Genomic DNA, 111,481 nt, shown 5'->3' on the forward strand with positions numbered 1-111,481 from the left:
ATTTCATTCTAGAGTAAGCACACAGCAATTTGTGTGCGTTCTATGGCTGCATCAGATTGAAATAAAGATAAAAATTACAAATAAATTATCGAAAAAGGAGAAACCATGCCGAATCTGGTTCTGGATAAAACGGATTTGAAAATGCTGGCTGCGCTGCAACTGAATGGGCGCTTGTCGAATGTCGAACTGGCGGAAAAGGTTGCCTTGTCGCCTTCGCCTTGTTTACGCCGGCTTAAGCAGCTGGAGGAGTCAGGCGTGATCCGTCAGTATGTTGCCTTGCTGGACCCGGCTTGTCTGGGGCTTGGACTGCATGCCTTTGTACGGGTCAAGCTGGAGAAACGGGCGGGCAATCTCAAGTCGTTTATCGAGGCGGTACAGGGATGGCAGGAGGTGGTGAATTGCTATGCGATGACGGGCGATATGGATTATCTGCTGCAGGTTTACTTCCAGGACTTGCCGCACTTTTCCCGCTTTGTGATGGATCAGTTGCTGCAGCACCCCGGAGTCGAGGATGTGAAGTCTAGTTTTGTGCTTAAGGATTTCAAGCAGACCACGGCATTGCCTTTAAGTCATCTGGCATTGTGATGGCAGGAAACCCGAAAGCCTAACCGTTTTGGGGTTTCCCGCACCTTTAATCAGGTATCAGACAGCGCACGCAGGTGGGCTGTCACGCTGCGTGCCAGCGATGACAGGTCATAACCCCCTTCCAGCACCGACACGACCCGGCCCTGACAGTACAGGTCAGCGATCTGCAGCAAATGGCGGGTGACCCACTCGTAGTCCGACTCGGTCAGTCCCATCGAGCCCATATCATCTTCGCGATGCGCGTCAAAGCCGGCCGAGATAAACAGCATTTGCGGCTGGAAGTCATGCAGCGCCGGCAGCCATACGGTTTCGACGGCTTCGCGAAACTCGCGGCTACCCGAACCGGCTTTCATCGGCACATTGTGCATATGAGGGTTGCTGCCTGCTGGTGTGTCGCCGCAATAGGGGAAGAAGGGGTGCTGGAACATCGAGGCCATCAGGACACGGGGGTCATCCTTGAAGATCTCCTCGGTGCCATTGCCGTGATGCACGTCGAAATCGACAATCGCAACGCGTTCATATTTGTAGACCGACATCGCGTGCGCTACGCCGACCGCGATATTGTTGAAGAAGCAAAACCCCATGGATTTGGCGCTCTCGGCATGGTGTCCAGGGGGGCGGATGGCACAAAATGCATTGGGCACTTTGTCTTCGCAGACTAACTCCACGGCTTTAACGACTGCGCCTGCTGCGCGCTGTGCAGCGGGCAGGGTTCCTGGCGACATGGCCGTGTCCGGGTCTATGCGGAAAGTGCCAACCTGCGGCGTACAGGCTTCGATATAGTCGACATAGCGGGGCGGGTGGACACGGGCCAGTTGCTGCGGTGTAACTAGCGGTGCATCGATCTCTTGCAGGGTGTCGAAAATCTGGGATGCCATCAACTGGTCACGGATAGCGATCAGACGCTCGGGGCATTCCGGGTGACCGACCCCCATATTGTGTCCCAGGCAATCGGAGTGGGTGATGTAGGCGGTCAGTCCGGTACGGTGCCAGCGGTTTTTTAGCCAGGAGAACACGAGATTACCCTTCTTGCTTCCGGTTCGAATTATACTTATGACTTTTAAATAAAGTGTGCGCGAAACAGGGCTTAAATGCAAATGTTTTGCCGTGCAACTCTGGTATGTACGGGCATAGGCGGTGAGTGGCAGACGGGGTAAAAAAGGAGGCAAAAGCAAGCGGAGGGGCTTGCTTTTGCCTGTGTGCCGGCCTCATGGCTAGATGAGCAGATCTTTGGCTACGCCTTGGCGACGCAGAATGCGACGCAAGTGTTCCAGCCCTTCTATTTGTATCTGGCGTACGCGTTCCCGCGTCAGATTGAGGGAACTTGCAAGCTCTTCCAGCGTACAGATTTCATGTCCATCCAGACCGTAGCGGCGCTCGATGACCATGCGCTGTTTGTCTGATAGCTGTGCCAGCCAGTGGTGGACATATTTCTCCACTTGCAGATTGTGCAACTGGATATCCGGCTCTTCATGCTGCTCATCCGGAATCGACTCGCCAATGGAAAGCATGGGGTCGATGTCCAGCGGAGCATCGAGCGAGGCCATGCGCTCGTTCAGGCTCATGATGCGCCGCACGTCCTCTACCGGTTTGCCTACATGCTGGGCAATATCTTCTACCGTAGGCTCGCGCCCCCTTTTGCTTTCCAGATGGCGTGAAGCGCGCAGATAGACATTCAGCTCCTTGATGACATGAACCGGTAGCCGGATGGTGCGGGACTGATTCATGATTGCGCGCTCTATGCTCTGGCGTATCCACCAGGTGGCATAGGTCGAAAAACGAAAGCCACGCTCGGGGTCGAATTTTTCCAAAGCATGCATCAATCCGATATTACCCTCCTCGATCAGGTCGAGCAGGGTGAGTCCACGGTTAATGTAGTGTTTGGCAATATTGACCACCAGACGCAGATTGTGCTCGATCATCTTCTGTCGTGCTTCGAAGTCGCCCTGTACGACACGTCGCGCCAGAGCCAGCTCCTGCGGCGGGGTCAGTAGAGCGTTACTGCCGATGTCATTGAGGTAAATCTGGGTGACATCGGCAACATCTTCATGCTCTGCTGCCTCGCTGGCAGACTCTTCCGCATCGGTCTGCTTTTCATCGGCATCCAGTAGTTCGTTTTCATCACCACTGTCTTCGATGGTATCTAGCGTGTCTTTCATGTTCCCTCCCGCTTTCTACGGCTTTTTTGTCGACCAAAGCAGGAAAGAACCGCTGCTTCAGGCTTAATTGGCCAGATATTTTTCAGGATTTACCGGTTTACCGTATTCTCGGATTTCGAAATGCAGCTTGACCTGATCCGTATCCGTATTGCCCATGGTGGCTATTTTTTGCCCCTTTTTGATGCTTTGCCCTTCCTTGACCAGCAGCTCGTCATTGTGTGCATAGGCCGACAGGAAAACCTTGTCATGCTTGATGATAATCAGCTTGCCGTAACCCTTGAGTCCGCTGCCGCTATAGACCACCTTGCCATCGCCGGCTGCGATCACGTTTTGTCCCTGTTTTCCGCCAATATCCAAGCCCTTGTTCTGCTCGGAAAAACGGCGAACGACTTTGCCTTCGGTCGGCCAGATCCAACCTATGCTGTTGTCCAGTGCCGGCTTGTTACTGTTTGCACTGGTCGCTGGTTCCGTTGCCGCGACGGCAGGCTTGGCAATCGGCGGCACGACCTTGGCTGCTGCTGGTGGCGGCGTGATGACCGGCGTCTTGACTGCCGGACTGCTGATGATTGCGCCTGCCGTTGCGGTCGTTTGTCCTTCGCTTTTCTGCGCCAGTTCCTTGAGTGCATTCTCGCTATAAGGCAATTTCAAGGCTTTGGGGTAGCGCTTGAGCGTGGCACTGTCTGTCGGTGTTGCCGTCGTATTTGTATTGCCGCTACTCACTTGTCTGACGCCCGCATCAGCCGTCACCGTGCCTGGTGGTGTCAGCCGTAAGATTTGTCCAACCTTGATATCAAAGCCATCCAGACCATTCCACAGGGCGACATCCTGATGGCGCAAACCATTGTTAAGAGAAATCCGGTACAGGTTTTCACCTGCTTGTACCGTGTGGGTCGTTTCTCCGCCTCGGTTGATATTTACCGGCTTGACTCTATTGGCGGGCATAGCCAATGGCGTCGTTTCTGCGCTTTCCATATTGACCACACTGGCGCTGGTCGTTTGTGTACTTCTTGTCTCCTGAGCGGAAATAATAGGAGCAGGGCTATGTGATGTTTGTGCACATGCGCTTAGTAGTAGCGAAGCGCAGATGCCTAATATTGTTAAGTTTCTGTTTATTCTATTGTGCATCTTGTTCTGCATGATTCTTTATATGCCGTATGGCTTTCCGTGTAAATAATCTAGACGGCAGACTGTCGTTTTTGTACCAATGCGTCTGCGTTAAATCCGTCCGGGTAGCAGGGGGACAAATTTTACGGGGTCCAGCCGGGTTTGCCGGATGCCGCTTTTTGTCTTTTCAAGCAACAGCAAATGCTGCTCTTGCTCACCCAGTGGCATGATCATCCGTCCGTTTTCCGCCAGCTGTTCCAGCAGCAATGCTGGAACGGTGCTGGCTGCACAAGTCATGATGATTCCATCGAATGGCGCAGTTTCCGGCAGGCCTGCATGACCATCGCCATGCAAAAGACGTGCATGTATCAGCCGCGCCGCACGCAGATTGCGTCTGGCTTTTTCCAGCAGGACACCAAGGCGTTCGATTGAATACACCTCTGCGCCGGTTTGCAGCAGTACGGCACTTTGGTAGCCGCAACCGGTACCGATCTCAAGGATGCGTCCGGGGGTGCGTCCGGTGATGAGCAGTTCAGTCATGCGGGCTACGGTAAAGGGCTGCGATATGGTCTGTCCGTGCCCGATAGGCAGGGAAACGTCATCATAGGCTCGGCTGGCGAGTGCTTCATCGACAAACAGGTGGCGTGGCACCTGGCTCATGGCTGTTAACACGCGCTCATCGCAAATGCCGCGCTGGCGCAAGCGCTCGCTCATGCGCAGCCGGGTGCGTTCGGACAGCATGCCCCAGGCTGCGGGGGGCTGACTTACGGCTGTAGCCATGACTTGATCCCGTCCAGCTGGTCGTAGGCGGTCAGATCTATCATCAGCGGTGTGATTGAGGCATGGTGATTGGCCACTGCGTAGAAATCCGTTCCTTCTCCGGCGTCCTGAGCAGACCCTACTGTGCCAACCCAGTAAACCTTGTCACCGCGCGGGGTCAGGCTCTGAACTACGGGTTCGGCATGGTGGCGGCGCCCCAAGCGGGTGACCAAGCTGCCTTGCAGTGCATCAAGTGGAATGTCGGGTATGTTGACATTGAGCAGGGTCGGGCGGGAGAAGGGGCGGTTACATATGCGTTCAACCAACTCGTCGACAACATGTGCTGCAGTGGAAAAATTATTACCCGAGCGGCCGCATAGCGAAACCGCAACCGAAGGGATGCCGAGTAGATAGCCTTCGGTTGCTGCTGCGACGGTACCGGAATAAATCGTGTCATCTCCCATATTTGCACCATGATTGATGCCGGAGAAGATGATATCTGGGCGAAAGTCGAGCAGGCCGGTCACCGCCAGATGGACGCAATCGGTCGGGGTGCCGTTGACGTAAAAAAAACCGTTGTCTGCTTTGCGTACGCTGAGTGGCCGGTCCAGTGTCAGGGAATTGCTGGCACCACTACGGTCACGCTCGGGGGCGACAACGACAACCTCGCCGTGGCGTGCCAGCGTGGAAGCCAGAGCGGCAATACCGGGGGCAAAATAACCGTCGTCGTTGCTGATGAGGAATTTCATGCAAACTCTCCGAGTGACCGCCTGATTGTATCCTTGCTGCTTACCGTCACAACAGCTGGGTGACGGTAAGCAAGCGACCTGTTGTAAAACAGGCATAGGTATAAAGGCAAAAGCGCTTAGGCGTAATAACGCTGGCTGAAGTCGAGCATGCGTTCTATCGGCAGGCGGGCTGCCGCCATTTCCGCCTCGCTCAGGTAATCAATTTCCAGCCCTTCGCCTTGTTGTGCCCGGCGCACGGCCTCTATGGTATTCATTTTCATATAGGGGCAGGAGTTGCACTGGCAACCTGCGTAGATCGGTGCCTGACGCAAGTCGAGGTCGGGACGCGCTAGGCCCATGTTGTACAGAATCCCATCTTCGGTGGCGACAAAAATCACGGCCTTCGGATCATCGGCATAGGCTTTGACCCAATTGAGCATGCCGGATGTCGAGCCGACATAATCTGCCTTTTGCAGTACTGGCAGCGGGCTTTCTGGGTGGGCGATCAGGAATTTTTTGCCAGGGACGGCATTGAATGCCTCGGTTAGCGCGGCTTCATTGAATTTGTCGTGTACTTCGCAGACCGCCGACCAAAGCGGCATGTCGTAGCCGTATTGGTAATTCAGGTAGGCGCCCATATTGCGATCCGGCGAGAAAATGACTTTTTTCCCTTCGGCATAAAGGTGCGCGATGATGTCGTCAACATTACGGCTGGTGACGATCCAGTCCGACAGCGCTTTGTGTTGCGCGCTCGAGTTGATATACGACACATGGACATGGTCGGGGTGGCTCTCACGCCAGCGTTTGAGCGCAACAACATCGGTCTGGGTGACCAGGGAGCAGGTCGAGCCTGCATCCGGCAAAATAACGGTTGCGGCCGGGTTGAGGATTTTGGCTGTTTCCGCCATAAAACGCACGCCGGCAAAAACAATGATGTCAGCCTCGGCTTCGCGTGCAAACAGCGACAGCTCCAGACTGTCTCCCACCTTATCGGCCATCTGCTGGATTTCCGGTTGGGTGTAGTAGTGGGCTAGTGTGACGACTCGTTTCGTCATGATGGCTTTATATACTCCGGTGACTACCGCACAACACTCGACGCGGGCTTTGTTGCGGTGCAATATCCAAGGTGAAAGTGGAAGAGCGTAACAAGTTTGCGGGCGCTAGGCTAGCTGTGGCAAGTACCACTTGTTGCTATGAATGTTATCGGTTCATGCTTACCGGTATAGTCAATAATCATAAACCGGTGTCGGCCAAGCTATGTGATTGCACGAAGGCGGTTTTTGCTATGCCACTTTACGCATGCATTTATATCCCGCGTGTCGCACTTTAGGCGGTACGAGGTCATCATTTTGCTGGGTTTTTTTAGAAGAGTCCCATGAAGCCCCACTATCTTACTTCATTGTTTTCTCCGCGCAGTGTGGCGGTCATCGGTGCCAGCGATACGCCAGGCTCGGTTGGGCAGGCCGTTTTTGCCAATCTGCTGGCCGGGAATTTTCAGGGGAAACTCTACCCGGTCAATCTGAACCACAAGACCGTAGGTGGCATCGCCGCCGTAGCGTCTGTACGTCAGATCGAGCCGGATGTGGAGCTGGCGGTGGTAACCACCCCCTTGCGCAGCTTGCCGGCGATTATGAAGGATTGCGGTAAGAAAGGCGTAAAGGCGATGCTGCTGGCCAAGGAGTTTTCCGACAGCGAGCAGATTGAGCGTGAAATCATGGCCGAGGCCATGTCTATTGCCAGCCATTATGGCATCCGTGTGCTGGGGCCGAATGTGCTGGGGCTGATGCGCCCTGTAGCTGGGTTTAATGCCACCAATTACACCAGCAAAGTGAAAACGGGCAATCTGGCCTTGGTGTCACAGTCTTCCGCCCTGTGTACCGCGATGCTGGACTGGGCAGACAGCAAAGGGATAGGTTTTTCCAGTGTGATATCGGTTGGAACGGCACTGGACGTGGAGTTCGGCGAGATACTGGATTATCTGGTAGCGGACACGTTTACCCAGGGTATCTTGCTGCATGTCCATCACATTCACGATGCCCGGCGCTTTATGAGCGCCCTGCGTGCCGCAGCGCGCACCAAACCGGTGGTGGTGATCAAGTCCGGACGCTATGAAAGCCAGGAGGCGGGAGTGCTGGCATCCAGCCACCTGATTGATGGTAATGATGTTTTCGATGTTGCCTTGTCGCGCGCCGGTGTGCTGCAGGTGCAAACCATTGCCCAGCTGTTTACCGCGGCCAAGATGCTGGCGGCCAAGTACCGTATTGCCGGCAGGCGTCTGGCTATTGTGACTAATGGTATCGGCCCGGGGATATTGGCGGCCGACAGTGCCTGGACTTATGGGGTCGAGCTGGCCCAGTTATCGGCGCAAACATTGAGCCAGCTGGATGATGTGCTGCCCCGTAACTGGTCGCGGGCAAATCCGGTCGATATTATTGGTGATGCTTCGCCCATGCGTTTTCGTAGCGGGGTTAAAGCTTGCCTGGATGATCCGGGTGTGGATGGCGTATTGGTCATTTTTACGCCGCAGGCCGGAACCGATCATTTGACGACGGCGCAACTGATGGTCGGCTTGCAGCGTGAGTCTTCCAAGCCGATATTCCTGTCCTGGCTGGGGGATGCCAAAGTCTCCGAGAGCCGGGAGCTGTTTTCCAAGGCCAAATGCGCACATTTTCGTGCGCCCGAATTTGCCGTAGAGGTATTCCGCAATCTGGCGGCCTATCACGACAACCAGCAATTGCTATTGCAAACGCCAGGGCCGCTGGAGGGGGCGCTGCATGAGCCGGATGTGGCTGCGGCACGCGCCGTGATTGCCGATGTATTGGCGCAGGGGCGGGCAGTCTTGTCAGAGCGCGAGTCTAAGGCCGTGCTGGCGAGCTTTGGCATTCCGGTTAACCCGACATTGCTGGCGACGACGGAAGATGAGGCAGTCGCCCTGGCTGCGGCCATTGGCTATCCGGTCGTGCTCAAGATCGATTCGCCCGACATTATGTATAAATCGGACGTTAGTGGTGTCGAGCTTAATATCAGCAACGAGGCGACGCTGCGTCAGGCCTTTGCCTCCATCTGGCAGCGGGCACAAGCGGTCAAGCCGGATGCCCGTATTTCCGGGGTGTCGGTGCAGGCCATGAAAAAATACCGTTATGCGCGCGAGGTCATGGTCGGTGTTGCGCATGATTCTGTGTTTGGTCCGGTCATCGCCTTTGGTGCAGGCGGTATCGCCGTCGAAGTGTTACAGGACCGAGCCTTGGCTTTGCCGCCTTTGAATGCGTATCTGGTGCGGCGCATGATTGCCCGAACCCGGATCAGTAAAGTACTCGGCCCCTTCCGTAATCTACCCGAGGTCGATCACGATGCTTTGCATAATGTCTTGCTGCGGGTATCGGAAATGGTCTGCGAGCTGCCCGAGGTGCGCGAGCTGGAGATCAACCCGCTGTTGGTAGACGAACATGGCGTGATGGTGCTGGATGCCAGCATTATCCTGCACGCGGTGCCTGCCGGGCGTAAGCGGTACCAGCATATGGCGATCATGCCTTACCCTGCCCATATGGTGAAGCAGGTCTGTCTGAAGGATGAAACCGAAGTCCTTATCCGGCCGGTACGCCCGGAAGATGCGGATATGCAGCAGGCCTTTGTGCGCAACCTGTCGGAGGAAAGCCGCTACAACCGTTACCTGTCCAGTATCAAACAGCTATCACAGCAGGTACTGGTGCGCTTCACCCAGCTTGATTACGACCGCGAAATGGCACTCGCCATGGTGCGCGAACTGGACGGCACCGAAGAAATGCTGGCGGTGGCCCGTTTTATTACCGATCCGGATATGGAGTCGTGCGAGTTTGCGCTGGAGGTTGGCGACTCGTGGCAAGGCAGGGGCATAGGCTATGTGCTGATGGACGCGCTATTTGATGCCGCGCGTATGCAGGGCCTGAAAATCATGCATGGCGAGGTGCTGGCGGCAAATAAAGGGATGCTGAAACTGATGCAAAAGCTGGGCTTTGAAGTCACGGTGCATCCGGAAGACAGGGCGCTGACGCTGGTCAGCAAGGTGTTGTGAGGGCCGGCAAGGGGGTGATGCAGGAATAAACACTTGCCAGATAAAGAAAAATTGCCCTAGAATTGCACGCTTTTCTACGTTCCGATTTCATTCAAGGACTATCGACAATGGTAGTAATTCGTCTGTCTCGCGGTGGTTCCAAGAACCGTCCGTTCTACAACATCGTTGTTACCGATTCCCGCAGCCGTCGTGATGGCCGCTTTATCGAGCGCGTTGGCTTCTACAACCCAGTTGCAAACGAAAAAGAAGAGCGTGTGCGCTTCACCATGGATCGTCTGAACCATTGGGTTGGCGTAGGTGCTCAGGTGTCCGACACCGTAGCCAAGCTGCTCAAGGAGCAGGCTAAGGCTGCTGCTTAACCGTTGGTGATTCAACTGGCGGGTAAGGACATTATGCGCAGCGAAGATCTGGTCATCATGGGTTATGTCAGTGGTGCGTTTGGTGTACGCGGCTGGGTGAAAGTCCATGCCGATACCGAATACGCCGATAGCCTGTTTGACTACCCGGTCTGGTGGCTGGGCAAAGATGGTAGCTTTAAAGCGTATACCTTCGAAGAAGGTGCAGTTCATCCCAAGGCACTGGCAGCCAAACTGGCCGGTGTTGACGGGCGTGATGCTGCCCACGCTCTGCGTGGATGCGAAATTGCCGTGCCACGTGCAGAATTGCCTGAAACTGAAGAGGGCGAATACTACTGGTCCGATCTGATCGGTCTGGAGGTCGTCAATCAGGAAGGCGTGCTGCTGGGCAAGGTGAAAAACCTGCTGGAAACCGGTGCCAATGATGTGCTGGTGCTGGCTGATGACGGGAAAGAGCGTTTGCTTCCCTTCGTCGACCAGGTTGTGTTGAATGTTGACCTTGCAGCCGGCCGTATTTCGGTCGACTGGGGCGTCGATTTCTGATGCAGATAGACGCAATCTCGCTGTTTCCCGAGATGTTCGATGCAGTCACCCGTTTTGGCGTCAGCCGGCGCGCGGTGGAGCTGGGCATCTGTGATTTTTCCGCGTGGAATCCGCGGGACTTCACTAGCAATAACTATCGTACGATAGACGACCGGCCTTATGGCGGTGGTCCCGGCATGCTGATGCTGATCGAGCCTTTAGTCGCTGCGCTTGACGCGGCACGGGCAAGGCAGCAGGCACAGGGCGCCGAAACGAGTCATGTTGTTTATTTGTCGCCACAAGGACGGGCACTGGATCACCGCAAGGCGGTCGAGTTGTCGCAACGTCCGGGTCTCATCCTCTTGTGCGGGCGCTATGAAGGCGTCGACGAGCGTTTGATCGAGAGCGAAGTCGACGAGGAAATTTCCATCGGCGACTATGTGCTGTCGGGTGGCGAGTTACCGGCGATGGTGTTGATGGATACGGTGTTGCGGTTGTTGCCTGGCGTGCTGGGTGACGCGCAGTCGGCGAGTGAAGACTCGTTTGCCGACGGACTACTGGACTGTCCGCATTACACACGACCGGAAGAGTACCGGGGGATGAGGGTACCGGAAGTATTGATGTCCGGTAATCATGCCCTGATTGCAAAATGGCGACTTAAACAGTCGTTGGGCCGTACCTGGTTACGCCGCCCCGACTTGTTGCAGGGCCGTACATTATCAAAACAGGAATCTCGGCTGCTGGCAGAGTATCAGCAGGAACAAGATTCCCAGAAAGCGGAGCATTAACATGGATCTGATTCAACAACTCGAGCAAGAAGAAATTGCCCGTCTGGGCAAGACCATTCCTGAATTCGCACCAGGTGACACCGTTGTCATCCAGGTTAAAGTTAAGGAAGGTAACCGCGAGCGTCTGCAGGCTTACGAAGGTGTCGTAATCTCCAAGCGTAACCGTGGCCTGAACAGCTCTTTCATCGTGCGCAAAATGTCCGCCGGTGAAGGTGTTGAGCGTACTTTCCAGACTTACTCCCCGCTGCTGGCTACCATCGAAGTCAAGCGTCGTGGTGACGTTCGTCGCGCCAAGCTGTACTACCTGCGTGGTCTGACCGGCAAGTCCGCACGTATCAAGGAAAAGCTGCCAGCACGCAAGGCACGCTAATTGACCGCGGACATGATGTCCGCTGGCCAAACGACGGCTTTGCCGTCATGATGAAGCGCAAGGCATTCCTTGCGCTTTTTTTCGTTCCGAAGATGACCTCCTATTCCGCTATTATTCCCGCGCCCTTTGCCATGCTGGGCATCCGTTGTTCTGCACAGTACTTGCAGAGGGTTGATTTTTTGCCCGCTAGCACTGCTATGCAGGCTGCTGGCTCTGGCACGCTGGCCGCCGAAGTTTCCCGGCAGTTGCAGGCCTGGCTGCTTGATGCCTCCTTTTGCTTTGATTTGCCCTACCAACTGGAGGGAACCCCATTCCAGAGGCGGGTATGGCAGGCCATTGCCGCCATTGCGCCGGGACAGACGCTTAGTTACCAGCAGCTTGCCGCCAATATAGGGTCTGTTGCGCGCGCAGTTGGCGGGGCATGTGGGCGCAATCCTTTACCCATCATTATTCCTTGCCACCGGGTGCTGGCAAAAAACGGTCTGGGCGGTTTCAATTTGTCGACCGGTAACGAGATGCTGGCGATCAAGCGCTGGCTGCTTGCCCATGAACGCTAGTCTTGAGCTGATCGATGCCTTTCTGGATCTGTGCTTGCTGACCGATGGCCTGTCGCGTAATACGCTGGATGCTTACCGGCGCGATCTGTGCAAGCTGGCGCAGCGTCTTGAGGCCCTGGATACGGATCTGGTCAGTGTCGATGAGGCCATACTGGCGCAGGCTCTGCTGCCACAAGCGCAAGAGAGTACCGCTACCCGTGCGCGGCTTATTTCGGCTGCACGGCGTTTTTTTTGCCATTTGCTGGAAACCGGTGTGCGTAGCAATGACCCGCTCAAGCGCCTGAAAGGGCCACAGCCGGTACGTGCCTTGCCGCGTCCTTTATCTGAAGCCGATGTGGAGGCGCTGCTTGAGGCGCCCGATGCCGCCAGTTTGCTGGGTTTGCGGGACAGATCCATGTTCGAGTTGATGTATGCGACCGGGCTGCGCGTGTCCGAGCTGGTTTCCCTGCAGCTGGGCGAGCTGGATCTGGCATCCGGCGTGGTGTCCACCATAGGCAAGGGCGACAAGCAAAGGCTGGTGCCCATGGGTGAGGTGGCGCAGGAGTGGTTATTGCGTTATCTCACCGAAGCGCGGCCGGTTTTGCTGGCGGGGACGGCTTGCGATGATGTGTTCGTGACGGTCAGGCGTAGCCGTATGACGCGGCAGATGGCCTGGTTGCTGATTAAACGCTACGCGACGCAGCTGGGTTTGAGCCATGTCAGCCCGCATACCCTGCGCCATGCTTTTGCCACGCACTTGGTCAACCATGGTGCAGACCTGCGTGTAGTGCAGTTATTGCTTGGCCACGCCGATATTTCGACGACCCAGATCTATACCTATGTCGCCCGCGAGCGTTTGCGCCAGCTGCACCGGGAACATCATCCGCGCGGCTGATTTTTGCATCCGTTGATGCTGGACGGATTGGCTATTGCGGCATCGATCAACTAGGCTGATGGCATGCCGGATGCTGCCGATATTTTCTCCTCTGCCGCGGATGAGGCTGCTTGCCATCTGCCCGCTTCTTCCTTGCTTGATGCACAGACGGAAGTGGACTCTGGCGCGCGCATGCTGCGTTTTCGCCTGCTGCGACCTGTTGCGCAGCGGGGGATAGTCCGGCGTCTGGCGCTGGCCTGGTTTTTGTCGCTGAGCCTGTGCTTGCTGTCAGTGGGGTGGCCAGCCGCAGAGTCCTGGCTGAGCCTGTCTTTGCCTTGGCAGGCAGAAGTGTTGCCGCTGGTGCTGGCTCCTGGCATGTTGCTGGCTATCTTGTGGACGCTCTGGTTCGGTATCGCGCTGGGCGGTGCGCTGGCCTTGCTCAGTGCGCTGTTTGCCGCATGGGTCATGCATTTTTCGCTGCCGTTCATCTTGCTGTCCGGAGCCACACATTTGCTGGCTTTGCTTATCTTGTATCTGGGTTACCGTGCCGTGCCCATGCGTCCCGACCTTTCCTCTGGCGATAATCTGCTGTTTTTTTTGATGATGGTGACGGTGAGTGCAACGTTTGCTTCGCTGGATGTGCTGGTCGGTGTCTATGCCAGCCAGTCCGGCTATGCCCAGTTGCTGAGTCTGTGGCTTGGCCGCTGGCTGGGCATGCTGGCTAATTTTGCGTTGCTGCTGCCATTGCTCTGGCTGTACGGGCGGCGTATCGAGCGTGCGCTTGACAGACTGCCATGGCTGACTCGGCGCAGGGTGCGCCTGACGTATTCCCTATGGACGACGGCTTTGCTGCTGCTCGCCTTATTGCTTTATGTTTTTCTGGCGGTCAGATTGCATGGCGCTTATGTCGCGCAGGCATTTGTCCACTATGACCGTATCGGCTGGCCTACGGTGGCCCTGTCAGCTTTGCAGGTGCTGCAGATCATTCACATCGTGCTGTCGGTGCTGGTGGTTTTCATCGCCTATTTCTTTTACCAGATATTGCAGCATTGGACGGGCACGCTTAAACGTACGGCCAGCCAGTTGAGCCTGCTGAATCGGAAATTGGCCGAACTGGCGCTGACCGATGAGCTGACCGGTTTGTATAACCGCCGCCATTTTATGGAGATGGCCAGACGCGAGTTGGCCAATGCCGAGCGGCATGGCATGCCTTGTTCTTTGCTGCTGATCGATATCGACCACTTCAAGCAGGTCAATGATCACTATGGCCATTTGGCTGGCGATCAAGTCCTGCGCATATTGGGACGGCTGCTGCCGGTGCTGCTGCGTCCCAGTGATCTGGCGGCCCGTTATGGCGGGGAGGAGTTGGTGGTCTTGCTCAGGCATACGCCGCTGGACGAAGCGCTGGAAGTCGCCGAGCGCATACGTCAGGCGATTGCGGCACAGGCCTATCCCGATTTGTCCGCCAGTTTGCGGGTGACGGTCAGTCTGGGAGTAGCTGAATCCCGTGTGGCCGAGCCGGATCTGGACTGGCTGATCGAGCGTGCTGACCGCGCATTGTACCGGGCGAAAGATGGCGGGCGTAACCGCATAGAATGCGACCCGGGCGCATGGGCGGCCGGGTCGGTCTGCTCCGGGTCTTCCGGCTGATAGCCGGCGGACAAGGGTTATGCGCAGGCGGGGCGGGTATCGATAAATGATGGTCGCAGGGACAGTTTGTCCTGCAGCGCGGCCAGATTGGCGTAATCGGCCTGCCAGTCAAGCTCGGGAAAACGCAGCGCCAGATAGCCCAGGCTGCAGCCCACGGCAATGTCGGCAATGCTGTAAGCCTCGCCGTTGCACCACAAGCGCTCGCCCAGGTCCCGGCTCATGGTCGCCAGTGCACGGGTGATTTTTGCATGCTGGTGCTGGACCCATTCTTCCATTTGCTTGTCGGCAGGGCGGCGGCGCTCGATCACGATGGAAACGGCCGCATCACAAAGGCCGTCAGCCAGCGCTTCCCAGCGGCGGGTATCGATCAGCACCCGTCTTTCCTGCGGGTAAAGGCGGGAAACGGGCGAGATGCTATCCAGATATTCGACAATGACACGCGAGTCGAACAGCACACTGCCATCATCCAGCTCAAGGGCCGGTACCTTGCCCAGCGGGTTGTAGTCGCTAATGTGGCTGTCGGCCTGCCAGGGTTGCTCGATCTGGATCGGACATTCTATTTTTTTTTCGGCCAGTACGATGCGCACTTTTCGTGCAAAGGGACTGGTGGGTGAAGCAAGCAGTTTCATAGTCTGTCGGTGTTAGGTTGGCAGCAAAGCCAATGATTCAATGTCGAACTGTAACCCAATGAACAGCAAGACGAAAGTGTTGTGTATCTAAAGTAGCTCTACCTTGCCGGATACTTCCAGTCGTAGCAGGCTAACACCGGCTTGCCAGTCGGGACTGGCGGGCGCGGCGGCTTCCATGGCGGCGGACTTGAGCATGACAGGACGGAACGAGGGAGGCGGTGTATTTTGCCCCAGCGTCAGTTCGCGTACCGCGATATGCGCTTTGTCCAAAGCGCGGGCGGCGATCTGCGCCTGTGCGCGCAAGCTATGAATGGCTTGAGGAATCAGCTGTTGTTCTGTTTCGCGTCTGAGCTGCTCGGAGACCCGGAAATCGACACTGGAGAGCAGCATAAAGCGCTGCAATTGCACGGTCAGTTCACCGGCTTGTTGCATATTGCGGCTTTGGATGCTGAGCGATGCGCGCGCGCTCCATGCCTGAAGCTTGCCGTTCTTATCGTATAAGGGCCAGCTATTGTAGCCGCTGTTGCGGCTGGTGATGGAGGGAAAGCCTTTAGCGACAGCGACGGCACGGGCAAGCTGGCGATTCAGGCGTTCGGCCAGAATGGTGGGGTCGCTGGCCTTGTCCTCGACATAGAGCGTGGCCTGAAACTCGTCATTGGCAAGTTCGCGCTCGGCGCTGGCATTCAGGTTAAGCATCACCCCCTCTGCCTGTACCGCAGGTGCAAGCAGGCAGAGCAGGGCAAACAGGCAGGGCAACATCTTCATCGGGCAACCTTCAGGGCGAGGCAATCATTCATACATATTGTGAATCATAGCCTAGATATGCAAGAAAGGTTGCTGTGGCAGATGTATGCCCTAGCGGGTATCGCGCTAGCCTAGCAGCAAGGCATCATCATCGATGACTTCACCGCGGGTCTTTTCGAACATGGACAGCAAATCGGCAACCTGCATCTGCCGGCGTGTTTCACCGCTCACATCCAGCACCACCTGGCCTTGATGCAGCATGACCGTACGGTCGCCATGATCCAGCGCCTGACGCATGGAGTGGGTCACCATCAGCGCGGTGAGTTTATTGTCGCGCACGATCTGGTCGGTCAGCTCCAGTACGAAAGCAGCGGTTTTCGGATCCAGCGCCGCCGTGTGTTCATCCAGCAGCAGGATGCGCGAGGGACGTAATGAGGCCATCAACAGGCTGATGGCTTGGCGCTGTCCGCCAGACAGCAGTCCCATGCGGTCTGATAAGCGGTTCTCCAGTCCCAGCTTGAGCGTCGCAAGTTTGTCGCGGAATAATTCGCGCTGTGCTTTTTTGACGGCCAGTCCCAGACCGCGTTTCTCTCCGCGCTGCCAGGCCAGCGCCAGATTCTCTTCTATGCTCAGCCCTTCACAGGTGCCGGCCATCGGGTCCTGGAATACCCGTGCCACCAGTTTGGCGCGCTGCCATGCACCCATGCGTGTCACATCCTGCTGGTCGATAAACAGCCGGCCGGAGTCAGGCTGTATATCGCCGGAGATGGCATTAAGCAGTGTCGACTTGCCGGCCCCATTGCTGCCTATCACCGTGACGAACTGGCCGGTTTCTATGGTCAGCGACATGCCGCGCAGCACATGGTTTTCGACCGGCGTACCTGGGTTGAAGGTTTTTTGCAGATTGTCGGCGCGCATCATTTGGCCAATCCTCCGGATAGTCGTTTGAATTTGGCCTTGATCAGCGGCAGCACCAAGGCAAAGCCAACCAGAAGTGCGGTGATCAGGTTCAGATCTTGCGCGGCCAGGCCGATAAAGTCGGCGTTGAGTGCCAGCGCGATCAGTATGCGATAGAGCAGGGCACCCAGTACTGTCGCCAGCGTGATCACCCACAGCTTGCGCGACGGAATCAGCGTTTCGCCGATGATGACCGCCGCCAGCCCGACCACGATGGTGCCGATGCCCATCGAGATATCGGCACCGCCCTGGGTCTGTACATAGAGTGCGCCGCCCAGCGCGATCAGCGCATTGGATAGCGCCATGCCACAGAGCACCATGCGGTCGGTTGAAATGCCCTGTGCGCGTGCCATGCGCGGGTTGGCGCCGGTGGCGCGCATGGCGAGGCCGGCCTGCGAGGCAAAGAAAGCGTCCAGCCCCAGCTTGGCCAGTACGATAATGGCGGCGAGTACGGCGGGCTGTACCGTCATGGCACGATCGAAATCATCGCCAATGAGCGCGGAGAAGACGGTGGCCTCACCGATCAGCGGAATATTCGGTGCGCCCATAATCCTGAGATTGATCGAATACAAGGCAATCATCACCAGAATGCTGGCCAGCAACTGCAGGATATTCAGGCGTACATTGAGCCAGGCTGTCGTCCAGCCGGCTGCCGCGCCGGCCAGCATGGCGAAGGCGCAGGCGCTATAAGGGTCATGGCCGCCGGCGATCAGGGTGGCGGCAACGGCACCGCCCAGCGGGAAGCTGCCATCGGCAGTCAGGTCGGGAAAATTCAGAATGCGGAAGGAAATCAGCACGCCCAGTGCAACCAGGGCGAAGATCAGGCCGATTTCCAGTGCACCCATCAGGGCAATGACGGACATGGTTGGTGGCTTTCTTTGTGTTTGCCATGCTTCTGCGGCATGGCTTGTCGTGCGTGGGCAGAAACGGTTTTAGCCGTAGCCGCCGCGAACAGGCGGCTACGGCCAGCACTTATTTGACGATTTCGGCGGCGCTCTTGAGCAGGGCCGGGCTCAGGTTGATGTTCTGCTTTTGTGCTGCAGCCGGGTTGAGCGTCAGCGACAGCTTGTTGCCCATTTGTGGCGCGATGCTGCCGGCTTTCTCACCCTTGAGGATGCGCACCACGATACGGCCGGCCTGACGGCCGATGTCGTAATAATTCTGCCCAAGTGCGGCGATGGCTCCGCGCTTGACCGAATCAGGGTCCGAAGCAATCAGCGGCATCTTGCTCTGGTTGGCGACGGCCACCAGCGACTCGTAAGTCGACACCACATTATTGTCGGTGCTGGTGTAGATGGCATCGACCTTGCCGGCCAGATTCTTGGCGGCGGGGGCGACATCCACGCTGCGCGCGGCGGCCGACTCCACCAGCGTCATGCCGCGTTTGCCCAGTTCGGTTTTCAGTTCGCGCGCCACAATGACCGAATTGACTTCACCCGGGCTGTAGACCATGCCGATTTTTTTGGCGGCCGGTTGGATTTTCTGGATCAGGTCAACCTGGGCTGCGATCGGCAACCGGTCGGATACGCCGGTGATATTGCTGCCCGAAGCCTTCCATGAAGGCACCAGTTTGGCGGCGACCGGGTCGGTAACGGCAATAAAGACCACTGGGACATTGCGCGTTGCGGCGGCGACGGCCTGTGCGCTCGGTGTGGCGATCGCGACGATGGCGTCGGGCTTGTCGCCGACGAATTTGCGCGCGATCTGGCCTGCTGTCGCGGTATTGCCTTGAGCGCTCTGGTATTGCAGCTTGAGGTTGCTGCCGTTCTGATAGCCGGCTGCCTTCAGTTCGTCCTCCACGCCTTTGCGGGCAGCATCCAGCGCCGGATGGTCAACAATGGCGGTGATGGCAACCGATTTCATATCGGCCGCAGAGGCCGAGCCGAATGCACCGATAGCGAGCAGCGAAACGAGCAGGGGACGGAGGGATAGGCGCATGGTGTTGATCTCGTCGTAAACAGATAAAGATTGGATTTTGTCTGCAATCTTATGGCAAAACGACGGGTGCTGTTTTTTGCTTATTGGATTTTTATGCTTACAAGTGCGGCTTTATTTTAATAAAATTGCTAATGTATTGTGGTTTGCGCGATGAATATTGTATTTTTTGAGTGAGCTTGAAATATGATGGTTAATTTATTTCTGCGCTGCGGCAAGGGTGGGCGCAATGAATCCGGGAGTGCGCTTGTGCGTTTGGTATAGGTAAAGAACAACGGCCACAGACTTGCTGTGGCCGTTGCGTGTTCTGGCTTTCCGCCAGATATGCAGGGGCTTAGTCGAGGTAGTCGTAGCCTGGCAAGGTCAGGAACTCGACGAAGTCGTCACTGCTGGTCAGCTCGGCAAACATGCGTGCCGCGTCTTCATACTGGCGCGTCCAGCGGCTGCCCAGCTTGTCTTTCAGGTCGGCCACAACTTCGCCGTGGAACTGGGCAAACAGCTCCTGTGTGACCTTGCGGCCGTCTTCCAGCACGCCTTTGGGCGAGCGTATCCACTGCCAGATCTGTGCACGCGAAATCTCGGCGGTGGCGGCATCTTCCATCAGGTTGTGGATAGGGACGCAGCCGTTGCCGGAGATCCACGAGCCCAGATACTGGATGCCGACGTCGATATTCAGCTTCATGCCGGCTTCGGTGATCGGTGTTTCCGGCTGGAAGCACAGCAGGTCTGCTGCGGCCGTGTTGACATCCGGACGCTGCTTGCCGATCTGGTTGGGTGCATCGCCCAGCACGGCGTTAAAGGATTCCATTGCAATCGGTACCAGACCCGGGTGGGCCACCCAGCCGCCATCGTAGCCGTCACCGGCGTCGCGATCCTTGTCGGCCTTCACGCCGCCCAAGGCCTTTTCATTGGCTACCGGATCATTCTTGATCGGGATCAGTGCGGCCATGCCGCCGATGGCCGGTGCCTGACGCTGGTGGCAGGTCTTGAGCAGCAATAGCGCATAGGCACGCATAAACGGCACGGTCATGGTGATGGCACCACGGTTGGCCAGGCAGAAATCCTTGTTGTTCTTGAATTTTTTGATGCAGCTGAAGATGTAGTCCCAACGGCCGGCATTCAGGCCGCAGCTGTGCTCGCGCAGTTCATACAGGATTTCGTCCATCTCGAAGGCGGCGAGGATGGTCTCGATCAGTACGGTGGCCTTGATCGTGCCTTGTGCAACGGAGAGTTCGTTCTGTGCGAATACGAATACATCGTTCCACAGGCGTGCTTCCAGATGGCTTTCCATCTTCGGCAGGTAGTAATAGGTGGCGCGGCCGTTTTCCAGCAGATAGTGGATGTTGTGGAAGAAGGACAGCGCGAAGTCGAACAGTGCACCGGAGACGATATCGCCATCGACGGTGATGTGTTTTTCCATCAGATGCCAGCCGCGCGGGCGCAGCAGCAAGGTGGCGATGGTGTCGTTCAGCGCGTATTGCTTGCCTTCTGGGCTGGTGAAGGAGATGGTCTTGCGATAGGCGTCACGTACATTGATCTGGCCGCTGATCTGGTTGTCCCAGCTCGGGCAGTTCGAGTCTTCAAAGTCGGCCATGAAGCTCTTGGCACCGGAGTTCAGTGCATTGATCATCATCTTGCGCTCGACCGGGCCGGTGATTTCGACGCGGCGATCCAAAAGGTCGGCCGGCAGCGGGGCAATTTTCCAGTCAGCGGCGCGCACGGCGGCGGTTTCCGGCAGGAAGTCTGGCAAACGCCCGGCATCCAGTTCTGCCTGGCGCAGCACGCGGCGCGCGATTAGTTCGCGGCGGGTGCCTTCGAATTTGCGGTGCAGCTTGGCCACAAACGCGAGCGCTTCGGTTGTGAGGATGGTTTCGTATTCCGCATTCAGCGGGGCGAGGATTTCAACACCTTGCGGCAAGGTTATGGCCATCTGGTTTCTCCTGAGGTTTGTCGGTCTGATTATGCTGTTTGCCAGTTTAGGTGAGCATGGATTGTAGAAAAAGCTCTAAAATGGCATTAATCCTTTTACTTTTTGTATGCTAATGGACAGCTTCAAGCAGATGGAAACGCTGGTCGCGGTGGTGACGCTGGGGAGTCTGAGCGCGGCCGCCCGGCAAGAAGGCGTGGTGCCGGCGATGATAGGGCGGCGGCTGGATGCGCTGGAGGAGCGTTTAGGTGTGCGGCTATTGGTGCGCACGACACGCTCCATTACGCTGACTCAAGAGGGCACGGCTTTTTACGAAGACGCGCTGCGCATTCTGGGCGAGCTGGCGGATGCCGAAGCGGCTGTGGCTTCGGGCAGCGGCCGCGTGCGCGGCCATCTGCGACTATCGGCACCGGCAGGCTTCGGTCGGCGCCATGTCGCGCCGCATGTGGCCAGCTACCAGCGCATGCATCCGGATATCAAGGTGACGCTGGATTTGTCCGACCGGCTGGTGGATTTCGTGCGTGACCGCATCGACTGCGCGATACGGATTTCCGATCTGGCCGACTCCTCTTTAGTCGCGCTGCGTCTGGCCGAAAACCGTCGCGTGGTGGTCGCATCTCCGGCCTATCTGGCCGAGCATGGCATTCCGTATCGTCTGGAAGATTTGTCGGGCCACAACTGCCTGTCGCTGGGCGAAAGCCAGAGTCGCGGCTGGAGCTTCATGCAGCAAGGCGAGCTGGTCAATCTCAAGGTATCGGGCGTGCTGGAGTGCAACGACGGCGCCGTGCTGCATGACTGGGCCATTCGCGGCTTGGGCCTGGCCTGGCGTTCGCTGTGGGAGGTGAAGGATGACTTGTCGGAAGGACGATTGGTCACGGTGCTGGACGCGTATGCCTCACCCGACTATCCGGTGTATGCGGTGGTGGCAGAGCGGCGTTTGCTGCCGCTCAGGGTACGCCACTTTATCGAACATTTGCGCGCCTGTTACAGCGCGCCAGGCTATTGGGATTAGACCTTCCGCGCTGCGTTCAGTGTGTGCAGTGGCGGGCGGTAAAGCGTTCGAAGTAGGCGATCGGGCCGATGCTGCTTAAGCCGATGTGAAAGCAGATGTCGGCTGCAAGAGTCTCGCCGGCATTTTCGCTGGCGTGAATCAGCTCATACAGGACTTCTACCTTCTTGAACCGCTCCTGAGCTCCGATGCTGCCATCCAGCCACGTCTGTATTTCAGCCGATTGCGGATGAGTGCTGTTGATTTCCAGCGCACAGTTGGGGCAACTGACAAAACTGATTGCCGGCGGGATCGAGATGTCCATGCCGGCGAGTGCATCCTGCGCATAGATGGCGAATTCGCTCAGGCGGTTTCCAGCCCGCTGCCGGATCGCCGACAGCGGCAAAGCTTCGGCATCCCCCGGCAGATTGAAAAGTTTTTGCACGCTGCTCTGGGCAGATTCATCAGAATTGTTCATGGCGATGCCTTTGACTTTTATCAAATGATTTTCAAGTAATCAATATAGAAAATATTCAATGGCATTGGAAGAAAAATTTATCTGCCATTTTTCGGATTATTCAGCCAGTTTCGTCTTGAGCGCATAGAGCAGACTCAGCGCTTCGCGCGGGCTCAGGCTGTCCACATCGGCGTCTTCCAGCATCTCCAGCGCCGGGTGCGGCTGCGCCTCTGGCTGGGGAGCGCCGGCTTGCGTAAACAGATCTGGCTGCTGGCGGGCGACCGACTGGTTTTCCAGCTCAAGGAGATGGCGGCGCGCTTCGCGTATGACTTTGGGTGGCACGCCGGCCAGTTGTGCCACGGCAAGGCCATAGCTCTGGCTGGCCGGGCCTTCTTCCACGTGATGCAGGAACACGATGCTTTCCTTGTGTTCGACTGCTGACAGATGGACATTGGCGACGCCGGCATAGTCGTGCGCCAGCCGCGTCAGCTCGAAGTAGTGGGTGGCGAACAGCGTGTAGCTGCGGTTTTTTTCGATCAGCGCACGCGCAATCGCCCAAGCCAGCGCCAGACCGTCAAAGGTGGACGTGCCGCGACCGACTTCATCCATCAGCACCAGGCTGTGCGCGGTGGCATTGTTGAGGATGTTGGCGCTTTCGGTCATTTCCACCATAAAGGTGGAGCGGCCGCCTGCCAGATCGTCGGAGGCACCGATACGGGTGAAGATGCGGTCGATAGGGCCGATGATTGCGCTTTGTGCCGGTACGCAGCAGCCGATATGTGCCATCAGCGTCAACAGAGCCGTCTGGCGCATATAGGTCGATTTACCGCCCATATTGGGGCCGGTAATCAGCAACAGCTTGCGGGCATCCGACAGATAAATGTCGTTGGCGATAAAGCGTTCGACGCCGGCTTCCACTACCGGATGGCGGCCTTCGCTGATCTCCAGCCGGTTGCTGCTGACAAATTCGGGGGCGACGTAATTGCAGGTTTCGCTGCGCTCGGCAAAGTTGGCTAACACATCCAGCGTGGCGACTGCTTGCGCCGCCTGCTGTAGCGCGCCGACATGCGGAATCAGTGCGTCGAGCAGCGCTTCATATAACTGCTTTTCCAGCGCCAGTGATTTGTCCTGTGCCGACAGTGCCTTGTCTTCGAACTCTTTCAGTTCCGGCGTGATATAGCGCTCGGCGTTTTTCAGTGTCTGGCGGCGGCGATAGTCGTCCGGCACCTTGTCCGACTGGGCGCGTGACACTTCGATATAAAAGCCGTGCACCCGGTTGAATTCGACCTTGAGCGTGCTGATGCCCGTGCGCTCGCGTTCGCGTGCCTCCAGTTGCAGCAGGAATTCGCCGCAGTTGGTCTGGATGTCGCGTAGCTCGTCCAGATCGGCCGAATAGCCGTGATTGATCACGCCGCCGTCGCGCAGCAAGGTCGATGGTTCGGGCAAAATAGCCGCCCGCAGCAGCGCCTCGGCCGGGGCGTTTTCCGGCAGATGGCTGGCCAGCGTGTTCAGCAGTGCGCTGTTCAGACTGGCGGCCTGATGGCGGGCATCTTTCAGGCGGGCGAGCGAGTCGCGCAGCGATGACAGATCGCGCGGGCGGGCGCTACGCAAGGCGATGCGGGCAGTAATGCGCTCGATGTCGGCTACGCCGGACAGGGTATCGCGCAGCGTCTGATGCTGGGAGGAGAGGGCTGCTACTGCATCCAGCCGTTCGCGCAGGCGGGCATGGTTGCGTAGCGGATGATGCAGCCAGTGGCGCAACAGGCGGCTGCCCATGCTGGTGCTGCAATGGTCAAGCAAGGAGGCCAGTGTCGGGCTGGCTTCGCCGCGCAGGGTTTCGGTCAATTCCAGATTGCGCCGGGTGGCGGCATCCATACGCACCAGTTCGCGGGTGTCTTCCACGCTCAGGCTGGCGATATGGGCCAGATGTGCGCCCTGGGTCTGTTTGGCGTATTCGAGCAGGGCACCGGCCGCACCGACGGCCACCGGACTGTTCTCCGCGCCGAAACCGGCCAGATCGCGCGTGCCGAAATGGCGGGTCAGGGTGAGCTGGCCCGACTCGCTGTCAAACTGCCAGGACGGCAGTTTCTTGCGCGGAATGGCCAGCGTGTCCAAGAGGGCAATGGCGTTATCGTCGGGCAGCAAAAGCTCGGACGGGCGCAGGCGCTCAAGCTCGCTCATTACCTCGTCGACCGGCACCTGCATGATGCGGAATTCGCCGCTGGACAGCGACAGCCAGGCCATGCCCAGCACGCCCTTGATGCTGTTAAGCGCCAGCACCAGATTGTCGCGCTTGTCGTCCAGCAGCGCAGCGTCGGTCAGCGTGCCAGGGGTGACGATGCGCATGACTTTGCGTTCGACCGGGCCTTTGCTGGTCGCCGGGTCACCGATCTGCTCGACGATGGCGACCGACTCGCCCAGCTTGACCAGACGCGCGAGATAGCCTTCGGCGGCATGATAGGGCACGCCAGCCATCTTGATCGGCGTTCCGGCCGAGGCACCGCGCGTGGTCAGCGTGATATCCAGCAGGCGCGCCGCCTTTTCCGCGTCCTCGTAAAACAGCTCGTAAAAATCGCCCATGCGGTAGAACACCAGCTTGTCCGGGTGGTCGCGCTTGAGGGAAAGGTACTGCTGCATCATCGGGGTGTGGGCTGCGCTCATGCTGGTCTTCTGGGCTAGGGGTGACAAAGACGACAACGCCCCGACTGGCGGGGCGTTGGGCGTGCTGATTTTACGTCAAGCCGGCAATATCGTCATCCGGCATGCGCGCTTCAGGCTACATGCGGTGCGATGATGTGCAGAAGCTGCGCCAAGACCTTAGGGCTGGCGGCAACGATGTCGCCGCTTTCCAGCCAGGTCTGCTCGCCCTTCATATCGGTCACGATACCGCCGGCTTCCTGTACGATCAGGCTGCCTGCCGCGATGTCCCACGGCTTGAGGTTGAATTCGAAGAAACCGTCCACGCGGCCGCAAGCCACATTACACAGGTCAAGCGAGGCTGCGCCTTCACGACGGGCACCGGCACTCTTGGCGATGACATCTTTCAGGATGGCAAGGTAGGTGTCGATCATGCTCTGGTCGACCACGGGGAAACCGGTGGCAATCAGGCATTCGTTCAGCTGGATGCGCTTGGAAACGCGGATGCGACGCTCGTTGAGGAAAGCGCCTACGCCGCGGCTGGCGGTGTAGAGGTCGTTGCGGCTAGGGTCGTAGACTACGGCTTCCTGTACCTGACCCTTGTGGGCCAGTGCGATGGAAATGGCGTATTGCGAGTGGCCGTGCAGAAAGTTGGTGGTGCCGTCGATCGGGTCGATGATCCACTCGTACTCGGAGGCGCCCATGCCTTTGGCACCGGACTCTTCTGCTAGAATGGCGTGCGACGGATAAGCCTCGAGAATGACGTCGATAATGGCCTGCTCGGCGGCACGATCCACGTCGGTCACGAAGTCGTTTGCACTCTTCTTCTCGACGCGGATGATGTCGATATTGTGCGATGCGCGCTGAATCACGCTACCTGCACGGCGGGCAGCTTTTACCGCGATATTTAGCATCGGATGCATTTGCATGGACGGCCTCTACAATCTGGACGCAACAGGCACGCGGCTCACCAACGCGCGCCGTGCCTGCCACTAACAATTTCGGTTAAGGAACAAAAAACCCCGACGCATTGCGCGGGGTTTCATAATGGCCGGCATTCTACTCGTAAACAGCTGATGAATAAACCCCAAGTCCCTGATTTTTTGAAGAACATTCGGGTCGTCCTGACCCGTACCAGCCACCCGGGCAATATCGGCTCGGCAGCACGCGCCATGAAAACCATGGGCCTGACCCGGCTCTATCTGGTTGAACCCAAAGTCTTTCCCAGCCCCGAGGCGGATACGCTGGCTTCCGGTGCCGTCGATGTGCTGGAGCAGGCCACCGTGGTTGCATCTCTGGCCGAGGCGCTTAGCGGTGTGACTGTAGCCTGCGCATTGACCAGCCGCCGGCGCGAACTGACGACGCCTTTGGCTGTGCCGCGCGAGGCGACGCCGGAACTGGTGGCGCGTGCGCAGGCCGGCGAGCAGGTCGCGCTGGTGTTCGGTAATGAAACCTTCGGTTTGTCGATAGGCGAAGTCGAGCAGTGCAACCGGCTGGTGACCATTGCCGGCAACCCGGATTATTTCTCGCTGAATCTGGCCATGGCGGTGCAGGTGATGTGTTACGAGTTGTTCAGCCACAGCGGCTTTGCGATGGACTATCTCAAACCCGCAGGCGAGCCGGCGACGCTGGACGAGGTGGAAGGTTTGTGCGGCCATCTGGCGCAGGCGATGGACGATATCGGCTACTTCCGCCGCCGCAATAGCGAGCGCCTGATGCGGCGCATGCGAACCCTGTTTGGCCGTGCCGGTCTTGAGCGCGATGAAATCGATATCCTGCGCGGTTTTTGCAAGCAGATCGAGCGGGTGGCGGCCGAGCATGGCAAGATCGAACGCAGCTAGTTCCTTGCGTCTGCCTTACGTGCATCCGGAAGTGCGCGATCTGGCTTTTTTGCTGTGTGCACCGCCTCCGGTGCATTTCGGCCTGCCTTGTCCGCGTGCCCGCCTGTTGGGGGCAGAGGGGCTGGCCTGTCTGGCTGAGCTGGATCGCGATCCTGCAGCCTTGCTCTCTTGTCTGGCGGCGAGCCCACGTTTGCGTCTGGGGCATTACGCCGAGCAGCTCTTGCTGTTCTGGTTTCACTTGCGGCCGCATATCGAGGTGGTCGCGCATGGTCTGGCCTTGCGTGATCCGGCGGGGCTGACGCTGGGTGAGTTTGATTTTTTGTTGCGTGTAAACGGCGAGCCCTGGCATCTGGAGACCGCCAGCAAGTTCTATTTGCAAGCGCCGCAGGCGGGGGGCGTATTGATAGGGCCGGGGCTGAATGATGCCTGGCCGCTCAAGGCGCATAAACTCACGCAGCAACTGGCGTTGTCGGATCATGTTTGTGCACAGGGGCTGTTGCCGGCCGATTTTGCTGCTTGCCGGCGCGAGCTGTTGCTGGCAGGCTGGTTTTTCTATCCGCCTGATTTTGTGCCGCTGGATGCGGGGCTGACGCGGGGCTGGTGTGCGCCGCTGGATGAAGCCTGGCCGCGTACGCATGCCGCGGCGCGCTGGGTGCATCTGGCGCGCGAGCGCTGGTTGGCTCCGGCAAGGGTGAGGGCAGAAGACACACGGAATGAGGCCGAATTGCGCCAGCTCTTGCAAATGGTACCGTCACCGCAACTGCTGGCCGAGCTTGAGCAGGGCAGCGATGGGGTCTGGGTCGAAGTGGCGCGCGGTTTTGTGATGCCTAAAGCCTGGCCGGATACCGCGCGACTGGACGCATTACTGGCGCGGGTATGAGCTGGAAGGCGGTGATGGCTTGCCTTTAATCAGGCAGAGCCATCACTTAATGGCTTTGCGCGTGAATGCAGCCTGAGATCAGGTTCTTCAGCTCATCGGTCTGGTATAGCTGGATATGCTTGTGATCGACCTTGATCCAGCCTTGCTGCTGGAATTTGGACAGCGTACGGCTGACCGTCTCCAGCTTAAGACCGAGGAAGCTGCCGATTTCCTCGCGACTCATGCGCAGGATAAAGTCGTTGGCGGCAAAGCCACGGGTAGCCAGACGCGAGGAGACATTCAGCAAGAATGCCGCCAGACGTTCGTCGGCTTTCATATTGCCCAGTAACAGCATAATGCTCTGGTCGCGTACGATCTCGCGGCTCATCAGGCGGTAAAAGTGGTGCTGCAGGCTGGGAATGTCGCGGCTCAGGCTTTGCATGCGGGTAAATGGCAGCTCGCAGACTTCGCTGTCTTCCAGCGCTATCGCGTCACAGCCGTGGACATTGGCAGAAATGCCGTCCATACCCAAGAGCTCGCCCGACATGTGAAAGCCGGTGACTTGCTCGCGCCCGTCCTGACTGGACATGCAGGTTTTGAAAAAGCCGGTACGTATGGCAAACAGCGATTTGAATGCTTCACCGCTGCGGAACATGTACTCGCCGCGCTTGAGGCGCCGGCTTTGACGGATTACGGCATCCAGCTGGGCAAGCTCGTCGCGGTTCAGCCCGACAGGCAGGCACAGTTCACGCAACGTGCAGTTAGAGCAGGAAACCTTGAGGGCGTGCAGATGACTGTTGTTCTGTTCTGGCATACGTAAGATTCAATGCTCTTTCAGGGGAAGCTTGACGCTTGTCAAAGCGGGGTAGACATGGCTGTGCGAATTTACCACTCTGCCAATAGATTGACCACCGGTATCGGACATTATGAGCGCCGCCCAAATTTTTTCGCCATCCCGTTTCGAGTTTGACCGCAAGCTGATAGAACAACTTGACGGCTCCGGCCCCAGATATACCTCCTACCCGACGGCGGATCGTTTTGGTCCGGCTTTTGGCGAGGCGGATTATCTGCGCGTGTTGAGTCAGCGCCGCATCGGTGCCAACCGCAAAGCCATATCATTATACGTGCATATTCCGTTTTGTAACACCGTTTGCTACTACTGCGGCTGTAACAAGATCATTACCAAGGATAAGGCACGCGCCGATCTCTATCTCGATTATCTGGAAAAGGAAATCAAGCTGGTCACAGCCGCCATGGGCGGTCGCGAGCAACTGGTGCAGCTGCACTTCGGTGGCGGCACGCCGACCTTTTTGTCGGATGCGCAGCTGGAGCGGCTGATGGGCATGCTCAAGGCGCATTTCGACTTCAAGCCTGAAGGCGAGTATTCGATCGAGATCGATCCGCGCAAGGTCGGGCGCGAGACGGTCTTCAAACTGGCGGCGCTGGGCTTTAACCGCATGAGTGTCGGCATCCAGGATTTCGACCCTGCCGTGCAGCAGGCGGTGAACCGCGTGCAAAGCGAGGAAGAAACGCTGGCAGTGATTGCTGCGGCGCGCGAAGCCGGCTTCAAATCGGTGAGCGTGGATCTGATCTACGGCCTGCCGCTACAAACGCCGGCCTCGGTTGCGGCTACTTTGGCCAAGGTGATTGCGATTTCGCCGGATCGGGTGGCGCTTTATAACTATGCGCATCTGCCGACCGTGTTTATGCCGCAGCGCCGTATCAATGAAGCCGAGCTGCCCTCGGCTGAGGCCAAGCTGGATATCCTGCAAAGCTCGGTCAAACAACTGGCTGATGCCGGCTATGTGTTTATCGGCATGGATCACTTTGCCAAGCCTGAGGATGACTTGTCGCGCGCTCTGGCCGAAGGGCGTTTGCAGCGCAATTTCCAGGGCTATTCCACTCACGCTGATTGCGACATGATTGGCCTTGGCGTGTCCTCTATCGGCAAGGTGGGGGCCAGCTTTGTGCAGAGCGAGAAGGATATCGAGCAGTATTACGCGGCACTGGACGGCGGGCATTTGCCGGTAATGCGCGGCTATATGCTGGATCGCGACGATATTCTGCGCCGCGCCATTATCCAGGCGCTGATGTGCCGCTTCTCGCTGTCGGTGTCGGCGATAGAAGAGGTCTACGGCATCAACTTCCGCGACTATTTCGCCGCCGAATTGCCACAGCTGGAGGCTTTGCAGCAGTTGGGGCTGCTGAGTTTCGATGGTGATTTCATCATGGTCGAGCCGCGCGGACGTTTCCTGATCCGTAATATCGCCATGGTGTTCGATCGCCATCTGCGCGAGCGCAAGACGCAGGCGCGTTACTCCAAGACCATCTGATGGGTGCCATGCCTGATGTCTGCCGCCGGCTTTCGAGTCCGGCGGTTTTTTTTGTCCAGCCTTTGAACAAGGTGCTGCTGGCTTGCACTGAAAGTTGAATGTCATGTAGTCTGGTTTGGTGTTTTTACCGGATTCTCCCCATGACTTGCTGCCTTTTCCATCTGCCGGGCTTTGCCCATGATGTGATTTGCCTGCACCGCTTTTAGACCGACAAGGATGCCGCCCATGCTACAGACCAAGTTCCTGCTTCCCGACAACGAGATTCCGACCCACTGGTACAACGTGGTGGCCGATATGCCCAAGCCACCCGAGCCGGTGCTGGGGCCTGATGGCCAGCCGCTCACCCCTGACGCCCTGTCTGCGATTTTTCCGCAGGCATTGATCGAGCAGGAAGTCAGCCGTGAGCGCTGGATCGAAATTCCGCAAGAAGTTCGCGAGCTGTACCGTCTGTGGCGTCCGACTGCCTTGGTGCGCGCACGCCGGCTGGAGGAAGCACTGGGTACGCCGGCCAAGATATTTTTCAAATACGAGGGCGCAAGCCCGGCCGGGTCGCACAAGCTGAACTCGGCCATTCCGCAGGCGTATTACAACAAGCAAGAGGGGATTACCCGGCTGACCACCGAAACCGGTGCCGGACAATGGGGTAGCTCCTTGTCGCTGGCCGGCGAGATGTTTGGTATCGATGTCCGTATTTATATGGTCAATGTCAGCTACCAGCAAAAGCCGTTCCGCCGCTCGATGATGCAGACCTGGGGCGGCGAGGTGCTGGCCAGCCCGAGCAGCCTGACTACGGCCGGCCGCGCGGCATTGGCCGAGAATCCTGACAATCCCGGCTCCTTGGGGCTGGCGATTGCCGAGGCGGTCGAAGAGGCCGCCAGTCGCCCGGATACGCACTATGCGCTGGGTTCGGCCTTGAACCATGTTTTGTTGCACCAGACCGTGATCGGGCTGGAGGCGCGCAAGCAGTTCGAACTGGCCGGCACCTGGCCCGACATGATTTTTGCGCCTTGCGGGGGCGGCTCCAACTTTGGCGGCGTGGCTTTCCCGTTCTTTGCCGACAATGCGGCAGGGCGCAAGCAGGTTCGTCTGGTGGCGGTGGAGCCCAGCTCTTGCCCCAGCCTGACCCGTGGCCATTATGCTTATGATTTTGGCGATTCGGTCGGCCTGACGCCGCTGATGAAACAGTACACGTTGGGTCATGACTTTATGCCGCCATCCATCCATGCCGGGGGCTTGCGTTATCATGGTGCCAGCAGTCTGGTTTCCCAGCTTTACCATGAGGGGCTGATCGAGGCTGTTTCCGTGCCGCAGCTGGCGACCTTTGAGGCGGGCGTTGCTTTTGCCCGCGCCGAGGGCATTATTCCGGCTCCCGAGTCCTGCCATGCCATCCGCGCTTGTATCGATGAGGCTTTGCGCTGCAAGGAAAGCGGTGAAGAGAAAACGCTGTTCTTCAATCTTTCGGGCCATGGCCACTTCGATATGGCAAGCTACGACAAGTATCTGAGCGGGGCGCTCGAGGACTACGAGTACCCGCAGGAGGCGATTGCTGCGGCCCTGGCCCGTTTGCCACAGCTTACGGCCTGATCTGCGTCTGCCATGACAAACGGCCGGTTTAACCGGCCGTTTGCTTTTGTTGCCGCCAGAACTCAGGGCTGGCGTGCCAGTGTATTGATGCCTTGGGCACGGGAGCGTGTCAGGGCAAGGTCGAGGCGGGAGAGCAGGTGCTTGTGCGAGCTTTCGCCCTTACGCAAGGATGACAAGCCGACGCAGGCGGCTGCCGAGCGGTTTTCGCCTGCAACCTGGAATTGCTGCAGGCTCAGGCTGGCGATCAGACGCCGTGCGGCGCGGGTCGCGCCTTGCATCGGGGTATAGGGTAACACTAGTAGCAGGCAGCCATCTTCGCGCCGGGCTATCAGGTCGCAGTCACGGGCACTTTGCATGCACAAGCTGCCGGTCATGCGGCGGATATAGCCTGCGGTATCGTTATCCAGCTCATGATTGAAGCTGGGTATGCCTTCAATGGAAATCAGTAGCGCAGACAGTGAATGGCCGTAGCGGTTGGCGCGACCGACTTCATGGGCCAGCCCGGACAAAAGTGCCGGCATGCCGAGTACACCACTGAGATAATCATCGGCATCGGTGATGCGTGGCTCATGCTTGAGCTCCTTGGCTAGCTTGAGTACGCGCTCGCAGACCTGCCGTTCGCTTTCCAGCAGACGCCCCATCATCACGGTTTCACTGCGGTCGGAAAAGCTGATGGCCAGAACCGGACGCAGAAAATCGACTTCCCGTAATGATAATTGGGCGTTGAACTGATGGCCGCCTTTGGCCTTGAGGATCAGTTCTTCGTTGTACAGCATGCCTTGCTGTGCGAGACGGGTCATTAAACTTGCTTCATCGCCCGGATCGGCCAGATGGCTGAAAAACGGCTGACCGATGAGGTCAGCACGCGGGATACCCAGTAAGATGGCGGCTAGCTGGTTGGCGGCAAATATTTTGCCGTCAGCCGGCGTTACCAGCACCAGTGCGCCCTGTACGGTATCGATCAGGGCTTGAAATGCGCGTTCGTCTGCCAGCATGCTTAATTCCTCCTGTCATTTTGGTAGTCTAGACTGTGCAGTAATGTTTGCAGGAGAAGTAATAGGCATGTTGATGGAATGTAGTATTGAAGGGGCAAGCGGAATCCCTATGGATATATCGTTGCTGTTTCCGCTTTTTTCTCAGTGGCCAGCAGAAGAGCGCCAGGCCTTGCTGTCACAAGGGCGAGCGGTGGCGTTTGCTGCAGGCAGCGAAATTATTTCCATACAGCAAACCGTACATGAGGTGTTGTTTGTCACTCACGGGCTGATGACGGCTTATACGCCGGGCAAACGTGCAGGGCGCCCGTTTTGCTACGGTTATATTGTGCCTGGCGACATCATCGGCTTGCATGCCTTGTTCGAGCCGCGGCCTTTCGGCGTGGCGGTACAGGTGCTACGCGATACGCGTGGTTTTAGCCTGCCGCTGGATGTTTTGGTGCAGGCGCTGGATGCCAAGCCACAGGCCTGGCGCTCGATTGCCGAACTGATGACTCATGCCGTGCACCATTTGCTGAATTTTGTTTCCATGCTGTCCGAACCGGATGGCTATAGCCGGCTCAAGCGGGTGCTGGAAGCGCTGGAGCAGCATGCGCAAGCGCACCCGGCTGCGCCGGGTTTGCATTTGACCCAGCGTGAACTGGGGGAGCGTATAGGACTGAGCCGGGAAATGGTCAACCGCATGCTCAAGGCGCTGCGTACCGGCGGTTATATCCAGCTGAATGAAGAGGGCGGGATCGTCATTGCCAAGCCCTTGCCCGAACGCTTTTAAGTCGCGATGTGTGCTTTCGCACAGGGCATTGTTAAATAAGCAATAGCTGTTTTAGAATGCGCACCAATGAATTTCGGAGGGTTTGCGACATGAGTAAGGCTTTTATTCGCACCATCGTGCTGGCTGCGACCGTGGCTGCACTGGCCGTTCCTGCTTCTGCTCACGCTTATAAGCGCAGTGATCGTACCAAAAATGCAGCCATTCTTGGCGCCGGTGTTGGTCTGCTGAGCGGCAACGGCATCAAGGGTGCCATTGGCGGTGCCGTGATTGGCGGCGGTGTTGGTGCACTGACCGAAAATGGCCGCAAGGGCCGCAAGGCGGTCAAGGGTGCCAAAAAAGGCGCGGTACTGGGCGCAGGCTTGGGCTTGCTGTCGGGTAATGGCATTGACGGTGCGATCAAGGGTGCGGTTGTCGGTGGGGCCGGTGGCGCCATTCTTGGCCGTTACAACTGATCACACACTGAATATTTAGGATGGATGACAAGATGAAAAAACTGGCTATTATCGCTGCTTTGCTGACCAGCTCCGCTGCCTGGGCTGCGGCTCCTGCACCTGCAGCTCCTGGCGGTCTTTCCGCTGACTACATGATCACCTGCTCCGAAGCCAATGAAGAAGCCAAGACCGATGCAGGTTTTGTTTCTGCTCTGGTCGCCAGCATGGGGAACGCCAGCGTGGAAGCGCGCAATCTGAAAATCACCCCGTCCAAGGATCTGGATGCCAAGGTGGTCAAGGCGATGGGCGCGGTCTGCAAGAAAGACCCGGACGGCTTGCTGCTCAATGCTGTCGACAGCGCCATGCGCTCGGTTGCCTCCAAGTAAGCTTGCCTTGCTTCGTCATACCTGCCAAGCCCGCATCTGCGGGCTTTTTGCTTGTTGGCTCCTTGCCTACAGTGGCCAGTCCGGTGCGGGCAAGGTAGCAAAGACTTCGCGCAGGCCTTTGCTCCAGGCCTGACGCAAGACGCTGAAGTATGGATCTTTTTCAGCCAGCCTGACCGGCGCTAGCGGCGCCGCGTCATCGGGGCGTAGCCAGACCAGATCGATTGGTGCACCTACCGACAGGTTGGAGCGCATGGTCGAGTCAAGCGAGATCAGCGCGCACTGGATGGCCTGCGCCAGTGGCGTGTCGTAGTCCAGTACGCGGTCGAGTATGGGTTTGCCGTACTTGGCCTCACCGATCTGGAAGTAGGGTGTATCGCGGCTGGCTTCGATGAAATTGCCTTGCGGGTAGATATGGAACAGGCGCATGGCTTCGCCCTCAACCTGGCCGCCGAGCAGGAAGTGACTGGAAAAGTCGATGGTCGAAGCCGGATCGGCATCGCGTGCGACCACCTCGCGCAAGGTCGCGCCGACCATGGCGGCCGCATCATACAGTGATGCAACCTGCAGCAGGTTGCGCGCCGGCTCGTGATGGCGGCAGGACAACTCCAGCAGGCTGGCCACACTCTGGCTGGTGGCAAGGTTGCCGGACGAGAGCAGTACCATGCGCGCCTGCCCCGGTTTTTCAAATACCCGCATCTTGCGAAAAGTCGCGACATGGTCGACGCCGGCATTGGTACGGGTGTCGGACGCGAATACCAGGCCTTGGGCCAGGCGGATTGCGACGCAATAAGTCATGTAAGCCTTTGTCTGTGTCGTGCCTGGTCAGTTCTCGATGAGCTGGACGTCGGCGCGGGTAGTGTGGACTTCCTGTCCGCCGCCCAGGCGCACGCCGCGTACCGGACATGCATCCAGATAATCCAGCCCGCAAGCGAGTTTGAGGTGGTGTGCATCGGGCGCGCGGGCGTTGCTGACATCGAAGCCATGCCAGGCATGGTCCAGCCAGACTTCGGCCCAGGCATGGCTGGCGGCATGTTCTTCGTTTTCGTTCAGCAGATAGCCGCTGACATAGCGCGCCGGTAGGCCGAGGATGCGGCAGGCGGTGATAAAAACCTGGGTATGGTCCTGACACACACCGGCACCCAGAGCCAGCGCCTGATCTGCCGGTGTATGCACTTGGGTCGCGCCCGGCGTGTAGGGCATGGCCTCGAGCACCTTGCGCCCCAGCTGCTCGAGCAAGGTGCCCTTGCCTGCGCAGGCATGCGCCAGCTCGGTAATGGCGGCGCTGGCGGCGGTCAGCGCCGTATGGCGCAGGAAGACCCGTATATCCAGCACGCCGGGCAGGGCGCAGGGCGTACGCTCTTGCGTCTCGACTTCTCCGCTGGCCAGCAGCCGGATGGTGTCGTGTGTGCCTTCCAGCATCATCAGGTGGTAGCGGTTGCCGTAACCGTCGATGCCCGAGGTGGCTGCAGCGGGCAAATCCAGCTGCCAGTGGCGCACCGTCTGGTATGGGTCATCTGCGGGTGTCAGGCGTAGCAGCTGTGCGCTACGCAGGGCCGGTTCGGCATAGTGGTAATGCGTTACATGGCGGATGGACAGTCTCATTACGCGGCCTCCAGATAGGCCTGCTGTACCAGCGCCCCCAGGCGGGTGATGTCGGCGAGCATCTTGTCCAGATAGTCGTGCAGCCCGGTCTCGAACACTTCGTCGACGCTGGTGTAGGCCTGCGCCGCCCGCAGTTCGGCGGCCAGACGCTTGGCGGCGCGGCCGTTGTCGCCCTCGATGCGCGAGAGCCATTTGTAAGTCTCGTCAAAGCAGGCCCTGAGGCTGCGCGGCATATCGGGCCTGAGCAGCAGCAGTTCGGCCACGCGCCGGCCCGACGGCGCATCGCGATAGAGGGCATGGTAGGCCTCGAAGGCGCCGACCGCACGCAGCAGGGCGCTCCAGGCGTAGTAGTCCGCGCTGTCGCTATCACCTAGCAGCTGGCTCTTCACATCCAAGAGGCGGGCGGTATTGTCGGCGCGCTCGATAAAAGTGCCCAAGCGGATAAAGGAGAAGGCATCGGTGCGCTGGCAGGTGCCGTGGGTTGCGCCACGGAACAGGTGGGAGCGCTCTTTGACCCAGTCGAAAAAGGTCTGGTAGCCACAGCCGGCTGCGGCCAGCTCGCGCGCTTCCAGCCAGGTACTATTGATCGACATCCACATCTCGGCGGTGATCTTGCCACGTACTGCATGCGCGTTGTCGCGGGCGCTTTTGAAGCACGACACGATGGATGACGGATTGCCCAAGTCATAGCTCATAAAGGCCAGAACATCGGAGGCGGAAATCTGCCCATGACGGGTCTGGTACGCTTCTAAGGTACCGGTGAGTGCCAGGGGCGCGGAAATATCGGTGCCGGCGCGCGAGGCGGGTAGCAGCGAGACTGCAAGGCTGACGTCGAGCAGCCGGGCCAGGTTTTCGGCGCGTTCCATCTGGCGTGCCATCCAGAACAATTGATCGGCAGTGCGCGATAGCATCATGATTCAGTCCTCCAGTACCCAGGTGTCTTTGGTGCCGCCGCCTTGCGACGAATTCACCACCAGCGAGCCTTCTTTGAGCGCAACGCGGGTCAGCCCGCCGGCCACCATGGTGGTTTCGCGCCCGCTTGACAGCACAAAGGGGCGCAAATCGATATGCCGTGGCGCGATGCCGGACTCGACAAAGGTCGGGCACGATGACAGGCATAGCGTAGGCTGCGCGATATAGTTGGCCGGTGTGGCCAGCAGGCGCGCGCGGAAGTCTTCGATCTCGGCACGGCTGGCGGCCGGGCCGACCAGCATGCCGTAGCCGCCGGCACCGTGTACTTCCTTGACCACCAGCTTGTCCAGATTGGCCAGTACATGATCCAGCTCGCTCGGGTTGCGGCACTGGAAGGTTTCGACATTGTGCAAAATGGGCTCTTCGCCCAGATAGAAGCGGATCATCTCAGGCACATAGGGGTAGATCGACTTGTCGTCGGCCACGCCGGTGCCGATGGCATTGGTCAGCACCACATTACCCTGACGATAGGCATGCATCAGGCCGGGCACGCCCAGCATCGAGTCCGGGCGGAACGCCAGCGGGTCGAGGAAGGCATCGTCGATGCGGCGGTAGATCACATCGATACGCTTGTGGCCGGCGGTGGTTCGCATATAGACGTGGTCGTCGCGCACGAACAGGTCGCGTCCTTCGACCAGCTCGACCCCCATCTGCTGGGCGAGGAAGGCATGTTCGAAGTAGGCGCTGTTGTGCTGCCCCGGGGTGAGGACCACCACGGTCGGGTTTTCCTGGCGGCTGGCTTGGCGCAGGGTGGCCAGCAGCAGGGTCGGGTAGTGGTCGACCGGTGCGATGGCGTGGCGCGCGAACAGCTCGGGAAACAGCCGCATCATCATCTTGCGGTTTTCCAGCATGTACGACACGCCGGACGGCACCCTGAGGTTGTCTTCCAGCACGTAGTAGCTGCCGTCGGCGTGGCGGATCAGATCGACGCCAGTGATATGCGCCCAGATCCCGTCCGGCAGGGAAATGCCCTGCATCAAGGGCTGGTACTGTGCATTGGCGAACACCTGCTCGGCCGGAATGCGTCCGGCCTTGATGATCTGGTGATCGTGGTAGATATCGTCCAGAAACGCATTGAGCGCACGCACCCGCTGCGCCAGCCCCGCCTCCAGCTGGCGCCATTCTGCCGCCGGGATCACCCGCGGGATGGTATCGAACGGAATCAGGCGCTCGGCGCCGGAGTCATCGCCGTAGACGGCGAAGGTGATGCCGACGCGATGGAAGAGCTGGTTGGCTTCTTCCCGTTTTCGCGCCAGCATTTCAGGAGGCTGGGCCTGCAGCCAGTTGGCAAAGTGTTGGTAATGGCTGCGTACCGCACCGCTGGATAGCAGCATTTCATCGTGATGCCCGGGCTCGGGCAGGGTCAGCGCGTGCATGGTGTGCTCCCGGTAGGCTCTTGACTGGGAGTTCAGCAAGCGCCATGCCAGCTATTGGCCGGGTTAAAGCACATCGTAGACAGACAGGGGGAGCGATAGTGGTGCATGGCAAGGCATGTGCACCACTGCGGCGCACCGCATCAGCGGCGGCGGGTATCCTCGATATCGGCCAGCAGAATGTTCAGTGCACCGGACGACAGTTTGAGCTCCAGCAAGGAGACGCCCAGCGAGGCGATCATTAGCGCGAGGCTGGCACCGAAGCTGTAGTGGGCCAGAGTTTCCCAGCCCAGATAGATCTTGAGCATGGCGACAACACACAGAAACAGGCTGGCAACACCAAGAAACTGCATTTGCTGGATCAGCCATACCCGGCGCCTGAGGCTGGAGATCTGCAGCAAAATCTTGGGGTCGGGTGCCCGCCGATAGTCGTTGTACAGATTGCGTATGGTGGCCGCCAGCCCCAAAAAGCGGTTGGTATAGGCCAGCAGCAGCAAGGAAATGGCCGGGAACAGCAGGCCGGGCGTGGTTAAATCCAGAATCATCCAGTGGTTTCCTCTATCAAAACATCGGTGCCCAGCGGCACGAGCCGGAACAGTTCGATCACATCCGGGCTTTTCATGCGCACACAGCCGCGCGAACTGGGCTTGCCCCAAGGCACATGGCTGCCCGCGCCGTGGATATAGATGGCGCGCTCATAGCTGTCGACATCGCCGCCCTGATTGCGTCCGGGCTCCATGCCGCACAGCCACAAAATGCGCGTCAGTATCCAGTCCTTGTCCGGGTACTCGGCATGCAGGGCCGGTGTGTACTGCCATGGCGTGATATTACGCCGGTAAATAATGGTGTTCTCGCCGGCCGCTTCGCCTATCTTGTCGCACACCTTGTGCCAGCCGCGCGGGGTTTGCAGGCTGCCCACCTTTTCCCCCAGCCCGTTTTTGGCCGTCGAGACGGTGTAGTGCCGCATTTCCCGCCCTGCGGCATCAAACAGCGTCAGGCTCTGCTTTTGGTTGTCTACCCGTATCCATGGCTGGCCGGGGGTTTTCGGGTTGGGGTAGAGGCCGTCTTGCACGCGGGCAGGGGCGGGGGGCGTGGCCGGCGTGTGCTGCGTCGTGGCGCAAGCCGACAGCAGGCCGGCACATAACAGCAGCAGGGGAATAGGGTATGGCTTCATGTGCGCCTGTGGCGCAGTTGCGCGAAAAAGGCCGATAGCTGGTGTGCGCAGCGTGCGTCATCGACGCCGGAAAATACTGCGGTATGGGCGTTGAGTGTCTTGAGGGCAAACAGGTCGGTGACGCTGCCGGCTGCACCGGTTTTGGCCTCGCTGGCGCCATAGACCAGACGCGCGATACGTGCCTGCATGATGGCGCCGGCACACATGGCGCAAGGCTCGAGCGTTACATACAGATCACAGCCATCCAGCCGGTAGTTGCCCAAATGGCTGGCCGCTTCGCGTATCGCCAGCATTTCGGCGTGGGCGGTGGGGTCGCAACGGGCGATAGGGCTGTTGCAGCCACGGCCGATGATGTGGCCATCCTTGACGACTACGGCACCGACCGGCACTTCGCCTTGCTGTGCCGCCTGCGCAGCCAGTGCCAGCGCAGCCTCCATATAGACGGCAAGCTCGTTTGCTTGCGGCCGGCTTTTTACCGGTGGATGTGCAGCCAGCGCCTCGAGTAAAGCCGTGTGGTCGCTTGGACTCAAGGCCTTCCAGTGTACGCCGCGCCGTGCGGCTTCCAGTGCATACAGCACGCGCTTGCCGGCATCGTGGCCACCGGCCTTGAGCTGTAAAAAAGCATTGACCACACCGGTTTGCGCAAGCTCTTCGCGGCTGCAGATGCCCAGCGCGGCCAGTTGGCTAAGCGTGGCAGGGGGCAAGGGCGGGGTGGTCAGGGCAGTGCTCACAGGGCAGAGGGCTGGCAAAAAACGAGGCCACCATTATACATACGGTGGCCTGATCGGGATGGAGCAACCGCCCTTATGGCTAGCGGCGCATCAGCCAGCGGTGGATGGCAACGGCGGCAAGGGTCAGCCCCAGCAGGCGTTTAAACAGGCTTTTTTGTGCCAGCCTGGGAAAAACAAGTGTGGTGAATGCGACACCCGCCTTAAGACCGCGCGAGCTGCCAAGCAGTGCCGAGACACCGCCCTTGGCCAGCTGCAGCGGGTCTTTCCATTGCGATGTTTCCAGCTCCAACCGGGTGCGCAGCGCCTCGCCCTTGATCAGCAACAGCTGTTTTTTCAGCTCGCGCTCATGCCGCTTCATGGCGACTCCTTGCCCGACACCGCATGCCAGTCTTTCTTGACTTCAGCCATCGTCAGGGCAAATGGCTTGGGTGCATGCGCCATGCGCCGCTTAAGCTGCAGCAAGAGCAATAGGGCGGTAGCAAAGAGGCCTAGCGCCATCAGGCCGGCCGTCATCACCCGGGCCGACTCCGGCAGCACCAGCATGATAAACAGCAGCAGGGTGATGATGGCGATAAAGAACAGGATGACGGCAGCGGCCAGCAGCATGATATTGGCCACCAGCCTTTCCTGTTGCTCTTCCACCTCGATGCGCATCAGTTCGGCACGGGTAAACAGTAGGGCAACCAGCGCTTCCAGCATGGAGCGCAGGCTGCCCGGACGTGCGGTGCGTGGGCCTGTCATGCCTTAGCGGCGTGAAACCAGCAGGCCGAGCAGGAAGGCGACGGCTGCGGCAAGGCCGATGGCTTTCCATGGATGGGTATGCACATACTGGTCGGTCACCTTGGCGGCTTCTTTGGCGCGTGCCAGCGCCGCTTTTTCGGCGTCCAGCAGTCTGTCCTTGGCCAGCTTCAGATTGTTCTGCAGCTTGAGATGCAGTTCGCGCGCCTTTTCACTGCCGTTGTCACCGGCCGACGCCAGCAGCTCTTCGGTGTTGTTGAGTACGTTGCGTACTTCGTCCAGCAGTTGCTCTTTGTCGGCGTTGAAGGTGTTGTTGTCAGCCATGACGATCTCCTGTGCGATAGTCGGAACGGAACGAGTTAAAACAGTAGCTGGCAAACATGGCGTTTGCAAGCATCAGCTATCATGTTAATGCTTAATATGTGGTTTGACCGAGGAAAAGCGGGATTTTTTGATGTACTGCAAAAAAAGGGCGGTAAAAAGCCCCGCACGGGGCGGGGCTGTTTAAGGCTGGGGCTTATTCCCACTCGATCGTTGCCGGCGGTTTGCCGGAGACGTCGTAGCAGACGCGGTTGATGCCGCGCACTTCGTTGATGATGCGGTTGGAAACGCGGCCCAGCAGGCTGTATGGCAGCTCGGCCCAGTGTGCGGTCATGAAGTCGCTGGTGACCACTGCGCGTAGCGCCACGACGTAGTCGTAGGTGCGGCCGTCGCCCATCACGCCCACCGATTTGACCGGTAGGAATACGGCGAAGGCCTGGCTGGTCAGCTCGTACCAGTTTTTGCCGGTTTTCTCGTCGACGGTCGCGCGCAGCTCTTCAATAAAGATCGCATCGGCACGGCGCAGCAGGTCGGCGAACTCCATCTTCACTTCGCCGAGGATGCGCACGCCCAAGCCCGGGCCTGGGAACGGGTGGCGATAGACCATATCGTGTGGCAGGCCGAGGGCGACGCCCAGCTGGCGCACTTCGTCCTTGAACAGGTCGCGCAGTGGCTCCAGCAGCTTGAGCTGCATGTCTTCCGGCAGGCCGCCGACGTTGTGGTGGCTCTTGATGCTGTGTGCCTTCTTGGTCTTGGCACCGGCCGATTCGATCACATCAGGGTAGATGGTGCCCTGTGCCAGCCACTTGGCGTTGACCAGCTTGTCCGATTCGCGCTGGAACACCTCGACGAACTCGCCGCCGATGATCTTGCGCTTTTTCTCCGGATCGCTTTCACCGGCCAGCTTGTCCATGAACTGTTCGGTGGCATCGACGCGGATGACCTTCACGCCCAGGTTCTGCGCGAACATTTCCATCACCATCTGGCCTTCGTTCAGGCGCAACAGGCCGTGGTCGACGAAGACACAGGTGAGCTGGTCGCCGATGGCGCGATGGATCAGCGCGGCGGCCACCGACGAATCGACACCGCCGGACAGGCCGAGAATGACTTCTTCGTCACCGACCTGTTCGCGGATCTTTTGCACCGCTTCTTCGATGTAGTTGGGCATGGTCCACGACGGCTTGGCACCGGCGACCATCAGCACGAAGCGGTGGATCATTTCGCTGCCGCGCTTGGTGTGGGTGACTTCCGGGTGGAACTGCACACCGTAGAAGCCACGATCTTCATCGGCCATGGCGGCAACCGGGCAGGATGGCGTTTCGGCAATCATATGGAAGCCGGCAGGCAGGCTGGACACCTTGTCGCCATGGCTCATCCATACATCGAGGTAGCCGTTGCCGGCGTCGTCGATGCGGTCTTGCAGGCCTTCAAACAGCTTGGAGTGGTGGCGTGCCTTGATTTCGGCATAACCGAATTCACGGGTATCGCCTGCTTCAACCTTGCCGCCCAGCGTTTGTGCCATCCACTGCATGCCGTAGCAGATGCCCAATACCGGAATGCCCAGTTCGAACAGCGCCGGATCGGCCTGGTAGTCGGATTCGTATACCGAGTTCGGGCCACCGGAGAGGATGATGGCTTTCGGAGCGAAGGCGCGGATTTCATCCATGGGCATATCGAACGAGTGCAGTTCGCAATACACATGGGCTTCGCGTACGCGGCGGGCAATCAGCTGGGAGACTTGCGAGCCGAAGTCGAGGATGAGGATCTTGTCCATGGCGGTCCTTGGGTGTAGTGAGGGGCTAGGAGGCGTCATGCCGGCCTAGCCCCTGGCTTTTTTCGGGTATGTGGTGACTGCGTGCGATCAGTAGCAGCAAGCCGGCCAGCACCATGCCCAGCGACAGGACATGGGACAGGCGCAGTATCGTTTCATGGTAGAGCCAGACGGCTGCGCCGGCGTAAACCAGCAAAGGGCAACTGACCAGGGTGCTTTTGTTGAAGCCGTCTATCAGCAGCAGCGCAAAACCGGTGCCGGCCAAGAGCAGGGCCAGGACGGTGTGGCTGTCAGGCAGCAGGGCGGTACTGTGCAAAAACCACAGGCTACCCAGCAGGATCAGGATCAGCGGGAAGGTTGCGCCGGGCCGCATGGTTAACGCCTGTTCTCTTTAACGATGCGCTGCTTTTCACGCTGCCATTCACGGTCTTTTTCGCTATCGCGTTTGTCGTGCTGCTTTTTACCCTTGGCCAGGCCGACCTGCACCTTGATATTGCCGCGGGTGTAGTGCAGGTCAAGCGCGACCATGGTGTAACCGGCGCGCTCGACTTTACCGATGAAACGGTCCATCTGGGTTTGCGACATCAATAGCTTGCGGCTTCTGACCGGGTCGGGTTTGACGTGGGTCGAGGCCGACTGCAGGGCGGTGATGTGGCAGCCTATCAGCCAGAACGCACCGTTCTGCCAGACGACGTAACTCTCCTTGATCTGCACGCGGCCGGCGCGGATGGCCTTGACTTCCCAGCCTTCCAGTACGAGTCCGGCCTCGAGTTGTTCTTCGATGAAGTAGTCGTGGAAGGCTTTGCGGTTCTGGATGATGCTCATACGTATCTGCCTTTCGGAATCCGCCATTTTAACAGATCAGGCGGCTGTGCCAAAATTTAGCGCCGTCTGCTGTCTGGAGCATGTCTTGTCGCGCTTGCCGCGCTTCGTGTATTGTGGCGCTTTAAAAATCCCGTACGATTCATGCAGGCCGTCGAAAAAAAAGTTCTCGTGGCGCATACGCCCGAGCAAATGTATGCGCTGGTGTCCGACTTTGCGCATTATCCCCGTTTCCTGCCCTGGTGCAGCCACGCCGAAGTCGTTGATTACGACGGCGAGCATCTGCTTGCCAGCCTGCACATCGATTATCTCAAAGTGCGTCAACACTTCACCACCCGCAATCTGCACCTGGCACCGGCGTCGATTTCGATGGAGTTGGTCGACGGGCCATTCAAGTCCCTGCACGGGGGCTGGTCTTTTTCGCCCTTGGGCGACTTTGGCTGCAAGGTCGAGTTTCGCCTGCACTACGAGTTTTCCAGTACGCTGTTGGAGAAGGTGATCGGGCCGGTCTTCGGTCATGTGACCGGTACGCTGGTCGATGCCTTTATCAAGGAAGCAGATCGGGTCTATGGCGATGACGAGTGAAATAGAAGTCGAGGTGGTATTCGCCCTGCCTGAGCGCCAGATGCTGGTCACACTCAAGCTGGCGCAAGGCGCGAGCGCGCTGGATGCCGTATTGCGTTCGGGGGTGCTTGAGGCTTTTCCCGATCACTTGCCGGATGCGTCCAGCCTGAAACTCGGCATCTTCAGTAAAGCGGTCAAGCCCGATACCGTGTTGCGGGCCAAGGACAGGGTGGAAATCTACCGCCCGCTACTGGCCGACCCCAAGGCGGTGCGCCGCGCCCGTGCCGAGGCGGGCAAGGTCATGAAAAAAGGCGGCTGACAGCCGCCCTGACGTTCAGGCGAGGACAGCGTCGGGCTCGGTGCTGTTTTCCGCCGATACCGTGCGGTTCTTGCCGTTTAACTTGGCCTGATACATGGCCCGGTCGGCGCGGTCGATTACGTCGCAATCCCTTTCCCCCAGATGCCATAAGGCGACGCCGGCGCTGAAGGTAATGATCAGGCGCTCGTTATTGGTGAGGAAAAAGCTGCGGGTCAGTTCGCGTTGCAGGCGTTGTATGGTCTGTACGGCTTCATCATGTGGTGTATCTGCCAGCAAAATGATGAATTCTTCCCCGCCAAAGCGGGCACAGATATCGGATGGACGCAGCAGCTGGCGGATGGCATCGACCAGAAAGCGCAAGGCATGGTCGCCGGCCAGATGGCCGTATTTGTCATTCAGTTGCTTGAAGTTGTCCACATCCAGCAAAGCTACCGATAATGGCGAGCCGGTGCGCTCGGCCCGGTTGAGTTCGCGGGTGAAATGTTCGTCCAGTCCGCGCCGGTTATAAGCGCCGGTCAGCGGGTCTTCTTTGACTTTGGAGCTGGCGCTCTCCAGTGCCTGCTCCAGGTCGGCAATACGTTGCTGGGCGTTCTCCACTTCCCCTTGTGCTGCCAGCAAGGCTGCCCGCGAGTGTTGCAGCGTGTGCTGCATGGTGTCGGTGTCCTGGGACAGCTCATCAGCGATATGCCTGACCTCGGAGAGGCTGGCTGCGTGCTGCAGTTTGCCGCTATAGCTGGCAATGCGCCCCTGAAAAACCTCGGTTTCATTGCTCATTTGCGACAATTGGCTGAGGAATGAGCCCAGCAGCGCACGCAATGAGTTGGCCGCTTCATCCAGCGAGCTTTTCAATAGACCTTGCTGGTGGATGACTTCTTTTAATTTGGCCTCCAGCGGATAGATCTGCTGTACCGATTGCAAAGGCGCACTCAGCATGTCCTGCAGGCAGGCGATTTGCCCGACCAGATAGCTGTCCGAGCCATGCAGCTCGGCGATATTCTGCAGCAGCAGGCGCAACAGATTGCTCAGGCCGGTTACCAGGCGCTCATCTTGCTGGCTTTGCAGTTCAAGCTTGATCAGGAAGGCGCGTAGCTGGGCACTAAAAGCCAGCCTGGCTGCGGCGCTATCATCCAGTTCGGTCAGTTGTTGCAGTAATGGCTCATAACTTTGCAGCAGATCCGGATAGTGCACCAGGCGCGGCTCTACGCCGTACTTGAGTGTCAGCATCAGGGCATTGCTCAGACCGGCATGGCCATCCGGGGCGGCCATATCCGGTTGTTCACGGGTGGCTGCCGGCTCTTCGGCAGGGGGTGCCTCGCACTGGCCACGGCTCCAGTCTTGCAATAATTTGTGCAGCTTTTCATTGAGCGCTTCGGGCTGATTGCCGAAATTGATGACCAGGCGCTCAAGCGCACTTTGCTTGTAGTTCTGTGACAGATCGGGGTGGCGTATTTCCCATTGGCGCAACAAGGACAGGATCAGGTTGCCCCAGCTGTCGGCCAGCTCGCGTTCGCGCAGGTGCAGGGTGATCAGGTCTATGCATTGCTGTGGAACCTGCTCCCACGCTTCGTCATCCAGCGCTTTATTCAGGCGTGCCAGTCCCAGCCGGTAGCTGTGGTTCTGCGGCGTCAGGCTGGTAAACGCCTGAGTCATCAGCTCGGCCAGGCGGTGTTTGCCTGATGCTTCATCGCCGGAGACTTCGGCATAGATGCGCGAAAAGTTGTTCGGCGTAGGCAGCAGCTGGCGACTGGCCAGCTGCTTAAGGGTCTCTCGGGCAAGATCGGTCGGGTTTTGTGTGGTCATCGGCCAAGCCCGTTTACGTTGTTGAACAGCCATGTCGCTTACAGTTAAGAATGCATTTGTGCTTAATGTGGCGTGCCGGTTTTGTTATCGGCATGATCCAGTAGCTGGAAAAATACCTCACCTGAACGGATCATGCCAAGCTCATTTCGTGCGCGCTCTTCAATTGCGGCCGAACCTTGCTTGAGATCCCGCACTTCTGCATCCAGTGCTGTATTGCGGATGGCCAGCTTGACGTTGACCTCCTTTTGCTCTTGCACTTGCTTATCAAGCTGCCAGACCCTGAGCCAGCTACCCTTGCCCAGCCATAACGGCCATTGCAGAGCTGTAATCAGGATGACCAGCGTCAGGGTCAGAGCACGCATGATATTTCCGGTTTATTTCAGATTGTAAAAAGCGGCACGGCCCGGGTACCAGGCGGCATCACCCAGTTCTTCTTCGATGCGCAGCAACTGGTTGTACTTGGCCATGCGGTCAGAGCGCGACAGCGAGCCGGTCTTGATCTGCATGCAGTTGGTGGCAACCGCGAGGTCGGCAATGGTGCTGTCTTCGGTTTCGCCGGAACGGTGACTCATCACGCTGGTGTAGCGCGAGCGTTTGGCCAGATCGACGGCTTTCAGTGTTTCGGACAGGGTGCCGATCTGATTGACCTTGACCAGCAGCGAGTTGGCCACACCGCCCTGAATGCCTTGCGCCAGAATGGCCGGGTTGGTGACGAAGACATCGTCGCCGACCAGCTGGATGCGCTCGCCCAGGCGCTGGGTCAGAATCTTCCAGCCATCCCAGTCGTGCTCGCTCATGCCGTCTTCGATCGAGATGATAGGGTAGGTGTCGGCCAGACGTGCCAGATAGTCGGCAAACTCGGCCGAGCTCAGCGACAGGCCTTCGGCGGTCAGGTGGTAACGTCCGTCACGGTAGAATTCGCTGGAGGCGCAATCCAGTGCCAGTACCACGTCTTGTCCGGCGACATAGCCGGCGGCATCGATGGCTTCCAGAATCAGCTTGATGGCGTCTTCATGGCTTTCGAGGTTAGGGGCAAAGCCGCCTTCATCCCCCACGGTCGTGGCATAGCCTTTGCTGTCGCACAGCTTTTTCAGGGTATGGAACACTTCGGCGCCGCAACGCAGCGCTTCACGGAAGGTGCTGGCACCGACCGGGATAATCATGAATTCCTGGATGTCCAGCGTGTTGTTGGCGTGTGCGCCGCCATTGATGACGTTCATCATCGGTACGGGCAGCGCCATTGGGCCTGCACCGCCCAGATAGCGGTAAAGCGGCAGGCCGGCATCTTCGGCGGCAGCGCGGGCGACTGCCATGGATACGGCCAGCATGGCGTTGGCGCCCAGGCGGCCCTTGGTTTCGGTGCCGTCCAGCTCGATCAGGGTGCGGTCGATGAAAGCCTGATCCGAGCCATCCAGACCGATAATGGCTTCACAGATTTCGGTGTTGATGTTTTCAACGGCCTTGAGTACGCCCTTGCCGAAGTAGCGCCCCTTGTCGCCATCACGCAGCTCCAGTGCTTCCTTTTCGCCGGTGGAGGCGCCGGAGGGAACCGCAGCGCGTCCCATTACGCCAGACTCAAGCAGTACGTCACACTCGACTGTCGGGTTGCCGCGCGAATCCAGAATTTCGCGTGCGATGACATCGATGATCGAACTCATGGTGTATCCCCTATTTCCATTGCAGTGGTTGATTCTTACCAGTTAAAGCTTCGGCCAGACAGATGTCTGGCCGAGCGTTTCAAGCTTTTATTGTCAGAGCGAATGCTCGGGCCAAGGCGTTGCCTTGACCAGTGTGTCGATATCACGCAGCGTGGTCAGCAGCTCCTTCATGCGTCCCAGTGGCCAGGCATTCGGGCCATCCGACAGGGCTTCGCACGGGTTGGGGTGCGTTTCCATAAAGATGCCGGCCACTCCTGCAGCGACGGCGGCGCGGGCCAGTACCGGTACAAACTCGCGCTGTCCGCCGGACGAGGTACCCTGCCCGCCGGGCAATTGCACCGAGTGGGTGGCGTCATACACGACCGGGCAGCCGGTCTCGCGCATGATGGCGAGCGAGCGCATATCGGATACCAGATTGTTGTAACCGAAGGAGGCGCCGCGTTCGCACGCCATAAAGCGGTCGGCCGACAGACCGGCTGCCAGCGCAGCGTCACGCGCCTTGTCCAGTACATGCTTCATATCGCCCGGTGCCATAAACTGGCCCTTCTTGATATTGACCGGCTTGCCGCTGACCGCGACGGCGCGGATAAAGTCCGTCTGGCGTGCCAGGAAAGCAGGGGTTTGCAGCACATCGACCACGGCGGCGACATGCGGCACTTCGTATTCGTTATGTACGTCGGTCAGCACCGGCACACCGATCTGGCGTTTGACTTCGGCCAGAATGCGCAGGCCTTCTTCCATGCCCAGACCGCGGAACGAGGTGCCGGACGAGCGGTTGGCTTTGTCGAAGCTGGATTTGTAAATAAATGGGATGCCCAGCTCTTGGGTGATTTCCTTAAGCGCGCCGGCGGTATCGATTGCCATTTGTTCGCTCTCGATCACGCAGGGGCCGGCAATCAGAAACAGGGGGTGGTTTAAGCCGACTTCAAATCCGGTGAGTTGCATGCTGTTTCTCCTCGAAATGCCGGGGCGGGCATTGCCGCCCCGGTTTCGGTACAAATCAGGCTTTTTCGGCCTGGTAGCCGAGGGCTGCCTTCACATAGGCGCTGAACAGCGGATGGCCGTCACGTGGCGTGGAGGTGAACTCCGGGTGGAACTGGCAAGCGAAGAACCAGCGATGGTTCTTCAGCTCGATGGTTTCCACCAGCTTCTCGTGACCGGCCGAACGGCCGCTGATACTCAGGCCGGCTGCTTCCAGACGCGGTACATAGTAGTTATTGACTTCGTAGCGGTGGCGATGGCGTTCGGTGATTTCGCTGGCACCGTAAACGGTTGCAGCCAGCGAGCCGGCGGCCAGTTCGCACGCTTGTCCGCCCAGACGCATGGTGCCGCCCAGGTTGGAGTTTTCGTCACGGGTTTCGATCTTGCCGTCGTGGTTGACCCACTCGTCGATCAGGGCCACCACCGGGTAGTCGGTCGCAAGATCAAACTCGGTCGAGTTGGCGCCGGTCATGCCTGCTACGTCGCGCGCGTATTCGATCAGTGCAATCTGCATGCCCAGGCAAATGCCCAGATAAGGGATGTTATTCTCGCGGGCATATTTCACCGCCAGAATCTTGCCTTCCACGCCGCGCTTGCCGAAACCGCCCGGTACCAGAATCGCATCCATACCCTGCAAGGAGGCCACACCTTCGCGCTCGAGCTCTTCCGAGTCGATGTAAACGATGTCGACCTGGGTACGGTTGTGGATGCCGGCATGCTTGAGTGCTTCGGACAGCGACTTGTACGACTCGGTCAGGTCGACATATTTGCCGACCATGGCGATTTTGATCGCGTGTTCCGGGTGCTCGATGGCATCGATGATATTGTCCCAGGCCGACAGGTCGGCTTTAGGGAGATCCAGCTGCAAGTGTTCGCAGATGATGTCGTCTATGCCCTGATTGTGCAGCATGGACGGCACTTTATAGATGGAGTCGGCATCGTAGCAGCCGATGACGGCGTTTTCTTCTACGTTGCAGAACAGTGCGATCTTGCGCTTTTCGTCTTCCGGCAGCTCGCGATCCATACGGCACAGCAGGATGTCCGGCTGGATGCCGATTTCGCGCAACTCTTTTACGGAGTGCTGGGTCGGCTTGGTCTTGATTTCGCCAGCCGTGGCGATATACGGCACATAAGACAGGTGCACATACATCGTGTTCTTGCGGCCGAGATTGGAGCGCATCTGGCGGATGGCTTCCAGGAAGGGCAGCGATTCGATATCACCGACGGTGCCGCCGATTTCGACGATGGCAACGTCTACGTCGCCGGCGCCTTCGCGTACCTTGTGCTTGATTTCATCGGTAATGTGCGGAATCACCTGCACCGTACCGCCCAGATAGTCGCCGCGACGCTCTTTGGCGATCACGGATTCGTATACCTGGCCGGATGTGAAGTTATTGCTTTTTTTCATGCGCGAGCGGATAAAACGCTCGTAGTGGCCGAGGTCAAGGTCGGTTTCGGCGCCGTCTTCGGTCACGAAGACTTCACCGTGCTGGAACGGGCTCATGGTGCCCGGGTCGACGTTGATATAAGGGTCGAGCTTAAGCATGGTGACTTTGAGCCCGCGCGATTCGAGGATAGCAGCGATAGACGCAGCAGCAATGCCCTTGCCCAGGGAAGATACGACGCCACCGGTCACGAAGATGTACTTGGTCATGGGAGTACTACTCTGTGGGAATCCGGGATTTTAACCTGAATCGCGCCACAAATGAACACGCTATTCAGAACTCTTGTTATGCTTATCGTTGGTACGGGTAAAATGCAAATCGGCTGTTTTGCCGGAAAAAACTGCTGGCGCTCTTAGTTAAATCCGTTAAAATGGCTGCCGGTTTTGTGCGGACCGGGGCTTGCCCCTTGTTGTCCGCCATCTAGCTTGCTTATCTGCTTGTTTTTATGATATAAAGCCGGTCTTTACCGGTTTTGGGAGTGATTAACCATGGCGCGAGTATGCAAAGTCACCGGCAAACGTCCGATGACCGGGAACAATGTTTCCCACGCCAATAACAAGACGAAACGTCGTTTTCTGCCGAACCTGCAGTACCGCAAGTTCTGGGTCGAAAGCGAAAACCGTTGGGTGCGCCTGCGCGTTTCCAATGCAGCCCTGCGTACCATCGACAAGAACGGCATCGAATCCGTTCTGGCCGATCTGCGTGCGCGCGGCGAAATCTGATAGCGAAGGATCATCATGCGCGACAAGATCAAGCTCGAATCGACTGCTGGCACTGGCCACTTTTACACCACGACCAAGAACAAGCGCACTATGCCTGAGAAAATGGAGATCAAGAAATTTGATCCTGTTGTCCGCAAGCATGTGATCTACAAGGAAACCAAGCTTAAGTAAGCTTGAGATCTTTGACTTGATCGTAAAGAACCCTTCGCTGGTGCACGGCGAAGGGTTTTTTTTATCTGCATTTCCTGCTCAGTCTTTATTGGCTGCCTGCAATGTCTTTTTGGCCAGTAGCAGATCGCGCCATACGGCAGCTTTTTCCTGCGGGTTGCGCAGCAGATAGGCGGGGTGCAGGCTGGCAACCAAGGGAATGCCCTGATAGTCGTGCACCTGACCGCGAAGCTGGCCGATGCTGGCCTTGCTTTGCAATAAGGTCTGGCTGGCAAAACGCCCCAGCGTCACAATCAGCTCGGGTTTGAGCAAGGCGATCTGGGCGGCCAGATAAACCTGACAGGCGGCAACTTCATCGGCTTGCGGGTTGCGGTTGACCGGCGGGCGACACTTCAGGATGTTGGTGATATAGACATCGTGTTCGCGATCCAGCCCGGCCGCCTGCAATATATTGTTGAGCAATATGCCGGCAGCGCCGACAAAAGCCTCGCCCTGCAAATCCTCGTTTTCTCCGGGTGCCTCGCCAATAAACAGCCAGCGCGCCTGTGGGCTGCCGCTACCGAATACAGTCTGGTTACGCGTGTTGCTAAGCCTGCAGTCCTGGCAGCGGGCGACCTCGGCCTTGAGTTCGCTGAAGCTTAAACCCTGCAGGTTTTTTGTGTCGTGCAGGGCGACTGCATTCACCGGCAAGGTCGTGGGCAGAATCGTGTTTTGGGGGGCGGCTGGCTGAGGGGTGGCCGTGGCAGGCGTGCTTGCCGGTAGCGAATCTGCCAGCAGTGCAGGGGCGGCTTCTGTCGCCGCAGTGCTGGCATAGACATATTCCACCCCGCGCCTTTGCCATAGCGGGCCGAGTCCCATGGCTTCGACCAGGCTCAGGCGCCGGCTCATAGGATGGCCTCCATTAAAATGGCGTGCTCGCGGCCATTTTCCGACGGATAGTAATGCTTGCGCAGCCCGTTCTGGCTGAAGCCGGTTTTCAGGTAAAGCTGGCGTGCGCCATGGTTGCTTTCGCGTACTTCCAGCAGCATGCGGTACGCACCTTGCGCCCTGGCGCCGTCCATGACGGCCTGCAGCAGCTGTCTGGCATGGCCTTGGCCTTGATGGGGCAGACTGGTGGCGATATTCAACAGGTGGACTTCATCCAGTATGGTCATGCTGACTGCCCAGGCCAGAATCTCGTCCTGCTTGCAGCATAAGGCAAACTGGTGACCGGCTTGCAGCGAGTCCTGATAGTCGCGCTCACTCCACGGATGCGGACTGGCGGCGGCTTCAAGCCGGGCCAGTTGCACCATATCGGCAGGTGTGGCTGCGCGTATGCATTTCATGAGCGGCGAGCCTTTTGCTCGGCGCTGGTCAGCGCAATTTTATTGCGCACATACAGAATTTCACTTTGCTGGGCAGGCTGAAGCGGGTAGCGCCCGCTGTCTGCCAGTGTAATCAGGGCATTGGCGTGTGGGCGTAGTGTGGCATCGACGCTGTTGATCCGTGCTGCCAGGCGTGGCAGCAGGGCATCGGCGTAGTGGCTGAAGCCGTCACCTTGCGCGTTCCAGTGGCCGTCTTCCAGCATGACGTCTTGCGGGTCGCACACGCGAATGGCGTCGATGCGTTGTGCTTGCGCATCATACTTTGCGCAATAAACCTGCCCCATGCGTGCATCCATGCATACCAGCGCGGGCGCGCCGCTGGCCTGAATCGCGATGGTGTCCAGTGTAGGAATGGCCATCATGGGCAGGGCATTGGCAAAAGCCAGTCCCTGGGCGATGGCGCAGCCTATGCGGATGCCGGTAAACGAGCCAGGTCCCTGACTGAAGGCAATAGCGTCAAGTTGTGATAGCGCGATGCCCAGTTCGGCCAATAAAGCGTCCAGCGTAGGCAGCAGCAGTTCGGCATGTTTCTGGCCAACCTGCTGATGGAACAGGACATGCTTGCCATTGTGACGAATGGCAAGCGATAGATAGTCGGTCGTGGTGTCGATGGACAGTAGGTTCATTGCAGGCAGATCGGGCGGCAAAACGCCGATTATAAACCCAGATCTTCGACCCAACCGAGTGCCTCGATGTGCAATTCGTTTAATTGTGCTGCAGGCATGGATATGGCATCTGCTAAGTAGCTGATTTTTCCGAGTTCCGGCGCTTCCAGCGCCCTGACCAGTGAAAGAAGCGAAGCACCGGTACCGGGTTTGCCTTGCAAGGTCGCCTCGACTTCTTGTGGCAGCTGCAAATGACGGCAAGCCTCCAGCATGGGGACTTTCAGGATGACGTCCAGCAGGGAGAACATGCCACTGATAAATAGCAGGTCACAACCGTCCTGATTCAGGCCTTGCTGGCGGCCTATGTTTTCCATCAGGCGGGCACGGATAATAGCCGTTCTTTGCAAGGAAGGGCTGATCCGGCCGTTTTCATCATTGCTGACCAGAAGCAGGGTCAGCCAGCGGTATAGCTTGCGGTAGCCCAGTACGATGATTGCGTGCGAAAACGAGGTGATCCGCATGTGCTGGCCTGCGGCGGCCGAATTGACAAAGCGCAGCAGTTTGAAGGAAAGCGCCAGATCGGTTTTGAGAACGGCCTCAATCTGGTCAGCATCGGCATCGTTGCGCACCAGATTGAGCAGACGCAGCGTATTGACCATGCCGGGATGAATGGTGGTTGCGCTGACCGTTTCCGGCTTGGCGAAATAAAAGCCCTGATAGGCATCCATATCCAGCTCGCGGCTGATGCTGTAATGAGCCGGCGTTTCTACCCGCTTGGCGATGCGCAGGATAGGGTAGCTCTTGAGCTGCGCATTCATGTGCATGAATTGCTGCGGTGTTTCGTGCTGGATATCGATCTTGGCATAGCGAATCTGGTCGAAGTAGGCTTCATTCCCAGACTCCAGCCCGGTGCAATCGAGTGAAAAGCTGAACCCCTGACCGCGCAGCATGCGCATGCGGTCGAGTATCTCGCGTGAAGGGGGAAGGTCACTTGATAGCTCAAGTACGATCTTGCGTGCGGGCAGCAATTCAACTAGCTCGCTCATTAACATGGTTTCTCCCACATTAACGAATGCAAGCTTGTCTTTGAGCAATTTGCCGCTGCCAATATCGCCCAGAATGCCGGTGAGTACGCGGGTGTCTGCTTCCAGCGGCGAAAATAGCCCGCTGTCCGTACTGCTTTCATCGCGCCGGAACAGCAGCTCATAGGCAATGATCTGCTGTTGCCTGTCGGTAACAGGCTGGCGGCCGATAAAGGTGGAAATTGAATTCATTCAATAAGTTAACAAGTCGAGGTGGCGAGAGGGGGTGCCTTGGCCGATGGCGGCTTCTTGCTGCGCTTTAAGCAGGTCTTCCATGTCCAGTACCAGCACGACAGAGCCGTCACCCGAGAGTGTTGCACCTGCGACGCCTTTGGGGCGGATGTTTTCTAGCGGCTTGATTACGACATCATCGCGACCGACAAAAGAGTCGACCGCCAGAATAAAGGCGCGTTCAGCCGACTGCATCAGCACGCCAAAGGCGGGTGCCTGGGTCGGTGCCCAGCCCAGCAGGCCGGTCAGTGTCTTGAGTGGCAGGATTTCATCACGAACGACGATAGTCGGCCGGCCGGAGACCTCCTGCATGGCGGCAGGGTCGATCGGGATGATTTCCCTGACCATGGCTAGTGGAACGGCAAATGGCTGGTCGCAGACGCGAACCACCAGCACCGGCAGGATGGCCAGCGTCAGCGGCAGCGAAATGCTGATGCGGGTGCCTTCGCCCTGGATCGAGTTGATGTCGATGCGGCCATTGAGCTTCTGGATATTGGTGCGTACCACATCCATGCCGACGCCACGTCCGGACACGCTGGAAATCTGGTCCTTGGTGGAAAAACCGGGCAGGAAAATCAGCTGTAGCGATTGCTTTTCATCCAGCGAGTTGGCCGTTTCCGCATCGATCAGCCCTTTTTCGATCGCTTTGCGCCGCAGCATCTCGGCGCTCATGCCCTTGCCGTCATCGGTAATGGAAATCACGATGTGATCGCCAACTTGTTCGGCCGACAGATGGACAGCAGATTGCGGACTCTTGCCGGCGGCAATGCGCTCTTCGGTTGACTCGACGCCATGATCGACCGCATTGCGCACCAGATGCACCAGCGGATCGTTCAGATCCTCGATCATGGTCTTGTCCAGCTCGGTCTCTTCGCCGGTAATGATCAGCTCGACTTCTTTGCCCAGCTGGCGTGCCAGATCACGTGCCAGGCGCGGATATTTCTGGAACAGGCGGCCGATAGGCTGCATGCGGGTTTTCATCACCGCGTTTTGCAGGTCGCCGACCAGCAAGTCGAGCTGGCTGATTGCCTCATCCAGCGAGCGCAGCGTGTGCGCCTCGGTATTGCCTTGCAGGATTTCGGTACGCAAGGTGGTCAGCCGGTTTTTGGTCAGACCGATTTCACCGGACAGGTTGAGTACCTGATCCAGACGCACGGTATCGATGCGGATGGTGTTTTCCTGCTGTTGCGGCATGGCATTGCCCGTCACGGGCTGCTGCTTGATATTCTGGCGCGCAGGTGCCGCCGGCTCTGCCGGAACATGGACCGGTACGGGCGCTTGCGCCTGAGGCGGGGTAGCCTGTACAACAGGCGCAGCCTCGGTGCGCAGCGGGGACGCGGCCTGAGTGATGGCGCTGTGCAGCAGTGCCCAGTCCGGGCTGTTGGGCGCTGGCACGGCCGCTGCCTGCACGGCAGGGGCGGGCGCCGAGTGATGGGCTGGGCGGTCGACATTCTGGCCGGCCAGCGCCGCATCCAGCGCCTGCAGCAAGGCCGCATCGGGCGAGGCGGGCATGATGCCCTGTCCCATGCGCCCGAACATGTCGCGCACGGCACCGGTCGAGTCCATGATGATATCCATCAAGCCTTGCGACAGGGTCAGTTCGCCATTTCTGAGCTTATCGAACAGGTTTTCTGTACGGTGGCACAAGGTCACCATGGGGGCCGCATTCAGGAAGCCGGCACCGCCCTTGATGGTGTGGAAGCCGCGGAAAATATCATTCAGCAGCGCTTTGTCGTTAGGGTGCTTTTCCAGCTCGACCAGCTTGTTGTCCACGTCCGAGAGCAGCTCGGAGGACTCAAGCAGGAAGTCTTGAAGCAGTTCTTCCATGCCGGCAAACTCGCTCATTGCGGCTTCCTTCCTTGTTTGCGTTATTTTGTTCGGGTATTGCCCGGAATCAGAAGCCCAGGCTTTCAAGCAGATCGTCAACCTGCTCCTGATTTGTCACGACATCGCTGCGGTTTTCAGGGTTGATGACCGGCCCGTTTAGCAAAGAGGGTTCAAAGTCGACTTTTTTCTCTGCCGGCGAGTGCTCGATCAGGATCGAGATCAGTTCGCTTTCCAGTACCTTGACCATTTCCATGACTTTCTTGATCACCTGACCGGTCAGATCCTGAAAGTCCTGCGCCATTACGATATCGAGCAGCTGGGTATTAGTGTCTGCGGTATGCTGCGGTACCTGGTTCAGGTAGTCGCGGGTGCTGGCAGCCAGGCGCTTGAAGTCTTCGACCGGCATCTGGTTGGCAAACACCTGATCCCACTGTGCGCCCAGTTCGCGCGCATCTTTTTCCAGTCTGTCCTGGATCGGGCGGGCAATATCAGTCGCGTTCAGTACGCGTTCTGCCGCATTTTCCGTCAGCGTCGCGATATAGGACAAACGGCCCTTGGCATCAGGAATGGCTTCGGCCACTTTGCTTAGCGACTTGTCGTATCCCATTTCGCGCAAGGTGTCGTGCAGCTTGCGCGTGATCTGGCCGATCTGCGCGTAGATTTCTATCTGGGCATCCAGCGTGGCGGCAGGCTGGCTCGCTGCGGCAGCGCTAGGGGCTTGCCACTGCTGATGCTGGCTGGCAATGCTGTCAAAGAGCGCTTCAAGATCCGGCGAGTCGCCGCTTTCCATCAAATTTTCCGACACGTTTCTGACTCCTCAAGCAGGCTGCGCGTGGCTTACTTACCCATGGCCTGGAATATTTTGCCGAGCTTCTCTTCCAGCGTGGCGGCGGTAAACGGTTTGACGATGTAGCCGCTGGCGCCGGCTGTCGCGGCTTCTATGATGTTCTCCCGTCGCGCTTCGGCGGTGATCATCATGAACGGCAGGTGGCGCAACTGGGCATCGGCCCGGACTGCTTTTAGCAGCTCAATGCCGGTCATGTTCGGCATGTTCCAGTCTGAGACGATAAAGTCGAAACTCTGATTCTTGAGTTTGTGCAGGGCAACCTGTCCGTCTTCGGCCTCGTCGACATTGGTGAAGCCGAGTTCCTTGAGCAGGTTGCGGACGATGCGTCGCATCGTGGAGAAATCATCCACGACGAGGAAACGAGTGTTCTTGTCTGCCATGAGTGCTTAAGTCCTGATTGAATCTAATAGTGCGGGCTATCTTACTACCCTTGCAGGTATGGCAGTAGCGTGTCGGCCAAAACAACAGGGTCGAATTTCGCTACATAGGCATCGACACCTACACTGGCTCCCATGGCCCGGTTGGCATTGGATGACAGTGAGGAGTGCATCACGACCGGGATGCCGTCAAAGCGGCGGTCCGCCTTGATCAGACGCGTCAGTACATAGCCATCCATTTCCGGCATTTCGGCATCGACCAGAATCAGCTTGAGCGTGTCATGCAGCGATTCGCCTTCGCCAAAACGGCGGCTGGCAAAGGCTTGCAGCCTATCCCAGGCCTCGCGGCCATTGGTTGCCTGATGGTATTTGACGCGCATTTTCTCCAGAACGCTGGTGATTTCCTTGCGCGCCACGACCGAGTCATCGACAAAAAAGGCGAATTGCTCGCTGCTGGTCTGCGCTTGCGGGACATCCGGCACCTTGGTTTCACCGATGGCGCTGGCGAGGATCTGCTCGACGTCGAGGATAGAGACCAGCTTGCCATCTTCAAGCTCGGTCACCGCCGTAATCAGTGTTTGCGCACTGGCATTGAACATGTTTTCCGGTGCGCGCACCTTGTCCCAGTCAACACGAATGATGCGGTCCACCGAGTCCACCAGAAAGGCCTGGGTGCTGCGGTTGAACTCGGTCACGATCATGGTTTCGTATTTGCGCGTGGTGTCGCCACTGGCGATGAATTTTGCCAGCGAGATCACAGGGATGATATTGCCGCGCAACGAAATAACACCTTCCACGCCTTGCGGCATATTGGGCGTCTTGGTGATATGCGGAGTTTGCGAGACCTCGCGCACTTTGAATACATTGATCCCGAAGGTTTCGCGCGTGCCCAGCGAGAACAGCAGGATTTCCATTTTGTTGGAGCCGGCAAGCTTGGTGCGTGCATCTACCGAAGCAAGCAAGGAGGCATCAGTCGCTGATAAGGTCAATTTGTTTCCCTCAATCCGTTTGTCTAGCTGAGGCTCAAAGCTTGAGCATTTCACGAATCTTCATCGACAGCTTTTGCGGCTCGAATTTCGAGACATAAGCATCGACGCCGACGGACTCGCCCAGCTTCTGGTTGGAGTTGCCTGACAGCGAGGAATGCATGAGTACCGGGATGCCGGCAAAGCGCGGGTCGGTCTTGACCATGCGCGTCAGCATATAGCCATCCATTGCCGGCATTTCCACATCGGTCAGAATCAGCTGCACGCTATCTTTGACTTTGCTGTTGGCTAATTCGGCCTGTGTCGCTATTTTTTGCAGATCTTCCCACGCCTGCATGCCGTTGGGGGCAAAGCTGAAGCGCACGCCCATCGCTTTTAGCGTGCGTTCGATCTGGCGGCGTGCCACGGCCGAGTCATCGGCAAAGTACACCATGCAGTCGTGCTGAATTGGCTCGATATTGGCGAAGTGATGGCTGTCGTTGTCTTCGGACATGGCGGTTTCGGCCAGGACTTTTTCTACGTCCATCATCATGACCAGCGTGCCCTTGTCCAGCTCGGTGATCGCCGTCACCAGCCCGCCCATGCGGTTGGTAATCATATCGGGCGGGACGCGCATGGCGGACCAGTCCAGACGCAGGATGGTATCGACGGCCTCGACCAGAAAGCCTTGCGTGTGGCCGTTGTATTCGGTCACGATCATGATTTCCGGTCGTTTTTCGCTAATTACCCCGGCGTATTTGGCCAGATCGATCACGGGAACCAGTGTGCCGCGCAGACTGACCATGCCTTCGACCGAGCTTGGCATCTCCGGTGCCGAGGTGATTTCCGGTGTGCGCATGACCTCACGCACCTTGAATACATTGATGCCGAAGGTTTCTTTACGTCCGGTACGCTGATCTATGCCCAGTGAAAAAAGCAGGATCTCCAGCTTGTTCGTGCCCGCCAGTTTGGTTCGGGCATCGATTTTTTTAAGTAACTCAGACACAAAAACCTCCGGTACTGATATAGCTTGCTGATTTTCTGGTATTCCCGCCCTGATCCGCGCCTGGGGCAGAAAAAGCATCCAGCCATATTGCAGGTGTTCAGGCTGGTGTCTTTTTTTAGTACATGCAACTAGGTGCATTATCCTACGGTTAAACCAATTTTTACAAACTGAAGCTGAGTGAATGACAGATAAAGTTACAGTCTTTAGCGAAAAGAGCCGGCTCGAAGCCGCTTTCGCCCAGTTCAATCAGGTTTCCGGCGAGCTGATTGGTGCTTACCAGTTACTTGAAGAACAGGTTGCGGTACTGAATGGCAAGCTGGCTGCGGCTAATGATGAGTTGTTGCGCCGTGCGGCGGAAAACGGCGCGCTGGCCGAACGCCTGTCCTTGTTGCTTGAGTCCTTGCCAGCCGGCGTGATTGAAATTGATCGCAACGATCAGGTGGTCATGGCTAATCCTGCATCCATGGCCATGTTGCCAGGCCTGTCTGAGGGGGCGTGCTGGCCGGATTTGCACTGCCGTTTACTGCGCAGCGCCGGTGCCGACGACACGTTTGAAGTACAGGCCGGTACCTCTGCACGGCGGATCACGATCCAGCAGTGCGTGCTGCCGGATGGCAGTTTGCTGTTGTTGCATGATGTGACGCACTTGCATCAATTGCATGCAGCCTTGTCCACTCAGGAGAAACTGGCGTCCATGGGGCGGATGGCGGCTTCTCTGGCACACCAATTGAGAACGCCGCTGGCAACCGCGATGTTGTATGCCGCGAATTTGCAGCATGCGGGTTTGCCCGATGCCGAGCGCCAGCGCTTTTCCGGAAAAATAGTCGACCGCCTGCGCGCGCTGGAGGGGCTGATCCAGAATATGCTGGGTTTTGTTCGAACCTCGACCCTGACCGAGCCCGTATCGTTGGCCGAACTGTTTGACGAACTTGAAGCCATGCTGCGGCCACAGTGCGAAGCGCGGCAACTGACGCTGCATTGCATGCGGCCGTCACCGATGGATGTGGTACTGCCGGGGGAGCGCAAGGCTTTGCTCTCCAGCTGGGTGGCGCTGGCGGAAAATGCCTTGTCCCATACACCAGCCACTGGCCGGCTGGGCTTGACGCTGGAAATCAACGAGGGTGTATTGGTTTTTGCCGTGGAAGACTCAGGTCCCGGTATTGCCGACGAGATACGTGCGCGTATTTTCGAGCCTTTCTTTTCCGGGCGGGTGGGCGGGACCGGCCTGGGTCTGGCCATTGTCAAAAAAGTGGCGGATGAAATGGGTGGACAAGTCCGGGTTGGACGTAGCAGGTGGGAGGGCGCACGCTTTGAAATGCACTTCAATTTGCCGCCATCAAGCAGGCCGGATAATGCTTAAATCCACTTTCTATGTTTACTCTGTGCGGCACTTCGGTTAAAAAGATCCCCTTTTTTTGTATTTTGCAGTTATGTGTCGTGCTGCTTTGACATGTTGCAAGCACATTGCCTTATGACCGGACCCGTTTATCGTGGGCGCTTTGCCCCCAGCCCTACCGGCTTGTTGCACGCAGGATCGCTTGCGACCGCCGTGGGCAGCTATCTGGAAGCGCGCACGCGAGGCGGGGAATGGCTGCTGCGTATCGAGGATCTGGATACGGCACGGCAAATGCCGGGCGCTGCCGATGCGATTTTGTCCACGCTGGAGTCGTTCGGTTTTGAGTGGGACGGCGAGGTGGTCTACCAGAGCGGACGCCATGCGCTTTATCAGGACGCTTTGGCGCAGTTGGCGATGCAAGGGCATGCCTATCCTTGCGCCTGTACGCGGCAGCAGATTGCCGCCCATGCACAGCGCGGCATAGAAGGCTATGTTTATCCGGGTACTTGCCGGGCGGGTTTGCCGGCAGGCGTAGCGGGGCGGGCATGGCGATTACATGTGCCCGAAGGGGCTGTTGCCTTTGTTGACGGGCTGCAAGGGCACTATGCTCAGGATTTGTCGCGCGAGATCGGCGATTTTGTCCTCAAGCGCGCCGATGGTTTCTGGGCGTACCAGTTGGCGGTGGTGGTGGACGATGCGGCACAGGGCATAAGTGATGTGGTGCGTGGTGCCGACTTGCTCGTGTCTACGCCGCGCCAGATTGCCCTGATGCAGGCATTGAATCTGGCGGTGCCGCGCTATGTGCACTTGCCTTTGCTGGTCAATGATGCAGGGGAGAAGTTGTCCAAACAGACGCTGGCGCCTGCTATCAATCGCCATCATGCCGCAGCCGAACTGGCGCTGGCTTTGGCGCGACTGGGGCACACTCCGCCGGAAAGCGGGATGGATCTCGCCTCTTTGTGGCAATGGGCGCGGGCAAACTGGTCGCTATCGCGGGTGCCTGCCGGACCTGTACTTGTTAGCGATGGCGCATGACTTACCAACACATTCACTTTTATAAGGGGGAATCTATGTCGGCTTTATGCATGTATCCCGTATTGGGGGCATGGCCGATGTCTGGCCCCCGTCAGGTCATTCTGTGTGCGCCTGCCGGTGCACAAGTTTTCAAGACAGGCTGCGTGCAGCCTGCCTGCGGAGAGCAGCTATGAGTAGTGTGAAGCAAAATAAGCGGGTGCTGGGTGTCTGGATGTGCACGGCCCTGGTGCTGGGCAATATGATAGGTTCCGGCGTTTTCCTGCTGCCGGCTTCGCTCGCGCCTTATGGCGGCATTTCGCTGATAGGCTGGGCCATTACCTCGGCCGGTGCGATCTGTCTGGCTCTGGTTTTTGCCCGTCTGGCCGCCATCATTCCTAAAGAGGGTGGACCTTACGCTTATATCCATGAGGGCTTTGGTGATTTTGCCGGTTTCTGGATTGCATGGGGTTACTGGATTGCACTATGGGCGGGTAATGCAGCGCTGGCCGTTGCGGCGGCCAGTTATCTGCAGGTCTTTATTCCGGCGGTAGGCGGAAGTAATCTGTTTGCCGGTGCTGCCGCCATTTTGCTGGTGTGGATCGTGACGCTGATCAACCTGAACGGTGCCAAAAGCTCAGGGGTCGTGGCGGTGGTGACCACCATTATCAAGCTGGTGCCTTTGGCTGCGGTGACCATTTTCGGCTTCATCCATATGAATACCGACAACCTGGTGTTCAACCCGGAAAGCAAGCCGGTGATGAGCTCGGTGGCTGCCACCATGGCCCTGACCTTGTGGGCCTTTCTCGGTCTGGAGTCGGCCTCGGTGCCCGCCGGCAATGTGCAGAATCCGGAGAAAACCATTCCGCGCGCCACGGTGATCGGCACCTTGCTGGCCGCCGGCCTTTACATGCTGAGTACCATTGCCCTGATGGGGTTGATGCCGGCTCATGCGCTGGCCAGTTCGCCCGCACCATTTGCCGACGCCGCGCGCTTGTTGTGGGGTGACTGGGCCTATTATGCAGTCGGTGGCGGTGCGATTATCGCCTGCTTCGGTGCGCTTAACGGCTGGTGTCTGATGCAGGGACATATTCCGGCGGCGGCAGCCAAGGACCGACTCTTTCCCAAGGCCTTTTCGCGCCACAATGCCAAGGGCGTTCCAAGCTTCGGTCTGGTGCTGTCCAGCTCGCTGGTTACCGTGCTGCTGGCTTTGAAATATGCTGGTGGCGATGGTGGGGTCAAGATTTTTGAGTTCGTTATTTTGCTGGCCACCGCAACGACCTTGCTGCCGTATGCCTTCTGCGCCATGGCTTTGCTGGCGGTCATGTTGCAGCGTCGCAAGCAGTTTTCCGCCCGGGACTGGATTGCGCCGCTGGCCTTTTCGAGCGTCGGTTTCCTTTATTCGCTGTGGGCCATTTACGGCTCGGGTGCTGAAGTTGTGATGTGGGGCATCATCCTGTTGCTGCTCGGTTTGCCGGTGTATGTATGGCAAATCAAGGAACGTGCAGACGCTCAGTAAATTGTCCGATTTATGGCTAACGCTTTGCTATAACCAAGGCGGTAGCCGGGCAAGATGGGTCTTCCCGGTCTCCATTTTTTGTGATGGAAAAGGGAAGCGTCATGAGCAAATTTGGTGTTCACTCCGAGTGTGGCAAGCTGCACAGCGTGATGGTGTGCCGGCCTAATCTGGCACACAAGCGCCTGACTCCGGGCAATTGTCACGACTTGCTGTTTGATGATGTGATCTGGGTCGAGCGCGCCCAGCAGGATCATGATTACTTTACCGGTCAGATGCGCGCACGCGGTATCGAGGTGCTGGAAGCGCATGACATGCTTGCCGCGACCATGGACGACAAGCTGGCACGCGACTGGGTACTGGATCGCAAGATCCGCCCCAATACCGTCGGTGTCGGCATGCTGGCCGACCTCAGAAGCTGGCTAGATGAAATGCCGTCCAAGCAGCTGGCGGATCATCTGGTTGGTGGTATCGCCAAATTCGAGCTTCCTTTTGATGCCAAAGGCTTGTTCGGTGGCTATCTGGATCAGTCCGACTTCGTCACCATGCCCGTTCCCAATATGCTGTTCCAGCGCGACCCTTCGTGCTGGATCTATGGCGGGGTGACTTACAATCCGATGTACTGGCCGGCGCGGCGTCAGGAGACGCTGCTGATGGAGGCCATCTACAATTTCCATCCCCACTTTGCCGGCAAGGTGCACTCTTGGTGGGGCAATAGCGACGTCGATCATGGCCCGGCCACGCTGGAGGGCGGCGATGTCATGCCTATCGGCAATGGTGTGGTACTGATCGGTATGGGCGAGCGCACGACGCCGCAAGCGGTGGTGCAGGTGGCCAAAAATGCGATCGGTCATCCGGATGGCCCGACCAAAGTGATTGCCTGCCAGATGGGCAAGAGTCGCGGCGCCATGCACCTGGACACGGTATTCTCCTTCCTCGATTACGATTTCGTTTCCGTCTTCCCCGATGTCGTCAACGAAATCATCTGCACCAGTATCACTGCGGGTGACAAACCCGGCGAGCTCAAGTTTGAGCGCCATAGCCAGCCTTTCCTGGAAGTTGTTGCCCAGTCTTTGGGTTTGCCCAAGTTGCGCGTGCTGGAAACCGGTGGTGATGCCTTTCAGCGCGAGCGCGAGCAATGGGATGACGGTAATAACGTCGTTGCACTAGACCGCTCCGTGGTGGTGGCCTACGACCGTAATACCTATACCAATAAGCTGATGCGTGATGCTGGCGTCGAGGTGATCGAGATTCCTGCCTCCGAGTTGGGACGCGGTCGTGGCGGTGGCCATTGCATGACCTGCCCGCTGGTGCGCGACGCCATTACCCCTTGAGCGTCAGTCTTCCCATTTTCCGTTGTGTGTACCCTCTCCTGGCATGCTTATGAAGTGCCGGAGAGGGCGTGATAGCAGCCTTTATCCTCAGGAGCATCAAATGGCTTTCAACCTCAAAGGTCGTCATTTTCTGAAAGAGCTGGATTTCACCCCGCGTGAGATCAAGTACATGCTGGATCTGGCACGGGATCTCAAGCGGGCCAAATACGCCGGCAATGAAGAACAGCGCATGGTGGGCAAGAATATCGCGCTGATCTTCGAAAAAACCTCGACCCGCACCCGTTGCTCGTTTGAAGTCGCTGCCCATGATCAGGGCGCGCATGTGACCTATATCGACCCGTCCAGCTCGCAGTTGGGCCACAAGGAAAGCATTGCCGACACGGCGCGCGTGCTCAGCCGTTTTTACGATGGCATCGAGTTTCGCGGTTTTGCACAGGATGATGTGGAGGAGTTGGCCAAGTACTCCTGCGTGCCTGTGTTTAATGGTCTGACCGATGAATGGCATCCGACCCAGATGCTGTGCGATGTGATGACTATGACCGAAAACTGCGACAAGCCGATGTCGCAGATTGCCTACGCCTATGTCGGGGACGCGCACAATAATATGGGCCACTCGCTGATGGTGATCGGTTGCATGATGGGGATGGATGTGCGTATCGGCGGGCCGAAAGGGCTGGAGCCGGATGCCGAACTGGTCAAGCAGTGCCACGAAATCGCCAAGCAAACCGGCGCTCGCCTGACCGTGACCAACGATCCTAAAGTCGCGGTCAAGGGCGCCGACTTTATTCATACCGATGTCTGGGTATCGATGGGCGAGCCGATCGAGCGTTGGGGCGAGCGTATCGCGCTGCTCAAGCCATTCCGCGTCGATGCCGCGCTGATGGCTGCATCCGGTAATCCGAACATCAAGTTTATGCACTGCCTGCCGGCTTTCCATAACACCAAAACCAAGGTCGGCAAGCAGATTGCTGCGCAGTATCCGGAGTTTGCCGACGGTATCGAAGTGACCGACGAGGTGTTTGAAAGCCCGGTTTGTCTGGCATTCGAGCAGGCGGAAAACCGCATGCACACCATTAAAGCCATCATGGTTGCCACCATCGGTAGCTGATTTTTTTCAGACCCAAGCGGCCGGCACGACCTCAGGGCGGTCGGCCTTTGTTTTGCCTTGCTGCCGGCGCGTAGCCGGCTAGGAGAGGAAACATCATGCGTGTAGTAGTCGCTTTGGGCGGTAATGCCCTGCAACGTCGTGGCGAAGCCATGACCGCCGACAACCAGCGTGCCAACGTCAAGATCGCCGCCAAACAACTGGCTGCCGTCACCCGTTTGGGGCATAACCTGGTGATGTGTCATGGTAACGGCCCGCAAGTGGGCTTGCTTGGTTTGCAGAACGATGCGTATGCCCGTCTGGTTGACTCTACGGTGACCCCGTATCCGCTGGATGTGCTGGGGGCGCAAACCGAGGGCATGATCGGCTATATGATTGAGCAGGAGCTGGGCAACGAGTTGCCATTCGAAGTGCCGATTGCCACCATCCTGACCCAGACTGAAGTTGATCCGAAAGACCCGGCCTTTGCCAATCCGACCAAGTTTGTCGGCCCGGTGTACACCAAGGAAGAGGGCGACAAGCTGGCCGCAGACAGGGGCTGGACAGTGAAGGCCGATGGCGACTACTACCGTCGTGTCGTGCCCAGTCCCAAGCCCAAGCGCATTTTCGAGATGCGCCCCATACGCTGGCTGATCGAAAAAGGCGTGGTGGTGGTGGCCGCCGGTGGCGGCGGGATTCCGACCATGTATGACGAGACCGGAAAAACGCTGGTTGGGGTCGAAGCCGTAATCGACAAGGACCTGTCTTCGGCGCTGCTGGCGCGTGAAATCGATGCCGACTATTTCGTCATCGCGACCGATGTCGCCAGCGTGTTTGTCGGCTGGGGTACGCCGGACGCCAAAGCCATCAAGATGGCGCACCCGGATGAAATGGACAAACTGGGCTTTGCCGCCGGCTCCATGGGGCCAAAAGTGGAGGCTGCCTGCGAATTTGCCCGCCTGACCGGCAAGCGTGCTGTTATTGGCGCGCTGGAAGATATCGAAGAAATCGTCAAGGGCAACGCCGGCACCATCATTACCACCGAGGTGAACGGGATCGTCTGGTATTGATGCAGGGCAGGGAATCGGGAACGGGGCTGATGTCCAGCCCCTGCACCCGGTTCCCATTCCCGCCTTTACTTATCCCGCATCTCCCGCGATAATCCGCACATCATGCAGGAGAGAGCGGCTTTATGCCGCCGCCGAAGGCGCAAGCGCACCCGCAATCGCTCAGGCAAAAGGACTGCATCATACGGGCCGGTAAACGGATTGGCCCACCGACTCTGGAGAGCGATGCCCGATGCGGCATCCACCGAAGGGGCTAACGCAACGCGCTGATGGCGTGCTTGCGGAAAATCTCAGGTGACCGGACAGAGGGGTGTAGATAGCTGATATCTCCCCTATGTAAGGATCACCATGACGGCAGCCCAACGTACCCCCTTGTATCAAGCACACCTAGACGCCGGCGCCAAGATGGTCGATTTCGCCGGCTGGGATATGCCCATCCATTACGGCTCGCAACTGAAAGAGCATGAAGTCGTGCGCAGCGACGCCGGCATGTTTGATGTGTCGCATATGACCGTGATCGACATCAGCGGTGCCGATGCCAAGCGCTGGCTGCAGCAACTGATCGCCAACGATGTGGCCAAGCTCGGTTTTGTCGGCAAAGCACTGTATTCCGGCATGTTGAACGAGCAAGGCGGCGTGGTGGACGACCTGATCGTTTATCTGGCCGAGGACGGCTATCGCATGGTGGTCAATGCCGGCACCACCGCCAAGGATCTGGCGTGGATGGATGCACATCTTGACGGCTTTGATGTGACGCTGCGCCCGCGCCGCGATCTGGCCATGCTGGCGGTGCAAGGCCCGAACGCCATTGATAAGGTGTGTGCTGTCAAACCGGACTGGGCCGAGTCCATCCGTGCGCTGCAGGTATTCCAAGGGCTACCTTTTGGTGAATGGTTTGTCGCGCGTACCGGTTACACCGGTGAAGACGGTCTGGAAATCATGATCCCAGCTGGCGAAGCCGCCGAATTCTTCCGCGAACTGCAACAAGCCGGCGTGGCGCCGATAGGCCTGGGCGCGCGCGATACCCTGCGTCTGGAAGCCGGCATGAACCTCTACGGCCACGACATGGACGAGCAGGTTTCGCCGCTGGAGGCCGGCATGGGCTGGACGCTGGCGATGAAAGACAGCCGCGATTTTATCGGTCGTGCCGCGCTTCAGGCGCAAAAGGAGGCCGGTGTTGCCATGCGTCAGGTCGGCCTGGTGCTGGAAGGGCGCGGCGTACTGCGCGAAGGGCAGAAGGTCGTGGTCGAGGGGATGGGTGAAGGCATCATCACCAGCGGTACGTTCTCGCCGACCCTTAAACACTCCATCGCCATTGCCCGCGTGCCGGCAGCGACCGGCGAGCATGCCCAGGTCGACCTGCGCGGCACCTTAACGACGGTGCGCGTGGTCAAGATGCCGTTTGTACGCAACGGCAAGAAGGTATTCGAATAAGCGGAACCCGGGAACCGGGGGCCGCCGCTTGCGGTGCGTCACGGCTCCCGGATTCCGGATCCCAAGTCAAAGCATCTATAGGAGAAACCCGCATGAGCCATATCCCGACCGAACTGAAATACGTCTCCAGCCATGAATGGCTGCGCCTGGAAGCCGATGGCTCCGTCACCGTCGGTATCACCGAACACGCACAGGAGTTGCTGGGTGATGTGGTGTTTGTCGAGCTGCCTAAAGCCGGTGCCGTGCTGGCTGCGGACGAGCAGGCCGGTGTCGTCGAATCGGTGAAAGCCGCGTCCGATGTATACAGCCCGATTGCCGGTGAAGTGCTGGAAGTCAATGCAGAGCTGGAAGGCGCACCTGAGCTGGCCAATTCCGCCCCTTATGCCGAGGGCTGGTTCTTCCGTATCCGTCCGGCCAATGTGGCCGATCTTGACGCACTGATGAGTGCCGACGCTTACGCCGCCGAAATCGGCGCCTGATTTAATCCCGCCCCTGCCGCCTGACCGGTCAGGGGTTTTTTTTGCCGTGTCAAACCCATCTCCGGCCAAAAAAGGAAGCGATATGTCGCTAGAACAACTGTTCAACCATCAGGAATTCATCGGCCGCCATATTGGCCCGAACGATGCCGAGCGCGCCGCCATGTGTGCGACGCTGGGCGTGGCTAGCCTTGACGAACTGGTCGGACAAACCGTCCCCGCCGCCATCCGTTTCGGGCGCAAGCTTGATCTGCCGGATGCGGTGACCGAAGCCGAGGCGTTGGCCAAACTCAAAGCGATCGCCGACAAGAACATTATCAATAAATCGTTTATTGGCCTGGGTTACCACCCGACCCGCCTGCCGAACGTGATCCTGCGCAATGTGCTGGAAAACCCCGGCTGGTATACCGCCTATACCCCGTATCAGGCCGAGATTGCGCAAGGCCGTCTGGAAGCGCTGCTTAACTACCAGCAGATGGTGATCGACCTGACCGGTCTGGAGATGGCCAACGCCTCCATGCTGGACGAAGCCACTGCCGCCGCCGAGGCGATGACGCTGGCGCGCCGGGTGTCCAAATCCAAATCCGAAGCCTTCTTTATCGACAGCCGCGTGCTGCCGCAGACGCTGGATGTGATCCGCACCCGCGCCAAGTATTTTGGTTTTGAGCTGGTGCTGGGGCATCCGGAAGAGGCCGGCAATGCCGACTACTTCGGTGCCTTGTTCCAGTTGCCCGGCGCCGGCGGTGATCTGCTGGACCTGAGCGCGCCGATTGCCGCTGCCAAGGCGCGCGGTGCAGTGGCGATTGTCGCCGCCGACATCATGGCCATGGTGCTGATCAAGTCGCCGGCTGAAATGGGCGCCGATGTGGCGGTGGGCAATACCCAGCGCTTCGGTGTACCGATGGGCTTTGGTGGCCCGCATGCTGCCTATTTCGCCTTCCGCGAAGACATGAAACGTGCAGCGCCGGGGCGCATCATCGGTGTGTCGGTGGATGCCAAGGGCAAGACCGCGCTACGTATGGCGCTGCAAACGCGCGAGCAACATATCCGCCGCGAAAAGGCCAACTCCAATATCTGCACTTCGCAAGTATTGCTGGCCAACCTGGCCGGCATGTATGCCGTGTACCACGGCCCGGAGGGGGTGCGCCGCATCGCCACCCGCATCCACCGTCTGGCCGCGATTTTCGGTCACGCCATTCAGGCCGCTGGCGGCAAGCTGGTGTATGACCGCTTCTACGACACGGTCGAGGTCAACCTGGGTGACAAGGCGGCCGGCGTATACGCTGCCGCGCTCGCTGCCGGTTACAACCTGCGCCGCGTCGGCGACAGCGTGCTGGCGGTGGCCTTCCATGAGCAGGCAAGTCATGAGGATCTGGCCTTCCTGATCACGCTCTTTACCGGCCAGGTGGCCGATGTCGCCGCACTGGATGCTGCCGCTGCGGATGCGATTCCGGCTGCGCTCAAGCGCGAGTCGGCCATCCTGACCCATCCGGTGTTCAATCAGTACCACACCGAACACGGCATGCTGCGCTACCTCAAGCGGCTGGAAAACCGCGACCTCGCGCTGAATCACTCCATGATCAGCCTGGGCTCGTGCACCATGAAGCTGAACGCCGTGGCCGAGATGCTGCCAGTGACCTGGCCTGCTTTTGCCGAGCTGCATCCGTTCTGCCCGGCCGATCAGGCGGTTGGCTATCACGAAATGATTGCCGGCTTGCAGGCACAGCTGATGGCGATTACCGGTTTTGACGCCATCTCGATGCAGCCTAACTCCGGCGCCTCGGGCGAATACGCCGGCTTGCTCGCTATCTTGCGCTACCACGAAAGCCGTGGTGATGTTGCGCGCACCGTGTGCCTGATTCCGCAATCGGCACACGGCACCAACCCCGCTACCGCGCAGATGCTGGGCATGCAGGTGGTGGTGGTGAAGTGCGACGAATTGGGCAATGTGGATCTCACCGATCTCAAGGCCAAGGCCGAGCTGCACGCCGATCGCCTGGGTGCGCTGATGATTACCTACCCGTCTACCCACGGCGTGTTCGAGGAAAGCATCCGCGATATCTGTGCATTGGTGCATGGTTACGGGGCGCAGGTGTATATGGATGGCGCCAATATGAATGCGCAGGTGGGTCTGACCCGTCCGGCCGACATCGGTGCCGATGTGCTGCATATGAATCTGCACAAGACCTTCTGCATTCCGCATGGCGGCGGCGGTCCGGGCATGGGCCCGATCGGTATGAAGTCGCATCTGGCGCCATTCATGGCCAACCATGTGGTGAGCGAAGTGCCGGGGGCGCAGGCAGGCCAAGGGGCGGTGTCGGCCGCGCCATTCGGCTCGGCTTCCATTCTGCCTATCTCGTGGATGTATATCACCATGATGGGTGCCGAGGGCATGAAACTGGCGACCGAGCATGCACTTTTGAATGCCAACTACGTTGCCGCAAGGCTCGCGCCGCACTATCCGGTGCTGTATAGCGGCAAGCAAGGGCGGGTGGCGCACGAGTGCATCATCGACTTGCGTCCGCTCAAGGCGGCCTCCGGCATCACCGAAGTCGATATCGCCAAGCGCCTGATGGACTACGGCTTCCACGCACCGACCATGAGCTTCCCGGTCGCCGGTACGCTGATGATCGAACCGACCGAGAGCGAGAGTCAGGTCGAGCTTGACCGTTTTATCGCCGCGATGCTGGCGATACGGGCAGAAGTGCAGGCAGTCGAGGACGGCGTCTGGCCGGCGGACAATAATCCCCTGGTCAATGCGCCGCACGGCAAGGCCGATATCGCTGCCGACTGGAACCGGCCATACAGCCGCGAGCAGGGTTTGTTCCCGCTGCCTTATGTACTGGACAACAAGTTCTGGCCGGCGGTGAACCGCATCGACGACGTGTACGGGGACCGTAATCTGGTGTGCAGCTGCCCGGCAACCGCGGATTATTTGTAAGCTGTCTTTCTGGGGTGATGCATCCAGCCCTCGCTTGTCACCTGTGCAAGTGGTGAGGATGTGATGTGCTGCTACAGTAAAAGAAAGCGCCCGCGAGCTAAAGCTTGCGGGCTTTTTTATTGAGGCGTAAGCTGCTGTCGGATAAATGCGACATAACAAAGAGGCTGGCAAATATTAGATAGGGTGTTTCCCCTATTGTACTGACTGGATTGTTCAGTATCTGTTGCATGATTATTTTTATAGGCATTTGAATTTTAATGATTATTTCTGCTTGCAGGGTATGGGTGGCCTCGTGCTATTCATGCTGGACAAGCAGGATGCGAGCGAGTGCATCACACATCAAGTTACCCGTTTGGTATTTTGCTGTTATGATCCGCGACATCAGGCCTGCATACGTTAAAGCGAGATAAAAAATGAGTCCGACACGCAGAACCCAACAAAGCCGCCGCGAAGGCACTATAGGTAAACTGGTGGCCTCCGCCATCGATTGCATCAACGAGCTGGGCTATCAGGGCGCCAGCGTGCAGATCATCTGTCAGCGTGCCGAGCTGTCGCAGGGTGCGCTGTTCCGCCACTTCGCCACCAAGAACGAGCTGATGCAGCTGGTATACAACAGCACCATTGATCTCTTGTTCGACCGTGCCGCCGCTGACCTGGTCGCCTTGCCGGCGGATGCGTCGGATGAGGACAAGATGGTGTGCCTGATGCGTTCGCTGGTGGCCGATGTACACTATGTGGTGCTGATGGAGCTGATGATGGCTGCGCGTACCCAGCCCGAGCTGTCCGGCCTGATTGCGCGCGATGGCCTGCGCCAGCGCGACCGCTTTATCGCCTTGCTGGGCACCTATTTCCCGCGTTATGCCGGCAATAGCGAATTCGTCGCCATGGCGCTGACCATGATGACTACCTATCACGGCATGTCGCTGTACCGTACCATGAGCCGCGAAGTCGAGCCGTCGCCGCTACGCGAGCAGTGGTTGCAGAACATCCTGCGTCAGGAGCTGGCACGTCTGGCCAAGAAAGGTGCCGATACCGTCAACCCGGTATACGACCTGGCCAGCTTGCCGCAGGCGTGAGAAGGGGTAGGATGGGTGAAGCGCAGCGCAACCCATCTTGAGCGAGTAGGGAGTAAAAAACCGCCGGCGTGAGCTTGGCGGTTTTTGTTTGCCTGTCGATATCCAGGCGTAAAAAAACCGGCGCGAGGCGCCGGTTTTTTGCGTTGTAAGCCGAAGCTTAGAACTTGTGGATCAGGTTCACGCCGAAGGCTTTAACATCAGCAGCTTCGCCGCTGTAGTTGATCTTGCCGTAGGAAACACCTGCCAGCGTGCGCTTGGACAGGGAGTAGTCAGCACCAACGATGAACTGGTCGTAAGCGGTGTCTACAGCTTTAACGCCGTCAACCTTAACGTCCCAGCCGTGAGCGTAGGAGAATTTAGGGGTGATCGCGCCGTAGGTGTAAGCTACGGTCATGGCAGCGTCACGAGCCTTCATTTCTTGGCCGTCAACTACGGTGCCTGCAGCAAATTCGTTGCCGAATGCGCTAAAGAATTTGCCTTTTTTATCCGCTTCAACTGCGCCAGTAGTCTGGGCGTAACCAGCACCGAAGAACCAGTTGTTCCAGTCGTAGCTCAGTTCAACACGATGCTGCTTGGTGTCTTCTTTCTTGGCTGCGGTAGCGTAGGCATCTTTCTCAACCTGGTACATGTACTGCGCGGTCAGACCGGCGATTTCGTACTGCAGGCCCAGCGAGTTGATGCGGGCATTCTTGGTGTAGGTCTCTACACTTGGTGCGTCAGCAAGAATTTCGTTCTTGTTTTCGTCAACACCGTGTACGTATACAGCCTTGAAGCCTGCGTATTCCGGGCTTTCCAGACGGATGGAGTCCTTCAGACGTGCATCAGCACGGGTGAAGATGGACAGGCCCAGTGCGTCGGAGCCGTTTTCCCAGGCATTGATCACGCCCATGTCGGAGTTGGCGAAGTTGGAGTTGTAACCCAGCTTCACAGTACCGAATTCGCTAGACAGACCAGCGAAAGAGTCGCGGCTTGCCCAGCTCTTGCCACCGTTCTTGCCATCATCGATAGCCAGAGCGGTTTCAACCTGCCAGATAGCCTTCAGGCCGTTACCCAGATCTTCGCTGCCCTTGAAGCCGATGCGGGAGCCCAGATCGTCAACGTTGGTAGCAGAAGCTTCTTTGCCAACCTTAACGTTTTCAACGCCGGCCTTCATGATGCCGTAAACGGTTACATCAGCCATTGCAGCAGCTGGCAGAGCGGAAACCAGAGCAGCGATCAGTACTTTTTTCATGTTTAAACTTCCTTGTGCGTAGAAGAAATTTGCGAGCAAATGCTAACGTCCATGCAGGGTGATGTGCAACATTTAGAATGCAAACTGTTGCTTTTTTGTAACACTTTGCAAGCATTAACTTGCTCTTGATGTGGGTGTGTTTGATTTGGTTTTCGGGTAAGTTGTTGATTTGATTATTAAAAAATACTGATATTAAGGCGTGGCTATTTGTTTGCCTGTTTGTGCTGTTTTTGTGGTTATTTTGGCTTTTTCTGTCTTTATGTTTTTTTTTGTGGCGCTTTATGCCGGGTTTTGATCTTTTTTGAGAGCCTGGCGGAATGGGGTGGGCACAAAAAAAGCCCATCCGCAGAGGATGGGCGCAATACCTAATCTCGAAACAACAGAAAGACTCATGAGCAAGCATATCTGTCGAAGACAATTCTAGTTGCGAGTGAAGACTATGTAAATAAAATAATTCCCGGCCTTACCTTGCCTTGATCGGAATCAGTCGCTGTCTGTATTTTTGGGGTCGGGCGCAGGATGGGGGAAGCGAAGCGCAACCCATGGCGGGGCGGGGGTGCTGGATGGTGGTTGCGCGGGATGGGTTACGGCCTTCGGCCTGCACCCATCCCGCGGTTGTTTTACGCCTGCAGCGCCTGTTCGATGTCAGCCAGGATGTCGTCGCAGTGCTCGATGCCGATGGACAGACGCACCATTTCTGGACGTACGCCGGCCTTGAGCTGCTCTGCGGGCGAGAGCTGGCGGTGGGTGGTGCTGGCCGGGTGGCAGGCCAGGCTCTTGGCGTCGCCGATATTGACGAGACGGGTGATCAGCTGCAGCGCGTCGATAAAGCGTGCGCCGGCTTCGATGCCGCCTTTGACCCCGAACGACAAAATTCCCGAGGCGCGGCCGCCCATGTATTTGTCGACCAGCGCCTTGGACGGGTTGCCTTCCAGTGCCGCGTACTCGACCCACTCGACCTTGGGATGGCTGGCCAGATGCTGTGCCACCTTCAGCGTGTTGTCGCAGATGCGGTCCATGCGCAGTGCCAGTGTTTCGATGCCGAGCAGGATTTCGCGCGCGTTAAACGGCGAGATGGCCGCGCCCATATTGCGAAGCGGCACCACGCGGGCGCGGGCGATATAGGCGGCAGCCCCCAGCGCCTCGACATAGTTGACGCCGTGGTAGCTGACATCCGGCGTATTCAGGCGCACAAAGCGCTGGGCGTGTGCGCCCCACGGGAACTTGCCGGAGTCGACGATGATGCCGCCGATGCTGGTGCCGTGGCCGCCCAGATATTTGGTGAGCGAGTGAACGACGATGTCGGCACCGTGCTCGAACGGGCGGCACAGATAAGGAGAAGGCACGGTGTTGTCGACGATCAGCGGCAGGCCGTGCTTGTGCGCTTCGGCGGCAAAGGCGGCGAAGTCGACCACATTGCCCAGCGGGTTGCCGATCGATTCACAGAATACCGCCTTGGTGCGCTCGTCCACATACTGGGCGATGGCGGCCGGGTCGCGGTGATCGACGAAATGCACCTTGATGCCCAGTTGCGGGAAGGTGTGGGCGAACAGATTGTAGGTGCCGCCATACAGCGTGCTGGTGGCGATGATATTGTCGCCGGCTTCGGCAATGGTCTGGATGGCGTAGCTGATCGCCGCCATGCCGGAGGCCACCGCCAGCGCGCCAATGCCGCCTTCCAGCGCGGCGACGCGCTTTTCCAGCACGTCGGTGGTCGGGTTCATGATGCGGGTGTAGATATTGCCCGACACTTTAAGGTCGAACAGGTCGGCGGCGTGCTGGGTGCTGTCAAAGGCGTAGCTGGCCGTCTGGTAGAGCGGCACGGCTACCGCATGGGTGGTTGGCTCCGGGCTGTAGCCGGCGTGGACGGCGAGGGTTTCTATCTTCATGGTTTCTCCTTGGGGAGGGTTAATGGCGGGCGATGGCGTTTAGCAGCCACAGGCTGAGGCCGGCGGCGGCCAGATGCAGCCAGGCCAGACGGCGAAAGTGGCGGGCGGCGTGAGCGGGTGCGCGGTGGCTGATGATGAAATGGCGTCCGTCGCTGGGTGCCGTCAGATGGTGGGTGAGCGGCGCGGCGGCCAGCTCGGCATGTTCGCGGCTGACTTCGGCATGAATGGCGCGCCGTGCCGCTTCCCATTCTTCCATATCGATCTGGCCATCGCGGTTACGGTCAAAGCGTGCCAGAAGCTGTGCCTGATCCTGCTTGAGGTGTTCCAGTTCAAGTTTCACGTCTTCGCGTTGTTGCGCCTCACTCTGCGTGCCGCCGATAGCGGACAGCGTGCCCAATACATAGAGCGGGTCGTGTTCGGCTATCCATTCTTCGGTGATGCGCCAGCCATCATCCAGCGTGATGCGGTGGTGGGCGCTCTGGATGGTGGCGCCTTCGGGGTGGATGATGACTTCGCCGCCACTTTTGTCGCGCAAACGCCAGCTGGCTTCGCTTTGTGCCGATTCGCTGCTTTTACCCAGTACGCTTTGTCCTTGCCACTGCTTGTGCCAGCGATACCAGACGCAGGGGCGGCCGGACAGTGGAGAAAACAGCGGCGCCTGTTCATGATTCAGGGCATAGCCGTAAAGCTCGGTGTAACCGAGAGCCGCGCTGCGGGCGCGGGCGGTGGGGGTGTCGGCGATGGCGCGGTAGCGGCGGTAGTTGATGTGCCATAAGGCCAGGGCGTAGACAAGAACAAGCGCGGATGCGGGCAGAAAAAGTGGCAAAAAGCGCAGCTGCCAGGCGCACCACAGCAAGGCCGGGTAAGCCAGCAGCGCGCTCAGGCGCTGCGAGGCGCCGGGCTTTGCGCCGGGTAACAGTTCAGCGGTCAAATAGTGCGGCAATGTCCACATCGGCCTTGTCCTGGCTGCTGAAACGCAAGGGGCTGGCCTTGGCAAAGCCCATGGTTTGGGCGATCAGTACATCGGGGAATTGCTCGATGCGGATATTGTTGATATTGACCGCTTCGTTGTAGAGTTCGCGCCGGTCGGCGATGGCGTTTTCCAGTGTGCTGATGCGCTCGCTTAGCAGAGCAAACTGCTGGTCGGCCTTGAGTTCGGGGTAGGCTTCGGCCACGGCGTAGATCTGGCCGAGAAGGCCGCGCAGGCTGCCTTCCAGCTCGCCAATGCGGGCGATGTCGCCGCCGCGTGTGGCCGTACGGATGGCGGCGCGCGCTTCCATGACGCGGGTCAGCGTCGCCTGCTCGAACTGGGCGTATTGCTGGCACACCGCCACCAGCTTGGGCAGTTCGTCGTGGCGCTGCTTGAGCAAGACATCGATATTGGCCCAGCTGCGGCTGACTTCATGCTTGATGCGCACCAGCGCGTTATACAGGCTGACGGCGTACAGCAGCAGGGCGGCGAACACCGCCAGCAAAATCCATAGATACATGATCGCGCTCCTTGAACCAGTAATGCCATGATGATATCCGGCGCGGGACGCGTCAATAAAACAAGGGTGATAGAGTGATGCTGAGCTTGAATGTTGTGGGTGCGGGACGGCTGGGCAAGGTGCTGGGGCGACTGGCGCAGGACTCGGGGCGCTACCGGGTGGCGGCGGTGTTGTGCCGTGACCGCTCGCATGCGCGGGAGGCCGCCGCTTTTGTTGGTGCGGCGCAGGCGCTGGATACGCTGGCGGATCTGCCGCCGGCCGATTTGACCCTGATTGCCGTGCCGGATGGCGCCATTGCCGCCGTTGCCCAGGCGCTGGCCGATGCGCAGGTCGTGCGCCCGGGGTCTGTGGTTTTTCACGCCAGCGGCGCGTGTTCGTCTGCCTTGCTGGCCCCTTTGACGCAGCAGGGGGCGCTGGTGGCCAGTCTGCATCCGGCGTTTTCTTTTGCCGAGCCCGAGCGCGCGCGGCAAACCTTTGCCGGCAGCTTGTGCGCGCTGGAAGGCGAGGAGGCGGCGTGCGAGCGGCTCGCGCAACTGGTGGTAGCCATCGGTGGCGAGGCTTTTTATCTGGAGGGCGAGGGCAAGGTCGCCTATCACGCGGCCTTGAGTATCGCTTCCAATTATCTGGTGACGCTGGTGGCACTGGCCGAAGGCGTAGCGGCCAATGCCGGTATCGAGCACGCGGTTGCGCGGCGCCTGTTGGGCGGCCTGATGCGCCAGTCGCTGGACAACGCGCTGGCGCTGGGGGCGGAAGCGGCCCTGACTGGCCCTATTGTGCGTGGTGATGTCGCGACCGTGGCGTCGCACCTGACGGTGCTGGATAAGGGGCAGGGTGCCTTGTATCGCGCGCTGGGCCAGGCCACGGTAGAGCTTGCCGGGGACAGGCTGGATGCAGGGCAGCAGGCGGGCTTGCTTGCGGTATTGGGGAATAGGGAATAGGGAATAGGGAATAGGGAATAGGGGCGGCTGGCGGGTTTCGTCTTTCGGGATGGGGGAACCGGGAACCGGGATCTGCAGTGTTGACGCGAGCGTGCCTGGCCGAAACACTGAAACCCGAGTCCCGAGTCCCGAGTCCCGAGTCCCGAGTCCTACTCCCTGATCCCGAATACCTGTCTCAGGTAGGCGAGAAAGGTCGCGTCGGTGGGCATGGTTTTGCCCGGGCTGTCGGACAGCTTGGCGACCGGCTGGCCATTGCAGCTGACCAGCTTGAGGACGATCTGCAAGGGGGTGAGCCCCATATCGTTGCTGAAATTGGTGCCGATGCCGAAGCTCACCTGGATGCGTTCGCTGAAATGCTGGTGCAGCGCCAGCGCCTTGTCCACATTGAGCGCATCGCTAAAGACCAGCATCTTGCTGTGTGGCGGGATGCGTAGCGCCTGATAGTGGGCAATGGCCTTTTCGCCCCAGAGATAAGGGTCGCCGCTGTCGTGGCGCAGCCCGTCAAACAGCTTGGCAAAATAAAGATCGAAGTCGGCGAGAAAGGCATCCATGCCTACCACGTCGGTGAGCGCGATGCCCAGATCGCCGCGGTATTCCTGTACCCACGCTTCCAGTGCCGCCTTTTGAAAGTCGCGCAGGCGCACGCCCAGCGCCTGAAATGCCTGAAAAAACTCGTGCGCCATGGTGCCGATCGGGGTGATGCCCAGTTGCCACGCCAGATAGACATTGCTGGTGCCGCGAAAAATATCGGGAACTTCCCGGTGCAAGCTGGCGACGACATGGGCGTGCCAGTCGCGCGAGAAGCGGCGGCGGGTGCCAAAGTCGGACAAAAGCAGCGGGCCATGGCCGGCAGGGCGCTCAGTCTGGCTGAAAGCTTGCAGGCGGGCGATTTTCTCTTGCAGCCGGTGTTGGCCTTCGGCGCGCACGGCGCTATTGTCCAGTGGCTGGAAATAGAGTTCGTTGACGATGGCGAGCACGAAAATCTCGAAAAACATCGCCTGTATCATCGGGCCCTTGATGCTGACCAGCAGTTCCTCCCCCTGTTCTGTCACGCGGATAAAGCGCCGCTGCAGATGGAACAGCTCCAGATAGTCGACAAAATCGCTCTTGATAAAGCGCAGGCTGCGCAAATAGCCCAGTTCGTCCTGGGTGAAGTGCAGCGCGCACAGGGCGTCCAGTTGCGCTTCGAGTTCGTTTTTCAGCGAGGAGAGCGGCCGCTGCGGCGTATTGCGGCATTTAAAGGCGTATTCGCCATGCGCGGCCGGGAACTGGTGCAGCACCACCTGCAGCATGGTGAACTTGTACAGGTCGGTGTCTAGCAAGGAGGTGATGATGGGGGGCATGGCCGGCATAGGGCTGCGGTGTCCGCTTGATAAGGATGGGCTTAAGCGGCCGCGCCGTATGCCGGCGCGGCGCTGTTTTTATGCGTGAACGATAAAGATGGCCGGGCGCTTGTGAAAGTCGGGCGCGTCTTTGGGCCAGTCGGCAACGGGCAGGCTGACGATGGTCTGGCCAGGCAGGGTCAAATCGGCCGCCACACACAGGCGGGTGGACGGCGCGAGCGTTTTTCTCAGCTCGGCCAGCATGGTGTTGTTGCGGTATGGCGTTTCGATAAAGACCTGCGTCTCCTTGTTCTGGCGCGAGCGCGCTTCCAGCGCCTGAATGGCGTGGGTGCGGTCGCTGCCGTCAACCGGCAGGTAGCCGTGAAAGGCGAAGCACTGGCCGTTGGCGCCGGAGGCCATCAGTGCCAGCAAGATGGACGATGGCCCTATCATGGGCTCCACCCGCACGCCCTTGGCGTGGGCCAGTGCCACCAGCTGCGCACCGGGGTCGGCAACGGCCGGGCAGCCAGCTTCGGATACCAGGCCCACATCCTGCCCGTCCAGCAAGGGCTGCAATAGCGCCGCGACATCGGCCTCTGGCGTGTGTTCGTTCAGCGTGTTGAGCGTCAGCTCGCGTATCGGCGTGGTCACGCCCAGCGCCTTGAGGTGCTTGCGCGCGGTTTTTTCAGCCTCGACTACAAAGGTGGTGATATGGATGACGCGCAGGCGTTCGTGCTCGGGCAGCCACGGTGTGTTTTCATCGCCCAGCGGCGTCGGAATCAGGTAAAGGGTGCCGGTCATCAGAGTATGTCTATGTCTTCGTTGATTAGCATGCTGATCAGGGCGAACAGGGGAACGCCGATCAGGGAATTGGGGTCGTCGGATTCGACGCTTTGCAACAACGCGCCGCCCAGCCCCTCGCTTTTGGCGGCACCAGCGCAGTGCAGGGCATCCGGTTCGCGGCTGAGGTAGGTGCGGATCTGGCTTTCGCTTAATTGGCGCAAGGTGACGCGGGTCAGGCCGACGTTTTCCTGCAGGCGGCCGCTTTTGCTGTTATAAAGCGCCAGCGCCGAGTGGAAGACGACGGTGCGCCCGCTCATCCATTGCAGCATGGCGACGCCGTTTTCAAAGCTGCCGGGCTTGCCTATCTGCTGGCCGTCAAGCAGGGCAACCTGGTCGCCGCCTATGATTAGCGCGTCGGGATAGGCATCGGCCAGCGACATGGCCTTGATGCGTGCCAGACGCACCGCTGTTTCCAGTGCGCTTTCGCCGGCGAGCGGCGTTTCGTCGCAAACGGGGGCGGCGCAATGGATAGGCAGGCCCAGACGTTCGACGATTTCGCGCCGGTAGCGCGAGGTGGAGGCAAGTACGATGGCTTTTTGCATGTTGAGGCTTGATTGCTTTGACAAATCCGTGGCGGCAATTATATCATCTCGCGTTTATGTCTAACCCGATTTTGATCGATCCGCTCGCGTTTGGCCGTGATGGCCAAAGTCGCAATGGTCGCCGCACCATCGCCGACCTGGATGAACGTGTACTGGAAAACCTCGCTGACAACAGCGGGGCGGTTCAGTTTACGGCTGAAGGCTTTATGGATGGCTCGCGCCGCCCGTCTCTCCGGCTCAAGGTGACAGGGACAGTTAATGTCATCTGTCAGCGTTGTCTGGAGCCTATGGAATATCCCATAGAGAGTGAAGCCGTACTGACGTTCTTCCGGGACGAAGAGAAACTGGCTGCCGCTGTCGAGGACAACGAAGAACTCGATGCCGTTATGGCCGAGGAAGAGTTGGACGTGATCGCGCTGGTCGAAGACGAGATCATCATGGGCTTGTCCTTGTCACCCAAGCACGATCAGTGCGGTGACGAGTTGCTTGAGCACGGCAAAGCCGGAAAGCCGAATCCGTTCGCGGTGCTGGCTGCGCTCAAGAAACCCAAGTCCGAATAAAGTTTGAATTTTTTAGGAGTCAATCATGGCCGTTCAGCAGAACAAAAAATCCCCATCCAAGCGTGGCATGCACCGCGCCCACGATTTCCTGACCGCTCCTTCGCTGGCTGTTGAAGCGACGACCGGTGAGCGTCATCTGCGTCACCACATCAGCCCTAACGGTTTCTACCGCGGTCGCCAGGTTGTGAAGGCCAAGAGCGAGTAATCGTTCACCTTGACTTCCTGTTCAATACAACAGGTAGTTGACTACCGAAGACGCTGATGAGTATCACCGTAGCGGTGGATGCCATGGGTGGTGACGTTGGACTCAAGGTCACCATTCCCGCATCCATCCAATTTCTGCACGACCATCCCGACAATAAATTGATTCTTGTGGGTGACAGCACGGCCATCGAAGCCGAGCTGCATTCGTGCGAGCCGCGTTTGCGTTCGCGCATCGAGATCCAGCATGCGACCCAGGTCGTAGACATGGACGAAGCGCCCCAGCTTGCACTCAAGAACAAAAAAGATTCGTCGATGCGGGTGGCTATTAATCTGGTCAAGGAAGGCCGCGCCCAGGCGTGTGTTTCCGCCGGGAATACCGGTGCCTTGATGGCAACCGCCAGATTTGTCCTGAAAACCATTCCGGGTATCGACCGTCCCGCCATTGCCAAGCTGATGCCTACCGTTCGCGGCACCACTTGCGTACTGGATCTGGGCGCCAACGTCGATTGCACACCGGAACAACTGCTGCAATTTGGCATCATGGGGGCCGAACTGGTCGCCAGCGTGTCGCATCAAGCGCGCCCGACTGTGGGCTTGCTGAATATCGGCTCCGAAGAGATCAAGGGCACCGGCAATATCAAGCTGGCCGCCGAACTGTTCCGGGCGTCCGAACTGAATTTTTACGGTAATGTCGAAGGCGACGATATCTACAAGGGTACGGTAGATGTGGTGGTATGCGACGGCTTTACCGGCAATGTCGCGCTCAAGACTTCCGAAGGTCTGGCGCACATGATTTCCGTTTTCCTGCGTGAAGAGTTCACCCGCACCTGGTGGACGCGCCTGTGTGCGCTGGCCGCAATGCCGGTGCTGAAACACTTCAAGTCGCGCGTCGATACCCGTCGTTATAACGGTGCCAGCATGCTGGGCTTGAGGGGCATTGTGGTGAAGAGCCACGGTGGAACCGACGCGATAGGATTCCGTTTTGCGCTGGAGCAGGCTTGCGAGGAAGTCGACTCCGACGTAATAGGCCACATTACCGACCAGGTCGCGCTGCACCAAGAGAACAGACAGCGCGCCGAGGCCCAAGCGAATCAGGTTCCTGCATAATATGATTTATTCCCGCATTCTTGGCACCGGCAGCTATCTGCCACCTACGGTGCTAAGCAATGCGACGCTGGCCGAACGGGTGGAGACCTCCGATGAATGGATTGTCTCCCGTACCGGTATCCGCGAGCGTCGTATTGCTGACCCCGATCAGAAAACCAGCGATCTTGCCCTGCATGCCGCCGAAGCGGCGATAGCCAGTGCCGGCATAGACCGCAACGAGATCGATCTGATTATTGTTGCCACCACCACGCCGGATATGGTGTTTCCCAGCGTAGCCTGCCTGTTGCAGGAAAAGCTGGGCATTCATGGCGGCCCGGCTTTTGATGTACAGGCGGTATGTGCCGGCTTTATGTACGGGCTGGTGACCGCCGATGCCTATATCAAGGCGGGTCTGGCTACCAAGGCGCTGGTGATCGGCGCCGAGGTGCTGACGCGCATCCTGGATTGGGAAGACCGCCGTACCTGCGTGCTGTTTGGCGATGGTGCCGGCGCCGTGATACTGGGCGCATCCGATACGCCGGGCATCCGTCACGCCAAGCTGGCCGCCGACGGGCGCTACAAGGACATCCTGAATACACCGGCGCAGATTTCCGGTGGCAAGATTCAGGGCATGCCTTATCTGTTTATGGATGGCCCGGCGGTATTCAAGTTTGCCGTCAAGGCGCTGGCCGATATCGCCAACAAGACGCTGTCCGAAGCGGGCGTGGCGCAGAGCGAAGTGGACTGGCTGGTCCCGCATCAGGCCAATTTGCGCATTATCGAATCGACTGCCAAGCATCTGAAGCTGCCGATGGAGCGGGTGATTGTCACTCTGCCCGAACAGGGTAATACCTCGGCGGCATCGATTCCGCTTGCACTGGATACCGCCGTACGCGATGGCCGTATCCAGCGCGGCCAGACTGTTTTGTTGGAAGGCATAGGCGGCGGTTTTGCCTGGGGTGCCGTATTGCTGACGTACTGAGCCTGCCGGCCATGCCGGCGGACATTGCGCGCTAGGCGCGACATCTTCAAGGGGGCTGTATTATGGCTTTTGCTTTCGTTTTTCCCGGTCAGGGCTCGCAGAGCCTCAATATGATGGCCGGCTTCGAAGGTCTGCCTGTTGTCCGGCATACTTTCGCTGAAGCATCCGATGCTTTGTCGCTGGATTTGTGGGCCATGCTGAACGCCGATTCGGCCGACGCTATCAACGCGACTGTTAATACCCAGCCTATTATGCTGGCCGCAGGCTACGCGACATATCTCGCGTGGCAGGAACTGGGCGGTGTCCAGCCTGCGGCATTGGCCGGCCATAGCCTGGGCGAGTACACCGCCCTGGTGGCGGCGGGTGCCTTGCCGTTTGCCGAAGCCATCAAGCTTGTGCGCCTGCGCGCCGAAGCGATGCAGGCGGCGGTGCCGGCCGGAGTGGGGGCGATGGCCGCCATTCTGGGGCTGGCGGACGCCGACATCGTGGCGGCTTGCGCCGAAGCGGCGCAGGGCGAGGTTGTCGAGCCGGTGAACTTCAATTCGCCAGGGCAGGTCGTGATTGCCGGGAACAAGGCCGCCGTCGAGCGTGCCATGGGTCTGTGCAAGGACAAGGGTGCCAAGCGCGCCTTGCCGCTGCCGGTCTCCGTGCCTTCCCATTGCGCGCTGATGCGCCCTGCTGCTGACCAGCTGGCGGTGGCGCTCAAGAACGTGCATATCAATGCGCCGGCCATTCCGGTACTGCATAACGCCGATGTGGCCAGCTATCAGGATGCGGATCAGATTCGTGATGCGCTGACGCGCCAGCTGTATAGCCCGGTGCGCTGGACCGAAACGGTGCAGAAGCTGGTGGCCGACGGCCTGCCGCTGATGGCCGAGTGCGGCCCGGGCAAGGTGCTGGCCGGTTTGGGTAAACGCATAGACAGCAGCGTGCGCTGTCTGGCGCTGGTAGATGCTGCTGCGCTGGAAGCCGCGCGCAGCGAACTGCTCTGATATTGCAGGGAAGGGGACGCTATGAGCTTGAAGGGTAAAGTAGCACTGGTCACCGGCGCATCGCGCGGCATTGGCGCCGCCATTGCCGACTCGCTGGCGCGCGAAGGCGCGATCGTGATCGGAACGGCGACATCGGAAGCCGGTGCCGTGGCGATTTCGGCACGGCTGGCCGAGTTTGGCGGTCTGGGCATGGAGCTGAATGTCACCGCAGATGACGCGATCGAGAATCTGGTGGCTGTGATTGAAAAACAACACGGTGCCATCGCCATTCTGGTCAACAATGCCGGCATCACTCGTGACGGCCTGCTGATGCGGATGAAGGACAGCGACTGGGACGACATCATGGATACCAACCTCAAGTCGGTATTCAAGGCTTCCAAAGCGGTGTTGCGCGCCATGATGAAGGCGCGCGTTGGCCGGGTGATCAATATCGCCTCGGTCGTTGGCGTGATGGGGAATGCGGGTCAGGCTAACTATGCAGCGGCAAAGGCGGGTATCATCGGCTTTACCAAGTCGATGGCGCGCGAAGTGGGCAGCCGCGGCATCACGGTGAATTGCGTGGCTCCGGGCTTTATCGATACCGATATGACCCGTGCGCTACCCGAGGCACAACGTGAGGCGCTGGTTGGCCAGATTGCGCTAGGGCGCTTGGGCGATGCACAAGATATTGCCGATGCCGTGGTGTTTCTGGCGTCGGACAAGGCGGCTTATATCACGGGCCAGACCTTGCATGTAAATGGCGGGATGTTGATGCCCTGAATGAATTTATGATGAATCATAAATTTTTAGTTGGGCTACTCTAATTTTTTTTTGTAGAATACTCGGGTTCAGCTTGTCCCGAAACAGAAAGGCGAAGGGTTACAAATGGAAAATATCGAAGCGCGCGTCAAGAAAATCGTCGCTGAGCAACTGGGTGTGAACGAAGCCGAAGTGAAGATCGAATCTTCCTTCGTCGACGATCTGGGTGCAGACTCCCTTGACACCGTGGAACTGGTGATGGCCCTCGAAGAAGAGTTCGAGTGCGAAATTCCGGATGAAGATGCCGAGAAGATCACCACCGTGCAGCAGGCTGTTGACTACGTCACTGCCCACCTGAACAAGTAATCCCTTCACGGGATTGTCCAAGACCTCTGCCGGTGTGGCCATGGCTCACCACGCAGGGGTCTTTCAGTTTTTACTGCCCAAACGTGTGTTTGACTGTCCTGTATCAAGCAAGGCAGTGGCAGGATCACGCAAGACAGCTTTTTTCTCTTTTAATGGAGAGTCCCTGTGTCAAAACGCAGAGTCGTAATCACCGGCCTCGGTCAGGTGTCCCCGGTCGGTAACGATGTGGCTAGTGCATGGGCCACGCTGCTGGCTGGCAAGAGCGGCATTGGTCGTATTACCCGTTTCGATGCCAGTGATCTGGCGTGCCAGATCGCCGGTGAAGTCAAAGACTTCGATATCACCCAATATATTCCTGCCAAGGATGCGCGCCGCATGGATGCTTTCATCCATTACGGTATCGCTGCGGCCTTGCAGGCCATTACCGATTCCGGTCTGGATGCGCACGAGCGTCTGGACAAGACCCGCGTCGGCGTCAATATCGGTTCCGGTATCGGCGGCTTGCCGCTGATCGAGGACACCGGTGTCGCCTTGATCGAGGGCGGCCCGCGCAAAATCGGCCCGTTCTTTATCCCCGGCTCGCTGATCAATATGATTGCCGGCCATGTGTCCATCCTCAAGGGCTATCAGGGCCCGAGCTACGGCATTGTGTCGGCGTGCACTACCGGTGCGCATTGCATCGGTGACGCTGCGCGCGTGATCCAGTACGGCGACGCGGATGTGATGGTGGCCGGTGGTGCCGAGTGCGCGATTGCCCGTCTGGGTATCGGCGGTTTTGCCGCCATGAAGGCGCTGTCCACCCGCAACGATGATCCGGCTGCTTCGTCCCGTCCTTGGGACAAGGGTCGCGACGGCTTTGTGATGGGTGAAGGCGCCGGCGTGCTGGTGCTGGAAGAGTATGAGCACGCGCTGGCGCGCGGGGCGACCATCTATGCCGAGCTTGCCGGTTTCGGCATGAGCTCGGACGCATACCATATCACGGCACCGAATGCGGAAGGCCCGGCTCGCGGCGTGAAAAACGCGCTCAAGGATGCCGGCGTCAACGCCGATGAGGTGGATTACGTCAATGCGCACGGCACCTCGACGCCGCTGGGCGACGCCAACGAAACTGCTGCGCTCAAGCTTGCCTTCGGCGACCATGCCCATAAGCTGGTGGTGAACTCGACCAAATCGATGACTGGCCACCTCTTGGGTGGCGCGGGCGGGGTGGAGGCGATCTACTCCATTCTGGCGCTGCATCATCAGGTTTCGCCGCCGACTATCAACTTGCAGGAGCAGGACTTCGAAGCCGGTTGCGACCTCGACTATGTGGCCAATACTGCGCGTGATATGAAGATCGATGTGGCCATCTCCAACTCCTTCGGTTTTGGTGGTACCAACGGTACGCTGGTATTCCGCAAGATCTGACCGGACTGTCCGGCCTTGACGGAAAAAACCGCTGCGATACACTCGCGGCGGTTTTCTTTTTTTCAGCCTGCGCCACCTTGCGGACGATACATGTTTAGCCGATTACTCGATTCAGTCCCTGATCTTCTGGCGCTTTATGCCGCCGACCGGGCCACTTTCCCCTATCTGTTGCAGTCTTCCGGCGACATGGGCTGGGACATCCTGTTTGCCCTGCCACAAGAGACCCGTATCTATCAGGGCGGGGAGGGGGCGGCTTTTGTGGCCGATCTGCGCGCCTTGCCGGTGGATACGTCCTTGCCGGCGCAGCACCTGCCCTTTAGCGGCGGCTGGTTTGTTTATCTGGGCTATGACTTGCTGTCCGAATTCGAGCCTTCGGTGGCACCGGCGCTGGCCGACAGCTTTCCGCTGGCGGCATTGTCGCGCATTCCGGCGGCGGTTTTGGTCGAGCGTAGCAGCGGCCAGGCGACGCTGATGGCGGAAAGCGCCGAGCTGCTGGAAGATTTGCAGCTGCGGGTGCAGGCGTGTCCGGCTTTTGCTGCAAGGCCTGTACAGCTGGCTGCGCTGGAGGAAGATCCCCCGCACTGGTATACCGATGCCGTATTGCGCCTGAAGGATTACATCGTCGAAGGCGATGTGTTCCAAGTGAATATTTCGCGCGGCTGGCGTGCCGAGCTGGCCGCGGGATTGCGCGCTGCCGATCTGTATGCCGCCTTGCGTCTGGCCAATCCGGCGCCTTTTTCGGCGCTGGCTGATCTGGGGGGCGCCCAGATTGTCAGCTCCTCTCCCGAGCGTCTGGTGCGGGTGCGCGATGGCTGGGCTGATACGCGGCCGATTGCCGGCACCCATCCGCGCTCCAGGGATGCGGCCGAGGATGCGGCGCTTAAGCAGCGTCTGGCTGACAGCAGCAAGGAGCGCGCCGAGCATGTGATGCTGATCGATCTGGAGCGCAACGATCTGGGGCGGATTTCACAGCCGGGTACGGTCGAAGTGAACGAGCTGATGGCGATCGCCAGCTATGCCTATGTGCATCATATCGAATCCAATGTACGCGGGCGCATCCGTCCCGATGTCACCCCGGTGGAGGTGCTGCGTGCGCTGTTTCCCGGCGGCACCATTACCGGTTGCCCCAAGGTGCGCACCATGCAGATTATCCGCGAGCTGGAGAACAGTGCGCGCCGTGCCTACACCGGCAGTCTGGGTTATCTGAACCACGATGGCACGCTGGACCTGAATATCCTGATCCGTACCTTTATGCAGCAAGAGCAGCAGCTGCGCTTCCGGGCCGGTGGGGGTATCGTGGCCGACTCCGACCCCGAGCGCGAATTGCAGGAGACGCGGCACAAGGCGCGCGGCCTTTTGCGGGCACTGGGTGTGGAGCAAGCCTGATGGTGCTGGTCAATGGCGAACTTGCCGATACCCTGAGCGTGCATGACCGTGCACTGGCTTACGGTGATGGCGTCTATCGCACGCTGGAGCTGATCGACGGGCAGCCGCGGCTATGGCCGTGGCAGTGGGCGCGCTTGCAGGCGGATTGTGCTGCGCTGGCCTTGCCCTGCCCGGACGAGACGGTGTTGCTGGCCGAGCTTGCGCGTGCCGCATCCGGTCTGGCGCGCGCGGTGGCCAAGGTCACCATCAGCCGCGGTCAGGGGATGCGCGGCTACGCCATCCCTGTGGCTGCTGCGGGTAGCCGGGTGGTGGCGGTGAGTGCATGGAGTGGCTACCCGCCTGCCTGTGCCCGGGAGGGGATTGCTGCGCGCTGGTGCGATATGCGTCTGGCCATCCAGCCGCGCCTGGCCGGCATCAAGCATTTGAACCGGCTGGAAAATGTTCTGGCGCGCTCGGAGTGGCAAGACCCGGTGCTGCGCGAGGGGCTGATGCTGGATAGCGAAGGCTATGTAGTGGAAGGCACCATGAGCAATCTTTTTGTGCTGCGTGGTGGCGAGGTGCTGACCCCAGCGCTGGATCGTTGCGGCGTGAGCGGTGCGCTGCGTGCCTGGCTGCTGGATAGCTTGCCTGCGCTGGGGTATCTTCCGAAAGTGGTGCGCCTGTTGCCGCAGGATGTGCTGATGGCGGACGAGGTTTTTCTGTGCAATAGCCTGATCGGCATCTGGTCGCTGGCAAGGCTGGATGAGCGCATCTGGGACGATTTTGCCCTGGCGCAGCGCCTGCAGGCGCGTCTTGCACGCGAGTCTTAATCCTCGGTACCCTCAAGCGGCCAGTACTCAAACCATTCGGCATGGCGCTCGCCACAGGCTTCGTCTAGTCCATGGCAAGCCAGCAACTGCGCCAGTGCCTGTCCGAATACCTCGCGCTGTTTAATCCCCGGGTAGACTTCCATCCAGGTGTTCGCATCATCGCAGCGGCGCAATAACTGGCCCTGTATGCCGCTTTCCTGTGCCAGCGCCGCCTGCATGGCGCTTATTTTTTGCGCCAGTTTGGCCGTAGCTTGAGGTGGCCGGTAGTAGATGTAGAGGGATGTCATCGTCGCTTACCGCTAATTCGCTTATCATAGAGCGCATTCAATCATCGGATGGCGCGCTTGTGAAGGCGCCAGTGGCAAAACGGGGATAGCGTGGCGGAACAAGGGGCGATAGGAACATTGGTGGTGGCCGGGGTCGGCCTGATCGGCGGCTCGCTGGCGCTGGCGGCACGCCATGCCGGCCGGGTCGGTCGGGTCATCGGTGTCGGGCGCTCGCCGGCCAATATGCAGCGCGCGCTGGAGTTGGGCGTGGTGGACGAGGTGAGCCACGATATCGCCGAGGCTTGCGCGCGTGCCGACATGGTGCTGCTGGCAACGCCAGTGGGACAGATGGCGGCGCTGATGCGCGCCATGGCGCCGGTGCTGCCCGCGCATACCATTGTGACCGATGCCGGCAGTACCAAGGGTGATGTGGCGGCGCTGATGCGCGCATGTCTGCCGGCGCAGCTGGCGCATTGCGTACCGGCGCACCCGATTGCCGGCTCGGATCTGTCGGGGGCGGCGGCGGCCCAGTATGGCCTGTACCAGAACCGCAAGGTGGTGTTGACGCCTTTGCCTGAAACGGCTGCCGCAGCGGTGGAGGCTGTGCGCACCCTGTGGCAGGCATGTGGTGCCAGTGTGCATGAAATGAGTGCGGCCGAGCACGACAGCGTATTTGCCAGCGTGTCGCATCTGCCGCATGTGCTGGCTTTTGCCTTTGTCGACATGATTGCGGCGCACCCGGATGCGGCGCGCCGTTTTGATTTTGCTGCCACCGGCTTTCGGGATTTCACCCGTATCGCCGGCTCTCATCCCGAGATGTGGCGCGATATCGCGCTGGCCAACCGCGATGCCCTGCTGGCCGAGCTGGCCGACTACCAGGCACAGCTGGCAACGCTGGAGGCGCTGATCGCGAGTGCCGACGCCGATGCCATGCAGCAGTTGTTTGAGCGGGCGCGTCATGCCCGCCTTGCCTGGCACCAGCGCTTTGTGCGCGGCAACTGATGCCAGAGCTTGCCGCTTGTTTCAGTCCGGTTTTTGCTGCCCGCCCATGCGCGTAAGGGTGTCGTCCTTGATCCGGTAGTGGTGCCATAGCGCGGCAGCGATATGCGCCAGCATCAGCCACAACACCACATTGCCCAGCGTCTCGTGTATTTCCTTGATGTCGTGGGACAGTGCGTCATCGACACCGAATAATTGCGGCAGCGGCAGGCTGAACAGGTGGACGGTGGCATCGCCGGCCTGCAAGGACCACAGGCCGAAGACGGGGGTGATGACCATTAAGGCGTACAGCGTCCAGTGGATGATATGGGCCAGCAGCATGTCCAGCGCGCTGGGGGGCGGGGTGATGGCCGGTAGCTTATTGCCCAGCCGCCATACGATGCGTGGCAGCACCAGCAGGAAAATGATGATGCCGAAGTTGATATGCCACAGCCACAGCTCGACCCGTGCTTCCGACTGCCTGGGGAAAAAATCCTTGATCTGCGCCAGCGAAAGCACAATGATCACGGCCAGCGCGCTGAGCCAGTGAAAAGCACGGGCTACGCTGCCGTAGCTATGGCGACTATTGAAGAGCATGGGTTTTTTCCTTTTTTTACTCTTTCAGTCTTACCATTAAAGCAGCTGCCCGCCGTCTTTGTATCAGGATTTCTCACAGGCCTGACGGATGATCGCCTCCTTGTCGGCCGGCTGCCAGCCCGGCGGTTTCAACAACTTGCCGTCGCTGCGGCGCAGCACCTTGCCGTCGGTACTTTTTGCGAGATTGGCCGCATGGATGGCATTGAACATGGCTTCCAGCGGCAAGCCTTGTGACAGCAGCAGTCCGGCCAATACATTCAGCACATCGACCCCTTCGGCTGCCAGTTCTGCGCGGGCGCGCTGCAGTGCGGCACTGTCACCCGTATCCACCGCCTTGTAGTCAGCCAGCGCCTGGCTGAACTCCTGCCATTCCTCCGTCAGCATGGTGTCCCAGAGCGCCAGACGCTGCGGCAGGTATTCGGGTGTATCAGGAATGGGGAAGTCGAAGCGCTGCATGAAGTCGCGACGCGCAGCAAAAAAGTCGCTCATGGAGGGCCTCTGGTGGCTTAAGAAAAACGGCTGCCGCAAGGCAGCCGTAGCATCGGAAACGGGTTTAGTCAGCTTCGGTCAGCGAGGCCAGTGCGTCGAAATAGCCGGGGAAGGTCTTGGCGACGCAGTCCGGGTCATTGATGGTGACCGGCGTGCCTATCAGCGAAACCAGCGAGAAGCACATGGCCATGCGGTGGTCGTCGTAAGTGTCTATCTGTGCATTGGCGGTGAGTTTTTCCGCTGGTGTGATGCGGATGAAATCCTGCCCTTCTTCCACCGTGGCGCCGAGCTTTCTCAGCTCGGTGGCCATGGCCGACAGTCTGTCGGTTTCCTTGACGCGCCAGCTCTCGATATTGCGCAAGGTAGTCGTGCCTTCGGCCGCCAGCGCAGCAACTGCCAGGGTCATGGCCGCATCCGGGATATGATTGACATCCAGATCGATGGCTTGCAGCGGTCCTTGCGCGGCGGCTTCTATCCAGTTGTCGCCCATGCTGATCTTGGCACCCATCTGCGAGAGCGCTTCGGCAAATTTTACATCGCCCTGTATGCTGTTGCGCCCGACACCGCTCACCCGTACCGGGCCACCGCCCAGCAGGCCTGCCGCCAAAAAATAGGACGCGCTGGAGGCATCGCCCTCGACATGGATTTCGCCCGGGGACAGATAGCTTTGCCCGCCGGCAATGGTAAAGCGCTGCCAGCCCTTGCGTTCGACCACGACGCCGAAGCGCGCCATCAGTTTGAGCGTGATCTCGATATAGGGCTTGGAAATCAGCTCGCCTATCACCTCGACCGTGACGGTGCTGCCAGTGAGCGGTAGCGCCATCAAGAGTGCCGTCAGAAACTGGCTGGACACATTGCCTTTGACCGGAATCACCACATGGGTGTCGATATGGCCCGGGGCGATGGCCAGTGGAGGATAGCCTTTAGTGCCCTGATAGCGGATATCGGCACCGGCCACCTTGAGTGCGTCGACCAGGTCGCCTATCGGGCGCTCATGCATGCGCGCAACACCCGAGAGCTGGTAGTGGCCGTTCATCAAGGCCAGTGCGGCGGTCAGCGGGCGAAAGGCGGTGCCGGCGTTGCCCAGGAATAGTTCGGCATTCTTGACCGGAAACTCGCCACCGGCACCTTGCACCAGAAAGTCGCGGCTTTCGCCCTGGCGTTCGATCTTGACACCCAGCAGGCCAAGGGCGCCCAGCATATGGCTGATGTCGTCTGCGTCCAGAAGGCCGCAGACACGCGTGCTGCCGTGCGCCAGCGCCGCCAGCAGCAGGGTGCGGTTGGAAATGCTTTTGGAACCGGGCAATTCGACGGTTCCGGCGATACGGGCTATCGGTGCAAGATGAAGCTGTTTCATGACGAGATGCAAAATCCTGGTAGTGGCTGTGCCGGTTAATTAAGGGCGAGCGGGTGCCGGAATGTGGCCGTCCGGCAGTTCGCTGGGCTAGAATCTTCTTTTTAGTCAGGTCGGAGCGCGCATTGATGGCGGCTCCGCAGGAAAGAAGTTAAACGATCATGACGATTGCTGTCATCACTATTGATGGTCCATCCGCTTCGGGTAAGGGGACGGTGGCTGCCTTGGTTGCGGCAAAACTGGGTTTTGCCTATCTGGATTCGGGTGCCTTATACCGTTTGACAGCACTTTATGCGCAGCGCTGTGGCACAAGCTGGAGCGACGAAGCAGGCGTGGCGGCTCTGGCCCGTACCTTGCCGGCCGAATTTCGTGATGGCGGAGTGTATCTGGCTGGCGAGGCGGTTGACGATGCGATCCGGGCCGAGGAAATCGGCATGGGTGCATCCGCCATTGCCGCCCTGCCTTTGGTGCGTGAGGCTTTGCTGGAGCGCCAGCGTGCCTACCGGGTGGCACCGGGTCTGGTGACCGATGGTCGCGACATGGGTTCGGTGGTTTTTCCCGATGCCAGCCTCAAGGTTTTCCTGACTGCAGATGCTCAGGTTAGAGCCGACCGGCGCTATAAACAGTTGATAAGCAAGGAAGATTCTGCTAATCTGCCGCGCATTCTGCAGGACATCACCGAGCGGGACGCACGCGATGCGGCCCGCAGTGTGGCGCCACTGCGGCAGGAGCCGGATGCCCGTCTTCTCGATACCAGCGAAATGACAGTCGACCTTGCAGTGGCGGCAGTGCTGGGCTGGTTCGAGCAGTCGGTCTGATCCGGCCATTGAGTTTGTAGTACCCGTCTGTCCGATGTCGGCCAGACGTTTGACCAACCCTAACCCCGCGTGTCGCAAGGCATGCACGTGTGAGTAATCTTAATGACTACCTCCGCTATGGAAAACTTCGCCCAACTGTTTGAAGAATCCCTGGAACTCCAGGAAATGCGCATTGGCGAAGTGATCACTGCCGAAGTTATCGGCATTGATTCCAACTTTGTAACCGTGAACGCCGGCCTGAAGTCCGAGTCGCTGGTTCCGGTCGAAGAATTCAAGAACGACAACGGTGAAGTCGAAGTCAAGATCGGTGATTTCGTCACCGTTGCGATCGACGCCATCGAAAACGGCTTTGGTGAAACCAAGCTGTCGCGTGAAAAAGCCAAGCGTCTGGCGGCCTGGATTGATCTGGAAGAGGCTCTGGAAGCCGGCAAGATCCTGTCCGGTCTGATCAGCGGCAAGGTCAAGGGTGGTCTGACCGTTATGGTCAACGGCATCCGCGCCTTCCTGCCAGGTTCCCTGGTTGACGTGCGTCCAGTCAAGGACACCACTCCATACGAGAACAAGCAGGTTGAGTTCAAGGTTATCAAGCTGGATCGCAAGCGCAACAACGTGGTTGTTTCGCGTCGCGCCGTGCTGGAAGAGACCCTGGGCGAAGAGCGCAAGGCGCTGCTGGAAACCCTGCGCGAAGGCGTTGTGGTTAAAGGTATCGTCAAGAACATCACCGACTACGGTGCATTCGTTGATCTGGGCGGCATCGATGGCCTGCTGCATATCACCGATCTGGCATGGCGTCGTGTGAAGCACCCATCCGAAGTTCTGGCCGTTGGCGATGAAGTTGAAGCCAAGGTTCTGAAGTTCGATCAAGAGAAGAACCGTGTATCCCTCGGCCTGAAGCAGCTGGGTGATGATCCATGGGTTGGTCTGTCCCGTCGCTATCCGTCCGGCACCCGCCTGTTCGGTAAAGTGACCAACCTGACCGACTACGGTTCTTTCGTTGAGATCGAACAGGGTATCGAAGGTCTGGTTCACGTGTCCGAAATGGACTGGACCAACAAGAACGTTCACCCATCCAAGGTTGTTCAGGTTGGTGACGAAGTTGAAGTCATGATCCTCGAGATCGACGAAGAGCGTCGTCGTATCAGCCTGGGTATGAAGCAGTGCCAGGCTAACCCTTGGGACGAGTTCGAGCAGAACTTCAAGAAGGGCGACAAGATCTCCGGCGCCATCAAGTCGATCACCGACTTCGGCGTATTCGTTGGTCTGCCAGGCGGCATCGACGGTCTGGTTCACCTGTCCGACCTGTCCTGGAGCGAAACCAGCGAAGAAGCTGTTCGCCGCTTCAAGAAGGGTGACGAAGTCGAGGCTGTTGTTCTGTCCATCGACGTTGAGAAAGAGCGCATCTCGCTGGGTATCAAGCAGCTCGAAGGCGATCCGTTCAACAACTACGTGGCCATGAACGACAAGGGCGCGCTGGTGAACGGCGTAGTCAAGACTATCGATGCCAAGGGCGCCGTCATTGCGCTGGACAGCGATGTTGAAGGCTACCTGCGTGCTTCCGAAGTGTCGCGTGACCGTGTCGAAGACATGCGTACCGTGATGAAGGAAGGCGATGCCGTCGAAGCGCTGATTATCGCTGTGGATCGCAAGACCCGCTCGATCAGCCTGTCGATCAAAGCCAAGGATGCACAGGACGAGACCGCAGCTATGCGTAACCTGACTGCCACTTCCGAAGCTAACGTCAGCGCTGGTACCACCAGCCTGGGCGCGCTGCTGAAGGCTAAGCTGTCCGGTAGCAACAACGAATAAGTTGCGTCATGACCAAGTCTGAGCTGATTGCGAGGCTGTCAGAGCGTTATCCTCAGTTGGTCTCCAAAGACGCTGAGCTGGCCGTCAAAACCATACTGGATGCGATGGCCGGCAGCTTGGCTCAGGGTGAGCGGATCGAGATCCGCGGTTTCGGTAGTTTCGATTTGAACTATCGTCCGCCGCGGGTCGGTCGTAATCCCAAGTCGGGTAGCAGCGTTGCCGTTCCTGAGAAGTACGTGCCTCATTTCAAGGCGGGCAAGGAACTGCGTGAACGTGTCGATTTGTCCGAACAGACAAGCTGACACTTGCTTTGACTTGCTCTAAAAACGCCGCACCTTCATGGTGCGGCGTTTTCTTTTGTACGCTGGTGCTTGGGGGCAGGGGGCGGATTCGTTTACACTTCAGGCCATAAATCGTCGTGAGTGAGCCCATGCGCTATTTTATCCGTCTGATCGAAATCATCCTGCTGGTCATTCTGGTGGCAGTTACCGTCCAGAATAGTGCCGTTGTCGAGTTCAAACTGCTTTTCGGTCAGTCGTGGCATGCGCCGCTGATCCTGTTCCTGCTGCTGTTCTTTGTGGCTGGGGCGGTGATCGGGCTGATTTCAACTTTCTCCTATTATTTGCGCGTACGCCGCGAGCTTTCCCAGCTCAAGAAAGAGTTGAGAAATCGTCAGGCCGGGCGTGTGTCGGCTGATCCCAGCGACGCACTGGCCGATTGAGTGCGCGCTTTGACTTCCCCCGGGGTTTATCTTTGGAACTAGATCTTTGGTGGTTATTGCTGTTCCCGGCCTTTTTTGCGCTGGGCTGGCTGGCTGCGCGTGTCGATATGCGCACTGTGCTCAAACAGGCCAAGGCCTTGCCGGCAGGCTTTTTTAAAGGGCTGGATGCGCTGGTCGACGACAAGACAGATGTCGCATCGCAGGCCTTGGCCGAAGTGGTGCGCCAAGAGCCGCAGTCGTTCGATTTGTCGCTGACGCTGGGCAAGCTGTACCGCAAGCGTGGCGAGAACGATCGTGCCATTCGCCTGCATCAGTCTTTGCTGGATGCACCCGATATTTCGCCCGAAATGCGCGAGCGCATGCGTTTCGAGCTGGCGCAGGACTTTCATAAGGCCGGTCTGGTCGACCGGGCTGAGGAAATCCTGCAAGGCTTGCTGTCCGGCAATATGGGCCTGTCTGCCCGCCAGCAGTTGCTGGATATTTACCAGCAGGACAGGGACTGGCTGAAAGCGATTGAAACCGCGCGCGAATTGCGTACCGATGCGCATTCGTTCCAGCATGAAGTCGCGCAATTTTATTGCGAGCTGGCTCAAGGCGAGCTTTATCGCTCCAATAGCGGCAAGGCGCGCGAGTATGTAGCCGAAGCGCTGGCGGTGAACCGCAAATGCGTCCGTGCCAGTCTGATTCTGGGCGATATCGAGTTTGCGCTGGAAAACTATCCGGCCGCGATTGCCGCCTGGCAGAAGATAGAGAAACAGAACTACGCCTTCCTTTCCATGGCTGCCGAGCGGCTGTTTGACGCCTATGAAAAACTGGGCAAGCCGGCCGAGGGCATCGCGCTGATCAAGGGCTATAGCGAGACTTTCCCGCAGCTGGAGCTGACCGACTTGCTGTACGAGAAGGTCGCGACCTATGAAGGGGAGGCGCGTGCGCTTAGCGTGACGCGCGAGGCTGTACATGCGCGCCCCAATCTTACCGGTGCTTACCGCCTGATCGAAGCGCAAATGGGCGGCTTGCTGACACAGGAAGGGCGCTCGGATGCCGAACTGGTGCGCGCCCTGGTGCTTAAGTATGCACAGCGCCTGACCCAGCACCGTTGCCGTCGTTGCAACTTCCGTTCGCGCGCCTTTTTCTGGCATTGCCCCGCTTGTGGCGAGTGGGAAAGCTTCAGTCCCAACCGCAGCGAAGGCTGAATAATTTTGTACAAGGATGTTGTCTGATGAACCCGCTGGTTTGTGCCGGCCTGCCCGTGCAGCCGTTGTCCCCTGTAATTGTCGCTTTTGATTTTGATGATGCCGCGACGGCTTTGTCGTTTGCTGCCCGTCTGGACCCGGCGGCCTGCCGTGTCAAGGTTGGCAAGGAATTGTTTACCGCCTCCGGCCGTTCCCTGATCGAGGCGCTGGTGGCGCGCGGTTTTCAGGTGTTTCTCGACCTGAAATTTCACGATATTCCTAATACCGTAGCCCATGCCTGCAAGATGGCGGCCGAGCTTGGGGTGTGGATGGTGGATGTGCATGCCTCGGGTGGCCGGCGCATGATGGAGGCCGCGTGCGAGGCCGTTGCACCTTACAGTCAGCGCCCGCTACTGATAGGCGTTACCGTACTGACCAGCATGGAAGCGGCTGATCTGGCCGAAATCGGCATCAGCCTGAGTCCGCAGGAGCAGGTGTTGCGTCTGGCACGGCTGGCGCAAAGTAGCGGCCTGGACGGGGTGGTCAGCTCGGCGCAGGAAGCCGCCAGTTTGCGCGCCGCCTGCGGTGAAGACTTCAAGCTGGTTACGCCGGGCATACGTCTGGCTGATGCGGTGGCCGATGACCAGCGCCGGGTGATGACGCCGACGGCTGCGCTGGCGGCGGGGGCGGATTATCTGGTGATTGGCCGCCCGATCACCAAGGCGCAAGATCCTTTGGCCGTACTGGCTGCGATTAATGATGACATTTGCGCGTTTCAGGCGCAGACGGTCTAGGTGGGGCGTATGCAACTGATTCAATCGCTGGGCCTGACCCAGGAGGCTTTGCGCGACCGGCTGAAGGCTGCGCGCGTGCTGGTGGTGGGCGATGTGATGCTGGACCGTTACTGGTTTGGCGATGCCACGCGTATCTCTCCTGAAGCACCCGTGCCGGTGGCTCGCATCGAAAAAATGGAAGAGCGTGCCGGTGGTGCCGCCAATGTGGCGCGCAATATTGCCGGTTTGGGGGGGCAGGCGACTTTGTTGTCGGTGGTCGGCGACGATGAGGCGGCGGATGCACTGGAGCGTCTGATGCAGAACGCTGGCGTCAAGACTTCGCTCAAGCGTGACGCCAGTATCGCAACCACCATCAAGCTGAGGGTGGTTGCGCGCCAGCAGCAGCTGATCCGCCTCGATTTCGAAGATACGCCCAGTCACGAGATCTTGGCGGACAAGCTGGACGAGTTTGCCGCCATCGTGGCGCAGCACGATGTGGTGATCCTGTCGGATTACGGCAAGGGCGGGCTGACCCATGTGGCGCGCATGATCGCGCTGGCCAATGCAGCCGGCTGTCCGGTGCTGATCGACCCCAAGGGTGAGGACTACAGTAAATACGCCGGTGCAACTTTGCTGACGCCCAACCGCAGCGAGTTTCGCCAGGTGGTCGGACGCTGGTCGGACGAGGCGCAACTGTGTGCCAAGGCCGAGGCGCTGCGCACGGAGTTGGCACTGACTGCCTTGCTGGTGACGCGCAGCGAGGAGGGGATGACTTTGTTCCAGGCCGATGGCGCCCTGCATCAGCCTACCTTTGCGCGCGAGGTGTTCGATGTGTCCGGTGCCGGCGACACGGTGATCGCGACACTGGGCTTGGGCTTGGCGGCAGGCTTGCCTATGGCGCAGGCGGTGACGCTGGCTAATGCCGCGGCCGGTATCGTGGTGGCCAAGCTGGGCACCGCCGTGTGTACGCAGCAGGAACTGTTCGCACTTTAAACGGGCTGCGGCGACGCCGGCCCAGGAGACACTTATGAGTATTGTGGTGACCGGCGCAGCCGGCTTTATTGGTTCCAATCTGGTCAAGGCGCTGAACGAGCGCGGCTTTAGCGACATCATCGCGGTCGACGATCTGACCGAGGGCGACAAGTTCAGGAATCTGGTGGATTGCAATATCTCCAACTACCTCGACAAAAGCGATTTTCTGGCGCTGCTGCTGGAAGGCGAGTACGAGGGCGAGATCAGCGCCATCCTGCATCAGGGCGCCTGCTCGGATACCATGAACCACGACGGCAAGTTCATGATGGAGAACAACTACCAGTACACGCTGGCGCTGTTTGATTACTGCCAGTCGGAAGATATCCCGTTCCTGTTTGCCTCCAGTGCTGCGGTGTACGGCGGCGGTACGGTGTTTCGCGAGAGCCGCGAGTTTGAAGGCCCGCTGAATGTCTACGGCTATTCCAAATTCCTGTTCGACCAGGTCTTGCGCCAGCGCATGGAGGAGGGGCTGACGGCACAGGCCGTGGGTTTCCGCTATTTCAATGTCTATGGCCCGCATGAGCAGCACAAGGGGCGCATGGCCTCGGTGGCTTTTCACAACTTCAACCAGTACCGCGCAAGCGGCAAGGTCAAGCTGTTTGGCGGCTGGGATGGATGGGCTGACGGCATGCAAAGCCGCGATTTCGTCTCGGTCGAGGATGTGGTCAAGGTCAATATGCACTTCCTTGACCACCCGGAACAAAGCGGCATCTTCAATCTGGGTTCGGGGCGTGCGCAGCCATTCAATGATGTTGCAGTCGCCACCGTCAATGCCTGCCGCCGCCACGAGGGCAAGCCGGCACTGTCCTTGGCCGAACTGGTCGAGCAGGGGACGCTGGAATATATCGACTTTCCCGATGCGCTCAAGGGTAAGTACCAGAGTTTTACCCAGGCCGATATCACCCAGCTGCGCGAGGCAGGCTACAGCGAGCCTATGCTGAGCGTGGAAGAAGGTGTAGACCGTTACGTCGACTTCCTGATGACGCGCTAAGTATTGTCAGTTGAGCCAAGGCCCGCGTGAAGCGGGCCTTGTTGTATCTGGCGCGCTCAACCCTTTTGTCATCGCGGCTGATTTTGTTGGGGCAGGCTGTATAATGCTCGTCTGTCATCAGGCGAGAGTCGTGAGCCGTGCCCGAATTCAAATATCTGCAAGACTTTGTCGGCAATACCCCGTTGGTCAGGCTCAAACACCTGCCCGGCAATACGTCCAATGTGCTGTTGCTCAAGCTCGAAGGCAATAATCCAGGCGGCTCGGTCAAGGACAGGCCAGCCCTGTCTATGATCCGCCACGCCGAGGCGCGCGGCGATATCCGGCCCGGTGATACCTTGATCGAGCCGACCAGCGGCAATACCGGCATTGGCCTGGCCATGGCAGCCACCATGATGGGCTACCGGCTGATTCTGGTGATGCCGGAAAATTCCAGTGTGGAGCGAGTGCAGACCATGCGCGCCTATGGTGCTGATGTCCGTCTGACGCCGGCGGCTCTGTCCATGCCTGGTGCCATAGACGAGGCGCGCCGTCTGGAACAGACCGGGGTCGGGCGCATCCTCGACCAGTTTGCCAACCCGGACAATCCGCAGGCGCACTATGACAGTACCGGGCCCGAGATCTGGCGCGATACGGCCGGTGCGGTGACGCACTTCGTGTCCAGTATGGGCACAACCGGTACCATTATGGGGGTGAGCCGCTATCTGAAGGCGCAGAACCCCGCGGTGAGTGTCATCGGCGTGCAGCCCGAGCCTGGCAGCCAGATTCCGGGCATACGCAAGTGGGAGGATGCTTATCTGCCCAAGATTTGCGACTACGCGCGTATCGATGATTTGCAGTTGGTGTCGCAGGCCGAGGCCGAGGCTGTGGCGCGGCGTCTGGCGTGCGAGGAAGGCATTCTGGCCGGGCCGTCATCAGGTGGCGCGCTGGCAGTCGCCTTGCGCCTGAATGCGACGCTGGAAAACGCCGTGATTGTTTCCATCGTGTGCGATCGTGGTGACCGTTATCTTTCCACCGGGCTTTTTGCCTGATTCTTGCGCAGGTTCTCCGTTTTATGTCGCAACACGAATTTTCTCCCGATGCCGCTGGCGAGTTGAGTCCGCAGGCGTGGTATCAGCAGGCTATCCAGCAAAAAGGCTTTATCCGTGACGAGGCGCAAGCTGCCGCCATCGAGCAACTGGATGGTTTATGGCAACAACTGGTCGAGTTTAAAAAAAAGCGCAACCGCTTTCTTGGCCGGTCCTTGCTTAAGCCAGCGGTGCCGCAGGGTTTGTATTTGTGGGGCGGGGTGGGGCGCGGCAAGAGCTTTTTGATGGATGCTTTCTTCTCCTGTGTGCCTTATACGCGTAAAAAGCGTGTGCATTTCCATCACTTTATGGCGGATGTGCATAAGGAACTTAAGAAACTGGCCGCAGAGAAGGACCCGCTGATCGCACTGGCTGAGCGTATGGCGCGCGCGACGCGCCTGTTGTGTTTTGACGAGTTTCACGTCAGCGATATTGCCGATGCCATGCTCTTGGGGCGCTTGCTGGAAGCGCTGTTTGCGCGCGGGGTGATTATGGTGATGACTTCAAACTATGCGCCGGATAATCTCTACCCTAATGGCCTGCAGCGGCAAAACTTTCTGCCTACCATCGCCTTGCTCAAGCAGCAGTTAAGGGTGCTGAATGTGGATGGCGGGCATGATTACCGCCTGCGCGAACTGGTGCGCGAGCCCTTGTTTCTGGTGCCGGATGATGCATCAGCGCTTGCCCGGCTGGATGCGATGTTTACCCGTATCTCTGGCGGCACGGCTTTGTTGTCGCCGCAGATAGAAGTGCTGGGTCGGCGCATCAAGTCGCAGCAGCGCACCTTGGGTGTGATCTGGTTCGATTTTGCCACCTTGTGCGGCGGGCCGCGTGCCCAGACCGATTATCTGGAAATTGCCCGTGAATACCATACCGTATTCCTGTCGGGTATTCCGAAGCTGGGCGCCGCGCAGTCGTCCGAGGCAAGACGTTTTACCTGGCTGGTCGACGTGTTCTACGACCACCGTGTCAAACTGGTGGCCTCGTCTGCCGTCGAGCCGGAAGATATTTACACCGAGGGCGTACACGCCGGCGAGTTTTTCCGCACCGCCAGTCGTTTGACCGAAATGCAGTCGCAGACTTACCTGTCATTGCCGCATCTGGTCAGCGAACCCACCCTGAGCGGAGTGGTCGAGACCTGAGGTTGCCGGCTTATTGGCCTAGCGGAACCAGTAGCGGAATGTAGCCTAGCTTGCGTAGCTCCATCATGGCTTCTTCCGCTTCTGCACGGCTCTTGAACGGGCCTAGTTGTACCTTGGTCTCGCTGCGGGCATTGATGCCGCGCTTTTTTAGTTCATCCATCAGCTTCTCCGCGTTATCCGGGCTGGAAAACAAGCCTAGCTGTACGTTGTAGCCGAAAGAGCTGCCTTGCGGTCTGGCGGGAGCTGGCGGTGTAGCAAGGGCTGCCTGCTCTGCTGCGCGTGGCTTTGGCTGATCGCCTGGCAAGGTGGCTTTGTGCTGTGCGGGCGCGGGGAGAGATTCGCGTACCGGCGGGTTAGTCTGCACGAGTTTGGGACTGGCCGGCTTGGGGAGGCTTGGGGGTGGGACGTGCGCTTCGACCATTAATTTGGGTAAGGCGCTCATGCCTGGTGTGGCGGAAAGGTCAGGGCTGGCAGGTCGGGTGGACTCGGCGACCGGCGCGCTGGTGTTGATGCTGGCAACGGGCGCCTCGGGCTCTATGGCTTGGGGGGGCAACAAGGTGCCGCTGATTTTGCCGCTGCTGGCGTCGCTTATTTTTGGTTTGGATTTCAGTGCATTCATCAGCGGAATGACGGCCAGTGCCGCCACGATCAGACCCAGTGCGATGGCGATGCGTTTTTTTGTCTTGGGGTTGACGCCGTCCGTGGTCTGTTTTTCAGGGGGTGGCAAAGTGGTCATGGATTCATTATCTGCAGCAAAGGCTTGAGAAGGCTGGTAAAATATGTGGTTCTTCGATTGGTCTCACTCACCCGACGCAAAGCTGACATCTGATCAGTCAATGCGTCTGTCTTAGGTAATAAGGGGATTTATATGGCAATTGAACGTACTCTGTCCATCGTTAAGCCTGATGCTGTTGCTAAAAACGTCATCGGCAAGATCTATGACCGTTTCGAATCGGCAGGTCTGAAAGTGGTTGCTGCTCGCATGAAGCAGTTGTCGCGCGCCGAAGCCGAAGGCTTCTACGCCGTACACAAAGAGCGCCCTTTCTTTGCTGACCTGGTTAGCTTCATGATCTCCGGTCCGGTGATGGTTCAGGTGCTGGAAGGCGAAAACGCCGTCCTGAAGAACCGTGAGCTGATGGGTGCGACTGATCCGAAGAAAGCCGATGCCGGCACCATCCGTGCCGATTTCGCCGATTCCATCGACGCCAATGCCGTCCATGGTTCCGATAGCCTGGAGAATGCAGCGATCGAAATCGCCTACTTCTTCGCTGCTTCCGAAATCAGCGCGCGTTAATTCTGTTTTTTGAAACGGCAGCCGCCTGTTTCGGTGGCTGCCGTTTTTTCTGAGGTACTCATGAAGACCAACCTGCTCGACTTCAATCTGGATCAGCTGACTCAACACTTTGCCGCAATGGGCGAGAAGCCTTTTCGCGCCAAGCAGGTGATGCGCTGGATGCACCAGATGGCACAGTCCGACTTCGATGCGATGACCGACATCGCCAAGAGTCTGCGTGCCAAGCTGCACGAAACTGCGGAAGTTCGCGTGCCGGCGCTGATGATGGGGCAGGAGTCCGGCGATGGTACCCGCAAGTGGCTGCTGGACGTAGGGACGGGCAACGGTGTTGAAACCGTGTTTATCCCGGAGAACGAGCGCGGCACTTTGTGCGTGTCATCTCAGGTCGGTTGTGCGCTGGAGTGCACTTTTTGCTCGACCGGGCGTCAGGGGTTCAATCGCAACCTGTCGACTGCCGAGATTATCGGCCAGTTGTGGTGGGCGAATAAGGCGCTAGGCGTGACGCCGAAAGAGGAAAGAGTCGTCTCCAATGTGGTGATGATGGGCATGGGCGAGCCTTTGGCCAACTACGACAATGTAGTGTCGGCGCTGAACATCATGCTGGATGATCATGCTTACGGCTTGAGCCGGCGCCGGGTGACGGTGTCGACTTCGGGTCTGGTGCCGCAGATGGACCGATTGCGCGAGGATTGTCCGGTGGCGCTGGCGGTGTCGCTGCATGCGCCTAATGACGCTCTGCGTGACGTGATTGTGCCTATCAACAAGAAATACCCGCTCAAGGAACTGATGGCGGCGTGCCAGCGCTATCTGGAAAGAGCGCCACGCGACTTCGTGACCTTCGAGTATGTGATGCTTGACGGCATCAATGACAGGCCGGAACATGCTCGTCAATTAATCGAGCTGGTGCGTGATGTGCCTTGCAAGTTCAACCTGATTCCATTTAACCCGTTCCCGAATTCGGGCTACGGCCGTTCCAGCAACAACGCGATCCATATTTTCCGCGAACTGCTGCAAGAGGCCGGGCTGGTCGTGACCGTGCGCAAGACCCGCGGCGATGATATCGATGCCGCTTGCGGCCAGTTGGCCGGCCAGGTGCAGGACAAGACGCGCCGCCAGGCTAAGTGGACGCAGATCATCGAGGAAGGCAAGCAATGATGCGGATGCGGCGCTGGGGTTTGTGTCTGGCATGGTTATGCCTGCCAGTCCTGGCGCTTGCCAGTTCGCTGGAGCTGGCCCAGACCCGGGCGCAACTGGCGGTCGAATATATGCGCTACGGTAATATGCGTGCGGCGCTGGATTCAGCTGACGAGGCGGTCAAGGCGGATAGCAGTTATCAAAATGGCCAGTTGGTGCGCGCACTGGTATTGATGCAACTGGGGATGGACAAAGAGGCTGAAGGTGCTTTTCGCAAGGCGCTGTCCATTGATGGTACCAATCCTGAAGTCAATAATAATTACGGCTGGTTTTTGTGCAAGGGCGCACGCGCTGCCGAGTCCATTGCCTATTTTACCCGTGCACTGGCTGACCCGTTGTATGACAAGCCGCAGACTGCGCAGTTGAATCGTGGTCTGTGCCTGATGAAACTGGATAAGCTGGATGAGGCCAATACCGATTTGTTGGCGGTATTGCGTTTCAATGGCAACGATGTGACGGCCTTGCGTGAAATGACGCGTTTGCAGTTGCAGGGCAATAATGCAAAGCTGGCAGCTTTTTACTACCAGCGCCTGCGTCGTGAAGTTGCGACGCCCGGCCCCGCCGATTTGTGGTTAGGGGTGCGTCTGGCGCGCCTGCAGGCTGACAAGGCCGCAGAAAAACGTCTGGGTGACACGCTTTTGGCCAGCTACCCCGACTCGGTCGAAACCCAACACTATCTGAGTGGAAATTAAGCTGATGGAACCAGCTGATAAGCGAATAGGGGACACCGTCTCCGTCGGTATGCAGTTAAAGCGGGCGCGTGAGGCACAGCAACTGAGTCTGGGTGATGTGGCCGAACGCCTGAAACTGTCGGTGCGCCAGCTGGAGGCCATCGAGCGCGATGATTATGCCTTTTTGCCGGGGCCAACTTTTGTGCGCGGCTTTGTGCGCAATTACGCCCGTTTCCTGAACCTTGACTCTGTGCCGTTGATGCGCCTGCTGGATGAGGCTTTTCCTCCACTGGATGCCGAGCTTGCTATTTCGCAGCAAGAAGTGCAGAGCGATACCGAGGCTGGCCGCTGGGGTGCGCCCCGACTCTTGCTGGCGCTGCTGGCCGCTGGTGCCATTGCTGCTGCAGGCTGGTGGTTCTCTACCCAGCCGGGTAGCGAAGAAGCGCCGGCAAGCCCGGGGGACTTGAGTCCGATGCTGACCGTGGAGCAGCCCGCTGCAGTAGATGTTGTGACGGAGGAGGTGCCGCAGGCATCTGCGCCAGCTGCCGCCAAGCCTGTCGCCTCTGCGCCTGCTGTTGCTGTCAAGGTAGAGCCTGCGGTGTCGCCTGAGTCCGGTCTGCGTTTGTCCAGCACTCAGGAGTCCTGGGTCTCGGTGACGGATGCCAAGGGGCAGAAGCTGATGTTTGGCAGCCTGATGCCGGGCGAAGAAAAAACACTGGCCGGCACGCCGCCTTACCGTGTACGCATCGGCAATGCAAGCCATGTGACTGTGATCTACAAGGGGCAGCCGGTGGACATGACCGGCAAGATTCGTGGCTCGACCGCCACGCTCAAGCTGGATTGAGGCATCTATGGATAGTTATGGCATTCCCCGTCGCGTGACACGCCAGGTTCGTATCGGCCACCTGATAACAGGTAGCGATGCACCGGTGCTGGTGCAGTCGATGACCAATACCGATACGGCCGATGCGGCGGCGACAGCCGCTCAGGTGTACGAGCTGGCCGAGGCCGGCTCCGAAGTGGTGCGTATTACCGTCAATAGCCCGGAGGCCGCAGCCGCCGTCGCCGAAGTGCGGCAGCGGCTGGATGATCTGGGGTGCAGTGTACCGCTGGTGGGCGACTTTCATTTCAATGGCGATAAGCTGCTGAAAGACTATCCGGACTGTGCCCGTGCGCTGGCCAAATACCGCATCAATCCGGGCAATGTGGGCAAGGGTGCGCGTGGCGACGAAAAGTTTGCCTTTATGGTGCGTACCGCCATGGAGCTGGATAAGGCGGTGCGTATCGGAGTGAACTGGGGGAGTCTGGATCAGGCCTTGGTGGTGCGCATGATGGATCACAATGCACGCCTGGCCCAGCCGTTGCCGCCGGACGCGGTGATGCGCGAAGCGCTGATTGTGTCGGCGCTGGAAAGTGCGGACAAGGCGATGGAGCTGGGGCTGCCAGCCGACAATATTATCCTGTCGTGCAAGGTCAGCCATGTGCAGGATCTGATTACCGCTTACCGTAACTTGGCTAGCCGCTGCGATTTTCCGCTGCATCTGGGCCTGACCGAAGCCGGCATGGGCAGCAAGGGCATTGTCGCCTCCAGTGCGGCTTTGGCTGTGCTTTTGCAAGAAGGCATAGGCGACACCATCCGTATCTCACTGACACCGCAGCCGGGCGAGTCGCGCACGCGCGAAGTGATTGTGGCGCAGGAGTTGCTGCAGACTATGGGCTTGCGCAGTTTCGTGCCTTTGGTCACCGCCTGCCCCGGCTGTGGCCGCACCAGCAGTACCGTATTCCAGGAACTGGCCGACAGTATCCAGACCTATCTGCGCGAGTCCATGCCGGTATGGCGCTTGCAATATCCGGGCGTGGAAGAGATGAAGGTGGCGGTCATGGGCTGCGTGGTCAATGGTCCGGGCGAGAGCAAGCTGGCCGATATTGGTATTTCGCTGCCCGGAACCGGCGAAGTGCCAGTGGCGCCGGTGTATGTGGACGGCGAGAAAACCGTGACGCTCAAGGGCGAGTCTATTGCCGCCGAGTTCAAGGTGCTGGTCGACGACTATGTGGCAAGCCGTTATGGCGAGGGTGGCAGCAAGCGCCGCGCATCAGGCTCGAAAGTGATTCCGATCAGGGCGGCGGTTTGATCCGTCCTGCAACAGTGGTTTGATTTAACAAGAAAAGATCATGGCTCAGAAAATTCAGGCGATTCGCGGCATGAACGATGTGCTGCCGGCCGAGTCGCACCAGTGGGAGTATTTTGAAGGGGTGTTGCGCAAGTTGCTGGCCGATTATGGCTATCAGAATATCCGCACCCCTATCGTCGAAGCGACGCCCTTGTTTGTGCGCTCTATCGGCGAGGTGACCGATATCGTCGAGAAGGAAATGTATACCTTCACCGATGCCCTGAATGGGGACAGTCTGACGCTGCGTCCGGAAGGCACGGCCGGCACCTTGCGTGCCGTGGTCGAACACAATCTGCTGTATAACGCCACGCAGAAACTGTGGTATCAGGGGCCGATGTATCGCCACGAGCGCCCGCAAAAAGGACGTTACCGCCAGTTCCATCAGGTGGGTATCGAGGCGCTGGGCTTCGCCGGGCCGGATATCGACGCCGAAATCATCCTGCTGACGGCTGATCTGTGGCAGCGTTTGGGCTTGCAGGACAGTGTGCAGCTGGAAATCAATACGCTGGGCAATAAGGAAGAGCGTGCGGCGCATCGCGAAGCGCTGGTGGCCTATCTTGAGCAGCATGCGGATAGCCTCGACGAGGACGGCAAGCGCCGCATGTACAGCAATCCCCTGCGCGTGCTGGACACCAAAAATCCAGCCTTGCAGGCTATGGCTAATGCCGCGCCGCGCCTGATCGACTATCTGGGGGAGGCCTCCCGTGCCCATTACGAGGGCTGGAAGGCGATGATTGGTGCGCTGGGTATCCGCTTCGTGGAAAACCCGCGCCTGGTGCGAGGTCTGGATTATTACAACCAGTCCGTGTTCGAATGGGTAACGACCGAACTGGGCGCGCAGGGTACGGTCTGCGCCGGTGGCCGTTATGATGGCCTGACCGAGCAGCTGGGCGGCAAACCTGCCCCAGGCATCGGTTTTGGCATGGGCATGGAGCGTGTGTTGCTGCTGCTGGCCGCCAAGGATTTGCTGCCCAAGGCACGCGCAGTGGATGTCTATCTGGTACAGCAGGGCGAGGGCGCGGCCATGTATGGCATGCGCGTAGCGCGCAGCTTGCGCGAGGCTGGCTATTCGGTGATCCAGCACTTGGGCGATGGCAGCTTCAAGTCGCAAATGAAAAAGGCCGATGCCTCGGGTGCGGAATTCGCGCTGATCGTCGGTGAAAACGAGATGGCAGCCGGTACAGTGGCGGTGAAACCGCTGCGTACCGAGCTGGCTCAGGAAGTGGTGGCGGTGGATGCGCTTGCGCTGACACTGGCACGTCTGAAATCATAAATAGGGGAGGGGCACCATGGCATTCGACTTGCAGGAGCAGGAACAGATAGACACGATGCGTACCTTCTGGCAGCAGTGGGGCAAGTGGCTGGCCGCCGCCGTGCTGGTCGCGTGTGCCGCTTATCTTGGCTTCAAGGGCTGGCATCTGTATCAGGGTGAGCGTGCGGAAAAAGCCTCGGCCGTATTTGCCCAGCTGGAAAGTGCCGCGCCTGGTGGTGATCTGGCCAAGATCCGTTCGATTACCAGCAGCTTGCAGCAGGAGTACGGCTCGACATCCTATGCGCCACGCGCTTCGCTGCTGGCAGCCAAGCTGGCATTTGAAAAAAACGATCTGGCGATGGCGCAGAGCCAGCTTAAGTGGGTGATTGGCAATACCAAGGAACCTTCGGTGCTGGCCATTGCCCATCTGCGTCTTGCTGCGGTATTGCTGGATCTCAAGCAGTATGATGGCGCGCTGGCCGAGCTGAATGCAGAGCACCCGGCTGGTTTTGACAGCTTCTTTCTCGATATGAAGGGGGATGTCCTGTTCGCCCGTGGCGACCATAAGGCTGCGATGGATGCTTATAAGGCCGCACTGGCCAAGCAAAGCGCAGAAGACCCGATGCGGGAATTCGTGCAAGCCAAAATTGATGCGATCGGGAGCTGATTGATGCTACGCCATACCTTTGCCGCTATTGCCGTTTCCTCGCTTTTGGCCGGTTGTGCCAGCTGGTTTGAAGGCGCCCAGGCTTACGAGCCGACCCCGCTTGCCAAAATTGAGCAGACTCATGCGCTCAATCTGAAATGGCAGGCCCGTGTGCCCGAGGCGAGTCAGGGGCTGTTTGTCCCTGCTCATTATCAGGGGGTACTGGCTGCTAGCGGTAATAACGGCGAAGTGGTGCTGCTGGACGCCTTAACCGGCAAGAAAAATGCCGAATTCCGAGTGAAGGGCGAAACACTGGGCGCCGGTGTCGCTGCAGGGGAAGGGGCCTATTTTGTCGGTAACGACAAGGGTGAGCTGCTTGCTGTGGACGCAACGGGCAAGGTGTTGTGGCGTCAGAAGTTGACCAGCGTGTTGTCCGAGCCGCCGGTACTGGCCGCCGGCATGGTGGTGACGCATGCTGCAGATGGGCGTCTGACCGCGTTTGATGCCAAGGATGGCAAGTCCATCTGGACGCAATGGCAGGCACCGCCTTCCTTGATGGTACGCGCCACCACTCCGGTGATGCTGGCCATAGGCAAGGAGGTTCTGGTTACAGGGATAGCCGGTGGCAAGCTGGCCGTCTACAATCTGCAGTCCGGTGCCCCTTTGTGGGAAGGCACCGTTGCTTCGCCGCGTGGCGGTAGCGAGCTTGAGCGCGTGACCGATGTGGTCAGCCAGCCACAGTTTGATGGTCGCCGCGTGTGTGCGGTTGCCTATCAGGGCCGTGTGGCGTGCTTTGATGCGCGCGGCGGCAATCTGGTCTGGGCGCGGGAAGTGGCAAGTAGCCGGGGGCTGGCGCTGGACAGTCGCGCGGCCTATGTGACCGGTGAAGATGGCGCGATCTGGGCGTTTGATATCGAGACCGGACGCAATTTGTGGAAAAACGATGCTCTGCGCTACCGTGATGTCAGCGGACCGGTAATGCTGGGCAAGAATATTCTGGTACTGGATGGCGAAGGTTACGCTCACCTTCTTGCCAGCGAGGACGGCCGCCTGATCGGTCGCACGCGTACCGGAGCCGAAGGAACCCTCAGCCAGCCTGTGTCGCTGGGTGACGCTGCCTATGTGCAAGGTCGCAACGGCCGTTTGGCCGTACTGAATTAACCAAGTCTGAATTAATGAAACCGACAATCGCACTGGTTGGCCGTCCCAATGTGGGCAAGTCAACCCTGTTTAACCGCCTGACGCGTTCCCGTGACGCGCTGGTTGCTGACCAGCCCGGTCTGACCCGTGACCGTCACTATGGTCATGGCCGCATGGGTAGCAAGCCCTACCTGGTGATCGACACCGGCGGCTTTGAGCCCGTGGTCGACGATGGCATTCTGTGGGAAATGGCACGCCAGACCCTGCAGGCCGTGGATGAAGCGGACGCCATTGTGTTCCTGGTTGATGGCCGTAGTGGTCTGACACCGCAAGACAAGCTGATTGCCAACCGCTTGCGTCAGAGCCAGCGGCCGATTTTTCTGGTAGTGAACAAGGCCGAGGGCATGAGCCCGGCCATGGCGGCCGCCGAG

The 111,481-nt window shown here is 58.8% G+C and carries 117 protein-coding genes, 1 pseudogene and 2 riboswitches (1 of these 120 running past the window's edge); of the genes and pseudogenes, 62 read left to right on the top strand and 56 right to left on the bottom strand.

Features of this window, described 5'->3' with window-relative positions; genetic code table 11:
- Positions 1–105: 105 nt before the first annotated feature.
- Complete coding sequence (locus GQF02_RS00560; RefSeq protein WP_124734741.1) at positions 106–585, top strand: Lrp/AsnC family transcriptional regulator; 480 nt, start codon at positions 106–108, stop codon at positions 583–585.
- A 50-nt stretch (positions 586–635) separates the two neighbouring features.
- Here GQF02_RS00560 and GQF02_RS00565 read toward each other — a convergent pair whose 3' ends face one another.
- The 6 genes from GQF02_RS00565 to nadA all read right to left on the bottom strand — a co-directional run bounded on the left by GQF02_RS00565 (position 636) and on the right by nadA (position 6,390).
- Positions 636–1,601 (bottom strand): histone deacetylase family protein, encoded by a 966-nt coding sequence (locus GQF02_RS00565; RefSeq protein ID WP_124734742.1) that lies wholly within the window; start codon positions 1,599–1,601, stop codon positions 636–638.
- Between the two features lie 198 nt (positions 1,602–1,799).
- On the bottom strand, positions 1,800–2,744 hold the full coding sequence (gene rpoS, locus GQF02_RS00570; RefSeq protein WP_160794147.1) for an RNA polymerase sigma factor RpoS: 945 nt from the start codon (positions 2,742–2,744) through the stop codon (positions 1,800–1,802).
- 63 nt (positions 2,745–2,807) lie between these two features.
- The gene (locus GQF02_RS00575; RefSeq protein ID WP_160794148.1) at positions 2,808–3,881 is read right to left on the bottom strand and encodes a peptidoglycan DD-metalloendopeptidase family protein; all 1,074 of its coding nucleotides are present in this window, start codon (positions 3,879–3,881) and stop codon (positions 2,808–2,810) included.
- A gap of 78 nt (positions 3,882–3,959) precedes the next feature.
- Positions 3,960–4,628, bottom strand: coding sequence for a protein-L-isoaspartate(D-aspartate) O-methyltransferase (locus GQF02_RS00580; RefSeq protein WP_220789259.1), 669 nt, complete (start codon positions 4,626–4,628; stop codon positions 3,960–3,962).
- On the bottom strand, positions 4,613–5,356 hold the full coding sequence (surE, locus tag GQF02_RS00585) for a 5'/3'-nucleotidase SurE (RefSeq protein WP_160794149.1): 744 nt from the start codon (positions 5,354–5,356) through the stop codon (positions 4,613–4,615). The genes GQF02_RS00580 and surE overlap by 16 nt, the downstream gene beginning before the upstream one ends.
- A 116-nt stretch (positions 5,357–5,472) precedes the next feature.
- Complete coding sequence (nadA, locus tag GQF02_RS00590; RefSeq protein WP_160794150.1) at positions 5,473–6,390, bottom strand: quinolinate synthase NadA; 918 nt, start codon at positions 6,388–6,390, stop codon at positions 5,473–5,475.
- Between the two features lie 320 nt (positions 6,391–6,710).
- On the opposite strand from nadA, the gene GQF02_RS00595 reads away from it, so the two are divergent.
- The 8 genes from GQF02_RS00595 to GQF02_RS00630 all read left to right on the top strand — a co-directional run bounded on the left by GQF02_RS00595 (position 6,711) and on the right by GQF02_RS00630 (position 14,482).
- Positions 6,711–9,386 (top strand): bifunctional acetate--CoA ligase family protein/GNAT family N-acetyltransferase, encoded by a 2,676-nt coding sequence (locus tag GQF02_RS00595; protein ID WP_124734746.1) that lies wholly within the window; start codon positions 6,711–6,713, stop codon positions 9,384–9,386.
- Between the two features lie 107 nt (positions 9,387–9,493).
- A complete protein-coding gene (gene rpsP / locus GQF02_RS00600; protein ID WP_124734747.1) occupies positions 9,494–9,745 on the top strand; it encodes a 30S ribosomal protein S16 in 252 nt (83 codons plus the stop codon).
- A 57-nt stretch (positions 9,746–9,802) separates the two neighbouring features.
- Positions 9,803–10,285 carry a ribosome maturation factor RimM gene (gene rimM, locus GQF02_RS00605; protein ID WP_220789283.1) on the top strand — a complete coding sequence of 161 codons (483 nt, stop codon included), beginning with the start codon at positions 9,803–9,805 and terminating at the stop codon, positions 10,283–10,285.
- Positions 10,285–11,052 (top strand): tRNA (guanosine(37)-N1)-methyltransferase TrmD, encoded by a 768-nt coding sequence (gene trmD, locus GQF02_RS00610; protein ID WP_160794151.1) that lies wholly within the window; start codon positions 10,285–10,287, stop codon positions 11,050–11,052. The genes rimM and trmD overlap by 1 nt, the downstream gene beginning before the upstream one ends.
- Position 11,053: 1 nt before the next feature.
- Positions 11,054–11,422 carry a 50S ribosomal protein L19 gene (gene rplS, locus GQF02_RS00615; protein ID WP_124734750.1) on the top strand — a complete coding sequence of 123 codons (369 nt, stop codon included), beginning with the start codon at positions 11,054–11,056 and terminating at the stop codon, positions 11,420–11,422.
- 179 nt (positions 11,423–11,601) lie between these two features.
- On the top strand, positions 11,602–11,979 hold the full coding sequence (locus GQF02_RS00620) for a methylated-DNA--[protein]-cysteine S-methyltransferase (RefSeq protein ID WP_235930007.1): 378 nt from the start codon (positions 11,602–11,604) through the stop codon (positions 11,977–11,979).
- Positions 11,969–12,853: a site-specific tyrosine recombinase XerD gene (xerD, locus tag GQF02_RS00625; RefSeq protein WP_160794152.1), complete on the top strand. Its 885-nt coding sequence runs from the start codon at positions 11,969–11,971 to the stop codon at positions 12,851–12,853. Before GQF02_RS00620 ends, xerD begins: the two co-directional genes overlap by 11 nt.
- A gap of 63 nt (positions 12,854–12,916) precedes the next feature.
- The gene (locus tag GQF02_RS00630) at positions 12,917–14,482 is read left to right on the top strand and encodes a GGDEF domain-containing protein (protein ID WP_160794153.1); all 1,566 of its coding nucleotides are present in this window, start codon (positions 12,917–12,919) and stop codon (positions 14,480–14,482) included.
- Between the two features lie 17 nt (positions 14,483–14,499).
- Here GQF02_RS00630 and GQF02_RS00635 read toward each other — a convergent pair whose 3' ends face one another.
- The 6 genes from GQF02_RS00635 to aceB form a co-directional block, all read right to left on the bottom strand.
- Entirely contained in the window at positions 14,500–15,111 is a 612-nt protein-coding gene (locus tag GQF02_RS00635) for a glutathione S-transferase N-terminal domain-containing protein (RefSeq protein WP_124734754.1), read from the bottom strand.
- Between the two features lie 87 nt (positions 15,112–15,198).
- On the bottom strand, positions 15,199–15,876 hold the full coding sequence (locus GQF02_RS00640) for an SIMPL domain-containing protein (protein WP_160794155.1): 678 nt from the start codon (positions 15,874–15,876) through the stop codon (positions 15,199–15,201).
- A 105-nt stretch (positions 15,877–15,981) separates the two neighbouring features.
- Entirely contained in the window at positions 15,982–16,776 is a 795-nt protein-coding gene (locus GQF02_RS00645) for an ABC transporter ATP-binding protein (protein ID WP_124734756.1), read from the bottom strand.
- Entirely contained in the window at positions 16,773–17,675 is a 903-nt protein-coding gene (locus GQF02_RS00650) for an ABC transporter permease (protein ID WP_160794157.1), read from the bottom strand. Before GQF02_RS00650 ends, GQF02_RS00645 begins: the two co-directional genes overlap by 4 nt.
- Positions 17,676–17,784: 109 nt before the next feature.
- On the bottom strand, positions 17,785–18,750 hold the full coding sequence (locus GQF02_RS00655; protein WP_124734758.1) for an ABC transporter substrate-binding protein: 966 nt from the start codon (positions 18,748–18,750) through the stop codon (positions 17,785–17,787).
- Positions 18,751–19,081: 331 nt separating this feature from the next.
- Entirely contained in the window at positions 19,082–20,677 is a 1,596-nt protein-coding gene (aceB, locus tag GQF02_RS00660) for a malate synthase A (protein WP_160794159.1), read from the bottom strand.
- Between the two features lie 112 nt (positions 20,678–20,789).
- On the opposite strand from aceB, the gene GQF02_RS00665 reads away from it, so the two are divergent.
- On the top strand, positions 20,790–21,686 hold the full coding sequence (locus GQF02_RS00665) for a LysR family transcriptional regulator (RefSeq protein ID WP_124734760.1): 897 nt from the start codon (positions 20,790–20,792) through the stop codon (positions 21,684–21,686).
- Positions 21,687–21,702: 16 nt separating this feature from the next.
- Here GQF02_RS00665 and GQF02_RS00670 read toward each other — a convergent pair whose 3' ends face one another.
- The 3 genes from GQF02_RS00670 to GQF02_RS00680 form a co-directional block, all read right to left on the bottom strand.
- Positions 21,703–22,140 carry a hypothetical protein gene (locus GQF02_RS00670; protein WP_160794161.1) on the bottom strand — a complete coding sequence of 146 codons (438 nt, stop codon included), beginning with the start codon at positions 22,138–22,140 and terminating at the stop codon, positions 21,703–21,705.
- 96 nt (positions 22,141–22,236) lie between these two features.
- Complete coding sequence (gene mutS / locus GQF02_RS00675; protein ID WP_235930008.1) at positions 22,237–24,780, bottom strand: DNA mismatch repair protein MutS; 2,544 nt, start codon at positions 24,778–24,780, stop codon at positions 22,237–22,239.
- Positions 24,781–24,890: 110 nt separating this feature from the next.
- The gene (locus GQF02_RS00680) at positions 24,891–25,679 is read right to left on the bottom strand and encodes an inositol monophosphatase family protein (protein ID WP_124734822.1); all 789 of its coding nucleotides are present in this window, start codon (positions 25,677–25,679) and stop codon (positions 24,891–24,893) included.
- Positions 25,680–25,832: 153 nt separating this feature from the next.
- Here GQF02_RS00680 and GQF02_RS00685 point away from each other — a divergent pair, with 153 nt between their 5' ends.
- The gene (locus tag GQF02_RS00685) at positions 25,833–26,597 is read left to right on the top strand and encodes an RNA methyltransferase (protein WP_124734762.1); all 765 of its coding nucleotides are present in this window, start codon (positions 25,833–25,835) and stop codon (positions 26,595–26,597) included.
- Complete coding sequence (locus GQF02_RS00690) at positions 26,575–27,477, top strand: DUF1853 family protein (protein WP_160794163.1); 903 nt, start codon at positions 26,575–26,577, stop codon at positions 27,475–27,477. The genes GQF02_RS00685 and GQF02_RS00690 overlap by 23 nt, the downstream gene beginning before the upstream one ends.
- Positions 27,478–27,523: 46 nt before the next feature.
- Here GQF02_RS00690 and fnr read toward each other — a convergent pair whose 3' ends face one another.
- Positions 27,524–28,270 carry a fumarate/nitrate reduction transcriptional regulator Fnr gene (fnr, locus tag GQF02_RS00695; protein ID WP_124734764.1) on the bottom strand — a complete coding sequence of 249 codons (747 nt, stop codon included), beginning with the start codon at positions 28,268–28,270 and terminating at the stop codon, positions 27,524–27,526.
- A 112-nt stretch (positions 28,271–28,382) separates the two neighbouring features.
- Here fnr and hemN point away from each other — a divergent pair, with 112 nt between their 5' ends.
- Both hemN and GQF02_RS00705 read left to right on the top strand, forming a co-directional pair.
- Positions 28,383–29,789, top strand: coding sequence for an oxygen-independent coproporphyrinogen III oxidase (gene hemN / locus GQF02_RS00700; RefSeq protein WP_160794165.1), 1,407 nt, complete (start codon positions 28,383–28,385; stop codon positions 29,787–29,789).
- 225 nt (positions 29,790–30,014) lie between these two features.
- Positions 30,015–31,373, top strand: coding sequence for a TrpB-like pyridoxal phosphate-dependent enzyme (locus GQF02_RS00705; protein WP_160794167.1), 1,359 nt, complete (start codon positions 30,015–30,017; stop codon positions 31,371–31,373).
- A 62-nt stretch (positions 31,374–31,435) separates the two neighbouring features.
- On the opposite strand, the gene GQF02_RS00710 is transcribed toward GQF02_RS00705, so the two are convergent.
- Positions 31,436–32,368: a GGDEF domain-containing protein gene (locus GQF02_RS00710; RefSeq protein ID WP_124734767.1), complete on the bottom strand. Its 933-nt coding sequence runs from the start codon at positions 32,366–32,368 to the stop codon at positions 31,436–31,438.
- Between the two features lie 109 nt (positions 32,369–32,477).
- Between GQF02_RS00710 and GQF02_RS00715 the strand changes: the two genes are divergently transcribed.
- The 3 genes from GQF02_RS00715 (at position 32,478) to GQF02_RS00725 (ending at position 33,954) form a co-directional block, all read left to right on the top strand.
- A complete protein-coding gene (locus tag GQF02_RS00715) occupies positions 32,478–33,137 on the top strand; it encodes a Crp/Fnr family transcriptional regulator (protein ID WP_160794169.1) in 660 nt (219 codons plus the stop codon).
- Between the two features lie 89 nt (positions 33,138–33,226).
- Complete coding sequence (locus GQF02_RS00720; RefSeq protein WP_220789260.1) at positions 33,227–33,589, top strand: hypothetical protein; 363 nt, start codon at positions 33,227–33,229, stop codon at positions 33,587–33,589.
- Between the two features lie 32 nt (positions 33,590–33,621).
- Positions 33,622–33,954: a YmgD family protein gene (locus GQF02_RS00725; RefSeq protein ID WP_160794171.1), complete on the top strand. Its 333-nt coding sequence runs from the start codon at positions 33,622–33,624 to the stop codon at positions 33,952–33,954.
- Positions 33,955–34,020: 66 nt separating this feature from the next.
- Here the strand turns inward: GQF02_RS00725 and GQF02_RS00730 are convergent, their stop codons facing one another.
- The 13 genes from GQF02_RS00730 to smpB all read right to left on the bottom strand — a co-directional run bounded on the left by GQF02_RS00730 (position 34,021) and on the right by smpB (position 43,488).
- Complete coding sequence (locus GQF02_RS00730; RefSeq protein WP_160794173.1) at positions 34,021–34,749, bottom strand: peptidase; 729 nt, start codon at positions 34,747–34,749, stop codon at positions 34,021–34,023.
- A 27-nt stretch (positions 34,750–34,776) separates the two neighbouring features.
- Positions 34,777–35,556 (bottom strand): transglutaminase family protein, encoded by a 780-nt coding sequence (locus GQF02_RS00735; protein ID WP_160794175.1) that lies wholly within the window; start codon positions 35,554–35,556, stop codon positions 34,777–34,779.
- The gene (locus GQF02_RS00740; protein ID WP_220789261.1) at positions 35,556–36,470 is read right to left on the bottom strand and encodes an alpha-E domain-containing protein; all 915 of its coding nucleotides are present in this window, start codon (positions 36,468–36,470) and stop codon (positions 35,556–35,558) included. Before GQF02_RS00740 ends, GQF02_RS00735 begins: the two co-directional genes overlap by 1 nt.
- 3 nt (positions 36,471–36,473) lie before the next feature.
- Positions 36,474–37,904: a circularly permuted type 2 ATP-grasp protein gene (locus tag GQF02_RS00745; RefSeq protein WP_160794177.1), complete on the bottom strand. Its 1,431-nt coding sequence runs from the start codon at positions 37,902–37,904 to the stop codon at positions 36,474–36,476.
- A 140-nt stretch (positions 37,905–38,044) separates the two neighbouring features.
- Complete coding sequence (locus tag GQF02_RS00750) at positions 38,045–38,446, bottom strand: DUF2721 domain-containing protein (RefSeq protein WP_124734773.1); 402 nt, start codon at positions 38,444–38,446, stop codon at positions 38,045–38,047.
- On the bottom strand, positions 38,443–39,075 hold the full coding sequence (locus GQF02_RS00755; RefSeq protein WP_160794179.1) for a L,D-transpeptidase: 633 nt from the start codon (positions 39,073–39,075) through the stop codon (positions 38,443–38,445). The genes GQF02_RS00750 and GQF02_RS00755 overlap by 4 nt, the downstream gene beginning before the upstream one ends.
- Complete coding sequence (gene tadA, locus GQF02_RS00760; protein WP_160794181.1) at positions 39,072–39,806, bottom strand: tRNA adenosine(34) deaminase TadA; 735 nt, start codon at positions 39,804–39,806, stop codon at positions 39,072–39,074. The genes GQF02_RS00755 and tadA overlap by 4 nt, the downstream gene beginning before the upstream one ends.
- Positions 39,807–39,885: 79 nt before the next feature.
- On the bottom strand, positions 39,886–40,164 hold the full coding sequence (locus GQF02_RS00765) for a hypothetical protein (RefSeq protein WP_160794183.1): 279 nt from the start codon (positions 40,162–40,164) through the stop codon (positions 39,886–39,888).
- Entirely contained in the window at positions 40,161–40,547 is a 387-nt protein-coding gene (locus tag GQF02_RS00770) for a phage holin family protein (protein WP_160794185.1), read from the bottom strand. Before GQF02_RS00770 ends, GQF02_RS00765 begins: the two co-directional genes overlap by 4 nt.
- Positions 40,548–40,550: 3 nt before the next feature.
- Positions 40,551–40,868, bottom strand: coding sequence for a DUF883 family protein (locus tag GQF02_RS00775; RefSeq protein WP_160794187.1), 318 nt, complete (start codon positions 40,866–40,868; stop codon positions 40,551–40,553).
- Positions 40,869–41,061: 193 nt separating this feature from the next.
- A complete protein-coding gene (gene guaA / locus GQF02_RS00780; RefSeq protein ID WP_160794189.1) occupies positions 41,062–42,639 on the bottom strand; it encodes a glutamine-hydrolyzing GMP synthase in 1,578 nt (525 codons plus the stop codon).
- A gap of 25 nt (positions 42,640–42,664) precedes the next feature.
- Positions 42,665–43,009, bottom strand: a complete 345-nt coding sequence (locus GQF02_RS00785; protein WP_124734780.1) for a hypothetical protein — start codon at positions 43,007–43,009, stop codon at positions 42,665–42,667.
- A 2-nt stretch (positions 43,010–43,011) separates the two neighbouring features.
- The gene (smpB, locus tag GQF02_RS00790) at positions 43,012–43,488 is read right to left on the bottom strand and encodes an SsrA-binding protein SmpB (RefSeq protein ID WP_124734781.1); all 477 of its coding nucleotides are present in this window, start codon (positions 43,486–43,488) and stop codon (positions 43,012–43,014) included.
- 114 nt (positions 43,489–43,602) lie between these two features.
- Here smpB and GQF02_RS00795 point away from each other — a divergent pair, with 114 nt between their 5' ends.
- Positions 43,603–44,043, top strand: a complete 441-nt coding sequence (locus GQF02_RS00795) for a type II toxin-antitoxin system RatA family toxin (RefSeq protein ID WP_160794191.1) — start codon at positions 43,603–43,605, stop codon at positions 44,041–44,043.
- Positions 44,033–44,341, top strand: a complete 309-nt coding sequence (locus tag GQF02_RS00800) for an RnfH family protein (RefSeq protein WP_124734783.1) — start codon at positions 44,033–44,035, stop codon at positions 44,339–44,341. The genes GQF02_RS00795 and GQF02_RS00800 overlap by 11 nt, the downstream gene beginning before the upstream one ends.
- A gap of 15 nt (positions 44,342–44,356) precedes the next feature.
- On the opposite strand, the gene GQF02_RS00805 is transcribed toward GQF02_RS00800, so the two are convergent.
- From GQF02_RS00805 to GQF02_RS00825, 5 genes are all read right to left on the bottom strand, one after another.
- Positions 44,357–46,141, bottom strand: a complete 1,785-nt coding sequence (locus tag GQF02_RS00805) for a GGDEF domain-containing protein (protein WP_160794202.1) — start codon at positions 46,139–46,141, stop codon at positions 44,357–44,359.
- A 62-nt stretch (positions 46,142–46,203) separates the two neighbouring features.
- Positions 46,204–46,503 (bottom strand): cell division protein FtsB, encoded by a 300-nt coding sequence (gene ftsB / locus GQF02_RS00810; RefSeq protein WP_124734785.1) that lies wholly within the window; start codon positions 46,501–46,503, stop codon positions 46,204–46,206.
- A gap of 12 nt (positions 46,504–46,515) precedes the next feature.
- Positions 46,516–47,799 (bottom strand): phosphopyruvate hydratase, encoded by a 1,284-nt coding sequence (eno, locus tag GQF02_RS00815; protein WP_124734786.1) that lies wholly within the window; start codon positions 47,797–47,799, stop codon positions 46,516–46,518.
- 93 nt (positions 47,800–47,892) lie between these two features.
- Positions 47,893–48,744, bottom strand: a complete 852-nt coding sequence (gene kdsA / locus GQF02_RS00820) for a 3-deoxy-8-phosphooctulonate synthase (protein WP_124734787.1) — start codon at positions 48,742–48,744, stop codon at positions 47,893–47,895.
- Between the two features lie 55 nt (positions 48,745–48,799).
- Complete coding sequence (locus GQF02_RS00825) at positions 48,800–50,434, bottom strand: CTP synthase (protein ID WP_160794204.1); 1,635 nt, start codon at positions 50,432–50,434, stop codon at positions 48,800–48,802.
- A 279-nt stretch (positions 50,435–50,713) separates the two neighbouring features.
- On the opposite strand from GQF02_RS00825, the gene rpmB reads away from it, so the two are divergent.
- A complete protein-coding gene (gene rpmB / locus GQF02_RS00830; RefSeq protein WP_124734789.1) occupies positions 50,714–50,947 on the top strand; it encodes a 50S ribosomal protein L28 in 234 nt (77 codons plus the stop codon).
- A gap of 15 nt (positions 50,948–50,962) precedes the next feature.
- Positions 50,963–51,118, top strand: a complete 156-nt coding sequence (gene rpmG / locus GQF02_RS00835; RefSeq protein WP_012696028.1) for a 50S ribosomal protein L33 — start codon at positions 50,963–50,965, stop codon at positions 51,116–51,118.
- Between the two features lie 78 nt (positions 51,119–51,196).
- On the opposite strand, the gene GQF02_RS00840 is transcribed toward rpmG, so the two are convergent.
- The 9 genes from GQF02_RS00840 to GQF02_RS00880 are packed head-to-tail and all read right to left on the bottom strand — an operon-like array spanning position 51,197 to position 59,419.
- The gene (locus GQF02_RS00840; RefSeq protein WP_160794206.1) at positions 51,197–52,003 is read right to left on the bottom strand and encodes a uracil-DNA glycosylase; all 807 of its coding nucleotides are present in this window, start codon (positions 52,001–52,003) and stop codon (positions 51,197–51,199) included.
- Entirely contained in the window at positions 52,000–52,440 is a 441-nt protein-coding gene (gene rimI, locus GQF02_RS00845; protein ID WP_160794208.1) for a ribosomal protein S18-alanine N-acetyltransferase, read from the bottom strand. The genes GQF02_RS00840 and rimI overlap by 4 nt, the downstream gene beginning before the upstream one ends.
- Positions 52,437–53,105, bottom strand: coding sequence for a tRNA (adenosine(37)-N6)-threonylcarbamoyltransferase complex dimerization subunit type 1 TsaB (gene tsaB / locus GQF02_RS00850; protein ID WP_160794210.1), 669 nt, complete (start codon positions 53,103–53,105; stop codon positions 52,437–52,439). Before tsaB ends, rimI begins: the two co-directional genes overlap by 4 nt.
- Before the next feature lie 29 nt (positions 53,106–53,134).
- The gene (locus GQF02_RS00855; protein WP_160794212.1) at positions 53,135–54,358 is read right to left on the bottom strand and encodes an EAL and HDOD domain-containing protein; all 1,224 of its coding nucleotides are present in this window, start codon (positions 54,356–54,358) and stop codon (positions 53,135–53,137) included.
- Positions 54,359–56,242 (bottom strand): chemotaxis protein CheA, encoded by a 1,884-nt coding sequence (locus tag GQF02_RS00860; RefSeq protein WP_160794214.1) that lies wholly within the window; start codon positions 56,240–56,242, stop codon positions 54,359–54,361.
- 49 nt (positions 56,243–56,291) lie between these two features.
- Positions 56,292–57,029, bottom strand: a complete 738-nt coding sequence (gene cheZ / locus GQF02_RS00865) for a protein phosphatase CheZ (protein ID WP_160794216.1) — start codon at positions 57,027–57,029, stop codon at positions 56,292–56,294.
- Between the two features lie 32 nt (positions 57,030–57,061).
- Positions 57,062–57,451: a chemotaxis response regulator CheY gene (gene cheY, locus GQF02_RS00870; protein WP_124734796.1), complete on the bottom strand. Its 390-nt coding sequence runs from the start codon at positions 57,449–57,451 to the stop codon at positions 57,062–57,064.
- Between the two features lie 44 nt (positions 57,452–57,495).
- Positions 57,496–58,437, bottom strand: a complete 942-nt coding sequence (locus tag GQF02_RS00875) for a chemotaxis protein (RefSeq protein ID WP_124734797.1) — start codon at positions 58,435–58,437, stop codon at positions 57,496–57,498.
- A 34-nt stretch (positions 58,438–58,471) separates the two neighbouring features.
- A complete protein-coding gene (locus GQF02_RS00880; RefSeq protein WP_124734798.1) occupies positions 58,472–59,419 on the bottom strand; it encodes a chemotaxis protein in 948 nt (315 codons plus the stop codon).
- A gap of 181 nt (positions 59,420–59,600) precedes the next feature.
- Between GQF02_RS00880 and GQF02_RS00885 the strand changes: the two genes are divergently transcribed.
- From GQF02_RS00885 to GQF02_RS00930, 10 genes are all read left to right on the top strand, one after another.
- Complete coding sequence (locus GQF02_RS00885; RefSeq protein ID WP_160794218.1) at positions 59,601–60,779, top strand: sensor histidine kinase; 1,179 nt, start codon at positions 59,601–59,603, stop codon at positions 60,777–60,779.
- Positions 60,780–60,890: 111 nt separating this feature from the next.
- The gene (gene gluQRS / locus GQF02_RS00890; RefSeq protein ID WP_160794220.1) at positions 60,891–61,790 is read left to right on the top strand and encodes a tRNA glutamyl-Q(34) synthetase GluQRS; all 900 of its coding nucleotides are present in this window, start codon (positions 60,891–60,893) and stop codon (positions 61,788–61,790) included.
- 169 nt (positions 61,791–61,959) lie between these two features.
- Positions 61,960–63,285 carry an amino acid permease gene (locus tag GQF02_RS00895; protein ID WP_124734801.1) on the top strand — a complete coding sequence of 442 codons (1,326 nt, stop codon included), beginning with the start codon at positions 61,960–61,962 and terminating at the stop codon, positions 63,283–63,285.
- A gap of 101 nt (positions 63,286–63,386) precedes the next feature.
- Positions 63,387–64,616 carry an arginine deiminase gene (locus GQF02_RS00900; protein WP_160794222.1) on the top strand — a complete coding sequence of 410 codons (1,230 nt, stop codon included), beginning with the start codon at positions 63,387–63,389 and terminating at the stop codon, positions 64,614–64,616.
- Between the two features lie 100 nt (positions 64,617–64,716).
- Positions 64,717–65,724, top strand: a complete 1,008-nt coding sequence (locus GQF02_RS00905) for an ornithine carbamoyltransferase (RefSeq protein WP_124734803.1) — start codon at positions 64,717–64,719, stop codon at positions 65,722–65,724.
- Between the two features lie 95 nt (positions 65,725–65,819).
- Positions 65,820–66,770, top strand: a complete 951-nt coding sequence (gene arcC / locus GQF02_RS00910; RefSeq protein WP_160794224.1) for a carbamate kinase — start codon at positions 65,820–65,822, stop codon at positions 66,768–66,770.
- A 95-nt stretch (positions 66,771–66,865) separates the two neighbouring features.
- Positions 66,866–66,955, top strand: a riboswitch (glycine riboswitch).
- A 17-nt stretch (positions 66,956–66,972) separates the two neighbouring features.
- A riboswitch (glycine riboswitch) is annotated at positions 66,973–67,083 on the top strand.
- A 32-nt stretch (positions 67,084–67,115) separates the two neighbouring features.
- Complete coding sequence (gene gcvT / locus GQF02_RS00915) at positions 67,116–68,201, top strand: glycine cleavage system aminomethyltransferase GcvT (protein ID WP_160794226.1); 1,086 nt, start codon at positions 67,116–67,118, stop codon at positions 68,199–68,201.
- A 92-nt stretch (positions 68,202–68,293) separates the two neighbouring features.
- Positions 68,294–68,680, top strand: coding sequence for a glycine cleavage system protein GcvH (gcvH, locus tag GQF02_RS00920; protein ID WP_124734806.1), 387 nt, complete (start codon positions 68,294–68,296; stop codon positions 68,678–68,680).
- A gap of 82 nt (positions 68,681–68,762) precedes the next feature.
- Positions 68,763–71,618 (top strand): aminomethyl-transferring glycine dehydrogenase, encoded by a 2,856-nt coding sequence (gcvP, locus tag GQF02_RS00925; protein WP_160794228.1) that lies wholly within the window; start codon positions 68,763–68,765, stop codon positions 71,616–71,618.
- A 413-nt stretch (positions 71,619–72,031) separates the two neighbouring features.
- Positions 72,032–72,694, top strand: coding sequence for a TetR/AcrR family transcriptional regulator (locus GQF02_RS00930; RefSeq protein WP_160794230.1), 663 nt, complete (start codon positions 72,032–72,034; stop codon positions 72,692–72,694).
- Between the two features lie 157 nt (positions 72,695–72,851).
- Here the strand turns inward: GQF02_RS00930 and GQF02_RS00935 are convergent, their stop codons facing one another.
- The 4 genes from GQF02_RS00935 to GQF02_RS00950 all read right to left on the bottom strand — a co-directional run bounded on the left by GQF02_RS00935 (position 72,852) and on the right by GQF02_RS00950 (position 77,304).
- A complete protein-coding gene (locus GQF02_RS00935; protein WP_160794232.1) occupies positions 72,852–73,925 on the bottom strand; it encodes a porin in 1,074 nt (357 codons plus the stop codon).
- Positions 73,926–74,545: 620 nt separating this feature from the next.
- Positions 74,546–75,814, bottom strand: coding sequence for an O-acetylhomoserine aminocarboxypropyltransferase/cysteine synthase family protein (locus tag GQF02_RS00940; protein ID WP_160794234.1), 1,269 nt, complete (start codon positions 75,812–75,814; stop codon positions 74,546–74,548).
- 19 nt (positions 75,815–75,833) lie between these two features.
- Complete coding sequence (locus GQF02_RS00945; protein ID WP_160794236.1) at positions 75,834–76,766, bottom strand: LSm family protein; 933 nt, start codon at positions 76,764–76,766, stop codon at positions 75,834–75,836.
- The gene (locus GQF02_RS00950; RefSeq protein WP_160794238.1) at positions 76,735–77,304 is read right to left on the bottom strand and encodes a LemA family protein; all 570 of its coding nucleotides are present in this window, start codon (positions 77,302–77,304) and stop codon (positions 76,735–76,737) included. Before GQF02_RS00950 ends, GQF02_RS00945 begins: the two co-directional genes overlap by 32 nt.
- 77 nt (positions 77,305–77,381) lie before the next feature.
- Between GQF02_RS00950 and GQF02_RS00955 the strand changes: the two genes are divergently transcribed.
- Positions 77,382–78,242 (top strand): Rossmann-like and DUF2520 domain-containing protein, encoded by an 861-nt coding sequence (locus GQF02_RS00955; RefSeq protein ID WP_160794240.1) that lies wholly within the window; start codon positions 77,382–77,384, stop codon positions 78,240–78,242.
- A gap of 149 nt (positions 78,243–78,391) precedes the next feature.
- On the opposite strand, the gene pncB is transcribed toward GQF02_RS00955, so the two are convergent.
- From pncB to GQF02_RS00970, 3 genes are all read right to left on the bottom strand, one after another.
- The gene (gene pncB, locus GQF02_RS00960; RefSeq protein ID WP_160794242.1) at positions 78,392–79,594 is read right to left on the bottom strand and encodes a nicotinate phosphoribosyltransferase; all 1,203 of its coding nucleotides are present in this window, start codon (positions 79,592–79,594) and stop codon (positions 78,392–78,394) included.
- A gap of 69 nt (positions 79,595–79,663) precedes the next feature.
- Positions 79,664–80,365 carry an SAM-dependent methyltransferase gene (locus GQF02_RS00965; RefSeq protein WP_160794244.1) on the bottom strand — a complete coding sequence of 234 codons (702 nt, stop codon included), beginning with the start codon at positions 80,363–80,365 and terminating at the stop codon, positions 79,664–79,666.
- Positions 80,365–80,949 (bottom strand): Maf family nucleotide pyrophosphatase, encoded by a 585-nt coding sequence (locus GQF02_RS00970; RefSeq protein WP_160794246.1) that lies wholly within the window; start codon positions 80,947–80,949, stop codon positions 80,365–80,367. Before GQF02_RS00970 ends, GQF02_RS00965 begins: the two co-directional genes overlap by 1 nt.
- Positions 80,950–81,005: 56 nt before the next feature.
- Here GQF02_RS00970 and GQF02_RS00975 point away from each other — a divergent pair, with 56 nt between their 5' ends.
- From GQF02_RS00975 to pabC, 10 genes are all read left to right on the top strand, one after another.
- Positions 81,006–81,509, top strand: a complete 504-nt coding sequence (locus GQF02_RS00975; protein ID WP_124734056.1) for a YceD family protein — start codon at positions 81,006–81,008, stop codon at positions 81,507–81,509.
- 25 nt (positions 81,510–81,534) lie between these two features.
- Positions 81,535–81,714: a 50S ribosomal protein L32 gene (gene rpmF / locus GQF02_RS00980; RefSeq protein ID WP_124734057.1), complete on the top strand. Its 180-nt coding sequence runs from the start codon at positions 81,535–81,537 to the stop codon at positions 81,712–81,714.
- 56 nt (positions 81,715–81,770) lie between these two features.
- Positions 81,771–82,820 (top strand): phosphate acyltransferase PlsX, encoded by a 1,050-nt coding sequence (gene plsX, locus GQF02_RS00985; protein WP_160794248.1) that lies wholly within the window; start codon positions 81,771–81,773, stop codon positions 82,818–82,820.
- 1 nt (position 82,821) lies between these two features.
- Positions 82,822–83,781 (top strand): beta-ketoacyl-ACP synthase III, encoded by a 960-nt coding sequence (locus GQF02_RS00990; protein WP_124734059.1) that lies wholly within the window; start codon positions 82,822–82,824, stop codon positions 83,779–83,781.
- Between the two features lie 62 nt (positions 83,782–83,843).
- Positions 83,844–84,773 (top strand): ACP S-malonyltransferase, encoded by a 930-nt coding sequence (gene fabD, locus GQF02_RS00995; RefSeq protein WP_160794250.1) that lies wholly within the window; start codon positions 83,844–83,846, stop codon positions 84,771–84,773.
- 21 nt (positions 84,774–84,794) lie between these two features.
- A complete protein-coding gene (fabG, locus tag GQF02_RS01000; protein ID WP_124734061.1) occupies positions 84,795–85,532 on the top strand; it encodes a 3-oxoacyl-ACP reductase FabG in 738 nt (245 codons plus the stop codon).
- Between the two features lie 105 nt (positions 85,533–85,637).
- Positions 85,638–85,877, top strand: coding sequence for an acyl carrier protein (acpP, locus tag GQF02_RS01005; RefSeq protein WP_124734062.1), 240 nt, complete (start codon positions 85,638–85,640; stop codon positions 85,875–85,877).
- A gap of 165 nt (positions 85,878–86,042) precedes the next feature.
- Positions 86,043–87,284 (top strand): beta-ketoacyl-ACP synthase II, encoded by a 1,242-nt coding sequence (fabF, locus tag GQF02_RS01010; RefSeq protein WP_160794252.1) that lies wholly within the window; start codon positions 86,043–86,045, stop codon positions 87,282–87,284.
- Between the two features lie 90 nt (positions 87,285–87,374).
- Positions 87,375–88,670 (top strand): aminodeoxychorismate synthase component I, encoded by a 1,296-nt coding sequence (locus tag GQF02_RS01015; RefSeq protein ID WP_160794254.1) that lies wholly within the window; start codon positions 87,375–87,377, stop codon positions 88,668–88,670.
- A complete protein-coding gene (gene pabC, locus GQF02_RS01020; protein WP_235930010.1) occupies positions 88,670–89,479 on the top strand; it encodes an aminodeoxychorismate lyase in 810 nt (269 codons plus the stop codon). Before GQF02_RS01015 ends, pabC begins: the two co-directional genes overlap by 1 nt.
- Here pabC and GQF02_RS01025 read toward each other — a convergent pair.
- Positions 89,476–89,766, bottom strand: a complete 291-nt coding sequence (locus GQF02_RS01025) for a DUF4936 family protein (RefSeq protein WP_160794256.1) — start codon at positions 89,764–89,766, stop codon at positions 89,476–89,478. The two genes, pabC and GQF02_RS01025, sit on opposite strands and share 4 nt — an antisense overlap.
- Positions 89,767–89,856: 90 nt before the next feature.
- On the opposite strand from GQF02_RS01025, the gene GQF02_RS01030 reads away from it, so the two are divergent.
- Positions 89,857–90,747 (top strand): prephenate dehydrogenase, encoded by an 891-nt coding sequence (locus tag GQF02_RS01030; protein ID WP_328698582.1) that lies wholly within the window; start codon positions 89,857–89,859, stop codon positions 90,745–90,747.
- 21 nt (positions 90,748–90,768) lie between these two features.
- Here the strand turns inward: GQF02_RS01030 and GQF02_RS01035 are convergent, their stop codons facing one another.
- From GQF02_RS01035 to aroA, 3 genes are all read right to left on the bottom strand, one after another.
- A complete protein-coding gene (locus GQF02_RS01035) occupies positions 90,769–91,320 on the bottom strand; it encodes a cytochrome b (protein WP_160794258.1) in 552 nt (183 codons plus the stop codon).
- Between the two features lie 63 nt (positions 91,321–91,383).
- Entirely contained in the window at positions 91,384–91,809 is a 426-nt protein-coding gene (locus GQF02_RS01040) for a pyrophosphohydrolase domain-containing protein (RefSeq protein ID WP_160794260.1), read from the bottom strand.
- Positions 91,810–91,873: 64 nt separating this feature from the next.
- Positions 91,874–93,166: a 3-phosphoshikimate 1-carboxyvinyltransferase gene (gene aroA / locus GQF02_RS01045; RefSeq protein ID WP_160794262.1), complete on the bottom strand. Its 1,293-nt coding sequence runs from the start codon at positions 93,164–93,166 to the stop codon at positions 91,874–91,876.
- 158 nt (positions 93,167–93,324) lie between these two features.
- On the opposite strand from aroA, the gene cmk reads away from it, so the two are divergent.
- The 10 genes from cmk (at position 93,325) to zapE (ending at position 102,682) form a co-directional block, all read left to right on the top strand.
- Positions 93,325–93,981 carry a (d)CMP kinase gene (gene cmk, locus GQF02_RS01050; RefSeq protein ID WP_124734069.1) on the top strand — a complete coding sequence of 219 codons (657 nt, stop codon included), beginning with the start codon at positions 93,325–93,327 and terminating at the stop codon, positions 93,979–93,981.
- Between the two features lie 102 nt (positions 93,982–94,083).
- Positions 94,084–95,787, top strand: a complete 1,704-nt coding sequence (gene rpsA / locus GQF02_RS01055; RefSeq protein WP_124734070.1) for a 30S ribosomal protein S1 — start codon at positions 94,084–94,086, stop codon at positions 95,785–95,787.
- Positions 95,788–95,795: 8 nt separating this feature from the next.
- Positions 95,796–96,089, top strand: coding sequence for an integration host factor subunit beta (locus GQF02_RS01060; protein WP_124734071.1), 294 nt, complete (start codon positions 95,796–95,798; stop codon positions 96,087–96,089).
- 128 nt (positions 96,090–96,217) lie between these two features.
- Positions 96,218–96,508: a lipopolysaccharide assembly protein LapA domain-containing protein gene (locus GQF02_RS01065; protein WP_124734072.1), complete on the top strand. Its 291-nt coding sequence runs from the start codon at positions 96,218–96,220 to the stop codon at positions 96,506–96,508.
- Positions 96,509–96,540: 32 nt separating this feature from the next.
- The gene (gene lapB / locus GQF02_RS01070; RefSeq protein ID WP_160794264.1) at positions 96,541–97,701 is read left to right on the top strand and encodes a lipopolysaccharide assembly protein LapB; all 1,161 of its coding nucleotides are present in this window, start codon (positions 96,541–96,543) and stop codon (positions 97,699–97,701) included.
- 26 nt (positions 97,702–97,727) lie between these two features.
- Positions 97,728–98,474 carry an orotidine-5'-phosphate decarboxylase gene (gene pyrF, locus GQF02_RS01075; RefSeq protein ID WP_160794266.1) on the top strand — a complete coding sequence of 249 codons (747 nt, stop codon included), beginning with the start codon at positions 97,728–97,730 and terminating at the stop codon, positions 98,472–98,474.
- 9 nt (positions 98,475–98,483) lie between these two features.
- Positions 98,484–99,446 carry a D-glycero-beta-D-manno-heptose-7-phosphate kinase gene (gene rfaE1 / locus GQF02_RS01080; RefSeq protein WP_160794268.1) on the top strand — a complete coding sequence of 321 codons (963 nt, stop codon included), beginning with the start codon at positions 98,484–98,486 and terminating at the stop codon, positions 99,444–99,446.
- Between the two features lie 34 nt (positions 99,447–99,480).
- Positions 99,481–100,476: an ADP-glyceromanno-heptose 6-epimerase gene (gene rfaD / locus GQF02_RS01085; protein ID WP_160794270.1), complete on the top strand. Its 996-nt coding sequence runs from the start codon at positions 99,481–99,483 to the stop codon at positions 100,474–100,476.
- A gap of 137 nt (positions 100,477–100,613) precedes the next feature.
- Positions 100,614–101,504 carry a cysteine synthase CysM gene (cysM, locus tag GQF02_RS01090; protein ID WP_160794272.1) on the top strand — a complete coding sequence of 297 codons (891 nt, stop codon included), beginning with the start codon at positions 100,614–100,616 and terminating at the stop codon, positions 101,502–101,504.
- Positions 101,505–101,527: 23 nt separating this feature from the next.
- Complete coding sequence (zapE, locus tag GQF02_RS01095; protein ID WP_220789264.1) at positions 101,528–102,682, top strand: cell division protein ZapE; 1,155 nt, start codon at positions 101,528–101,530, stop codon at positions 102,680–102,682.
- Positions 102,683–102,692: 10 nt separating this feature from the next.
- Here the strand turns inward: zapE and GQF02_RS01100 are convergent, their stop codons facing one another.
- Entirely contained in the window at positions 102,693–103,418 is a 726-nt protein-coding gene (locus GQF02_RS01100) for an SPOR domain-containing protein (RefSeq protein WP_124734078.1), read from the bottom strand.
- Between the two features lie 132 nt (positions 103,419–103,550).
- Here GQF02_RS01100 and ndk point away from each other — a divergent pair, with 132 nt between their 5' ends.
- The 9 genes and pseudogenes from ndk to der all read left to right on the top strand — a co-directional run.
- Entirely contained in the window at positions 103,551–103,976 is a 426-nt protein-coding gene (gene ndk / locus GQF02_RS01105) for a nucleoside-diphosphate kinase (protein WP_124734079.1), read from the top strand.
- A gap of 60 nt (positions 103,977–104,036) precedes the next feature.
- Positions 104,037–105,131, top strand: a complete 1,095-nt coding sequence (gene rlmN / locus GQF02_RS01110; protein WP_160794275.1) for a 23S rRNA (adenine(2503)-C(2))-methyltransferase RlmN — start codon at positions 104,037–104,039, stop codon at positions 105,129–105,131.
- A complete protein-coding gene (pilW, locus tag GQF02_RS01115) occupies positions 105,128–105,862 on the top strand; it encodes a type IV pilus biogenesis/stability protein PilW (protein WP_160794277.1) in 735 nt (244 codons plus the stop codon). Before rlmN ends, pilW begins: the two co-directional genes overlap by 4 nt.
- 4 nt (positions 105,863–105,866) lie before the next feature.
- The gene (locus GQF02_RS01120) at positions 105,867–106,685 is read left to right on the top strand and encodes a helix-turn-helix domain-containing protein (protein ID WP_160794279.1); all 819 of its coding nucleotides are present in this window, start codon (positions 105,867–105,869) and stop codon (positions 106,683–106,685) included.
- 7 nt (positions 106,686–106,692) lie between these two features.
- A complete protein-coding gene (ispG, locus tag GQF02_RS01125; protein WP_124734083.1) occupies positions 106,693–107,973 on the top strand; it encodes a flavodoxin-dependent (E)-4-hydroxy-3-methylbut-2-enyl-diphosphate synthase in 1,281 nt (426 codons plus the stop codon).
- A 40-nt stretch (positions 107,974–108,013) separates the two neighbouring features.
- Positions 108,014–109,285: a histidine--tRNA ligase gene (hisS, locus tag GQF02_RS01130; RefSeq protein WP_160794281.1), complete on the top strand. Its 1,272-nt coding sequence runs from the start codon at positions 108,014–108,016 to the stop codon at positions 109,283–109,285.
- A 16-nt stretch (positions 109,286–109,301) separates the two neighbouring features.
- Positions 109,302–109,931: a YfgM family protein gene (locus GQF02_RS01135; protein ID WP_160794283.1), complete on the top strand. Its 630-nt coding sequence runs from the start codon at positions 109,302–109,304 to the stop codon at positions 109,929–109,931.
- Between the two features lie 3 nt (positions 109,932–109,934).
- Positions 109,935–111,071, top strand: coding sequence for an outer membrane protein assembly factor BamB (bamB, locus tag GQF02_RS01140; RefSeq protein ID WP_160794284.1), 1,137 nt, complete (start codon positions 109,935–109,937; stop codon positions 111,069–111,071).
- Between the two features lie 14 nt (positions 111,072–111,085).
- Positions 111,086–111,481: pseudogene (gene der, locus GQF02_RS01145) on the top strand (ribosome biogenesis GTPase Der); its annotated part runs 981 nt beyond the window's last position; the annotation flags it as partial.

The sequence above is a fragment of the Craterilacuibacter sinensis genome (assembly GCF_009831765.1).
Lineage (GTDB): Bacteria > Pseudomonadota > Gammaproteobacteria > Burkholderiales > Chromobacteriaceae > Craterilacuibacter > Craterilacuibacter sinensis.

Bases quoted from the DNA above. Each gene is read 5' to 3' on its own strand.
- GQF02_RS00970 (WP_160794246.1), bottom strand. From the start codon at position 80,949: ATGCAAAAAGCCATCGTACTTGCCTCCACCTCGCGCTACCGGCGCGAA.
- rpsA (WP_124734070.1), top strand. From the start codon at position 94,084: ATGACTACCTCCGCTATGGAAAACTTCGCCCAACTGTTTGAAGAATCC.
- GQF02_RS00740 (WP_220789261.1), bottom strand. From the start codon at position 36,470: ATGATGCTATCGCGCACTGCCGATCAATTGTTCTGGATGGCACGCCAG.
- plsX (WP_160794248.1), top strand. From the start codon at position 81,771: ATGAGTATCACCGTAGCGGTGGATGCCATGGGTGGTGACGTTGGACTC.
- GQF02_RS00650 (WP_160794157.1), bottom strand. From the start codon at position 17,675: ATGTCCGTCATTGCCCTGATGGGTGCACTGGAAATCGGCCTGATCTTC.
- bamB (WP_160794284.1), top strand. From the start codon at position 109,935: ATGCTACGCCATACCTTTGCCGCTATTGCCGTTTCCTCGCTTTTGGCC.
- GQF02_RS01120 (WP_160794279.1), top strand. From the start codon at position 105,867: ATGGAACCAGCTGATAAGCGAATAGGGGACACCGTCTCCGTCGGTATG.
- cmk (WP_124734069.1), top strand. From the start codon at position 93,325: ATGACGATTGCTGTCATCACTATTGATGGTCCATCCGCTTCGGGTAAG.
- arcC (WP_160794224.1), top strand. From the start codon at position 65,820: ATGCGTGTAGTAGTCGCTTTGGGCGGTAATGCCCTGCAACGTCGTGGC.
- GQF02_RS00855 (WP_160794212.1), bottom strand. From the start codon at position 54,358: ATGAATTCAATTTCCACCTTTATCGGCCGCCAGCCTGTTACCGACAGG.
- kdsA (WP_124734787.1), bottom strand. From the start codon at position 48,744: ATGCAACTCACCGGATTTGAAGTCGGCTTAAACCACCCCCTGTTTCTG.
- GQF02_RS00630 (WP_160794153.1), top strand. From the start codon at position 12,917: ATGCCGGATGCTGCCGATATTTTCTCCTCTGCCGCGGATGAGGCTGCT.
- GQF02_RS00950 (WP_160794238.1), bottom strand. From the start codon at position 77,304: ATGTATCTATGGATTTTGCTGGCGGTGTTCGCCGCCCTGCTGCTGTAC.
- rpmG (WP_012696028.1), top strand. From the start codon at position 50,963: ATGCGCGACAAGATCAAGCTCGAATCGACTGCTGGCACTGGCCACTTT.
- GQF02_RS01040 (WP_160794260.1), bottom strand. From the start codon at position 91,809: ATGAGCGACTTTTTTGCTGCGCGTCGCGACTTCATGCAGCGCTTCGAC.
- fabD (WP_160794250.1), top strand. From the start codon at position 83,844: ATGGCTTTTGCTTTCGTTTTTCCCGGTCAGGGCTCGCAGAGCCTCAAT.
- GQF02_RS00905 (WP_124734803.1), top strand. From the start codon at position 64,717: ATGGCTTTCAACCTCAAAGGTCGTCATTTTCTGAAAGAGCTGGATTTC.
- gluQRS (WP_160794220.1), top strand. From the start codon at position 60,891: ATGACCGGACCCGTTTATCGTGGGCGCTTTGCCCCCAGCCCTACCGGC.
- ndk (WP_124734079.1), top strand. From the start codon at position 103,551: ATGGCAATTGAACGTACTCTGTCCATCGTTAAGCCTGATGCTGTTGCT.
- hisS (WP_160794281.1), top strand. From the start codon at position 108,014: ATGGCTCAGAAAATTCAGGCGATTCGCGGCATGAACGATGTGCTGCCG.
- gcvT (WP_160794226.1), top strand. From the start codon at position 67,116: ATGACGGCAGCCCAACGTACCCCCTTGTATCAAGCACACCTAGACGCC.
- aceB (WP_160794159.1), bottom strand. From the start codon at position 20,677: ATGGCCATAACCTTGCCGCAAGGTGTTGAAATCCTCGCCCCGCTGAAT.
- pyrF (WP_160794266.1), top strand. From the start codon at position 97,728: ATGAACCCGCTGGTTTGTGCCGGCCTGCCCGTGCAGCCGTTGTCCCCT.
- GQF02_RS00640 (WP_160794155.1), bottom strand. From the start codon at position 15,876: ATGAAGATGTTGCCCTGCCTGTTTGCCCTGCTCTGCCTGCTTGCACCT.
- GQF02_RS00560 (WP_124734741.1), top strand. From the start codon at position 106: ATGCCGAATCTGGTTCTGGATAAAACGGATTTGAAAATGCTGGCTGCG.
- GQF02_RS00825 (WP_160794204.1), bottom strand. From the start codon at position 50,434: ATGACCAAGTACATCTTCGTGACCGGTGGCGTCGTATCTTCCCTGGGC.
- rfaE1 (WP_160794268.1), top strand. From the start codon at position 98,484: ATGCAACTGATTCAATCGCTGGGCCTGACCCAGGAGGCTTTGCGCGAC.
- eno (WP_124734786.1), bottom strand. From the start codon at position 47,799: ATGAGTTCGATCATCGATGTCATCGCACGCGAAATTCTGGATTCGCGC.
- GQF02_RS00635 (WP_124734754.1), bottom strand. From the start codon at position 15,111: ATGAAACTGCTTGCTTCACCCACCAGTCCCTTTGCACGAAAAGTGCGC.
- GQF02_RS00805 (WP_160794202.1), bottom strand. From the start codon at position 46,141: ATGACCACACAAAACCCGACCGATCTTGCCCGAGAGACCCTTAAGCAG.
- GQF02_RS00755 (WP_160794179.1), bottom strand. From the start codon at position 39,075: ATGAAGCCATACCCTATTCCCCTGCTGCTGTTATGTGCCGGCCTGCTG.
- GQF02_RS00705 (WP_160794167.1), top strand. From the start codon at position 30,015: ATGCTACAGACCAAGTTCCTGCTTCCCGACAACGAGATTCCGACCCAC.
- GQF02_RS00930 (WP_160794230.1), top strand. From the start codon at position 72,032: ATGAGTCCGACACGCAGAACCCAACAAAGCCGCCGCGAAGGCACTATA.
- GQF02_RS00965 (WP_160794244.1), bottom strand. From the start codon at position 80,365: ATGACCGGCACCCTTTACCTGATTCCGACGCCGCTGGGCGATGAAAAC.
- GQF02_RS00725 (WP_160794171.1), top strand. From the start codon at position 33,622: ATGAAAAAACTGGCTATTATCGCTGCTTTGCTGACCAGCTCCGCTGCC.
- rfaD (WP_160794270.1), top strand. From the start codon at position 99,481: ATGAGTATTGTGGTGACCGGCGCAGCCGGCTTTATTGGTTCCAATCTG.
- trmD (WP_160794151.1), top strand. From the start codon at position 10,285: ATGCAGATAGACGCAATCTCGCTGTTTCCCGAGATGTTCGATGCAGTC.
- GQF02_RS00720 (WP_220789260.1), top strand. From the start codon at position 33,227: ATGAGTAAGGCTTTTATTCGCACCATCGTGCTGGCTGCGACCGTGGCT.
- GQF02_RS00735 (WP_160794175.1), bottom strand. From the start codon at position 35,556: ATGAGACTGTCCATCCGCCATGTAACGCATTACCACTATGCCGAACCG.
- rimI (WP_160794208.1), bottom strand. From the start codon at position 52,440: ATGAAATGCATACGCGCAGCCACACCTGCCGATATGGTGCAACTGGCC.
- GQF02_RS00655 (WP_124734758.1), bottom strand. From the start codon at position 18,750: ATGCGCCTATCCCTCCGTCCCCTGCTCGTTTCGCTGCTCGCTATCGGT.
- gcvH (WP_124734806.1), top strand. From the start codon at position 68,294: ATGAGCCATATCCCGACCGAACTGAAATACGTCTCCAGCCATGAATGG.
- GQF02_RS00900 (WP_160794222.1), top strand. From the start codon at position 63,387: ATGAGCAAATTTGGTGTTCACTCCGAGTGTGGCAAGCTGCACAGCGTG.
- hemN (WP_160794165.1), top strand. From the start codon at position 28,383: ATGAGCGCCGCCCAAATTTTTTCGCCATCCCGTTTCGAGTTTGACCGC.
- nadA (WP_160794150.1), bottom strand. From the start codon at position 6,390: ATGACGAAACGAGTCGTCACACTAGCCCACTACTACACCCAACCGGAA.
- GQF02_RS00580 (WP_220789259.1), bottom strand. From the start codon at position 4,628: ATGGCTACAGCCGTAAGTCAGCCCCCCGCAGCCTGGGGCATGCTGTCC.
- GQF02_RS00940 (WP_160794234.1), bottom strand. From the start codon at position 75,814: ATGAAGATAGAAACCCTCGCCGTCCACGCCGGCTACAGCCCGGAGCCA.
- GQF02_RS00860 (WP_160794214.1), bottom strand. From the start codon at position 56,242: ATGAGCGAGTTTGCCGGCATGGAAGAACTGCTTCAAGACTTCCTGCTT.
- GQF02_RS00765 (WP_160794183.1), bottom strand. From the start codon at position 40,164: ATGAAGCGGCATGAGCGCGAGCTGAAAAAACAGCTGTTGCTGATCAAG.
- ftsB (WP_124734785.1), bottom strand. From the start codon at position 46,503: ATGCGTGCTCTGACCCTGACGCTGGTCATCCTGATTACAGCTCTGCAA.
- aroA (WP_160794262.1), bottom strand. From the start codon at position 93,166: ATGAAACAGCTTCATCTTGCACCGATAGCCCGTATCGCCGGAACCGTC.
- GQF02_RS00665 (WP_124734760.1), top strand. From the start codon at position 20,790: ATGGACAGCTTCAAGCAGATGGAAACGCTGGTCGCGGTGGTGACGCTG.
- GQF02_RS01025 (WP_160794256.1), bottom strand. From the start codon at position 89,766: ATGACATCCCTCTACATCTACTACCGGCCACCTCAAGCTACGGCCAAA.
- GQF02_RS00895 (WP_124734801.1), top strand. From the start codon at position 61,960: ATGAGTAGTGTGAAGCAAAATAAGCGGGTGCTGGGTGTCTGGATGTGC.
- GQF02_RS00750 (WP_124734773.1), bottom strand. From the start codon at position 38,446: ATGATTCTGGATTTAACCACGCCCGGCCTGCTGTTCCCGGCCATTTCC.
- surE (WP_160794149.1), bottom strand. From the start codon at position 5,356: ATGAAATTCCTCATCAGCAACGACGACGGTTATTTTGCCCCCGGTATT.
- GQF02_RS00575 (WP_160794148.1), bottom strand. From the start codon at position 3,881: ATGCAGAACAAGATGCACAATAGAATAAACAGAAACTTAACAATATTA.
- GQF02_RS01135 (WP_160794283.1), top strand. From the start codon at position 109,302: ATGGCATTCGACTTGCAGGAGCAGGAACAGATAGACACGATGCGTACC.
- rpoS (WP_160794147.1), bottom strand. From the start codon at position 2,744: ATGAAAGACACGCTAGATACCATCGAAGACAGTGGTGATGAAAACGAA.
- GQF02_RS01060 (WP_124734071.1), top strand. From the start codon at position 95,796: ATGACCAAGTCTGAGCTGATTGCGAGGCTGTCAGAGCGTTATCCTCAG.
- smpB (WP_124734781.1), bottom strand. From the start codon at position 43,488: ATGGCGGATTCCGAAAGGCAGATACGTATGAGCATCATCCAGAACCGC.
- GQF02_RS00795 (WP_160794191.1), top strand. From the start codon at position 43,603: ATGCAGGCCGTCGAAAAAAAAGTTCTCGTGGCGCATACGCCCGAGCAA.
- rimM (WP_220789283.1), top strand. From the start codon at position 9,803: ATGGGTTATGTCAGTGGTGCGTTTGGTGTACGCGGCTGGGTGAAAGTC.
- GQF02_RS00840 (WP_160794206.1), bottom strand. From the start codon at position 52,003: ATGAGCCGGCGCCTGAGCCTGGTCGAAGCCATGGGACTCGGCCCGCTA.
- rpsP (WP_124734747.1), top strand. From the start codon at position 9,494: ATGGTAGTAATTCGTCTGTCTCGCGGTGGTTCCAAGAACCGTCCGTTC.
- cheY (WP_124734796.1), bottom strand. From the start codon at position 57,451: ATGGCAGACAAGAACACTCGTTTCCTCGTCGTGGATGATTTCTCCACG.
- guaA (WP_160794189.1), bottom strand. From the start codon at position 42,639: ATGGACAAGATCCTCATCCTCGACTTCGGCTCGCAAGTCTCCCAGCTG.
- GQF02_RS00945 (WP_160794236.1), bottom strand. From the start codon at position 76,766: ATGTGGACATTGCCGCACTATTTGACCGCTGAACTGTTACCCGGCGCA.
- GQF02_RS01015 (WP_160794254.1), top strand. From the start codon at position 87,375: ATGTTTAGCCGATTACTCGATTCAGTCCCTGATCTTCTGGCGCTTTAT.
- GQF02_RS01035 (WP_160794258.1), bottom strand. From the start codon at position 91,320: ATGCTCTTCAATAGTCGCCATAGCTACGGCAGCGTAGCCCGTGCTTTT.
- GQF02_RS00785 (WP_124734780.1), bottom strand. From the start codon at position 43,009: ATGCGGCCCGGCGCAACCTTCCCGCTGATCCTGATCCTGCTGGGTAGC.
- rpmB (WP_124734789.1), top strand. From the start codon at position 50,714: ATGGCGCGAGTATGCAAAGTCACCGGCAAACGTCCGATGACCGGGAAC.
- rplS (WP_124734750.1), top strand. From the start codon at position 11,054: ATGGATCTGATTCAACAACTCGAGCAAGAAGAAATTGCCCGTCTGGGC.
- GQF02_RS00935 (WP_160794232.1), bottom strand. From the start codon at position 73,925: ATGAAAAAAGTACTGATCGCTGCTCTGGTTTCCGCTCTGCCAGCTGCT.
- ispG (WP_124734083.1), top strand. From the start codon at position 106,693: ATGGATAGTTATGGCATTCCCCGTCGCGTGACACGCCAGGTTCGTATC.
- fabG (WP_124734061.1), top strand. From the start codon at position 84,795: ATGAGCTTGAAGGGTAAAGTAGCACTGGTCACCGGCGCATCGCGCGGC.
- pilW (WP_160794277.1), top strand. From the start codon at position 105,128: ATGATGCGGATGCGGCGCTGGGGTTTGTGTCTGGCATGGTTATGCCTG.
- GQF02_RS00715 (WP_160794169.1), top strand. From the start codon at position 32,478: ATGGATATATCGTTGCTGTTTCCGCTTTTTTCTCAGTGGCCAGCAGAA.
- tsaB (WP_160794210.1), bottom strand. From the start codon at position 53,105: ATGAACCTACTGTCCATCGACACCACGACCGACTATCTATCGCTTGCC.
- GQF02_RS00595 (WP_124734746.1), top strand. From the start codon at position 6,711: ATGAAGCCCCACTATCTTACTTCATTGTTTTCTCCGCGCAGTGTGGCG.
- GQF02_RS00710 (WP_124734767.1), bottom strand. From the start codon at position 32,368: ATGCTGGCAGACGAACGCGCATTTCAAGCCCTGATCGATACCGTACAG.
- gcvP (WP_160794228.1), top strand. From the start codon at position 68,763: ATGTCGCTAGAACAACTGTTCAACCATCAGGAATTCATCGGCCGCCAT.
- GQF02_RS01100 (WP_124734078.1), bottom strand. From the start codon at position 103,418: ATGACCACTTTGCCACCCCCTGAAAAACAGACCACGGACGGCGTCAAC.
- GQF02_RS00685 (WP_124734762.1), top strand. From the start codon at position 25,833: ATGAATAAACCCCAAGTCCCTGATTTTTTGAAGAACATTCGGGTCGTC.
- GQF02_RS00955 (WP_160794240.1), top strand. From the start codon at position 77,382: ATGCTGAGCTTGAATGTTGTGGGTGCGGGACGGCTGGGCAAGGTGCTG.
- zapE (WP_220789264.1), top strand. From the start codon at position 101,528: ATGTCGCAACACGAATTTTCTCCCGATGCCGCTGGCGAGTTGAGTCCG.
- GQF02_RS00990 (WP_124734059.1), top strand. From the start codon at position 82,822: ATGATTTATTCCCGCATTCTTGGCACCGGCAGCTATCTGCCACCTACG.
- GQF02_RS00885 (WP_160794218.1), top strand. From the start codon at position 59,601: ATGACAGATAAAGTTACAGTCTTTAGCGAAAAGAGCCGGCTCGAAGCC.
- GQF02_RS00975 (WP_124734056.1), top strand. From the start codon at position 81,006: ATGTCTAACCCGATTTTGATCGATCCGCTCGCGTTTGGCCGTGATGGC.
- GQF02_RS00680 (WP_124734822.1), bottom strand. From the start codon at position 25,679: ATGCATCCGATGCTAAATATCGCGGTAAAAGCTGCCCGCCGTGCAGGT.
- mutS (WP_235930008.1), bottom strand. From the start codon at position 24,780: ATGAGCGCAGCCCACACCCCGATGATGCAGCAGTACCTTTCCCTCAAG.
- xerD (WP_160794152.1), top strand. From the start codon at position 11,969: ATGAACGCTAGTCTTGAGCTGATCGATGCCTTTCTGGATCTGTGCTTG.
- GQF02_RS00690 (WP_160794163.1), top strand. From the start codon at position 26,575: ATGGCAAGATCGAACGCAGCTAGTTCCTTGCGTCTGCCTTACGTGCAT.
- GQF02_RS00645 (WP_124734756.1), bottom strand. From the start codon at position 16,776: ATGATGCGCGCCGACAATCTGCAAAAAACCTTCAACCCAGGTACGCCG.
- pabC (WP_235930010.1), top strand. From the start codon at position 88,670: ATGGTGCTGGTCAATGGCGAACTTGCCGATACCCTGAGCGTGCATGAC.
- GQF02_RS00775 (WP_160794187.1), bottom strand. From the start codon at position 40,868: ATGGCTGACAACAACACCTTCAACGCCGACAAAGAGCAACTGCTGGAC.
- GQF02_RS00770 (WP_160794185.1), bottom strand. From the start codon at position 40,547: ATGACAGGCCCACGCACCGCACGTCCGGGCAGCCTGCGCTCCATGCTG.
- acpP (WP_124734062.1), top strand. From the start codon at position 85,638: ATGGAAAATATCGAAGCGCGCGTCAAGAAAATCGTCGCTGAGCAACTG.
- fnr (WP_124734764.1), bottom strand. From the start codon at position 28,270: ATGCCAGAACAGAACAACAGTCATCTGCACGCCCTCAAGGTTTCCTGC.
- rlmN (WP_160794275.1), top strand. From the start codon at position 104,037: ATGAAGACCAACCTGCTCGACTTCAATCTGGATCAGCTGACTCAACAC.
- rpmF (WP_124734057.1), top strand. From the start codon at position 81,535: ATGGCCGTTCAGCAGAACAAAAAATCCCCATCCAAGCGTGGCATGCAC.
- GQF02_RS00670 (WP_160794161.1), bottom strand. From the start codon at position 22,140: ATGAACAATTCTGATGAATCTGCCCAGAGCAGCGTGCAAAAACTTTTC.
- GQF02_RS00800 (WP_124734783.1), top strand. From the start codon at position 44,033: ATGACGAGTGAAATAGAAGTCGAGGTGGTATTCGCCCTGCCTGAGCGC.
- GQF02_RS00745 (WP_160794177.1), bottom strand. From the start codon at position 37,904: ATGCACGCGCTGACCCTGCCCGAGCCCGGGCATCACGATGAAATGCTG.
- pncB (WP_160794242.1), bottom strand. From the start codon at position 79,594: ATGCCGGCCATGCCCCCCATCATCACCTCCTTGCTAGACACCGACCTG.
- GQF02_RS01065 (WP_124734072.1), top strand. From the start codon at position 96,218: ATGCGCTATTTTATCCGTCTGATCGAAATCATCCTGCTGGTCATTCTG.
- GQF02_RS00730 (WP_160794173.1), bottom strand. From the start codon at position 34,749: ATGACTTATTGCGTCGCAATCCGCCTGGCCCAAGGCCTGGTATTCGCG.